The 113,853-nt window shown below is 68.7% G+C and carries 100 protein-coding genes and 1 riboswitch (1 of these 101 only partly in view); of the genes, 45 read left to right on the plus strand and 55 right to left on the minus strand.

Annotation, left to right across the window (positions count from 1 at the left end; genetic code table 11):
• Positions 1 to 201: 201 nt before the first annotated feature.
• The 3 genes from ahcY to IWX89_RS09625 form a co-directional block, all read right to left on the minus strand.
• Positions 202 to 1,689: an adenosylhomocysteinase gene (gene ahcY, locus IWX89_RS09615; protein WP_196903345.1), complete on the minus strand. Its 1,488-nt coding sequence runs from the start codon at positions 1,687 to 1,689 to the stop codon at positions 202 to 204.
• A 38-nt stretch (positions 1,690 to 1,727) separates the two neighbouring features.
• Positions 1,728 to 3,200, minus strand: a complete 1,473-nt coding sequence (locus IWX89_RS09620; protein ID WP_196903346.1) for an amino acid permease — start codon at positions 3,198 to 3,200, stop codon at positions 1,728 to 1,730.
• A gap of 200 nt (positions 3,201 to 3,400) precedes the next feature.
• Complete coding sequence (locus IWX89_RS09625) at positions 3,401 to 3,619, minus strand: DUF3499 family protein (protein ID WP_134510441.1); 219 nt, start codon at positions 3,617 to 3,619, stop codon at positions 3,401 to 3,403.
• Between the two features lie 43 nt (positions 3,620 to 3,662).
• Here IWX89_RS09625 and IWX89_RS09630 point away from each other — a divergent pair, with 43 nt between their 5' ends.
• Both IWX89_RS09630 and IWX89_RS09635 read left to right on the plus strand, forming a co-directional pair.
• Entirely contained in the window at positions 3,663 to 4,115 is a 453-nt protein-coding gene (locus IWX89_RS09630) for a metallopeptidase family protein (RefSeq protein ID WP_196903347.1), read from the plus strand.
• A gap of 273 nt (positions 4,116 to 4,388) precedes the next feature.
• Positions 4,389 to 5,069 (plus strand): hypothetical protein, encoded by a 681-nt coding sequence (locus tag IWX89_RS09635; protein WP_196903348.1) that lies wholly within the window; start codon positions 4,389 to 4,391, stop codon positions 5,067 to 5,069.
• A 69-nt stretch (positions 5,070 to 5,138) separates the two neighbouring features.
• On the opposite strand, the gene IWX89_RS09640 is transcribed toward IWX89_RS09635, so the two are convergent.
• The gene (locus tag IWX89_RS09640; RefSeq protein ID WP_196903349.1) at positions 5,139 to 6,542 is read right to left on the minus strand and encodes a glycosyltransferase 87 family protein; all 1,404 of its coding nucleotides are present in this window, start codon (positions 6,540 to 6,542) and stop codon (positions 5,139 to 5,141) included.
• A gap of 123 nt (positions 6,543 to 6,665) precedes the next feature.
• Between IWX89_RS09640 and IWX89_RS09645 the strand changes: the two genes are divergently transcribed.
• Entirely contained in the window at positions 6,666 to 7,919 is a 1,254-nt protein-coding gene (locus IWX89_RS09645) for a molybdopterin-dependent oxidoreductase (protein WP_231383123.1), read from the plus strand.
• Positions 7,916 to 8,425: a hypothetical protein gene (locus IWX89_RS09650; protein WP_196903351.1), complete on the plus strand. Its 510-nt coding sequence runs from the start codon at positions 7,916 to 7,918 to the stop codon at positions 8,423 to 8,425. The genes IWX89_RS09645 and IWX89_RS09650 overlap by 4 nt, the downstream gene beginning before the upstream one ends.
• On the opposite strand, the gene IWX89_RS09655 is transcribed toward IWX89_RS09650, so the two are convergent.
• The 3 genes from IWX89_RS09655 to IWX89_RS09665 are packed head-to-tail and all read right to left on the minus strand — an operon-like array spanning position 8,422 to position 10,429.
• Positions 8,422 to 9,126 carry a class I SAM-dependent methyltransferase gene (locus IWX89_RS09655; RefSeq protein WP_196903357.1) on the minus strand — a complete coding sequence of 235 codons (705 nt, stop codon included), beginning with the start codon at positions 9,124 to 9,126 and terminating at the stop codon, positions 8,422 to 8,424. The genes IWX89_RS09650 and IWX89_RS09655 overlap by 4 nt on opposite strands.
• Positions 9,123 to 9,764, minus strand: coding sequence for a DUF2064 domain-containing protein (locus IWX89_RS09660; protein ID WP_196903358.1), 642 nt, complete (start codon positions 9,762 to 9,764; stop codon positions 9,123 to 9,125). Before IWX89_RS09660 ends, IWX89_RS09655 begins: the two co-directional genes overlap by 4 nt.
• Complete coding sequence (locus IWX89_RS09665) at positions 9,761 to 10,429, minus strand: glycosyltransferase family 2 protein (RefSeq protein WP_196903359.1); 669 nt, start codon at positions 10,427 to 10,429, stop codon at positions 9,761 to 9,763. Before IWX89_RS09665 ends, IWX89_RS09660 begins: the two co-directional genes overlap by 4 nt.
• Before the next feature lie 121 nt (positions 10,430 to 10,550).
• On the opposite strand from IWX89_RS09665, the gene IWX89_RS09670 reads away from it, so the two are divergent.
• Together IWX89_RS09670 and IWX89_RS09675 are read left to right on the plus strand one after the other, a co-directional pair.
• Positions 10,551 to 11,294: a response regulator transcription factor gene (locus IWX89_RS09670; protein ID WP_307836490.1), complete on the plus strand. Its 744-nt coding sequence runs from the start codon at positions 10,551 to 10,553 to the stop codon at positions 11,292 to 11,294.
• Complete coding sequence (locus tag IWX89_RS09675) at positions 11,294 to 12,442, plus strand: cell wall metabolism sensor histidine kinase WalK (protein WP_196903361.1); 1,149 nt, start codon at positions 11,294 to 11,296, stop codon at positions 12,440 to 12,442. The genes IWX89_RS09670 and IWX89_RS09675 overlap by 1 nt, the downstream gene beginning before the upstream one ends.
• Before the next feature lie 24 nt (positions 12,443 to 12,466).
• Here IWX89_RS09675 and IWX89_RS09680 read toward each other — a convergent pair whose 3' ends face one another.
• From IWX89_RS09680 to IWX89_RS09710, 7 genes are all read right to left on the minus strand, one after another.
• Positions 12,467 to 13,534: an NAD(P)-dependent oxidoreductase gene (locus tag IWX89_RS09680; protein ID WP_196903362.1), complete on the minus strand. Its 1,068-nt coding sequence runs from the start codon at positions 13,532 to 13,534 to the stop codon at positions 12,467 to 12,469.
• Positions 13,531 to 14,415 carry an MTAP family purine nucleoside phosphorylase gene (locus tag IWX89_RS09685; protein WP_196903363.1) on the minus strand — a complete coding sequence of 295 codons (885 nt, stop codon included), beginning with the start codon at positions 14,413 to 14,415 and terminating at the stop codon, positions 13,531 to 13,533. The genes IWX89_RS09680 and IWX89_RS09685 overlap by 4 nt, the downstream gene beginning before the upstream one ends.
• 63 nt (positions 14,416 to 14,478) lie before the next feature.
• Positions 14,479 to 15,933: a DUF5719 family protein gene (locus IWX89_RS09690; RefSeq protein ID WP_196903364.1), complete on the minus strand. Its 1,455-nt coding sequence runs from the start codon at positions 15,931 to 15,933 to the stop codon at positions 14,479 to 14,481.
• Positions 15,923 to 19,036, minus strand: coding sequence for a glycosyltransferase family 2 protein (locus IWX89_RS09695; protein WP_196903365.1), 3,114 nt, complete (start codon positions 19,034 to 19,036; stop codon positions 15,923 to 15,925). The genes IWX89_RS09690 and IWX89_RS09695 overlap by 11 nt, the downstream gene beginning before the upstream one ends.
• A 120-nt stretch (positions 19,037 to 19,156) precedes the next feature.
• Positions 19,157 to 19,477 (minus strand): WhiB family transcriptional regulator, encoded by a 321-nt coding sequence (locus IWX89_RS09700; protein ID WP_196903366.1) that lies wholly within the window; start codon positions 19,475 to 19,477, stop codon positions 19,157 to 19,159.
• Positions 19,478 to 19,621: 144 nt separating this feature from the next.
• A complete protein-coding gene (gene galE / locus IWX89_RS09705) occupies positions 19,622 to 20,596 on the minus strand; it encodes a UDP-glucose 4-epimerase GalE (protein ID WP_196903367.1) in 975 nt (324 codons plus the stop codon).
• 55 nt (positions 20,597 to 20,651) lie between these two features.
• Positions 20,652 to 20,789 carry a hypothetical protein gene (locus tag IWX89_RS09710; RefSeq protein WP_196903368.1) on the minus strand — a complete coding sequence of 46 codons (138 nt, stop codon included), beginning with the start codon at positions 20,787 to 20,789 and terminating at the stop codon, positions 20,652 to 20,654.
• Between the two features lie 134 nt (positions 20,790 to 20,923).
• Here IWX89_RS09710 and IWX89_RS09715 point away from each other — a divergent pair, with 134 nt between their 5' ends.
• Positions 20,924 to 21,880, plus strand: coding sequence for a GlxA family transcriptional regulator (locus tag IWX89_RS09715; RefSeq protein ID WP_196903369.1), 957 nt, complete (start codon positions 20,924 to 20,926; stop codon positions 21,878 to 21,880).
• Between the two features lie 149 nt (positions 21,881 to 22,029).
• On the opposite strand, the gene manA is transcribed toward IWX89_RS09715, so the two are convergent.
• Positions 22,030 to 23,313 carry a mannose-6-phosphate isomerase, class I gene (manA, locus tag IWX89_RS09720; RefSeq protein WP_196903370.1) on the minus strand — a complete coding sequence of 428 codons (1,284 nt, stop codon included), beginning with the start codon at positions 23,311 to 23,313 and terminating at the stop codon, positions 22,030 to 22,032.
• 133 nt (positions 23,314 to 23,446) lie between these two features.
• Here manA and IWX89_RS09725 point away from each other — a divergent pair, with 133 nt between their 5' ends.
• Entirely contained in the window at positions 23,447 to 24,625 is a 1,179-nt protein-coding gene (locus IWX89_RS09725; RefSeq protein WP_196903371.1) for an acyl-CoA dehydrogenase family protein, read from the plus strand.
• A gap of 171 nt (positions 24,626 to 24,796) precedes the next feature.
• Here the strand turns inward: IWX89_RS09725 and IWX89_RS09730 are convergent, their stop codons facing one another.
• From IWX89_RS09730 to IWX89_RS09740, 3 genes are read right to left on the minus strand one after another with little or no spacing between them, the layout of a single operon-like run.
• Positions 24,797 to 25,063: a metal-sensitive transcriptional regulator gene (locus IWX89_RS09730; RefSeq protein WP_134510421.1), complete on the minus strand. Its 267-nt coding sequence runs from the start codon at positions 25,061 to 25,063 to the stop codon at positions 24,797 to 24,799.
• Positions 25,064 to 25,065: 2 nt separating this feature from the next.
• Entirely contained in the window at positions 25,066 to 25,368 is a 303-nt protein-coding gene (locus IWX89_RS09735) for a rhodanese-like domain-containing protein (protein WP_196903372.1), read from the minus strand.
• Positions 25,365 to 27,023, minus strand: a complete 1,659-nt coding sequence (locus tag IWX89_RS09740) for an FAD-dependent oxidoreductase (RefSeq protein WP_196903373.1) — start codon at positions 27,021 to 27,023, stop codon at positions 25,365 to 25,367. The genes IWX89_RS09735 and IWX89_RS09740 overlap by 4 nt, the downstream gene beginning before the upstream one ends.
• Positions 27,024 to 27,105: 82 nt before the next feature.
• Here IWX89_RS09740 and IWX89_RS09745 point away from each other — a divergent pair, with 82 nt between their 5' ends.
• From IWX89_RS09745 to IWX89_RS09755, 3 genes are all read left to right on the plus strand, one after another.
• The gene (locus tag IWX89_RS09745; protein WP_231383124.1) at positions 27,106 to 28,410 is read left to right on the plus strand and encodes an O-antigen ligase; all 1,305 of its coding nucleotides are present in this window, start codon (positions 27,106 to 27,108) and stop codon (positions 28,408 to 28,410) included.
• 19 nt (positions 28,411 to 28,429) lie between these two features.
• Positions 28,430 to 29,734, plus strand: a complete 1,305-nt coding sequence (locus tag IWX89_RS09750) for an O-antigen ligase (RefSeq protein ID WP_196903375.1) — start codon at positions 28,430 to 28,432, stop codon at positions 29,732 to 29,734.
• A gap of 79 nt (positions 29,735 to 29,813) precedes the next feature.
• Positions 29,814 to 31,118, plus strand: a complete 1,305-nt coding sequence (locus tag IWX89_RS09755; protein WP_196903376.1) for a hypothetical protein — start codon at positions 29,814 to 29,816, stop codon at positions 31,116 to 31,118.
• Here the strand turns inward: IWX89_RS09755 and IWX89_RS09760 are convergent.
• A complete protein-coding gene (locus tag IWX89_RS09760) occupies positions 31,096 to 32,838 on the minus strand; it encodes a hypothetical protein (RefSeq protein WP_196903377.1) in 1,743 nt (580 codons plus the stop codon). The two genes, IWX89_RS09755 and IWX89_RS09760, sit on opposite strands and share 23 nt — an antisense overlap.
• A gap of 248 nt (positions 32,839 to 33,086) precedes the next feature.
• On the opposite strand from IWX89_RS09760, the gene glf reads away from it, so the two are divergent.
• From glf to IWX89_RS09780, 4 genes are all read left to right on the plus strand, one after another.
• Positions 33,087 to 34,253: a UDP-galactopyranose mutase gene (gene glf, locus IWX89_RS09765; RefSeq protein WP_196903378.1), complete on the plus strand. Its 1,167-nt coding sequence runs from the start codon at positions 33,087 to 33,089 to the stop codon at positions 34,251 to 34,253.
• Between the two features lie 18 nt (positions 34,254 to 34,271).
• Positions 34,272 to 36,299, plus strand: coding sequence for a glycosyltransferase (locus tag IWX89_RS09770; RefSeq protein ID WP_196903379.1), 2,028 nt, complete (start codon positions 34,272 to 34,274; stop codon positions 36,297 to 36,299).
• Positions 36,300 to 36,381: 82 nt separating this feature from the next.
• The gene (locus tag IWX89_RS09775; protein WP_196903380.1) at positions 36,382 to 37,269 is read left to right on the plus strand and encodes an ABC transporter permease; all 888 of its coding nucleotides are present in this window, start codon (positions 36,382 to 36,384) and stop codon (positions 37,267 to 37,269) included.
• Positions 37,270 to 37,300: 31 nt separating this feature from the next.
• Positions 37,301 to 38,017 (plus strand): ABC transporter ATP-binding protein, encoded by a 717-nt coding sequence (locus IWX89_RS09780; protein ID WP_231383125.1) that lies wholly within the window; start codon positions 37,301 to 37,303, stop codon positions 38,015 to 38,017.
• A gap of 81 nt (positions 38,018 to 38,098) precedes the next feature.
• Here IWX89_RS09780 and IWX89_RS09785 read toward each other — a convergent pair whose 3' ends face one another.
• The 4 genes from IWX89_RS09785 to IWX89_RS09800 all read right to left on the minus strand — a co-directional run bounded on the left by IWX89_RS09785 (position 38,099) and on the right by IWX89_RS09800 (position 44,631).
• Complete coding sequence (locus IWX89_RS09785) at positions 38,099 to 40,372, minus strand: hypothetical protein (RefSeq protein ID WP_196903382.1); 2,274 nt, start codon at positions 40,370 to 40,372, stop codon at positions 38,099 to 38,101.
• A gap of 235 nt (positions 40,373 to 40,607) precedes the next feature.
• Positions 40,608 to 41,447: a glycosyltransferase gene (locus tag IWX89_RS09790; protein ID WP_196903383.1), complete on the minus strand. Its 840-nt coding sequence runs from the start codon at positions 41,445 to 41,447 to the stop codon at positions 40,608 to 40,610.
• A complete protein-coding gene (locus IWX89_RS09795; protein WP_196903384.1) occupies positions 41,444 to 42,406 on the minus strand; it encodes a glycosyltransferase in 963 nt (320 codons plus the stop codon). Before IWX89_RS09795 ends, IWX89_RS09790 begins: the two co-directional genes overlap by 4 nt.
• Entirely contained in the window at positions 42,403 to 44,631 is a 2,229-nt protein-coding gene (locus IWX89_RS09800; protein WP_196903385.1) for a hypothetical protein, read from the minus strand. Before IWX89_RS09800 ends, IWX89_RS09795 begins: the two co-directional genes overlap by 4 nt.
• A 100-nt stretch (positions 44,632 to 44,731) precedes the next feature.
• Between IWX89_RS09800 and IWX89_RS09805 the strand changes: the two genes are divergently transcribed.
• The 3 genes from IWX89_RS09805 to IWX89_RS09815 are packed head-to-tail and all read left to right on the plus strand — an operon-like array spanning position 44,732 to position 47,656.
• Positions 44,732 to 45,637, plus strand: a complete 906-nt coding sequence (locus IWX89_RS09805; RefSeq protein ID WP_196903386.1) for a glycosyltransferase family A protein — start codon at positions 44,732 to 44,734, stop codon at positions 45,635 to 45,637.
• Between the two features lie 40 nt (positions 45,638 to 45,677).
• Positions 45,678 to 46,694 (plus strand): glycosyltransferase, encoded by a 1,017-nt coding sequence (locus IWX89_RS09810; RefSeq protein ID WP_307836492.1) that lies wholly within the window; start codon positions 45,678 to 45,680, stop codon positions 46,692 to 46,694.
• A complete protein-coding gene (locus IWX89_RS09815; RefSeq protein WP_196903387.1) occupies positions 46,691 to 47,656 on the plus strand; it encodes an NAD-dependent epimerase/dehydratase family protein in 966 nt (321 codons plus the stop codon). Before IWX89_RS09810 ends, IWX89_RS09815 begins: the two co-directional genes overlap by 4 nt.
• Positions 47,657 to 47,708: 52 nt before the next feature.
• On the opposite strand, the gene rfbA is transcribed toward IWX89_RS09815, so the two are convergent.
• Together rfbA and IWX89_RS09825 are read right to left on the minus strand one after the other, a co-directional pair.
• A complete protein-coding gene (gene rfbA / locus IWX89_RS09820; RefSeq protein ID WP_196903388.1) occupies positions 47,709 to 48,575 on the minus strand; it encodes a glucose-1-phosphate thymidylyltransferase RfbA in 867 nt (288 codons plus the stop codon).
• Positions 48,576 to 48,577: 2 nt separating this feature from the next.
• Positions 48,578 to 49,186, minus strand: coding sequence for a dTDP-4-dehydrorhamnose 3,5-epimerase family protein (locus IWX89_RS09825; RefSeq protein WP_196903389.1), 609 nt, complete (start codon positions 49,184 to 49,186; stop codon positions 48,578 to 48,580).
• A 70-nt stretch (positions 49,187 to 49,256) separates the two neighbouring features.
• Between IWX89_RS09825 and rfbB the strand changes: the two genes are divergently transcribed.
• Both rfbB and rfbD read left to right on the plus strand, forming a co-directional pair.
• The gene (rfbB, locus tag IWX89_RS09830) at positions 49,257 to 50,243 is read left to right on the plus strand and encodes a dTDP-glucose 4,6-dehydratase (RefSeq protein WP_196903390.1); all 987 of its coding nucleotides are present in this window, start codon (positions 49,257 to 49,259) and stop codon (positions 50,241 to 50,243) included.
• 2 nt (positions 50,244 to 50,245) lie between these two features.
• Positions 50,246 to 51,100 carry a dTDP-4-dehydrorhamnose reductase gene (rfbD, locus tag IWX89_RS09835; protein WP_196903391.1) on the plus strand — a complete coding sequence of 285 codons (855 nt, stop codon included), beginning with the start codon at positions 50,246 to 50,248 and terminating at the stop codon, positions 51,098 to 51,100.
• A gap of 31 nt (positions 51,101 to 51,131) precedes the next feature.
• Here rfbD and IWX89_RS09840 read toward each other — a convergent pair whose 3' ends face one another.
• Positions 51,132 to 53,375 (minus strand): cell wall-binding repeat-containing protein, encoded by a 2,244-nt coding sequence (locus IWX89_RS09840; protein ID WP_196903392.1) that lies wholly within the window; start codon positions 53,373 to 53,375, stop codon positions 51,132 to 51,134.
• Between the two features lie 304 nt (positions 53,376 to 53,679).
• Here IWX89_RS09840 and IWX89_RS09845 point away from each other — a divergent pair, with 304 nt between their 5' ends.
• Positions 53,680 to 54,825: a glycosyltransferase family 1 protein gene (locus IWX89_RS09845; RefSeq protein WP_196903393.1), complete on the plus strand. Its 1,146-nt coding sequence runs from the start codon at positions 53,680 to 53,682 to the stop codon at positions 54,823 to 54,825.
• A 27-nt stretch (positions 54,826 to 54,852) separates the two neighbouring features.
• Here the strand turns inward: IWX89_RS09845 and IWX89_RS09850 are convergent, their stop codons facing one another.
• The 3 genes from IWX89_RS09850 to IWX89_RS09860 all read right to left on the minus strand — a co-directional run bounded on the left by IWX89_RS09850 (position 54,853) and on the right by IWX89_RS09860 (position 57,901).
• Positions 54,853 to 56,160, minus strand: coding sequence for an LCP family protein (locus IWX89_RS09850; RefSeq protein ID WP_231383126.1), 1,308 nt, complete (start codon positions 56,158 to 56,160; stop codon positions 54,853 to 54,855).
• A gap of 50 nt (positions 56,161 to 56,210) precedes the next feature.
• The gene (gene purE / locus IWX89_RS09855; RefSeq protein WP_134540946.1) at positions 56,211 to 56,678 is read right to left on the minus strand and encodes a 5-(carboxyamino)imidazole ribonucleotide mutase; all 468 of its coding nucleotides are present in this window, start codon (positions 56,676 to 56,678) and stop codon (positions 56,211 to 56,213) included.
• An 86-nt stretch (positions 56,679 to 56,764) separates the two neighbouring features.
• On the minus strand, positions 56,765 to 57,901 hold the full coding sequence (locus IWX89_RS09860) for a 5-(carboxyamino)imidazole ribonucleotide synthase (RefSeq protein ID WP_196903395.1): 1,137 nt from the start codon (positions 57,899 to 57,901) through the stop codon (positions 56,765 to 56,767).
• Between the two features lie 156 nt (positions 57,902 to 58,057).
• Here IWX89_RS09860 and IWX89_RS09865 point away from each other — a divergent pair, with 156 nt between their 5' ends.
• Complete coding sequence (locus tag IWX89_RS09865) at positions 58,058 to 58,552, plus strand: GtrA family protein (protein WP_231383127.1); 495 nt, start codon at positions 58,058 to 58,060, stop codon at positions 58,550 to 58,552.
• Here IWX89_RS09865 and IWX89_RS09870 read toward each other — a convergent pair.
• Positions 58,511 to 59,086 (minus strand): PH domain-containing protein, encoded by a 576-nt coding sequence (locus IWX89_RS09870; protein WP_196903397.1) that lies wholly within the window; start codon positions 59,084 to 59,086, stop codon positions 58,511 to 58,513. The two genes, IWX89_RS09865 and IWX89_RS09870, sit on opposite strands and share 42 nt — an antisense overlap.
• Before the next feature lie 7 nt (positions 59,087 to 59,093).
• A complete protein-coding gene (locus IWX89_RS09875; protein ID WP_196903398.1) occupies positions 59,094 to 59,933 on the minus strand; it encodes a biotin--[acetyl-CoA-carboxylase] ligase in 840 nt (279 codons plus the stop codon).
• Positions 59,934 to 60,123: 190 nt separating this feature from the next.
• Here IWX89_RS09875 and IWX89_RS09880 point away from each other — a divergent pair, with 190 nt between their 5' ends.
• Together IWX89_RS09880 and IWX89_RS09885 are read left to right on the plus strand one after the other, a co-directional pair.
• Complete coding sequence (locus IWX89_RS09880; RefSeq protein WP_196903399.1) at positions 60,124 to 61,728, plus strand: acyl-CoA carboxylase subunit beta; 1,605 nt, start codon at positions 60,124 to 60,126, stop codon at positions 61,726 to 61,728.
• 8 nt (positions 61,729 to 61,736) lie between these two features.
• Positions 61,737 to 61,976, plus strand: a complete 240-nt coding sequence (locus IWX89_RS09885; protein ID WP_196903400.1) for a hypothetical protein — start codon at positions 61,737 to 61,739, stop codon at positions 61,974 to 61,976.
• Positions 61,977 to 62,288: 312 nt separating this feature from the next.
• Here the strand turns inward: IWX89_RS09885 and IWX89_RS09890 are convergent, their stop codons facing one another.
• The 4 genes from IWX89_RS09890 to IWX89_RS09905 all read right to left on the minus strand — a co-directional run bounded on the left by IWX89_RS09890 (position 62,289) and on the right by IWX89_RS09905 (position 66,742).
• Positions 62,289 to 63,332, minus strand: a complete 1,044-nt coding sequence (locus IWX89_RS09890; protein WP_196903401.1) for a hypothetical protein — start codon at positions 63,330 to 63,332, stop codon at positions 62,289 to 62,291.
• Positions 63,329 to 64,669 carry a sensor histidine kinase gene (locus tag IWX89_RS09895; RefSeq protein ID WP_196903402.1) on the minus strand — a complete coding sequence of 447 codons (1,341 nt, stop codon included), beginning with the start codon at positions 64,667 to 64,669 and terminating at the stop codon, positions 63,329 to 63,331. The genes IWX89_RS09890 and IWX89_RS09895 overlap by 4 nt, the downstream gene beginning before the upstream one ends.
• The gene (locus tag IWX89_RS09900) at positions 64,656 to 65,336 is read right to left on the minus strand and encodes a response regulator transcription factor (RefSeq protein ID WP_196903500.1); all 681 of its coding nucleotides are present in this window, start codon (positions 65,334 to 65,336) and stop codon (positions 64,656 to 64,658) included. Before IWX89_RS09900 ends, IWX89_RS09895 begins: the two co-directional genes overlap by 14 nt.
• Positions 65,337 to 65,428: 92 nt before the next feature.
• Positions 65,429 to 66,742 carry a class I SAM-dependent RNA methyltransferase gene (locus IWX89_RS09905; protein ID WP_196903403.1) on the minus strand — a complete coding sequence of 438 codons (1,314 nt, stop codon included), beginning with the start codon at positions 66,740 to 66,742 and terminating at the stop codon, positions 65,429 to 65,431.
• A 44-nt stretch (positions 66,743 to 66,786) separates the two neighbouring features.
• Between IWX89_RS09905 and IWX89_RS09910 the strand changes: the two genes are divergently transcribed.
• Positions 66,787 to 67,440 carry a nucleoside triphosphate pyrophosphatase gene (locus tag IWX89_RS09910; protein ID WP_196903404.1) on the plus strand — a complete coding sequence of 218 codons (654 nt, stop codon included), beginning with the start codon at positions 66,787 to 66,789 and terminating at the stop codon, positions 67,438 to 67,440.
• A 110-nt stretch (positions 67,441 to 67,550) separates the two neighbouring features.
• On the plus strand, positions 67,551 to 69,323 hold the full coding sequence (locus IWX89_RS09915; RefSeq protein WP_196903405.1) for a biotin carboxylase N-terminal domain-containing protein: 1,773 nt from the start codon (positions 67,551 to 67,553) through the stop codon (positions 69,321 to 69,323).
• Positions 69,324 to 69,521: 198 nt separating this feature from the next.
• On the opposite strand, the gene IWX89_RS09920 is transcribed toward IWX89_RS09915, so the two are convergent.
• The gene (locus tag IWX89_RS09920; RefSeq protein ID WP_196903406.1) at positions 69,522 to 70,958 is read right to left on the minus strand and encodes an NAD(P)H-quinone dehydrogenase; all 1,437 of its coding nucleotides are present in this window, start codon (positions 70,956 to 70,958) and stop codon (positions 69,522 to 69,524) included.
• 204 nt (positions 70,959 to 71,162) lie between these two features.
• On the opposite strand from IWX89_RS09920, the gene IWX89_RS09925 reads away from it, so the two are divergent.
• The gene (locus tag IWX89_RS09925; RefSeq protein WP_196903407.1) at positions 71,163 to 71,996 is read left to right on the plus strand and encodes a purine-nucleoside phosphorylase; all 834 of its coding nucleotides are present in this window, start codon (positions 71,163 to 71,165) and stop codon (positions 71,994 to 71,996) included.
• Positions 71,997 to 72,082: 86 nt separating this feature from the next.
• The gene (locus IWX89_RS09930; RefSeq protein WP_196903501.1) at positions 72,083 to 73,813 is read left to right on the plus strand and encodes a phospho-sugar mutase; all 1,731 of its coding nucleotides are present in this window, start codon (positions 72,083 to 72,085) and stop codon (positions 73,811 to 73,813) included.
• Between the two features lie 16 nt (positions 73,814 to 73,829).
• Here IWX89_RS09930 and IWX89_RS09935 read toward each other — a convergent pair whose 3' ends face one another.
• From IWX89_RS09935 to IWX89_RS09980, 10 genes are all read right to left on the minus strand, one after another.
• On the minus strand, positions 73,830 to 74,102 hold the full coding sequence (locus IWX89_RS09935; RefSeq protein ID WP_196903408.1) for a PTS sugar transporter subunit IIB: 273 nt from the start codon (positions 74,100 to 74,102) through the stop codon (positions 73,830 to 73,832).
• The gene (locus IWX89_RS09940) at positions 74,102 to 74,563 is read right to left on the minus strand and encodes a PTS sugar transporter subunit IIA (protein ID WP_196903409.1); all 462 of its coding nucleotides are present in this window, start codon (positions 74,561 to 74,563) and stop codon (positions 74,102 to 74,104) included. Before IWX89_RS09940 ends, IWX89_RS09935 begins: the two co-directional genes overlap by 1 nt.
• 39 nt (positions 74,564 to 74,602) lie before the next feature.
• A complete protein-coding gene (locus IWX89_RS09945) occupies positions 74,603 to 75,724 on the minus strand; it encodes an adenosine deaminase (protein ID WP_196903410.1) in 1,122 nt (373 codons plus the stop codon).
• 134 nt (positions 75,725 to 75,858) lie between these two features.
• Positions 75,859 to 77,172: a thymidine phosphorylase gene (locus tag IWX89_RS09950; protein ID WP_307836493.1), complete on the minus strand. Its 1,314-nt coding sequence runs from the start codon at positions 77,170 to 77,172 to the stop codon at positions 75,859 to 75,861.
• 2 nt (positions 77,173 to 77,174) lie between these two features.
• On the minus strand, positions 77,175 to 77,612 hold the full coding sequence (locus IWX89_RS09955; protein WP_196903411.1) for a cytidine deaminase: 438 nt from the start codon (positions 77,610 to 77,612) through the stop codon (positions 77,175 to 77,177).
• Entirely contained in the window at positions 77,609 to 78,904 is a 1,296-nt protein-coding gene (locus IWX89_RS09960; protein WP_196903412.1) for an ABC transporter permease, read from the minus strand. The genes IWX89_RS09955 and IWX89_RS09960 overlap by 4 nt, the downstream gene beginning before the upstream one ends.
• Positions 78,901 to 80,166, minus strand: a complete 1,266-nt coding sequence (locus IWX89_RS09965) for an ABC transporter permease (RefSeq protein ID WP_307836494.1) — start codon at positions 80,164 to 80,166, stop codon at positions 78,901 to 78,903. Before IWX89_RS09965 ends, IWX89_RS09960 begins: the two co-directional genes overlap by 4 nt.
• A complete protein-coding gene (locus tag IWX89_RS09970) occupies positions 80,163 to 81,683 on the minus strand; it encodes an ABC transporter ATP-binding protein (RefSeq protein WP_196903413.1) in 1,521 nt (506 codons plus the stop codon). Before IWX89_RS09970 ends, IWX89_RS09965 begins: the two co-directional genes overlap by 4 nt.
• 201 nt (positions 81,684 to 81,884) lie before the next feature.
• Positions 81,885 to 82,988 carry a BMP family protein gene (locus IWX89_RS09975; protein WP_196903414.1) on the minus strand — a complete coding sequence of 368 codons (1,104 nt, stop codon included), beginning with the start codon at positions 82,986 to 82,988 and terminating at the stop codon, positions 81,885 to 81,887.
• A gap of 223 nt (positions 82,989 to 83,211) precedes the next feature.
• Complete coding sequence (locus IWX89_RS09980; RefSeq protein WP_196903415.1) at positions 83,212 to 84,333, minus strand: mannose-1-phosphate guanylyltransferase; 1,122 nt, start codon at positions 84,331 to 84,333, stop codon at positions 83,212 to 83,214.
• A 78-nt stretch (positions 84,334 to 84,411) separates the two neighbouring features.
• On the opposite strand from IWX89_RS09980, the gene IWX89_RS09985 reads away from it, so the two are divergent.
• From IWX89_RS09985 to IWX89_RS10005, 5 genes are all read left to right on the plus strand, one after another.
• Positions 84,412 to 85,566, plus strand: a complete 1,155-nt coding sequence (locus tag IWX89_RS09985) for a glycosyltransferase family 1 protein (protein WP_196903416.1) — start codon at positions 84,412 to 84,414, stop codon at positions 85,564 to 85,566.
• Positions 85,567 to 85,679: 113 nt separating this feature from the next.
• Entirely contained in the window at positions 85,680 to 86,096 is a 417-nt protein-coding gene (sdhC, locus tag IWX89_RS09990; RefSeq protein ID WP_196903417.1) for a succinate dehydrogenase, cytochrome b556 subunit, read from the plus strand.
• 12 nt (positions 86,097 to 86,108) lie between these two features.
• Positions 86,109 to 86,561 (plus strand): succinate dehydrogenase hydrophobic membrane anchor subunit, encoded by a 453-nt coding sequence (locus IWX89_RS09995; RefSeq protein WP_196903418.1) that lies wholly within the window; start codon positions 86,109 to 86,111, stop codon positions 86,559 to 86,561.
• A gap of 18 nt (positions 86,562 to 86,579) precedes the next feature.
• The gene (sdhA, locus tag IWX89_RS10000) at positions 86,580 to 88,394 is read left to right on the plus strand and encodes a succinate dehydrogenase flavoprotein subunit (protein ID WP_196903419.1); all 1,815 of its coding nucleotides are present in this window, start codon (positions 86,580 to 86,582) and stop codon (positions 88,392 to 88,394) included.
• The gene (locus IWX89_RS10005) at positions 88,395 to 89,153 is read left to right on the plus strand and encodes a succinate dehydrogenase iron-sulfur subunit (protein WP_196903420.1); all 759 of its coding nucleotides are present in this window, start codon (positions 88,395 to 88,397) and stop codon (positions 89,151 to 89,153) included.
• Between the two features lie 32 nt (positions 89,154 to 89,185).
• Here IWX89_RS10005 and IWX89_RS10010 read toward each other — a convergent pair whose 3' ends face one another.
• On the minus strand, positions 89,186 to 89,596 hold the full coding sequence (locus tag IWX89_RS10010) for a hypothetical protein (RefSeq protein ID WP_196903421.1): 411 nt from the start codon (positions 89,594 to 89,596) through the stop codon (positions 89,186 to 89,188).
• A gap of 171 nt (positions 89,597 to 89,767) precedes the next feature.
• On the opposite strand from IWX89_RS10010, the gene IWX89_RS10015 reads away from it, so the two are divergent.
• Genes IWX89_RS10015 through IWX89_RS10035 form a run of 5 tightly spaced genes read left to right on the plus strand, consistent with a single transcriptional unit; the run spans position 89,768 to position 94,142 of the window.
• Positions 89,768 to 90,877, plus strand: coding sequence for a YihY/virulence factor BrkB family protein (locus IWX89_RS10015; protein WP_196903422.1), 1,110 nt, complete (start codon positions 89,768 to 89,770; stop codon positions 90,875 to 90,877).
• 9 nt (positions 90,878 to 90,886) lie between these two features.
• Positions 90,887 to 91,747, plus strand: a complete 861-nt coding sequence (locus IWX89_RS10020) for an exodeoxyribonuclease III (RefSeq protein ID WP_196903423.1) — start codon at positions 90,887 to 90,889, stop codon at positions 91,745 to 91,747.
• 53 nt (positions 91,748 to 91,800) lie between these two features.
• The gene (gene trpS, locus IWX89_RS10025) at positions 91,801 to 92,805 is read left to right on the plus strand and encodes a tryptophan--tRNA ligase (protein WP_196903424.1); all 1,005 of its coding nucleotides are present in this window, start codon (positions 91,801 to 91,803) and stop codon (positions 92,803 to 92,805) included.
• A gap of 2 nt (positions 92,806 to 92,807) precedes the next feature.
• Entirely contained in the window at positions 92,808 to 93,389 is a 582-nt protein-coding gene (locus IWX89_RS10030) for a GNAT family N-acetyltransferase (protein ID WP_196903425.1), read from the plus strand.
• 3 nt (positions 93,390 to 93,392) lie between these two features.
• On the plus strand, positions 93,393 to 94,142 hold the full coding sequence (locus tag IWX89_RS10035) for an HAD family hydrolase (RefSeq protein WP_196903426.1): 750 nt from the start codon (positions 93,393 to 93,395) through the stop codon (positions 94,140 to 94,142).
• Positions 94,143 to 94,349: 207 nt separating this feature from the next.
• Here the strand turns inward: IWX89_RS10035 and IWX89_RS10040 are convergent, their stop codons facing one another.
• From IWX89_RS10040 to IWX89_RS10055, 4 genes are all read right to left on the minus strand, one after another.
• A complete protein-coding gene (locus IWX89_RS10040; protein WP_196903427.1) occupies positions 94,350 to 95,237 on the minus strand; it encodes an endonuclease domain-containing protein in 888 nt (295 codons plus the stop codon).
• Positions 95,238 to 95,539: 302 nt separating this feature from the next.
• Positions 95,540 to 97,054 (minus strand): glycerol kinase GlpK, encoded by a 1,515-nt coding sequence (gene glpK / locus IWX89_RS10045; protein ID WP_196903428.1) that lies wholly within the window; start codon positions 97,052 to 97,054, stop codon positions 95,540 to 95,542.
• Between the two features lie 100 nt (positions 97,055 to 97,154).
• Complete coding sequence (locus IWX89_RS10050; RefSeq protein ID WP_196903429.1) at positions 97,155 to 97,919, minus strand: MIP/aquaporin family protein; 765 nt, start codon at positions 97,917 to 97,919, stop codon at positions 97,155 to 97,157.
• Between the two features lie 240 nt (positions 97,920 to 98,159).
• On the minus strand, positions 98,160 to 99,881 hold the full coding sequence (locus tag IWX89_RS10055; RefSeq protein WP_196903430.1) for a glycerol-3-phosphate dehydrogenase/oxidase: 1,722 nt from the start codon (positions 99,879 to 99,881) through the stop codon (positions 98,160 to 98,162).
• 153 nt (positions 99,882 to 100,034) lie between these two features.
• Here IWX89_RS10055 and IWX89_RS10060 point away from each other — a divergent pair, with 153 nt between their 5' ends.
• The 6 genes from IWX89_RS10060 to IWX89_RS10085 all read left to right on the plus strand — a co-directional run bounded on the left by IWX89_RS10060 (position 100,035) and on the right by IWX89_RS10085 (position 106,380).
• The gene (locus tag IWX89_RS10060; RefSeq protein WP_196903431.1) at positions 100,035 to 101,012 is read left to right on the plus strand and encodes a sugar-binding transcriptional regulator; all 978 of its coding nucleotides are present in this window, start codon (positions 100,035 to 100,037) and stop codon (positions 101,010 to 101,012) included.
• A gap of 100 nt (positions 101,013 to 101,112) precedes the next feature.
• Positions 101,113 to 101,243: riboswitch (FMN riboswitch) on the plus strand.
• 110 nt (positions 101,244 to 101,353) lie between these two features.
• Entirely contained in the window at positions 101,354 to 102,370 is a 1,017-nt protein-coding gene (ribD, locus tag IWX89_RS10065) for a bifunctional diaminohydroxyphosphoribosylaminopyrimidine deaminase/5-amino-6-(5-phosphoribosylamino)uracil reductase RibD (protein WP_231383128.1), read from the plus strand.
• 7 nt (positions 102,371 to 102,377) lie between these two features.
• Positions 102,378 to 103,010 carry a riboflavin synthase gene (locus IWX89_RS10070; RefSeq protein WP_196903432.1) on the plus strand — a complete coding sequence of 211 codons (633 nt, stop codon included), beginning with the start codon at positions 102,378 to 102,380 and terminating at the stop codon, positions 103,008 to 103,010.
• Positions 103,007 to 104,269, plus strand: a complete 1,263-nt coding sequence (gene ribA, locus IWX89_RS10075) for a GTP cyclohydrolase II (RefSeq protein WP_196903433.1) — start codon at positions 103,007 to 103,009, stop codon at positions 104,267 to 104,269. The genes IWX89_RS10070 and ribA overlap by 4 nt, the downstream gene beginning before the upstream one ends.
• On the plus strand, positions 104,266 to 104,739 hold the full coding sequence (ribH, locus tag IWX89_RS10080) for a 6,7-dimethyl-8-ribityllumazine synthase (RefSeq protein WP_196903434.1): 474 nt from the start codon (positions 104,266 to 104,268) through the stop codon (positions 104,737 to 104,739). Before ribA ends, ribH begins: the two co-directional genes overlap by 4 nt.
• 282 nt (positions 104,740 to 105,021) lie before the next feature.
• The gene (locus IWX89_RS10085; protein ID WP_196903435.1) at positions 105,022 to 106,380 is read left to right on the plus strand and encodes an MFS transporter; all 1,359 of its coding nucleotides are present in this window, start codon (positions 105,022 to 105,024) and stop codon (positions 106,378 to 106,380) included.
• A 103-nt stretch (positions 106,381 to 106,483) separates the two neighbouring features.
• On the opposite strand, the gene IWX89_RS10090 is transcribed toward IWX89_RS10085, so the two are convergent.
• The 3 genes from IWX89_RS10090 to IWX89_RS10100 are packed head-to-tail and all read right to left on the minus strand — an operon-like array spanning position 106,484 to position 109,081.
• Positions 106,484 to 107,311, minus strand: a complete 828-nt coding sequence (locus IWX89_RS10090) for an ABC transporter permease (protein WP_307836495.1) — start codon at positions 107,309 to 107,311, stop codon at positions 106,484 to 106,486.
• A complete protein-coding gene (locus tag IWX89_RS10095) occupies positions 107,308 to 108,144 on the minus strand; it encodes an ABC transporter permease (protein ID WP_196903436.1) in 837 nt (278 codons plus the stop codon). Before IWX89_RS10095 ends, IWX89_RS10090 begins: the two co-directional genes overlap by 4 nt.
• Before the next feature lie 10 nt (positions 108,145 to 108,154).
• Positions 108,155 to 109,081 carry an ABC transporter ATP-binding protein gene (locus IWX89_RS10100; RefSeq protein ID WP_196903437.1) on the minus strand — a complete coding sequence of 309 codons (927 nt, stop codon included), beginning with the start codon at positions 109,079 to 109,081 and terminating at the stop codon, positions 108,155 to 108,157.
• Positions 109,082 to 109,231: 150 nt separating this feature from the next.
• Between IWX89_RS10100 and IWX89_RS10105 the strand changes: the two genes are divergently transcribed.
• A complete protein-coding gene (locus IWX89_RS10105; RefSeq protein ID WP_196903506.1) occupies positions 109,232 to 111,433 on the plus strand; it encodes an ABC transporter transmembrane domain-containing protein in 2,202 nt (733 codons plus the stop codon).
• Positions 111,434 to 111,466: 33 nt separating this feature from the next.
• Here the strand turns inward: IWX89_RS10105 and IWX89_RS10110 are convergent, their stop codons facing one another.
• On the minus strand, positions 111,467 to 113,853 hold the 3' portion of the coding sequence (locus IWX89_RS10110) for a glycoside hydrolase family 38 C-terminal domain-containing protein (protein ID WP_196903438.1). Its footprint extends 667 nt past the window's final position; only the last 2,387 of its 3,054 coding nucleotides appear in the window; its start codon lies off the right edge, out of view; the stop codon is at positions 111,467 to 111,469.

Consider the following 113,853-nt stretch of genomic DNA (forward strand, 5'->3'; position numbering starts at 1 on the left):
GGAAGCTCTGCGGCTTTCCGCACCTTTGGGGTACGTGAAGACATTACGGCCCCCAGCCCACCCCGTCAAAACCCGCCCCCGCCCGGGCGTGTCACACCCCCACCCCACCCGCAGCATCCGCCCCCACACCTAACGACGACGCGCCAGCACCCGCTCGACGAGAACGGATGCGGGCGCGCGACCTGCGGGAACGGAACGGAGTCAGTAGCGGTAGTGGTCGACCTTGTACGGGCCCTCGATCGGGACGCCGATGTAGGCGGACTGCGCGGGAGTGAGCACGGTCAGTTCGACGCCGAGCGCGTCCAGGTGCAGCCGGGCGACCTTCTCGTCGAGGTGCTTCGGCAGCACGTAGACGCCGACCGGGTAGTTCTCCGGGTAGCAGTACAGCTCGATCTGGGCGAGCACCTGGTTGGTGAACGAGTTGCTCATCACGAATGACGGGTGCCCGGTGGCGTTGCCCAGGTTCATCAGGCGTCCCTCGGAGAGCACGAGAACGCTGCGTCCACTCGGCAGGTGCCACTCGTCCACCTGCGGCTTGATCTCGACCCTCACCGCGCCGGGCAGGGATTCGAGCGCCGCCATGTCGATTTCGTTGTCGAAGTGACCGACGTTCGCGATGATCGCGAGGTGCTTCATGCGGAGCATGTGGTCGACCCCGATGACGTTGAAATTGCCGGTGCCGCTGACGAAGATGTCGACCTGTTCGACGACGGATTCGATCCGGGCGACCTGGAACCCGTCCATGGCGGCCTGCAGGGCGTTGATCGGGTCGATCTCGCTCACGATCACCCGGGCACCCTGGCCTCGGAGCGCCTCGGCGGCGCCCTTGCCGACGTCACCGTAGCCGGCGACGAAGACGACCTTGCCGCCGATGAGCACGTCGGTGGCCCGGTTGAGCCCGTCCGGCAGCGAGTGCCGGATGCCGTACTTGTTGTCGAACTTCGACTTGGTGACCGAGTCGTTCACGTTGATCGCTGGGAAGAGGAGGCTGCCGGCCCCGGCGAGTTCGTAGAGACGGTGCACGCCGGTCGTCGTCTCCTCGGTGACGCCTGCGATGGCGGCGGCGATGACGGTCCAGCGGTCTGTCGACGAGGCCAGCGACCGGCGGAGGACGTCGAGGACGACCCGGAATTCGTGGCTGTCGGCCTCCGTGGCGTCGGGCACCGCTCCGGCCTGCTCGAATTCGCGGCCCTTGTGCACGAGCATCGTGGCGTCGCCGCCGTCATCGAGGATCATGTTCGGGCCGGTCCAGGTCTCCCCCGCGGCAGCGGCCTCGGTGCTCCAGTCGAAGATCTGCTCGGTGCACCACCAGTAGTCCTCGAGCGTCTCGCCCTTCCAGGCGAAGACCGGAACGCCGGCCGGAGCCTCGGGGGTGCCCGTCGGCCCCACCGCGATGGCCGCCGCGGCGTCGTCCTGGGTGGAGAAGATGTTACAGCTGGCCCAGCGGACCTGGGCGCCGAGGGCGACGAGCGTCTCGATCAGCACGGCGGTCTGCACCGTCATGTGCAGGGATCCGGCGATCCGGGCGCCGGCGAGCGGCTTCGATTCGCCGAATTCGGCGCGGAGGGCCATCAGCCCGGGCATCTCGTTCTCAGCGAGGCGGAGTTGGTGGCGGCCGGCCTCGGCGAGCGCCAGATTGGCGATCCGGAAGGCGGGCACGGTGGACGAAGGGGACGCGACGACAGTCATGCGACCATCCTGCCATCCCCTGCCGCGCCGAGGGGCTGTCAGCGGGTGGAGCCGAGCGGTTCGTCTGCCGCATCGGGGGCGGACTGCAGAGCATCCGTCTCGCGCGCGGCCTTCCCCGGGCGGGTGTCGCCCCGGTACCGCCACAGGCCGATCCCGGCCACGACGGCGGCCAGGAGGAGCGACATCAGCAGTTCCTGCCGGGTCTTCTCGAGGACGGCCATCCCGACGAGCAGGGCGACAATGCTGACGATGGCGAACCAGGTGAGGTAGGGGAACGCCCACATCTTCAAGGAAAGCCGGTCCGCGGCCTCCGCGCCCATCCGTCGGCGGAGGATGAGCTGGGAGACGGCGATGACGAGCCAGACCAGCAGGGCGATCGCGCCGGACGTGTTCACGAGGAACAGGAACACGGTGTCGGGGGCGAGGTAGTTGAGCCCCACCGTGATGAAGCCGACCACGGTCGAGGCGAGCACCGCGGTGCGGGGCACCCCTCCGGTCGACACCCGGGACCAGGCGGCCGGCGCGTCGCCGCGCACGGAAAGGGAGAACAGCATCCGGCTCGCCGTGTAGAGCCCGGAGTTCAGGCAGGAGAGCACGCTGGTCAGCACGATGACGTCCATGATGGCGCCGGCGCCGGGGATGCCGTAGAGCTCGATCACGGCGACGTAGGGGCTCTTGGCAACGGAGGCACTGTCCCAGGGCAGCAGGGTGACCACGATGGCGATGGACCCGATGTAGAAGACGAGGATGCGCCAGACGGTCGACTTGACCGCCTTCTTGACGGCGTCGACAGGGTTCTCGGACTCCCCGGCCGCGATCGTGGCGATCTCAGCCCCGAAGAAGGAGAACACGACCACGAGAACGCCGCCGAGGACCGCGCCGCTGCCGCTGGGGAAGAATCCGCCGCGACCGGTGAGGTTGCGAAGGCCCGGCGCGTCGAGTCCCGGCATCAGCCCCAGGATGGCGACGACGCCCAACAGCAGGAAGATCGCGATGGCCGCCACCTTGATCGACGCGAACCAGAACTCGAACTCACCGAACATCTTCACCGAGGCGACGTTGGTCAGGGTCAACAGCACCATCAGCACCAGCGCCCACACCCACTGGTCGACCGCCGGAATCCAACGGTGCACGATCGCGGCGCCCGCCGTGGCCTCGATGCCGAGCACGATGATCCAGAACCACGCGTACAGCCAGCCGATGCTCAGGCCGGCCCAGCGCCCGAGCGCCTTGTCGGCGTAGCTGGAGAACGAGCCGGTCTCCGGGTGGGCGGCTGCCATCTCCCCCAGCATCCGCATGACCAGGATGACGACGAGGCCGGCCGCGGCGTAGGCGACGAGGATGCCCGGCCCGGCCTGCTGGATGGCCGCCCCGGAACCGACGAACAAGCCGGCCCCGATCACCCCGGCGATGGCGATCATCGAGAGGTGGCGCGGTTTGAGCGTGTGGGCGAGCTGGCTGTCGCTCCCGCCCGTCGCCGGTGAATGGTCGGTTTTCGGCAGGAATGCCATGGGACTCCAAGGTCATCGTGAACGGGCACCCGGTCGGGCCGGGCACTCGTTCAGGGGTGTCCGGTCAATCTATGTCCGCATCATGACGGCACGAAACGACACGCGCGGCGCGAAACCGGACCGTAACGGGACCCGCACCCACGGACGCGGTCCGAAACCAAACCGTAACGCGGCTCGGGGGATCGGTTCGCGCGGTGAGACTAGTCGCGAGGCTGGGCCGGCATCGTGCGCAGCCGCACGAGCTGCCAGCCCTGGGGCGCCGAGGTGAGGCGCGCATGCCGGTCGCACAGGTCGAAACTGTGCGGCTCCCGCACCAGGGAGAGCGGCCCGAGCACGGCCATCGAGTCGCCGTAGTCGAAGGTGAGGGTCGCCACGGACTCATCCGGGCAGGCGACGCGGGAACAGGGCCTGGAAGACATTGCCCTCAGGCTACCCTCACCGCGCCGGAACTAGGATGTGACCATGTCCCGAATCCGCAGCGCCGCAGCACCGACGCCCGCGCCGACCCAGCGCGGCCGGGGCCGTGACCGGCACGGCCGCGGCATCCGCAGCTCGGTCACCGGACCGTTCCTGCCGCCCCTGCAGACCCGGATCAGCCAGTTCGACATGACGGTGGCCTCGACCATCGACTACCTGCGCTCGGTCTGGCCCGACGAACTGAGCGACGTCATCTTCGAGGTGGCGGCCGGACCGTACGCGGTGATCCCCGGCGTCGGGGTCGAGCGGTGGACCGTGACCGCCGCGGAACGCCGGATCGTGTTCTACCGCCTGCCGATCCAGCGCCTCACCCGCCTGCACCGCAACGACGACCTGCACCGGAGGATGGTCATCGAGAGCTGCGTGTTCCGTGCCATCGCCGAACTTCTCGGCAAGGACCCCTGGGACCTGGCCCCGGACCGCTTCCGCCACTTCTAGATTCCGCCGCTGCCCGCGAACGCCGGCAGAGCGACAGCCCACCCACGCGGCCGAGGATTCCTCGGCCGCTTTTTCGTGCCCGGGCGTCTGCGGCGCCGCCGCTCCGTCCGCGGAAGGGCCGCGTGATCACGCGGCCGATCCGGGGATTCCGAATCGATGTGAGTTTTTTCCAAACCGATTCGGCGTTCGGACCGAACCCCTGTCAGCACCACAAGCTGCTCCACCTTCACAGCAATTCCCCACAGACCAACCACACAGACAAAGGATCACACCATGCGTTCATTCTCCAAGGCCACCATCAGCCTCGCCACCGCCGGACTGCTCATCGCCGGCCTTGCCGCGTGCTCCAGCGGAGCCGAGGCCAGCGGGTCGGCGTCCACGCCCTCCGCGTCGTCCTCCGCCGAGGCCACCCCTAAGCCCGTCGCATCGATCCCCTCCCTCAAGGGCGTTGACACCGCCGTGCTGCTGGACGCCGACTTCGCCGCGGCGCTGACCAGCCTGGGCCTCACCCCCGGCACCGTCGGAACCGCGACCCTGGTCGACGGCAGCCTGCACTTCCCGATCACCGGCGGAAATGTGGACTACTACGACCCGAACGAGAGCTACCGCCCGTTCGTCCAGGGCTCGATCGAGCACGAGGGCTCCGGCTTCTCGCTGACCGCCGGCGACACGACGGTCGAACTGACCAACTTCACCATCGACCCCGGCTCCTCGAAGCTGTTCGGTGATGTCAGCGTCAACGGCACCTCCGCGGCCACCCAGGTGCTGCTCTTCAACCTCTACGGTGGCACTCTCAAGCCGCTGCAGATGGACGGCGACAACGCCATCCTGGAAGGCACCACCGTGCACATCTCCGCAGAGGCCGCCGGCCTGCTGAACAGCACGTTCAAGACGGAGGCCGTCGCCGACCAGCTCCTCGTCGGCATCGCGAAGATCACCGTCGCCACCAAGTAGCACCCCGCGACCCAGGTCGCACAGGAAAAGGCGCCTTCGTCTCTCGACGAAGGCGCCTTTCTGCGTGCCTCAGGCCGAACGGCCGGACGGTCTCCCGCGGAACGGCCTCCAGTGGAACAGGCGTTCGGCCGCCCCCGGTCCGGCCCGGCGGAACGCCATCGCCACGATGAGGATGACCGCCACTGCCAGGGTCACCCGGGTCAGCTGCACGGACGGAACCAGCATCCGGATGCTGAGCGCGATCGGCACGACGAGCCATTCCCACCGGCCGCTCAGCGCGACGAACGGCACGAGCAGCAGGGCGTACCACGGGTAGCGGGGGCTGAGGATGATCAACGTGCTGCCGATCATCAGGAGCTGGCCGAGCCAGGGTTGTGCCGGATCGGTCTTCCACAGGGTGAGCGCGGCGACCCCGGCGAGCACGATGGCCACGACGTAGATCGCGGCACCGCCAGGAGCGACCAGCGAGACGAGCGCGAACCGGGTGCCGTCCTGGTACCCCTCCTCGGTGAGGTAGCCGGGCAGGTAGCCGAGGACCCCGATTCCGGTGGTGAGGACGTAAGGGACGTACAGGAGGAAGAAGGTGACGACGGCGGCGACGATCACCTTCCAGCCCTGCCTGCGGAGCAACGCCGGGGCCGCGATCACCGGGATCAGTTTGGTGGCGATCGCCGCGCCGAGGGCGATGCCGCCCCTCCAGTAGCGTTCCCGGGCGACGAGAAAGACGGCGGCGAGGGCGAAGACGACTCCGAGCATGTCGACGTGGGAGTTGGTGACGGCCTCGGATGCGACGAGCGGGCACCACGCCCACAGCGCGGCGCGGCGCAGGTCGATGCCGCGGCGGCGCATCCCGAACAGGAGCATGACGGTGGTGCCGACGCTGAGCAGCAGCCCGGTCAGCTGCAACGGCCAATAGGCCGGTCCCGGCCCGGTGATCAGACGCACCCCGGCGAAGTACAGTTCGGCGGCGGGCGGGTAGATGGTGGGGACGCCGGTGCGGTTCAAGGCCGAGCAGAGCACCTCGTCCGACTCGCCCCGGTGCACGGTCTGGATGCGCTCGCCGACGCAGCGGGCGGATCCGTCGGAGCCGACCTGCGGGGCCGGGAACAGCCAGTCCGGCCGCAGGGAATCGAGGCGAGGGTCGGAGGGCACATACGCATACGGGGACACGCCGGCGTTCGCCACGATTCCGTCCCAGGCATACCGGGCAGAGTCGGTGCTCGTGTTGGGGAGCCCGATCATGGCGGCGGCGCCGATCCCGAGCGAACCGGCCAGGATGAGCACCACGACCGCCCGCCCTCGGACGCCCCGGAGCGCGATCACCGCGGCGGCGAACAGCAGCCAGGCGACGCAGAGGGAGACGAGCAGCGGCACCGCGTCGCGGCCGGGTGCGAACAGCTCGAAGCTCGCCGCCCCGAACCCGGTGAGCACCGCGATGGCGGCCAGGAGCAGGGAGACGACAGTGATTCGCACACTGCCATCTTGTCGGAGTCCCGGGCCGGTCACCGGACCCCGGCGTGCGCGCGTCATCGAACCGTAAGGGTTCCGGGCCGTCTCAGCCGCTCAAAACTGGTGCAATGGACTATGCGCCGTTTGATGTACGAAGCCCAGCGATCCCTGGCGTCTCCGGCGCGCAACCCGCGGATGGCGACGGTGATCGGTCGTCTGCTCGGCGCCGCATTCCTGGTCTGCTTCGGCACCGGGCTGTACAGCCACTTCCTGCAACAGCCGCTGCCGGGGATGCGTTTCGCCACCAGGCCGGAGTTCCTCTACCAGTTCACCGAGGGCACCCACATCATCGCCGGGATCGCGTGCTTTCCACTGCTGCTGGCCAAGCTCTACATCGTGTTCCCCGACCTCTTCGCCTACCCACCGGTGCGATCCTTCGTGCACCTCCTGGAGCGGGCGTCGATCGCCCTGTTCGTGGGCGCGTCCCTCGTGCAGATCACGATCGGGCTGCTCAACACGTACCAGTGGTACCCGTGGCCGTTCCCGTTCCGGCAGGTGCACTTCGCCCTGGCCTGGGTGCTGATCGGTTCGCTGGCCCTGCACATCGGCATCAAGCTGCCGATCATCGCCCGGTTCTGGCGCAAACGAGCAGACTACGGGCCTGGTACCGACCACCTCACCGATGCGGTTCCCGGCGAACGTGTCGCGGGCACCGAGGCCGAGCGGCTGTGGGGCAGCAGCCGGCCGACCGGGCTGACCGGCCGGCTCATCGCCTACCTGGACGCCACCCCGCCGATCGCCGAGAAGGTGAGCCGCCGCGGGTTCCTCGCCACGGTCGCCGTCGCCGTCGCCGCGGTCGTCGGACTGACTGCCGGCCAGACGTTCGCCCCGCTCGACGCGGTGAACGTCTTCGGTCCGCGCAAGAAGGGGGTCGGCCAGCAGGGCGTCCCCGTCAACCGCACCGCGAGGCAGGCGAATGTCACCGAGGCGGTCATCTCGGGGTGGATGCTCACGGTCGCCCACGGCGGCGTGGAACGCAGTTTCACCCGGACCGAACTCGAACGGATGCCGCAAACCGAGGTCACGCTCCCCATCGCCTGCGTCGAGGGCTGGAGCCAGATGGCCGCCTGGCGCGGCGTTCGGCTGCGCGACCTCGCCGACCTGGTCGGCGCCGGCGAGGATACCTCGTTCAAGCTGGTCAGCCTGGAGGAGCGCGGCAGCTTCCGGCAGACCCAGATGGGCCCGGAGTACGTGCGGGACCCGCTCACCCTGGTGGCGCTCGAGCTCAACGGGGAGACCCTCGACCTCGAGCACGGCTACCCGGCGCGGATGATCGCTCCCGGCCGGCCGGGAGTACTGCAGACGAAATGGCTGAGTCGAATCGAGGCGATCACGGTATGAACCAGGTCAGCACAGCATCCGCCGCCCTGCCCCTGGAGCAGGCGGCGCCCGGCCGGGGCATGCGCATGGCGCGCGCCATGCTCGTCCTGCTCGGGGCCGCCGGCCTCGCCTGGGGTGCCTGGGTTCTGGTGGACACCGTGCGGGTCGCCCGGCTTCCGGGCGTGGCCCTCTGGGTCGGGGCGGCGATCGTGGTCCACGACGCCGTCATCGCCCCCCTCGTCTTCTTCGGCGGGGTGCTGCTGCGACGTGCGGGCCGGCGACGGGCCGGCGTGGTCGTCGCCGTCGTGCAGGGCACGATCGTTCTGGGCTCGATCATGACGCTGATCGTCGTGCCCGAGATCGTGGCCCAGACTCAGGGTCAGGCACCGAAGAATCCGACCGTGCTTCCTCTGGACTACGGCCTGAACCTGGCCGTGTTCTGGTTGGTGATCGCGGTCGGCGCCACGGCGGCATCCGCCGTGCTCTACGCCCGCACCAGGCGAGCCGGCCGGCGGCCTGCGCGCTAAGCGCGCAGCAGCCGGGCGAACCAGCGGCCGTCGAGCCGCCAGTCTTCGGCGACGAACAGTCCGGCGTCGCCGGCACGCTCACGCAGGCCGGCCAGGCCGAGTTCGGCCCAGGGGAAGACGGCGCTCCGGCCGCCGGAGGCGTCCTCGATCGTGCCGTCGTAGCGGTCGTCGGTGTCGGGGTCCTGGCTCAACTCGACCAGCAGCGCGCCGTCCGGGGCGAGCAGGGCCGCGCAGCGGGCCAGCAGGGCGGACGGGTCGCCGCCGATGCCGATGTTGCCGTCCACGAGCAGCGCGGCCGCCCAGGCGCCCTCGAGCGGCATGGGGTCGAAAACGCTGCGGCGCAGCACGCTCAGTCCCGAGTCCACGGCCATTCGCACCGCGGTCGCCGACACGTCGATGCCGAGGGCGGAGAGGCCGAGGCCCATCGCCGCGCGGACCATCCGCCCGGGCCCGCAGCCGATGTCGAGCACCGGACCGGTGATTCCGGCGAGGAGGCGGAGGTCGGTGGCGTCGGCATCCGCGCTCCACCGTCCCGCATCGATCACGAACGGCTCGGCGTGCGGCTCCGACCGGGCGCGGCGCAGGTAGAGCACGTTCTCCGCGTTCCGCAGCGCCGCCGCGTAGGGCTCGGCCCCGCCGGCGCCGAAGGTCGACGGTTCGAACAGTTCGGGTCGGGTCTCGGTCCGGGCCAGGATCGTCATCGGGTCGTTCCGTTCTCGCTCGGCACGAGCATCGTGGCCAGCACCCGGGCGAAACCGCCGTCGGGGGCGATCCCCGCGACGGTGTGCGCGTCGTCGATCGTGTCCACATCGGTGAGGGTGGGGAGGAAAGCCACGCGCAGTCCGGCCCCGCGCAGCCGCTCGAGCTGGCGGGCGCCGGTGTCGCCCTGCGACATCGGGATGCCGCGAATGAGATCCCCCTGCGGATCGGCGAGCGCGAGCGCCCAGAATCCACCGTCGTCGGCGAAGCCGAACCAGGCGTCCACGTCGTCGGTCCAGTCGGTGAAGACCGGTTCGAGCAGGGCGGAGGTGACCTGAGGCGTGTCCATCCCGATCAGGACGGTCTGTTCGTCGCAGTGGTCGAAGATCGCGGCGAGGCGTTCGTCGAGGCCCCCCGCGACCTGGGGAAGGATCTCGAATCCCGCCGCCGCACCGGGCGGCACGATGCCGTCGAAGGCCAGGATGCGGCGGGTGGCCGGCAGGCTCGACACGGCCCGCAGGGTGTCGTCCAGGCTCGCGGCGGCGAGCTCGGCCGCCTGGGTGAGGCTGAGCGGCGGGTGCAGGCGGGTCTTGACCTTGCCGGGCAGGCATTCCTTGGCGATGACCACCAGGATCGTCATCGGCGGGTCTCCCGGAGGAGGGCGGACATGTCCGCGATCGCCGTGAGGGTTCCGCGCACCGTTCCGGTGACCTTGCTGCGGCCGACCCGCGGTGAGTAGGTGGTGTCCACCTCGCGGATGCGCCAGCCGGCAGCCGCGGCACGGAGGAACATCTCCAGGGGGTAGCCGCTGCGGCGGTCCCGGAGGTCGAGGGCGAGCAGGTCTTCGCGGCGCGCGGCGCGCATGGGGCCGAGATCATGGATGTTCACACCGGTTATTCGGCGCAGTCGCCAGGACAGACTGGTATTGGCGATCCGGCTGTGCCACGGCCAGGCTTTCGGTGTGCTCGCCCGGCGGCGGCCGAGCACCAGATCGGCCTCCCCCGCGCGCACCGGGTCGACGACCAGACGGAGTTCCCGGGGGTCCATCGACGCGTCGGCATCGCAGAAGGCGACGATCGGCGCGGTCGCCGCCAGCAGGCCGGCATGGGCCGCGGCACCGAAGCCTCGACGCTCCTCGTGCACCACCAGTGCTCCGGCCGCGGCCGCGATCGCTGCCGAACCGTCGGTGGAGCCGTTGTCGACCACGATGGCGCGGTAGCCCTCGGGCAGCCGGGACAGCACCCAGGGCAGGGCGCCCGCTTCGTTCAGGCACGGCAGCACGAGGTCCACCTGGATCAGAGTCATGATTCGACACTATGGCGGCGGAACGGCCGAAACGGCTCGAGAAGATTACAGCCTGAGGAACGATCGTGCGGGGCCCGTCAGCGGGCCAGGGGGCGGAGCAGCACGGCTCTATCCTGAGTTTGTGACTTCTTCAGGTGTGCTCCAGGACCGGCGCGTCCTCATCATCGACGACGACCCGACGGTCTCCGAGATCGTCAGCCGTTACCTGCGCGCCGCCGGATTCATCGTGGACGAGGCACCGGACGGACCCGACGGGCTCCGCAAGGCCGAGGAACTCCGCCCCGACCTGGTCGTGCTCGACCGGATGCTGCCGCTACTGGACGGCATCGAGGTGTGCCGGCGGATCCGGGCCAACTGGTCGATCCCGGTGATCATGCTCACCGCGCTCAACCAGGAAGAGGACCGGATCGACGGCCTGGAGGCGGGCGCCGATGACTATCTGTCCAAGCCGTTCTCGCCGCGCGAGCTGGTGCTCCGCGTGCAGTCGGTGCTGCGCCGCAGCGTCGCCGGGTTCGTCCCGGAGGGGCTGGTCAGCACCGGTGATTTCACCTTGGACTCGTCCGCCCACGAAGTGCGACTGAACGGCGTGCCCCTGGTGCTCACCGCCCGCGAGTTCGACCTGCTCGCCTACCTCATCGGGCGGCCGCACAAGGTGCTGAGCCGGGAGGACCTGCTGCGTTCGGTCTGGGGCTGGGAGTTCGGAGACCTGTCCACGGTCACCGTGCACGTGCGCCGGCTGCGGGAGAAGATCGAGGCCGACTCGGCGCATCCGCGGCTGTTGAACACGGTCTGGGGGGTCGGCTACCGGTTCGACCCGGTGCCTCTCGGCCGCCCGGACGCGGCACCCGAGGAACGGAGAGACTGATGACCCTGGACGTCCTGGCCACCGTGGCCCTGTTCGCGCTCGGCAGCGCGGTCGTCGTCGGCGCGCTGGGCCTGCTGGCCCTGCGGATGCTCTCCCGCGCCTCCCTCGTGCTGCAGTTGATGGTCGTCGCCCTCGCCGCGGTTGTCTCCGTGGTCGGCGGGATGGCCGCGGTCGCCTCGCAGATGTACGTCTCCAGCCACGACCTCACGGTCTTCTACTGGGTTGCCGGGGTGGCCGGCCTGGTGTCGCTCTTCATGTCCGCGGTGCTCGGCCGCAGCCTGGTGCGGGAGGGCCGCGAACTGCGTTCGGCCGCGGCGAGCCTCGGCCGCGGCGAACGGGTCGTCGCGGCGGAGCGGCACAGCAACACCGAGTTCGCGGCGCTGGCCGGAGAACTGGCGGCGACGGGCGAGCGGCTGGCCGAGTCCCGGGCCAGGGAGAACCGGGTGGAGGAATCCCGCCGGGAACTGATCGCCTGGATCTCGCACGACCTGCGCACACCGCTGGCGGGCATCCGGGCGATGGCCGAGGCCCTCGAGGACGGCATGGCGGAGGACCCCGACCGGTACTACGCGCAGATGCGCGGCCAGGTCGACCGGCTCTCCGGGATGGTCGACGACCTGTTCGAACTGTCGCGGATCCACTCCGGCACACTGCGCCTGGCCGTGGAACCGGTCTCCCTCTACGACCTGATCAGTGACACCGTCGCCGGGTTCTGGCCGGTCGCCCGGGCGAAGTCCCTCGACCTCCGGTTCGAAGGCGAAACCGGTCTGACCATCCTCGCCGACCCGCGCGAGCTGTCGCGGGTGGTCGGGAACCTGGTCATGAACGCGATCCAGCAGTCCCCGGCCGGCCTGGCGATCGTGGTGTCCGTCACCGAGAACGACGACGGACGCGCCGTGATCTCGGTGCAGGACTCCGCCGGCGGCATCCCGGAACAGGACCTCGGCCGGGTCTTCGAGGCCGGCTGGCGCGCGAGCGAACCGCGCACCCCGGCTTCGGAGCCGACCCGGTCAGGCGGGGCCGGACTCGGGCTGGCGATCGTGCAGGGCATCGTGCGGGCCCATCGCGGCGAGGTCGTGGTGCGGAACGTGCCGGGCGGCTGCCGCTTCGACGTGCTGCTGCCCCGGCATCCGGTCGCGGCAGGCTGACCGGCCCGGATGGGCCGTTGCGCCTCAGCGCCGCACGGCGGCCCGCAACGGGGCGGTGGCGAATTCGGCGACGCCGCGCTCGAAAGTCACCGTCGGGGCCCAGCCGAGTTCGGTGCGGATGCGTTCGGATGAGGCGGTGATGTGCCGCACGTCCCCGAGCCGGAATTCCCCGGTGATCACCGGGTCAGGCCCGCCGGAGGCGCGGCTGAGCGCCTCGGCCATGTCACCGATGGTGTGCACAGTGCCGCTGCCGACGTTGAAGGCACGGAAGGTGGATGCCGCGCTGTCGGCGGTCCAGTCGAGGGCGGCGAGGTTGGCCGAGGCGATGTCGGCGACGTGCACGAAGTCGCGGCGCTGTGCGCCGTCCTCGAAGACGCGGGGTGCCTCCCCGCGCTCGAGGGCCGAGCGGAACAGCGAGGCGACGCCGGCGTAGGGCGTGTTCTGCGGCATCCCGGGGCCGTACACGTTGTGGTATCTCAGGGCGGCGACCCGGCCGCCGGTCGCGCGCGCCCAGGCGGAGGCCAGGTATTCCTGGGCGAGCTTGGTGGCGGCGTAGACGTTGCGGGGGTCGAGCGGGTCCTCTTCGGTGGTGAGTGCGGGTTGGAGCCGTTCGCCCGTCACCTCGTCGACCGGGTCGTAGACGCCGGCCGTCAGGTCGGCGCCCCGGCGCGGCCCCGGCCGAGCGGGGCCCCGGGAACCGCGGAAGCTGCCCTCGCCGTATACGACCATCGACGAGGCCAGCACCAGCCGGTCGATTCCGGCGGCCGTCATCGCAGCCAGGAGCACGGCCGTGCCCACCTCGTTGCTCCTGACATAGTCCGGGGCGTCGAAGAAGTCCACGCCGAGCCCGACCTTCGCGGCCTGGTGGCAGACGAGGTCGACCTCCCGCAGCGCGACGGCGACGACGCCGGGATCAGTCACATCGCCGACGATGACATCGACCCGCGGGTCGACGACGGGCAGCGCCCCATGCACGTCGCTGCGGAGGGAGTCGAGCACGCGCACGCGCCACCCTCGCTCGAGTGCGGCCGAGACGATGGCGCCACCGATGAAGCCGGCACCCCCGGTGACGAGCAGGCGCGGGGCGTTCACAGCGGAAGCCCGGTGCCCGGGGCCACGGGCCGGGCCAGCACCGCGACGACCTGCCCGGGGTCGATCAGCTGACGGGGCGCGAAGTCGCCGGGGACGGAGCGCAGGATCGCGTCGATGGCGGCGAGGATGCGCGGCTGGGCCTCGGCGAGCCGGGCGAAGACGAGCGTGGCGGAGACGGCATCCGCGTCGGTCTCCTCCCACGGCGACAGCCCGGCGTCCGCGTCTGTCACGAACGACAGGTTGACCGTTCCGATGTTCAGCTCGGAGGCGAGCACCACCTCGGGGTACTGGGTCATGTTGACGATGTGCGCCCCCGCGGCCCGGAACCAGAGCGACTCCGCCCGGGTGGAGAACCGCGGCCCCTGGATCACGACGACGGTGCCGGAGGGCGCGAAGTCCTCGTCGAGGCCGGTGAGGGCGGCGACGGCGGTGCGGCGCAGGATCGGGTCGAACGGGTCGGCCGCGGCGAGGTGCGCGACGCTCCCCCGGTCGAAGAAGGTGTCGGCGCGGCCGGACGTGCGGTCGATGAACTGGTCGGTCACGACGAGGAGGCCCGGCGGGTACTCGGGGCTGACACCGCCGACGGCCGAGGACGAGATGATGGCGGTGACGCCGAGTGAGGCGAGGGCCCAGATGTTGGCCCGGTAGTTGATCAGGTGCGGGGCCTCGGAGTGCCCGCCGCCGTGCCGGGGCAGGAACGCGACCCGTCGGCCGGCGCGCTCACCGATGGTGATCGGAGCCGACGGACGGCCGTACGGCGTGTCGACCTCGACCGAGATGGACGTTGCGTCGTCGAACAGTCGGTAGAGGCCGGAGCCCCCGATCACGGCGAGGGCGACCGGCTCGATCGAAGGTCGGGGCGGGGAGTCGGTGCTGGTCACTGCGGGCTCCAGAGGTTCAAGGGACACGTCAGACCAGTCTGCCAGCAACGGCGGCGGGCGCGATCAGTGGGGGTAGACCTGGATCGGCGCGGCCAGCGGCCCGGCCTGGCCGAGCGTGAAGGATGACACCAGCCCGGCACCGGAATAGCCGACCGAGGCGACGGTCGTTCGGCCCCCGGATACGAGATACCGGGCGGATGCCGTCAGCGGCAGCGTCCCTGACTCACCGGCCGGCACGGTCACCGTGACCGGCTGGCCCGTCTCGGGGGTCGCGGTGTAGGTGGCGTCCTTGTCGGAGGTGTTCACGAGGTGGAGCGCCGGGCCGGGTCCGGGGGCGACGGCGACGAGGAAGTCGTCGTCGAGCGTTCCCGATGCCTCGAACCAGGCGAAGTCCTTGCCGGCGGTTCCTACCGAGGCAGTCCGTGCCGCGGCCACGATGGGCTGGTCCGACTGGAGGGCGAGCGAGTAGGCGCCTGGTGCGAGTCCGGCCAACGGCAGGTCGGTGGCGATTCCGGGCTGGATTTCCACCTGCACCGAGGAACCGGCAGGCTGGCCGGCCTCGCTGGTGACGCCGACCTGCACGGTGGCGGCGGTGTCGCCGGGGACGAGGATCCGAACCGACGGGACATCGTCGGCGATCCCCGTGCTGTCCGTCGCGGCAGAGGCCGCCTCGCTCGAGACGAGCACGCCGGCAATGGTCTGGGTGGGCGAGGCGGAGGCGGCCGGCCCGACGATGTCGACCCCGCCGGGCTCGATGCCCCGGACGAGGCTCTGCTGAAGGGACGCGGCGACCTGGCCGCCGTGGGAGGCGACGTGAACGACCGGGGAACGGAGGTTGGGGGCCAGGCCGGCGAGGGACACGATCCGCTGGGAGCCGGGCTGGACCAGGATCCCGGTCGACCCGGGCGCGTTGACCTGGCCGGCCTCACCGTAGACCGTCAGATCGACGGTCGCGACGACCGTGCTGGGGTTGCTGAGCAGCACAAGGCTGGTCCGGCCCACATCGGTGGAGCCTCCGACGAGCCACGCGTCGCTGACTGCCTCGGCGCAGGCAGCGACGGCGAGGCCGGCGAGCGACTCGGCCGCGGCGGTCTGGGATTGGCTGGCGGCGACGAGCGGGGCGGTGGTGGCACCGTCCTGAACGGGTACCCGGAGCAGGCGCGGTGCACCGTCGACGTCGCTCTTCGCGTTGTCGGGCGCGGAAAGTTCCGTGGACGATGGACGGATCCAGTCTGACCCGGCCGAGGTCGCGAGCGCGCCGAAGGCGGCATCCGCCGGGCCGACGGAGGTGGCCGCCTGGGCCTGGCTCGAATCCTCGGCCAGGGTCAGGAGCGGCCCGGGGCACACCCGCTGCTGCTCGGTGGGCACGGGAGAGACCCGCACCGATGCCGGCGCCTTCTCAAGCGTCGGCCAGGGCACGACCGCGGCGGCGCCGACGACGAGGACGGCGACAGTGAGCCCCACTGCGCCGGCGAGGGCCCGGGCCCCGAAGAGGGCGATTCCACGTCTACTTGGCATCGTCATCCTCCTCCCGGGGGGTCGTCGGTTCGGCCGGGGCGTCGTCGGCGGTGCTGTCGTCTGCCGGGGCTCCGGCAGCGGGGGCTCCGGCATCGGATTCCGTTTCCGCCGCGTCGGCGGGATCGGGGCGGGAGTCCGGTGCGGGGTCCGGTCCGGCAGCCGGCTCGGCACCGGCAACCGTGGGCGTCTTCGCTTTCGCGGCCCGTTTCAGTTCCCGGGCGTCCGCCTTCTTCGTGCGCGCACCGGCCCTGGCGGTCTGCCGGATCGCGTCCCGGTTGGCCTGGCGCACGGCCTCGGGGCCCGCGCCGGTCGGAATCGAGAGCAGCACCGTCGCTCCGATGACGACGGCCGCGACCAGAGCGAAGACGAGGCCGAGAAGGCCGCCGGCGTTGCGGGGGATCTCGCCGGCCGCACCGGACACGGCCGGGGCGTCATGCCGCCAGAGCCGCCCATAGGCGGTGTCGCCCACCGGAACGAGCGCAGCGTCGCCGTCGAGCGCGGTCGTCGAGCGCCCGGCCGTCTCGAGCGCGGCGGAGCTGGCCGGGGCCGCGCTGCCCGGGCCGGTCGGTACGACCGCCGCCGGGCGCAGGAGCACGAAACGGATGCCGAAGTCGGCCAGTCCGCCCGCGGCGTCCAGCCCGCTGCGGGAGGCGAGGTTGCCGGCCAGGGTCGCCAGGTCCCGTTCGGAGGCGGAGATCGTTCTTGACGTGTTGCTCAGTGTCGACTGGTCGTTCAGGGTGGCGCCGTCACCGCGAACGATCGTGGCCAGGATGCCGCCGTCCGGCTGGGGCACGATCTGCAGGGTGCCGACCCGGGCATCCGTTCGGGCCTCGGCAGCGACGAAGGCCGGCTGGGTCCTGTCGGTGCCTTCCTGCACGACGCTGGTGCCGAGCGGCAGCGCCGCGATCAGGGGGGCCGCCACGATCACCAGGGCGATCACCGTGCTGACCGCCGGCGCGATGGAGAACCGTCGCATGCTGCATAGCGCGAACACGACCGCGCCGACGAGACCGAGCCAGGCCAGGCTGAGCCCGGCTCCCGGCCAGACGTTCACCGACTGGGATCCGACCGACGAGAGGAACAGGTGGGTGGAGGCGACGGCGGTGCCGAGACCGAGCAACACGGCCAGGAACGCCAAGCTGGCGCCCCTTGCACCGGGAAGGAACAGCGAAGCGGCCGCGAGCAGGGCGAGGGGGATGAGCAGCACCGGGACGAGGATGGACGCGTGGACGCCGGGCAGTCCGAGCATCTCGAGCAGGGGGGTCCAGCCGCCGAGCTCACCGGTCGGGAAGCCGAGCAGGAGCTGCCAGACGGAGACCGCGGCGCTCGGCACCGGCGCTCCGGGGTCGGCGACCAGTGCCAGCCAGTTTCCGCGCAGGCCCTGGTCCCAGATCAGGGGGGCGGCCAGGGCGAGCGCGGGCAGCGGGATGCCGAGGTAGCGCATGACCGCCCGGCCGCTGGCCAGGATGGACACCAGCCAGGCCACGATGAGGGCGGGGGCCAGCGACGGCGCGCAGGCGACGATCGCGGCGAACAGCAGTGCGGCCGAGGCGGATGCGGACCAGGAACGGGCGGCCGCGTAGCCGGCGAAGAACAGCCACGGGAGGAGCAGGTGCACGAGGATCGCGGCGGGGCGGCCAGCCGCGAGGGCGCTGAGGAACGTCGGGGCGAGGATCCACAGGGCGGCGGCGACGGCACGGATCGAGGCCCGATGCGAGAGGCGGCTTGCGGCGAGCCAGGCGCCGAGCGCCGCCACCGGAAGCGCGAGGAAGTACAACAAGACGAGGGCGAACGATGGCGACCAGAAGGTCAGCGAGCCGAGGATCGCCAGGACAGCCGCGAACGGGTCTGCCGCGCCGACGAAACCGAGGCCGATGTCCCGCCAGCCGTAGCCGACGGCGGCCCACAACTCGGCGGGAGTGCCCGATAACGGGAGCAGCCCACCGCCGGTGAGGGTTCGGGCCCCGAGCAGGGGCGCAAGGATGGCGACCCCGGCAACGGCCGCGGCAATGACCGTCCAGGCTCCGCCGCCGGCGAAGAACCGGATCTCGGGCCGGTCGCCCCTCGCCCCGGTGAGGCTGGCCTCGCGTTTGAGCGCGTGCCGGCGGCGCACCTCGGCCGAGGAGACTCTCAGGCTGGCGATCGAACCCCAGCCCAGTGTGCGGGTCGCGGCGAAACGGCGCCGCGCGGCGGAGACCCGGATCCCGCTGAAGGCCGCGGCGAACGCGGCCGAGAACTCGCCGAGGACAGCGCCTGGTTCCTTCTGCAGCAGCTGTCCCACGGACCGGAACAGCGCCAGGGGGACCAGGCCGAGCCAGTGCACCGGGATCATCCAGGCCGGGGAGTAGACCAGGCGGCGATGGAGCTGGGCGGCACGCACGGCGCGGACGCGCTTGCGGCGCGCCCGGCCCCGCGAGGACCCGCTGGGGCCGGCCACACCGTCGCCGGCGGACGCGATGCGTGCGGCGGCCACCACGGAGACACGGTACCCGGCCATCCGCACGCGCACGCAGAAGTCGAGGGAGTCATCCGCCGAGGGCAGTGCCGGGTCGAATCCGCCCAGGCGTTCCCAGACGGTGTGGCGCACGAGCATCCCGCCGGCGCTGACGGCGAGCACGTCGCTCATGCCGTCGTGCTGCCCCTGGTCCAGTTCGCTTTCGACGAGGGTCACGGTCGCCCCGCCGGGTGTCATCGACTGCCCGAACTCGTGGATGTAGTCGCGGGCGTGCCAGTCCATGACCTTGGGGCCGGCCACGGCCACCGAGGGGGCGATCTCGAGCTCACCGAGCATTGCGGCGAGGGCGCCGGGCTCGGGGGCGCTGTCCTGCGCCAGGAGCCAGAGCATCTCGCCATCGGATTCGGGAGGCGCTGTCACGCGCACGGCGGCGGCGATGGCCTCCCCGAAGGTGAGGTCGGAGTCGGCGGAGATGAAATGAGTCGGGCCGTAGGAGGCCAGCAGCGCGGCGGTGTTGTCCGTGGATCCGCAGTCGACGGTGATGACGACGTCGGGCTGACGTGTCTGCCGGCTCAGCGCCTCAAGGGTTCTCTCGAGGTGCTTCGAGCCGTTTCGGGCAACAAGGATGGCGGTGACTCTGGCATGCATATCGGTCACAGCCTAGGTTGGTCCGCGCCGAACGTCGCGGAAGCGCTGGGGCGCGCCTGAAATCCGCCGCCCGGATGGGTCGACGTCGAAGGGGGCGAAGCGGTGAGCCCGGGTGCCGGGTCAGCTGGCGCGTTTGCGGAGTTTGCGCCGTTCGCGTTCGGAGAGGCCACCCCAGATGCCGAAGCGTTCGTCGTTGGCGAGCGCGTACTGCAGGCATTGGGTCTTCACCTCGCAGGAGGCGCAGATCTTCTTCGCATCGCGGGTGGAACCACCCTTCTCGGGGAAGAACGCCTCTGGATCGGTCTGCGCGCAGAGCGAATCCGACTGCCACGACAACGGATCGCCGTCGCCGGTTTCCTTGCGAACTCCGGGGACACCCAAACGAACCGGGTCAATGAACCAGTCCTCAGGAACCCCGGAACGATACTCAGACTGCGTCATATCGTCTCCCACCCCACTGCAATAATGTGCCCGAATTACCCGTCTGCCCTAATTACAGCCGTGTAATTCCCTGCCGTCAAGTCGCAGATTCTAAACCCTCAATATTGGCTGGAGAGTTTCGACTCGCCGATTCGCAAGATTGGGTCAGATGTGCGCGGCGGATGCCGCCTGCCGGGACGCCCAGGCGCTGCCGACCATGTCCTCGAGGCTGTGCCGCATCTCCCAGTGGAGGTCCCTGGCCGCAAGCTCCCCCGACGCGACGATCCGGTCCGGGTCGCCGGGCCGGCGCGGGCCGATCACCGGCGCGAACTCGATACCGGTCACCGCGGAGACGGTCGACATGATCTGGCCCACCGACACGCCATCGCCGCTGCCGAGGTTGTACACCGGGAGGATCGGCTCACCGGCATCCAGCCGCCTGGCCGCAGCGACGTGTGAGACGGCGAGATCGGCCACGTGGATGTAGTCGCGGACACACGTGCCGTCGGGGGTGGCGTAGTCGTTGCCGTTGATGCTCGGGGTTCGCCCGTCGATCAGGGCGTCGAAGACCAGGGGGAACAGGTTGTGGGGGCTGGTGTCGCGCAGCTCGAGCGCGCCGGAGCCGACCACGTTGAAGTAGCGCAGGGAGGTGTGCATCAGCCCGGCCGCGATGGCCTGGTCTCGCAGCAGCCACTCGCCGATCAGCTTGGACTCGCCATAGGGTGACTCGGGGCTTTTCGGCGTGTCCTCGGTGACCAGGTCGGTGTGCGGGGTGCCGTAGACGGCGGCACTCGAAGAGAACACCATCCGGTTGACTCCGGATTCCTGCATCGCGGCGAGGAGGGTGGCCGTGGCGGTCACATTCTGCTGATACGTGTGCAGCGGGCGCTGCACCGAGACGCCCGCGTACTTGAACCCGGCGACGTGCACGACACCGGTGACGTCGTGGTCGGCGAAGGTGCGCATCAGGAGGTCGCCGTCCAGGATGTCGCCGTGGACGAACGGAACCGAGTCCGGCACGAACTCCGCATGGCCGCTGGAAAGGTCGTCGACGACGACGACGTCGATCCCCTCGGCGAGGAAGGCACGCACGATGTGCGAACCGATATAGCCGGCGCCGCCGGTGACAAGCCAAGCCATCTGAACCTCGCAGAATCGTGCGGCAACCGTGCATTGCCGCGCGTCCAGCCTAGCCTCAGCCCTGCCGGGTCTCCGGTCCCCGGTTCCGATCCGCGAGCTCCGGCCGGCCCAGCCCGTCGTTGCCGAGGCCGAGAATGGTCGCGACGACGCCCCAGACCACGAGCAACACGATTGCCATGGTGATGATGATCATGGCGGGAATTCTACGTATTGTGTTTTCCTGCCGCGAGTGGCAGAATCGCCACGAATCGTCGGATTCCTGCCATTCGGCGGTCCGGCTCCTCGCACGCCGGCTCCTCGCACGTCCGTTTCGAGAAGGAAACACTCATGCTCACCAAGGTCGTGTGCGTCACCATGCCGGGACTGGCGCCGTTCGAGTTCGGTGTCATCTGTGAGGTCTTCGGGATCGACCGGAGCGAGCACGGCGGCCCCGTCTTCGACTTCCACGTCGTGGCCGCCGAGCCCGGGCCGGTGCGCACCAAGCTCGGCTTCGACATCGTGGTCACCGAAGGCCTCGGCGCGGCCGACGACGCCGACCTGGTCGCCATCCCGGCCTACCAGGAGGGCGCGGCCATCCACCCTGGCATCCTTCGGGTCGTGCGAGAGGCAGAGGCTCGCGGAGCGTGGGTGCTCAGCGTCTGCAGCGGGGCGTTCGTGCTGGGGGCGGCGGGCATCCTCGACGGCAGGCGCAGCACCACCCACTGGATGTACACCGACGCCCTGGCCCGGGCCTATCCGCAGACCGAGGTCGACCCCGACGTCCTGTTCGTGGAGGACCGGAAGGTCGTCACCGGCGCCGGGACCGCCGCCGGCATCGATGCCGCCCTGCACATCGTGCGCAAGGAGCTCGGCGCGGCGGCCGCGAACACGATCGCCCGGCGCATGGTCGTGCCGCCGCAGCGCGACGGCGGGCAGTCCCAGTTCATCCAGGCCCCGGTCACCGAGTGCCCGAGCGACTCGTTCGCCGCGGTCACCGAGTGGATGCTGCACAACCTCGACCGGGACCTCACCGTCGACAGCCTGGCCCGCCGGTCACTGATGTCACCGCGCACCTTCGCCCGCCGCTTCCGCGCCGAGTTGGGCACGACGCCGGCCGCGTGGCTGAACCGCCAGCGCCTGCTGCGAGCCCAGCAACTGCTCGAGGAGACCTCGCGCAGCCTCGAGGAGGTGGCCGCCGACACCGGCTTCGGCGCTGCGGCGGTGATGCGGCACCACTTCGTCAAGGTGCTCCAGACCACCCCGACGGCGTACCGTCGCACGTTCGGCGGCAGCCGCGTCGGCTGACCCGGCAGCGTCGGCTGACCCGGCAGCGTCGGCTGACCCGGCAGCGTCGGCTGACCCGGCAGCGTCGGCTGACCCGGCAGCGTCGGCTGACCCGGCCGGGCGCGGCATCCGTCTCGCCCCGTTCCCGTCGACGGGAACGCGGCCGCCGGTCAGGGAGTGGTGGCCAGGAACACGTCGCCGGAGCCGGCGAAGGTCAGGGTGCCCTCGTCCGGCGTGATGTAGACCGACTCGCCGCGTTTGAGGGTGACGGATGACGTCGCCCCGGCGACGAGGAATCCGCCAGCCGTGCAGATGGCGATGCCGGGTCCCGTCAGCGTGAACTGCCGCATCGGGACACCGGCGGCGGCATCCGCTCCCGCCTCCGCCGTGATGTGCACCAGGGCGAAGTCGTCCACGGCCGGGCGGTATTCGGCCACGCCCGGGCTGTGGGACACGGGGGCGAGGTAGGGCACGGGCAGCGACGTGAACTCGAGCACGTCGAGCAGTTCGTCGACGTCGATGTGCTTGGGGGTGAGACCGCCGCGCAGCACGTTGTCTGAGGCCGCCATCAGCTCGACCCCGAGGCCGGAGAGATAGGCGTGGATGTTGCCGGCCGGCAGGTAGAGCACCTCGCCGCGACGCAGCGACACCCGGTTGGTGAGCAGGGAGATGACGATGCCCGGGTCGCCCGGATAGGCGACGGCCAGCTTGCGCACGGTGTCCAGCTCGAGCGGGAACTCCAGGATGGCGCCGCCGTGAGACAGGCCGACCGCGCTGCCGGCGAGGGCGACCACCCGTTCGACCAGCCAGGCGACCTCGCCGCTGTCTTCCCCGCGCCCGTCGCGCAGCAGCCAGTCGACGGTGTCGCGGAGGGCCTCCGGGCCGAGCAGTCGGTGTTCGAGGGCGTCCAGGGCGCCGGGCTGCGGGTCGTCGCTCGCCACGTCGAGGGCGCGGAACTCGCCGAGGATTCGCCGGATCTCCACCGGCTCCCGGAAGCCGCAGAGCGCCTCGAAGCTCTCGCTCAGGGCGAAGATGACCTCGGGCTTGTGGAAGGGGTCACGGTAGTTGCGGTCCGCGGCGTCGACCGGGATTCCGGCCTCGTTCTCCAGGGCGAAGCCCGAACGGGCACGTTCCATGGTGGGATGGGCCTGCAGGGAGAGCGGGCTCGCCGCGGCCAGGATCTTCATCAGGAACGGTAGCCGGGGTGCTCCGTCTGAGGCGCTCGCCAGGGCCTCACCGAGGGCGGCCTCCGGGGCGGCGGCGATCCACTCGGTGAGCGTGGCGTAGCCGCCGACCTGCTCCGGGTCGGTGATGACCGACGGTGAGCCGGGGTGGGCGCCCAGCCACAGTTCGGCCTCCGGGTTGCCGGACGGAGCGTGCCCGAGCAGGGCCGCGATCGCGGTGGAGGAGCCCCAGGCGTAGTTCCGGGGTGAATTGGCGATGCCCACAAACATGCTGGCTCCTGTACTACTCGGTTTAGACCAAACTACCAAGCGCTTTCGGCCGACCCCGACCCGCCACCTAGGCTGGCGGCAATTCGCCGATCGCCGCACGCGAGGCCGTCGCACCCTGCAATGGAGCACCCAGATGACTTTCGAGCTACTCCCCAGTGACGTCTACGGCTATGAGAACCTGCTCAGCGACCCGGAGAAGGCGGCCCTGACCAGGCTGCGCGCCTACCTCGAGTCGGACGTCAGGCCGATCGTGAACGGATGCTGGGAGCGCGCCGAGTTCCCGGACGAGGTCGTCCGGCCGCTGGCGGAACTCGGCGCGTACTCCTTCGGCTGGCCGGAGACACGGCCGTTCGAGAACTCGGCCGTGTTCCGCGGCTTCGTGGCGCTGGAGATCGCCCGGGTGGACGCATCCGTCGCGACCTTCGTCGGCGTGCAGAACGGGCTGGCCTGCGGCACCATTTCGGCGACCGGGTCGCAGGAGCAGCGCGACGAGTGGCTGCCCCGGCTGGCCTCCGGCGAGATCGTCGGCGCGTTCGGGCTGACGGAGCCGCTCTCCGGCTCCGACGCGGCGCAGGGCCTCCGCACCACGGCCACCCGGGACGGCGACGTCTGGCTGCTGAACGGGGCCAAGCGCTGGATCGGCAATGCGACCTTCTCGGACATCACGATCATCTGGGCGAAGGACACCGCGGACGGGCAGGTGAAAGGCTTCATCGTGCACACGGATGCCCCGGGCTACACGGCCACGAAGATCGAGGGCAAGATCAGCCTGCGCGCCGTGCAGAACGCCGACATCACCCTCGACAACGTCGTGGTGCCCGAACGCAACCGGCTGCAGAACGCGAACTCGTTCAAGGACGCGGCGAAGGTGCTGCGCCTGACCCGGGCCGAGGTGTCCTGGGCCGCCGTGGGAACGGCGATGGGAGCCTACGAGGCCGCCGTAACGTATTCGAAGGAGCGCGAGCAGTTCGGCAAGCCGATCGGCGGGCACCAGCTGGTGCAGGACCTGCTCGTGAAGTCGCTCGGTAACATCACGGCGAGCCTGGCCATGGTGGTGCGGGTCTCGCAGATGCTCGACGAGGGCAGCCAGCGCGACGAGCACTCCGCGCTGGCCAAGCTGTACACGACCGCGAGGATGCGCGAGACGGTCGCCTGGTGCCGGGAACTCTTCGGCGGAAACGGGATCGTGCTCTCCTACGACGTCGCCCGCTTCTTCTCCGACGCGGAGGCGATCTACTCGTACGAGGGAACCCAGGAGATGAACACCCTGATCGTCGGTCGCACGATCACCGGCCAGGCCGCCTTCGTCTAGCCGCGTTCCGAATTCAGGTGCACAACCCGGACCAGTGCGACGGATGCCCGCCGCCGCCCCGATATCCGGCTGCGCTCCTGAATTCGGAACGCAGTCGCCCGCCGCGGACTGGGCGGGACGGGGCGGGACGGTCAGGCGGTCAGGCGGTCAGGCGGTCAGGCGGTCAGGCGGTCAGGCGAGGGTCAGGAACAGCTTCTCGAGCTCGTCCACGGTGAGGGTGTTCTCCGCGCCCGGGTTGTCGAGGCACTCGCGCATGGCCGTGGACACGATCACGAAGCCCGCGCGGTCGAGGGCGCTCGACACCGCGGCGAGCTGGGTGACGACATCCTTGCAGCTGCCGCCGGCCTCGACGGCCGTGATGACCGCCGCGAGCTGGCCCTGGGCCCGGCGGAGGCGGTTGATGATCTTCTTCTGCTGGGCCGTGTCGTCGGTCGTCATGGTCACGCCTTTCGTTCGATGGGAAGCCCGGCCTGCCGCCAGGAGGTCATGCCGCCGGTGACGTTGACGGCGTCGACGCCCTGGTCGGCCAGGAACGCCGTCGCCTGGGCGCTGCGCCCGCCGACCGCGCAGACCAGGTAGACCGGTCCCTCGCGGGGGATCTCGCCCAGCCGCTGCACCAGTTCGCCGAGCGGGATGTGGGTGACGCCGGCGATGTGGCCGTCGGCGTATTCAAACGGCTCGCGCACGTCGATCACGACGGGAGCGGGAAGCGCGGACAGGTCTGCGACGGTGATCTCGTTCATGCCGGGATCCTTTCGGGAACGGGGGTGAGGGTGGAGACGCCGGCCGTCCAGGTGCGGTAGCCGCCGTCGAGGTTCCGAACGTCGAAACCGTTCTGGCTCAGGATACGGGCGGCGGTGTGCCCGCGCTGCCCGACCTGGCAGTGCACGACGAGCGGGGCGTCCGGCAACTCGGCCAGACGCTCCCTGAGGTCGTCCAGGGGCACGTTCATGGCGCCCGGGATGCTGCCCGCGGCGAATTCGCCGCTCGTGCGCACATCGATCAGTGCGGCACCATCCTCCAGCGCCGATTCCAGTTCGTGCCACTGCAGGTTCCGGGTCGAGCCGGCCGCGAGGTTGTCGGCGACGTAGCCGAGTTGGTTGATCGGGTCCTTGGCCGACGCGTACTGCGGCGCGTAGGCCAGCTCGAGCCGGGTCAGGGCGGATGCCGTGATCCCGCCGGCCATCGCGGTGGCCAGGATGTCGATCCGCTTGTCCACCCCGCTGCCGCCGACGATCTGGGCGCCGAGGATGGCATCCGTTTCAGCGTCGATGAGCAGTTTGATCGACATGGTCTCGGCCCCCGGGTAGTAGGTGGCGTGGCTGGCCGGGTGGGTGTGCACGATCCGGTGCGGTCTCGCCTCGGCGACGAGGCGCTTCTCGCTCCAGCCGACCATGGCCACGGTGATGCCGAACACGCCGACGATGGCGGCGCCGAATGCCGGGGCGGCCGGGGCGGGCGTTCCGGCGATGCTGTCGGCGGATGCGCGCCCGTGGCGGTTGGCCAGGCCGGCCATCGCGATCCGGGTGGGCCGGGAGTTGATCGCGTCGATCTTCTCCACGCCGTCGCCGACCGCGTAGATCGCCGGGTCGCTGGTCCGCTGGGTGTCGTCGACCCAGATCCCGCCGCTCTGGCCGATCCGGAGCCCGGCCTGCTCGGCCAGGGAGGTGTCCGGTCGCACGCCGGTGGCCTCGATCAGGAAGTCGGCCGCCACGTCGGTGTCGTCGCTGAGCTGGACCCGGCCGTCGAAGGTCCCCTTCACGGCCGTGCCGAGGCGCACGTCCACGCCCTTCGCCCTCAGCGCGTCCAGCACGGGGGCGGCCATTTCGGCGTCGAGCGGTCCGAGGATCTGGGGGCCGAATTCGACCGCGGTCACGGCGACGCCGCGCAGCACGAGGTTCTCGACGGCTTCGAGACCGATGAACCCGGCGCCGATGACGACGGCGGAGACCGGGCCTGCAGCGGCGTCGAGGATCGCGGTGATCCGGTCGACGTCATCGACCGTGCGCAGGGTGTGCACGGGAATGTCGGAGTGGGCCAGCACGCTGCGCGTCGTGGCTCCGGCAGCGAGGATGAGCCGGTCGTAGGTCTCGGAGGTTTCTTCCCCGGTGAGCGTGTCGCGCACGAAGACGGTCTTCGACTCGCGATCGATCCGGGTCACCTCGTGGTCGATCCGCACGTCCAGGCGGAACCGGCCGGCCAGTGATTCCGGCGTCTGCAGCAGCAGGTCGGCCCGATCACGGATGACGCCGCCCACGTAATAGGGCAGCCCGCAGTTCGCGAACGAGACGTAGTGTCCACGCTCGAAAACGATGATCTCGGCAGCCTCGTCCAGCCGGCGCAACCTGGTCGCCGCCGACATTCCACCCGCGACTCCGCCTACAATAAGTGTCTTCACTAGGACCTCCGACATCGATCATACCCCCTGGGGTATGGGAAATGACTGGGAGCGCACCCGGCTCCCCACTAGCCTTAGACACATGCCCGCCGTCCAGAGCCGATTCGTCGTTCGCACCTTCGCGACCCTGGTCTTCTTCACGCTCTTCGCCGGGCAGTTCTGGCGCAGCCTGTTCGGCTGGTGGGGCTTCGGCGCGATCGCCCTCGTCATGCTCGCCGGCAGCATCGTCGGGCTGGTGCACCTGAAGCCCGACTGGAACTGGACCCGATTCCCGAAATCCGTCGGAGCCTTCCTCCTCCTGGCGACCCTGTCACTGGCCTGGTCGAACTACCTGGGTGCCTCCCTGATCGGGGTGACCCTGCAGTGGGCCACCACGGTCGCCGCGGTCTTCCTCGCGCTCTGCCTGAGCTGGGCCGAACTGCTCCGCGCCCTCGGCGGCGCTCTGCGCTGGGTGCTCGCCCTGTCCCTCGTCTTCGAGGCTGTCGTGGCCGTGTTCATCCGGCACCCGGTGCTCCCGTTCTGGGTCGACTACGGCACCGAGAAGGTGCCGCAGGCGTTCTACTGGTCCCGCGCCCTGCTCCTGAACGGCGGCCCGATCGAGGGAATCGTTGCCAACCGCAACCTGCTCGGCTTCGTCGCCCTGCTCGCCGTGATCGTCTTCGCCGTTCAACTCGCGGCGGGCACCGTGCGCCGTGGCTGGGGTATAGCCTGGCTGGCCCTCGCCGTGCTCATGCTCGCGCTCACCCGGTCGGCGACCGTGTCGCTGGCGGCCGGGGCCGCCCTGGTCGTGCTCGTCTTCGCGCTGTGGACGAGACGCCGCGGACCGCACCGGCGTCGTCCGGTCTATCTGGCGGCCGCGGCATCCGTCGTCGCCGCCGGCGCTGCCGTGGCCGCCTTCACCCCGCAGCTGCTCGCGGTATTCGGCAAGAGTCCCGACGTCACCGGCCGGATCGACATCTGGCGCGGCGTGATCGAGGCCGCCGGCCAGCGCCCCGTCTTCGGCTGGGGCTGGGTCAGCTACTGGGCCCCCTGGGCCGAGCCGTTCAAGGGCCTGGCCGAACGCAAGGGCGTCGTCTACCTGCAGGCGCACGACGCCTGGCTCGACGTGTGGCTGCAGCTCGGCATCGTCGGCCTGGTCGTCTTCGCGGCGCTTGTGCTGTCGACGCTGTGGCGGTCCTGGTTCCTCGCCGTCGACCGACCCCGCCGTGGGATCGCCGACACCGAACCGTATGCGGCGTCCGCCATGCTGCCGCTGCTCGTGCTGGCCGCCCTCCTCGCCCAGAGCGTGGCGGAGAGCCGGATGCTGATCGAGTCGGGTTGGGTGCTCCTGGTGGTGCTCGCGATCGTCACGAAGCGCCAGCAGGCCTCTGCCCTGCCGATGCCGTAGACGGTAGCGTGGGAAGACCATGATCCCGAACATCCCCGTCCGCCAGGTCTCGCCCAGGGTCATGCGCTTCCTCGGGGCGCCCCGGTTCGCCGCCTCCCTCACCCTGGCAATTATCGGGACGGCTTTCTCGACCCACTTCATCCGGGGTGTGATGGGCTGGGCCGGGCTGGTCGGCGCCCTGGTCACCCTCGTGGCGCTGGCGGTGGCTTCCCTGATCGCACGCCGGGAGCGGACCGACTGGCACGGGCTCCTGCCGATCTCGATCATGGTCTTCGTCGGCTGGTGCGCTCTCTCGCTGCTCTGGTCCGGCTATGCGTCCGACACCGTGCGCGGGGTGCTCTACCAGCTCGCCTTCACCTTCCTGGCCATCTATGTGGCCCTAGCCCGCGACACGATCCAGATCGTGCGCGCGACGGGCGACGTGCTGAGGGTTCTCCTCGGGTTGTCTCTCGCCCTCGAGGTGCTGTCCGGCCTGCTGCTCGACCTGCCGATCATGTTCCTCGGCATCCAGGGCAATATCGCCCACCTCGGGCCGGTGCAGGGCATCTTCGGCTCCCGCAACGTGTTCGGCCTGGTCTCCCTGATCGCCGGGGTCACCTTCATCGTCGAGGTGCGCGCCCGGTCGGTGCGCCGCGGCGTCGGCATCGGTTCGATCGCACTCGCCGGCTTCGGCCTGCTGCTCACCCGCTCCCCCGTCATCCTGGTCGTCGCCCTCTTCGTCGGGCTGGCGGCGCTGGCGCTCTACTGGCTCCGGCGCGCGGCCGTGGAGAACCGCTGGATGCTGCAGATCGGCCTGCTGGGCACCACCGCTGTTGTCGGAATCGCCGCTTTCGTCGCCAGAGCCCAGCTCATCGACGTGCTCAACGCCGGCAGCGAGTTCGGGGTCCGGTACTCGCTCTGGAGCGAGATGTGGCGCCTGGTCAGCCTGCACCCGCTGGAGGGCTGGGGCTGGGCCGGGCTCTGGCCGACCGGCGTGACACCCTACGGCTGGCTCGAATTCGTCACCAGGCGCGACCAGGCATCCGGACTCAACGCGTTCCTCGACGTGTACTTCCAGGTCGGCCTGGTCGGCTTCCTGGCGTTCCTGGCCCTGGTGGGGCTGGCGTTCTGGCGCTCCTGGCTGCTCGCGTCGAACAAGCGCACCCTCGTCTACGTCTGGTCACCGCTGGTGCTGGTGATCCTCATCGTCACGTCGGCGGCGGAGAGCACCGCACTGATCGAGTTCGGCTGGCTGCTGCTGCTGATCTGCGCTCTCAAGGCAGCACAGGGCAAGAGCTGGCGACGGATGCTCAAGCCGAGCCCACGCAATGAGCTCGGCTACTGACGATTACCCGGCCCGGGAAACATCCATGCGGGCCCTGCAGAATGTAATGAACCAGTCGATGGAAGCGGGACCCGTGCACGTGAGTCAGACAGAAGAGCCAGATCAGGATCGAGCCACCACCACCGCGGCCAGCCCGAAGGCCGGAAACGGATTCATCCTGATCGTGGCCGCAACCGGACTGGTCGGTATTGCCGGTTATCTGATCACGGTGTGGGTTCCCAACCTGATCGGGTTCGGCCCGTACGCGACCTTCGCCGTGTTCTGGGCGTTCATCTTCCTGGTTGCGGCGGCACTGACAGGCATCCAGCAGGAGATCACCCGCGGAACGCAGGCGAGAATACCCGGCGACACCACCCGTTCCGGGCAGGCCGGAAAATTCGCCATACTGGCGTTTTTCGTGGTGCTGACCGCTGTGCTCGGCACGGCGCCGCTCTGGCAGGCCGCGGTCTTCCCCGAATTCGGCTGGGCGCTGGTCGTGCCGCTCGCCTTCGGCGCCGCGTCGTACGTTCCGCTCGCTGTACTCTCCGGGTCGCTGTACGGGATCAACCACTGGAAGGCCCTGTTCGCCCTGATCAGCATCGAAGGGCTGCTCCGGCTCGTACTGGTGATCACCGCGGCATACCTGCGGCCCGATGCCGTCACCTTCGCCTGGGCGATCGCGATTCCGTTCCCGGTGGCTGTGCTGGCCGTCTGGCCCTTCGCAAGGGCCAGGGTGGTCGGAAAGACCCGCCTGGACGTCACGCTGCCCCAGCTCACCTGGAATGTCACCCGCACCATCGTCGCGGCCGCCGCAATGGGAGTGATGATCAGCGGGTTCCCTCTCATCCTGCAGCTGACTTCGGCCGGTGAAACCGCCGATCTGGTCGGCCTGGTGATCGCGGCCGCCACGCTGACACGCGCTCCGCTCATCGTCGTGGGCATGGCGCTACAGAGCTTCCTAATCGTGTTCTTCCGCAGCCGCGCAGCCCGTTTCTGGCGCACCCTGCTCATGCTGGAAGCAGCGGTCGTCGCCCTGGGACTCGTGCTGGCTGTTACCGGCTATCTGCTCGGCCCAGCCGTCTTCACGATCGCGTTCCCGCAGGAGGACGCACCGGCCAACTGGCTCATCGCCACCCTGATCCTCTCGTCTGCGCTCGTAGGGGCGCTCTGCGTGAGCGCGCCGGCCGTACTCTCGCGCAACGCCCACACGGCGTTCAGCGCCGGCTGGATCGTCGCGGCGCTCACGACGATCGGGTGTCTGCTGCTCCCGCTTCCCTTTCTCGAGAAGACGGTACTGGCCCTGCTGGCGGGCCCGGCCGCCGGCGTGCTCGTTCACGCGACCTATCTGACGATCGTGAGGAACGCCGGATCCCGAGCTCCCGTCAGATCAGTCCCCACAGTGTGATCGTGCCGGTCGTCCCGTCCGGGTTCGTGTACGGCAGGCTGGACTGCTCGACGAGGTCCACGGCGTAGCGATTGCCCCAGTCGTCACCGCAGGCGCTGTCGGACAGCACCTGGGTGGCGTTCCCGGCCAATGCGGCCGCCCGGTCGATGCCGCCGCCCAGTCGGCTGGAGACGATGGTGGCGATCGCGTCGTAGTCGGTGGGCCATGCCATGCCGAGGTGGTAGTACGCGATCGGGACGCCAGAGGTGATCTTGAGCACCCGCGGGTCGATGCACGAATCGACCATCAGCAGCGTGCCAGGGTGGGCCGCGGCGGACTGCAGGGCGAGCGCGGTCAGCGCCTGGTCCCGCGGCGAATCGGTCACCAGCAAATTCCGAGCGATGCCGGAACGGAAGAACACCCACCAGTCGCTCAGGGACAGGGTCGCGACTCCGACGCAGAGCACGGCGGCCACCAGCACGCTCCACCGCGGCACCACGCTCCACGGGCGCTCACGCTCGACCGGCTCTGTCGGCTGCGTCTTCGCCACGGTGCCACGGTGCCAGAGCTCGGTCAGTACCATCACACCGATCGGCAGGATGGTGGCCGCTACGAGGAAGAAGACATCCATGTACAGGCGGTACGGTTCGGCGTTGGCGCCCCAAACGTCGTTCGTGCCGAGCAAGGTCCAGGCCAGTGCGGCGCCGACCGAGTACGCGGCCCAGAGGGGGCGCCGGCGCACCAGCGCCGCCACCAGGATCACGCCCAGGGGAACGATGAGGGCCAGCCCGGAAATCAACCCGGTGCCCAAGGGAACGCCCAACTCGGTGTTGGAGGCCACTCGGTAGGTCAGGAACGGATCCCCAGTGACCAGGCCGACGACGGTTCCGACGACCTGCGGCGACGCACCCAGCACCACGGCCACGCAGTACAGCAGAACAATGCCTCTGCTTCGCACGATGAGAGAGATAACTCCCGGTACGGCCGGAAGCAGCCCGAACACCAGCGCCGGCAATTGCCCACCGGCATCGGTGACGGTGGTTCCGGCCAGGTACACCACCGGGATGAGCGCGAGCGAGAGCACCACGAGCACGATCCGTCGCCCGCTGAGAAGGACCCACGCCGCCAGGCCGAACGCCAGGAGGTAGATCGCGGCGATGAACGAGTAAGTCTGCACATTGGCGAGCCCGCCGAGGACGAGGCAGATCAGGGTCGTGGCCACAACGCGCAGCCGGGGCCGCGCCGGGCGCAGCCAGAGCAGTCCCAGCACCAACAGGCAGATCGACGCGACCGACAGCGATACGGTCTCGCCATTCAGGGTGTGCAGAATGCCGAACGGTCCCCAGATGACGGCGTGCGATTCGAGCGGGGTGTACCAGCCGGTCACAGTGAGTCGGGAAAAAGTCCCGAGCATGAAGGGCACTGGCGCGATCAGTCCGACCCACCAGCGCCGGCTCAACCGGATCAGAATCGCGGCCAGCAAACCGACAAGCACCAGCTGGATGGCCATTCCGCAGACGTTCCACGCGACGATGGGGTCCCAGCCGGTCACCCGGGCGACGAGTCCGATGAATTCGTAGTAGAAGCGGGGGTAGGTGTTCGCACCGGTTTCGGTGTCGGGTTCGAAACTCGCGGACTGGCCCTCTGAAAAGTTCTTTACGATCGCCAGGTAGCCCAGCTGGTCGTGCACGAAATAGTCCCGGAACCGGCCGAGGGACAAGCCCGGCGTGGCCAGATACATGCCCGCTTGGACCACGAGGTGCAGGAGAAGAGCCCCTATGACAGCTGCCGCGTCGAAGAGTCGACGGCGCCCGGGGTGTCTTGCAACTCGCACGTCGTCCACTCGGACACCATACACGGCGCGCCAATGACTCAGTGCCGTGGTCGGGACGCGCGGACGCTGGAGAAGAACCGCCTCTCAGGAACCATCGGCTATCGTGGAATGCTGCAGGAGTTGGCTGCTACCTCCCTAAATGAAGGACTATTGATATGACGGTTGACCTCCTGGTCGTTGGTTCGGGCTTCTTCGGCCTGACCGTTGCGGAACGAGCCGCCAGAGATCTCGGACTCAAAGTCATGGTCATCGACCGGCGCAACCACATCGGCGGCAACGCGTACAGCGCGCCGGAACCCGAGACCGGAATCGAGGTGCACCAGTACGGAGCCCACCTCTTTCACACTTCGAACGAGCCGGTCTGGGAATACGTCAACCGCTTCACGAAGTTCACGAACTACGAGCACCGGGTCTTCACCAACTTAGGCGGCGAGGTCTTTCCGCTGCCGATCAACCTGGGCACGATCAACCAGTTCTTCCGTTCCGCGTATTCGCCCGACGAAGCGCGCGCGCTCATCAGGGGCCAGGCGAGCGAATTCGCCACGGGGGAGTCCCGCAACCTCGAGGAGAAGGCGATCTCCCTGATCGGCCGCCCCCTCTACGAGGCCTTCATCCGCGACTACACTGCCAAGCAGTGGCGGACCGCGCCGACGGCCCTGCCCGCCGAGGTCATCAGCCGCCTGCCCGTTCGGTACAACTATGACAACCGTTACTTCAACGACACCCATGAGGGTCTCCCGTTCGACGGCTACACGGCCTGGATCGAACGGATGGCGGACCACCCGAACATCGAGGTGCGCCTCGACACCGATTTCTTCGACGAGAGCCAGGAATTCAACAAAAAGGCCGTCGTCGGCCGCTTGCCGGTTGTCTACACAGGTCCCGTCGACAAGTACTTCGACTACCAGGGCGGCGAACTCACCTGGCGCACCTTGGACTTCGAGCAGGAAGTGCTTCCCGTCGGCGACTTCCAGGGCACCCCGGTGATGAATTACGCCGACTCCACCGTGCCGTACACGCGCATCCACGAGTTCCGTCACTTCCACCCGGAGCGGGCAGATTACCCCAAGGATAAGACGGTGATCATGCGCGAGTTCTCGCGTGCGGCCACTCCGGCGGACGAGCCTTACTACCCGATCAACACCCCCACGGACCGCGAAAGCCTGCAGGCCTACCGGGCATTGCAGGGCGGCGAACCCGACGTCTTCTTCGGAGGCCGCCTGGGCACCTACCAATACCTCGACATGCACATGGCCATCGGCTCTGCGCTGTCGATGTACGAAAACAAGCTCAAGCCGCTCCTCAGCGGACGCACCATATAACGACTCGGAGTCTCAGCCATGACCACGCCCATCGTTCTGCAAAAAGTCGTCTTTCCGTCCTCGTCGGAGCCGGACGTCGCTCCGCTGTACGTCGACCCTGACGAGTGGACCCAGATTGCTGCCCCGGGCAAGAACACCTCGTCGAAGCGTCGCGGAGCCGCTCCAGACGAGGCGGGAGTAAAGCCGCTGCGTCTCACCCACCACAACGTCACGCCCATGCTCGACGGCCGGCGCGGCCTCAAGCCCGGGTTGGACAAGCGCGTCTCCCTGGGCACCTACTTCAATGCCTTCCCGGCCAGTTACTGGCGCCGGTGGACCAGCCTGACCAGTGTGCGGCTGAGCATCACCACCGCGGGCCCCGGCGACATCATTGTCTACCGCTCCAACGCCCGCGGCGTGATCCAGGTCGTCGACTCCGCACACGTCGAGCTCGACGGAACCGTGGGGTTCGACCTCGGCTTCGAGTACTTCATCGACGGCGGCTGGTACTGGTTCGACCTCGTGTCCCGCGGCTCGGACTTCGCGCTGAAGAGCGCCGAGTGGCAGGCACCGCCCAGTGACGTGCCGGCCGCCCCAGAGAAGACGCTCACCATCGCTATCACCACGCTGAACCGCACGGCGTATTGCCTCCAGCTGCTCGCGACCATCGCCACTGATGCTGACGTCCTGGCCGGACTCGACCAGATCATTGTGGTCGACCAAGGCACCGACAAGATTCGTGAGCACGCGCGCCACGCCGAGGTCGATGCCGCCCTGGGTGGACGCCTGCGCGTGATCGATCAGGTCAACGCCGGAGGATCCGGCGGTTTCTCCAGGGGCATGCTGGAAACCGTCGCCGCCGGCACCAGCGACTACGTGATGCTGCTGGACGACGACGTGGTCGTCGAACCGGAGAGCATCCGCCGCGCTCTCGCGTTCGCCCGTCTCTGCACCTCACCTACCATCGTGGGCGGCCACATGTTCGACATGTTCGACAAGACCAAGCTGCACGCCTTCGCCGAGTCGATCGACAGCTGGAACTTCATGTGGGGCCCGATCACACCGTCGCGGCACGACTTCACCTCGATGAACCTGCGCCAGACCACCTGGCTGCACCAGCGTAACGACGTGGCGTACAACGGCTGGTGGATGAGCCTGATCCCGGTCGAGATCATCCGCGAGGTCGGCCTGTCCTTGCCTGTTTTCATCAAATGGGACGACGCCGAGTTCTCCCTGCGCGCGTCAGAACACGGCTACTCCACGATCAGCCTGCCCGGCGCCGCAGTCTGGCACGTCTCCTGGGTGGACAAGGACGACTCCAGAGACTGGCAGGCGTTTTACCACGCACGTAACCGGCTGGTCGCGGCCCTGCTGCACTCCCCGCACGCCAAGGGCGGCCGTCTCACGGTCAGTAACCTGGCCTCTGACGTACGGCATCTGCTCACCATGGACTATTACACCGTCAAACTGCGCCAGCTGGCGTACGAGAGCGTCATGGCCGGCCCGGATGCCCTGCACGGCGAGCTGACCACCCGTCTGCCTGCCATCCGCGCCATCGCCGGGAACTATTCGGAGTCGACCCTGATCAAGGACCTCGGCCGGTTCGGCCGGTTCCCGATGACCAACCTGGTCGGCAGCGACGCGCCGCGGCCGAGCGGGCGCCAGCTCTACTCGTTCCTGATCAAGAACTTCGTTCGGCACGGCATGAAGAAGCCGCACGCCCAGAGCAACGTGCGCCCGGACACCCACCTGCCGCGTACCGCCCCATGGTGGACCGTCCCTAACCTCGACAGCGTGGTCATCACCAACGCCGAAGGATCCGGGGTGACCTGGCACATCCGTGACCGGGCCATGTTCAGGTCGCTGCTCTGGTCGAGCCTGACCCAGAACCTCCGTTTCCGCCGCCGCTGGAGCAGCCTGAGCGAGGTGTACAAGTCCCGTCAGCACGACCTGACCTCCATGGAATCGTGGACGGCGACTCTCGGACTGGACTCCCCTCCTGCAACGCCTGATGCGACCGACGGCGACACCCTCATCGCCGTCCCAGCTCAGAGCCCCCGCGAGTAGACACCAGATCGGACGGAAGCGAGCAGCTAGAATCACGGGTGGGCCCGTTGCCCCCTCCCGGTGAATCCAGGCAGGCGACTCGATGAAAAGGACCCGCGTGACGCAAATCGTTTCAGGACCCGACCTCGACGGGTTCGTCCGGCCAGGTCAAGGGGCGGGGCTGATCGACGTTTTCCGCCGACGGTACTTGCTCTCCCTGCTGGTACGCAAGGAAGTGCAGGTGCGCTACCGAGGCTCGGTTCTCGGCTGGATGTGGTCTTACGTCAAGCCGATCACCCAATTCCTCGTTTTCTTCGTTGCCCTCGGGGTGTTCCTGCAGTTGAACGGGAGCATCCCGAACTATCCGGTGTACCTGTTCTCTGGTCTCGTCGTCATCAATCTGTTCAGCGAGGCGTTCAGCAACGGAACGAAATCGCTTGTGGACAACGCGCCGTTGATCAAGAAGATCTACCTGCCGCGCGAGCTGTTCCCGGTGTCGTCGACCCTCGTGGCATTCATCAACTTCCTGCCGCAGGCGATCGTCCTCGCGGTGGTCTGCGTGTTCACCGGCTGGGCCCCGAACCTGGTTCAGGTTCTGGGCATCGTGCTCGGAGTGCTGATCGTCGTTCTCCTCGCGATGGGACTCAGCCTTTTTTTCGGGTCCATCAACGTGTCCTTCCGAGATGCCCAGAACTTCGTCGAGCTCATTCTGCTCGTCGCGACCTGGGCCTCCCCGGTGCTCTACCAGTGGTCGATGGTGGACAAGATCCTGCCGGACTGGCTGATGGTCATCTATCAGCTCAACCCGGTCACCGCCGCGGTCGAGTTGCTGCACGCCGGTTTCTGGTTTCCGACGACCGACGCCGAGGTGACGATGCCGCCGAACCTCTGGTTCTTCGGATTGTGTGCCCTGATCACGTCGAGTGTGTTGCTCGTCGTCGGTCAACTCGTCTTCCGCCGATTGGAGCGTCGTTTTGCCCAGGACCTATAGTGAGCATGCCGAAGCGCAGCGAGAGCCGCGCTTGGCCATCATCGTCACCGAGCTCAGCAAGACCTTTCTCCTGCGGCACACACATTCCTTGAAGGAATCCGTCATCGCCGCAGTGCGGCGCAAGCCGCTCTCCTCCAGCTTCAATGCCCTTGACGAGGTGAGCTTCACGATCAACACCGGTGAGTCCGTGGCCCTGCTCGGGTTCAACGGATCGGGCAAGTCCACGCTTCTCAAGCTGATTTCCGGGGTCCTCCGGCCCGATCGCGGTGAGGTGTTGACCCGCGGCCGGGTTGCCGGTCTGATTGAGGTCGGTGCCGGCTTCCACCCGGACCTGTCCGGCCGGGAGAACATCTACCTCAACGCGGCCATCCTCGGCATGTCCCAGAAGGAGATCGATTCGCGCTTCGACGACATCGTCGAATTCTCCGAGATCGCGAAATTCATCGACACCGAGGTCAAGCACTACTCGTCCGGCATGTTCCTGCGGTTGGCGTTCTCCGTCGCCATCCACACCGAAGTCGACATCCTACTGGTCGACGAGATCCTGTCGGTGGGCGATGAGCCGTTCCAACGCAAGTGCCTCGCCAAGATCCGCCAGCTGCACGCAGAGGGACGCACGCTGGTCGTGGTCAGTCATGATCTGGGAATGGTGGCCGATCTCTGCGACCGCGGGATTCTGATCGACAAGGGCCGCGTGGTGTTCGATGGGGAGTCACACGAGGCAGTCGTACGGATGCGCGCGCAGTAGGGCGCACGCAACGGAAGATACACGAGAACGCCCCGACCTCGGTCGGGGCGTTCTCGTGTATCCGTGCCTGTGTCGGCCGGTCTAGAGGGTGCCCCCGTTGGGAAGGCTGGAGACCTCGGACGGGTTCACGGTGAAGATCTGCGGCGCGGAGCCGCCGTTCGCCGCGACCAGATCAGACCAAGTGTTCACGGCCTTGCGCTGGCCCCCGAGCACGTAGTACACGGTGCTGGTTCCAGACGATTTCACGAACACCTTGTCGATCGGCGCTGCACTGGAACGGGACAGCACGCCGCATGCATCGCCCAGAGCGGCAACCGGCAGTCCGTGCGGGTTGTTCGCCGTCACCGCGTACAGCGTCCCTCCGAGCCCGATGTAGGTCGCGCCGGCACAGGACACGACCCGGCTGAGCGTGGCACCCGTGGTGGCATAACCGTTGACCAGCTGGTCGGGCACTGCCCGCCAGCCGCCGAGGCCGAGGGCGTCACTGGTGCCGAACGAATCGAGCCGCAGCTTTCGGTCCAACCCGTCGGTCGCCCACACCGTGGCATCCGAACTCGACTTGACCAGCGAGTAGGGGGCGACGACGACGCCGGCCTGCGGCAGCCCTCGCACGGTATCGGTCGTGAGCGTGGAGATGACCGGAGCGGAGCCGTTGTTGAGGCGGATCACGTCGTTCCAGCCCCAGACGGGCCGTACCGCCCCGCCGGTGATCAGGGAAACGTTGGGCGAGCCCGGGCTGATCACGAAGGCCGCCGTGGCGATCGACGCCCCGCCGCCGAAGGCCGCGCAGGTCGGCCCGGTCAGCGCGGTAACCGGGATCCCGGTTCCGTTGCTCCTCAGTGGCGAGAATGCCTGGCCGTTCACGAGCCCCTCGGTGCCGTTGCAGTTGGCCACGATGGTGAGGTCCGCGGCCGCCCGGGCATAGCCGTTGATCACGCTGTCGCTGACCGTGCGGATGGTGCTCAGTCCGTATTCGGCGAGCACAGCCATTGTGGGGATGTGGATGCGGGAGCCCCAGCCGTCGATGAAGAACAGATCGTTCGACGACGCGGTCTTGACGGCCGTCGCCGGCGTGGCAAGGACCCGTCCGATCGGGTAGCGTTCGCCGACGGCCGTGCGCATGGTGCCCACCCACGGACTGGCGCCGCCGTTGAGGGCGAGCACCCCGGCCCACTCGTCAACCGGGGACCGAGCAGAGGCGTTGAGGTAGTAGGTGGTGGAACTGCCCGGCAAGACCATGAACGCCGACACGTCTCCGCCGCCGGGGAGCTTGGCCCACTGGCCGGGCATCAGGTCGATGGCCTTCGAGCAGTCGTATCCCCAGTCGGCGACCTGGCTGCAGCTGCCGAACCGGTGCCGCGAGTTGCCCTGAACCAGAGCGATTTCTCCGCTCAAGGGGTTGCGAACCAGTTCGCTGGCGTCGTTGCCTGCGGCGTAGCCCGAGAGATAGGACGCGGGGACGTCCCGGTAGCTGCCGAGATTGGCCAGCGCGTAATAGATGTCCATGGTCGGCACCCGGTACTTCGAGGTGCCGGCGATCAGGGAGAGGTCGCCGGTGCTGGTGTCGCGGACGATGGAGCTGCCGCCGTGGGTGTCGCCGAACCAGTCGGTGAACAGCCGCCAAAAGTTGCGGTTGCCGTAGGTTGAGCAGCCGTCACCGGTTCCGTACAGATTGTTCAGAGCGGCGCTGTTCGGCCGGTAAGGGGTGTAGATGTACAGTGCCGCTGTCGCCTGGTTTTCGATGTACACATTGCTGGCGCCGCAGGCAGTATTCGGGTTCCAGAGAATCGAATTCCATCGACCGGCGACGTACCCGCGGGAGCCCGGGTTTGCCTGGTACTTCTTGAATTGGTAAGCCGCGTTATACACCTGGTTGAAGAATCCGTAGTACTGCGCGTCGCAGTCCGCCGTGTCCGGACATCCGTAGCCCATCGCCTTCCGGTACACGGCGCTTGATGGGGAGGAACTCCCAACGAGGCTTGTTTCCTTCTCGAGCATAACTAGAAGCGCCTGCGGGTTGATGCCGCAGGCGCGGGAGACTTTGTAGATGATGCTGGCGGCGGACTCTCCGCCGGAGCCTTGGTAGGCGGCGCAGCCCTCACCCTTGGCGCTCTGACCGGCGGTGGCTTGGGAGTAGTCCTTCAGGCACACGTAGCCCGACCGGCAGTTGGACACCTTGCCATTCAGGAATGACTGGATGTCCCGCTCGGACATGGTGCCGGAATTGTAGAACTCGGCGTCACTGATGATGTTGCCGGCGTTGAAGTCGCCTGCGCTGGCGGCCTCGGCTTTGTCCCGGTTGGTCGTGGCTGCCACGGTGAGGAAACCGAGCACGAGAGCAAGTACCCCCAGCATGGCCACGAGATTTCGGATGGTCAGGCGCTGGACGGGGGCGCCACGCGTCTCTGGAGTGGTTCTGAGCACAGCGGCGCCTCGGCAATCTTGTCGGTGGGTGGTGAGAGGCAAACCACGCGAAAAGCCTGGCAAGCGTCAATTCTTCGCCCCCACAGCAATAACCACGCGTCTGCACGTGTTCGTATCATAGCGGGCGATGGTGCGGACGCCCCCCAACTCAACACGAATTCGCCGGTCAGTCGGGCTCATTTGCGTAATTCCGGACGATGAACCGGCGGTATGCCACCCGTCGGAGGGTCACCGGGACGAACCGATATCCGCCCCGAACGAGGACGTTGCGGGCGAACTGGCGGCGGGTGACGAATCCGTCCTCGAGCAGGCTGCGCTGGAGGGCGAGTTCACTGCGGAAGAGTCTCCAGCCGCCCCGCCGGCCGTAGGCTCCGGCATCGACGCGGTACATCACCAGGGGGTCGGGCAGGTTCGCCACCAGGGCTCCGGCCTGAATCATCCGAGCGAAGAGCCAGTAGTCCTCCATCATAGGCAGTTCTCGGTAGCCGCCCGCTTTGGCGACGACGGAGCGGCGGTACACCACGGTCGGGTGGTTGAACGGGTCGTGGAACCGGGCGCTGGTGGCGATATCGTCCGGATCCGTGGGTGGAATCCGTTTGCCGAGCACCCGCCCCGCCTCGTCGAATTCGAGCATTCCGGTGCCGACGAGGTCGAATCCGTTCTCGATCATGCCCAGTTGGTGTTCGAAGCGGGTGGGCAGTGAGATGTCGTCGGCGTCCATCCGGGCGACGACGTCATGGGCGCAGTGCCGCAGGCCGGTCTCGAGCGCGCGTGCGAGACCGACGTTCGCCGGCAAGCGCACATGGTTGACCGGCACCGGCGACGTATCGGCGGCCGCCGCGACGGCCGCCGCTAGCTCGGTGCCGATCGGGCCGTCCTGCACGATGACGACGTCGCTGGGGCGGCGCGTCTGCTCGGTGACCGTGCTGGTGAACGCTTTTGTGAAGTAGGCGGCCTTGTCTCCGGCATAGACGGGCAGGAGCAGGGAGAACTCGATGGCGGTCACGCTCGCGGGACCCCGGCTTCGCAGGCGGCGACATCGTCCGTCGCCTCCCCTAGCCCGGCCAACGCAATGGCGTTGGGTCGGGGCCGGGTGCGAAAGCCGTCACGGATTCCACGGCGAAGACCCGCCATGAGGACCGGACGGTTTGTGGAGGCACGGAAGGTTCGCGCCCAGCGGCGAAGACTCGATCCGGAGTAGAGCACCTTCTCAGCCGGGCTCAGCCCGCGGGAGCACCGGAGCAGCCAGATCTTGTTGCGCACCTCGTAGTAGAACCGCTCGCCAGGGTCAACGTCGGTGGCGCCGAGCTTGAGCGTCTTGTGCACGACAACACTGGATGGCACGAAGTACCCTCGGCTGCGCCGAAGGAGACGGGTTGAGAACTCGAAATCATCGTTCCAGATGAAGTAGTCCGCGATCGGCAGCCCGTGCTCGAGCACGGCCTCGGCGCGCACCAGCATGGACACGAAGGAGGAGCTGCGCACCGGCAGAGCCGCACTGTCCCCCGCCGCGGCGCGCTCGGCCGCACGGACGAACGGTTTGACTCGAGGTGTGTTCATCGGGTGGTCCCGGCCGTCGGTCCACACCACCCGGGACCCGGCGACGGTGACCTGATGGTCGTCGCCGACGCTGTGGAGCAGCGCCTCGAGGGCGGTGTTCGTCGGCACTGTGTCGTCGTCCATCAGCCAGACGAAGTCGGCCTTCTGCCGCACCACCGCACGGGCGGCACCGATCGCGAATCCGCCGGCACCGCCGGTGTTGCGCCACACGGAGACGAGGTCGGCGGTCGGGTAATGTTCGCGAACCAGCGCGGCGGTGTCATCGGTGGAGGCGTTGTCGACGACCACGACGGCCCCGACCTGCGTCGTTTGCTCTGCGAGCGCGTCGAGAACCTCGATCAGAAGATCCCGGCGATTGTAGGCGACAACGACGGCCACGGTGCGACCCATGGCGGCCGAGGTCATTCGGTCGCCTCGGTGGCCGCGTCCCGGCTCGCTCGAGCGATGCCGAACAAACGGCCCCTGCCCGGGCGCCGGCGACCGACCAGGCGGAGAATCGGCCAGCCGAGCAGGATGAGCAGCAGGACCGCGGCCGCGATCAGTTGGACGGGGTACCCGGGAGCGTAGAACGCCACCGTGACGGTCTTGCCGAGCTGGGCCGCATCGACATCGACACCCAGTAGGAAGGTGTCGACCGGCTCGGCCGACACCGCACCGCCGTCCACCTGATAACCAGGCCACGGGATGCGGCTGAGCGCCACCCGACCGCCGTCCGGGCCGACGGCGTCCACCCGGAACGACACCCCCATTGCATCCTCCCGCAGCACAGTGACCTTTGTGCCCTTTGACGTCCAGACCACGGATCCTGCCCCGGCGACGGGTTCGTCCCGCACAATCAGGCGGGTCTTCGCGGTGTCCTCGGCCACGTGCCAGCCGTCAGGGACGACCGACCAGTCCTTGGCGGGCACGATGCCCTTCACGGCCTGCACCGAACTGACTCCCATGAGGTCGGCGACGCTCTTGCCGGTTTCCGGCATCGTCGTGAAGAGCCGGGAATAGAGCCCCCCGCAGGTGGAGCCGTTGTACTGCATGCAGGTGAGCGAGTTGTACGGCGTGTAGTACACAGCGGAGTAGGCGTTCTGGACCCGTTCTCCCGTGACGTACCAGAGGTTTCCGACGAGCGTCTCGTTCCATGCGTCGGGCTTGTGCACGTCCTCAACCCCACCGACCACGATGACGTCACCCTCCGCGGACTCGAGCTGGGACTGGTAGTCGCTGACGTCGTTCGGCACCCCGTAATCGGGCAACGGGGACGCCGGCGAGGCGACATGCTGGGGCACCAGAAGGAGCACGGTGAGGACGATCGCCGCGCCGGCCACCGTCGCTACTCCCCGCCCGGCCAACCAGCCGGCCGACTCGCGGCCGAGCAGGGGCAGGGGCCGGTCACCCAGGATGCGATACGACACCCAGACGGCGATGAGGAGCACCACGGTGACGACAGCGAGTACCTTCACATACTGCGGACCGGAGCTGAAGGTCAGGCCGGCGCTGAGGAGCACCAACCCCCCAGCTGTGAGAAACCGGGCTCGGCTGAGCACTGCCGGGCGGGCATGGGAGAGCCCGACTGCCAGGAGCAGCAGCACGGCGAGCGTGAGATAGGGCATCATCCGAACGGGGAAGCGCAGAGGGCCGAAGTCGCTGGGCAGCAGCACCCCGACCAGAGCCGCTACAAGGACGATCCCGATACTCAAGCGGTGTCGAAGCAAAGCGCGCAATCGGGCGAGGTCGACGAAGGCGAGCAGCGGCAGGAACCAGGCGATGTAGAGCAGGGGCGCATACGGGAACTGCCCACTGAAGAACAGAATGCTCGGTGTGCCGACCGGGGTCGCGGACGAGAACAGCCCGCTCAGATTCACGGTCAGAAGGTCGGTGTTGACCACGCCGCTCGTTCGTCCGGTGACCGGGGCCGTCAACAGGCCCGGCAAGTGCACGATCACGGCGAAGCTGCCGGCCGCGGTGGCAAGCGCAAATGATCGCACGATGGCCGGCCGGTGCCGAGTGAGGACGGCCTCGACGATGAGGGCGCCCAGGCTGATCGCCAGGAAGATCGTGGCATGCGCATAGCCGATCCCGACCAGCCCGATGGCGGAGAGGGCGGGCAGGACAGGCGACTTCGCCTGAAGCACCGCTCGCCGGGCAAGAACCCAGGTCAACGGGAGGAAGCTCCAGGCCATCAGCCCATTTGCCCAGGACGGTGCATCCATGTACAGGGTGAAACCGGCCAGCGGTGCGGCAACTGCGACGAGGGCCGCCCAGGGGCGTTGCGCCCCGAAGTTGCGGGCGAGGGCGTAGACGCCGAGGGCGCCGAGCAGGAGGCACAGCAGTTTGATGATGGTGCTGAAGATGAGGGCGCTGGCGGCGAGGTGAGCGCCGATGCCGACCACCCAGAGGACCGGGCTCAGGATGCCCCAGGCCCCTTCGGCGAGATAGTTTCCTGATTGCCAAACTCTAGGGTTGATCAGCGACCAGTCAAGGTCGAGCACGCGCCGGCCGATCTCGTACCACTGCCCGAACGCCCCGGACTGGCTGTCATCCACGTAGTAGAAACCGGAGTCGAAGAACAGCGGGATCGACGCCCCCGCAAGGACCGCCGCCACTACGAGAATGGGCCACACGAATTTAGACTGCACTCAAAGATTATCCCTCACGGTGCCTTCACACCCGCACGAGGGGGGCAGCCGGTATCGTGGTGGGGTAGTTTCCCGCAACGAAACGAGCAAATACCTACAAATGAGTACAGACGCCCTGCCATCTGGCCACGCCCCCTCCACTCCGGACGAAACGCTCGTCTCCATCGTGATCCCCGCGTACAACAACGCGGATTATCTGGACGACACCATGAAGTCGGTGCTCAACCAGACCTACACCAACCTTGAAGTAATCGTGTCCGACCATGCGTCCACCGACGACACCTGGGCCGTGATGGCGCGCTACAGCGCTGACCCCCGTGTCACCCTGCTGCGCACCGAGGGTGGCGGCGGCGCGCTGCGCAACTGGAACCGGGTGAGCCAGGCGGCCACCGGCGAGCTAATCAAACTCGTCTGCGGCGACGACCTGCTCTATCCGACGATTGTGGCCCAGCAGGTGGCAGCCCTCGTCGCCGAGCCGGGAGCCGTGCTCGCTGCCTCCGCACGAGACATTGTCGACGCCAACGGCGTTCCGGTGCTCAAGAACCGGGGACTCGCCGGCCTGATCGGCGTGCACGACGGCACCGTCGCGGTTCGCAAGACGGTCACCCAGGGCGCCAACATCTTCGGTGAACCGGGATGCGTGATGATGCGCCGCAGCGTGCTGGAGAAGGTCGGATGGTGGGACTCGCGCTGGCCGTACCTGATCGACGAGACCTCGTATTCGCTCGTGCTCCTCGAAGGAAAGTTCGTCGGTGTTCCAGGCAGCCTGGCCGGCTTCCGTATCTCTGATAGCCAATGGAGCGTGCGCCTAGTAGCCGAGCAGGCCACCCAGGCGATGGGTTTCCACAACTGGATGGCCGAGACCCGCCCCGATGTCGTGTCACGCACCGACCGGCTGGTCGGTAACACACGCGCCCGGGTGATGGCGCAAGTTCGCCGGCTCGCCTACCTCTGGCTCGGCCGCCGCATGTCGAAGGCGGTGAAGCCGCGTGCCGCAGGCGTCTGAGCCGTCCGGCGAAAGTGGCCGTGTGATAGGTTCTGAACCCGTGACACTCCCCTTCGCAGAACCCGGCGTCGCCGACCACAACATCTCAATCGTCATCCCCGTCTACCAGGGAGAACGCACTCTCTCCGGCGTGCTCGACGAGATCGAGCCATTGACCAGGGTGACCACCAGCCCGGACGGATACAGGTTCCAAGTGGAGGAAGTGCTGCTGGTATTCGACCACGGCCCGGACGATTCGGCTGCGATCATCCGCGACCTGACCACCCACTTTCCCTTCGCCCGCGGCATCTGGCTGAGCAAGAACTTCGGCCAGCACGCCGCGACCCTGGCCGGAATGGCATCCTCCGGGGGTGACTGGATCGTCACCCTCGATGAGGATGGTCAGCACGACCCCCGCGCGATCGGCGGGATGCTTGACACGGCCATGCGCGAGCAGGCGAGCGTTGTCTACGCCAAACCCACCAACCCTGCCCCGCACGGCGTCCTGCGCAACGGGGCGTCCAAAGCGGCCAAGTACCTGCTCACCAAGCTGTCCGGAACCGGTGCCGCAGCCGACTACCAGAGCTACCGGCTTCTGCTCGGCAACATCGGCCGGAGCGTCGCAGCCTACGCCGGCTCAGGCGTCTACCTCGATGTGGCCATCGGCTGGGTCGCCGCGAAGGTCACGACCTCTCCGGTTGAACTGCGCGAGGAAGGCGAGCGCAGCTCCGGCTATTCCGCCCGCCGGCTGTTCTCCCACTTCTGGAGCATGATCCTAACCACCGGGACCCGGGGCCTGCGCATCGTCAGCGGTCTCGGCGTGGTCTTCGCGTTGATCGGCGTCGTCTTCGCGGTCGTCATCTTCATCCAGCGCCTCACCGGTGACATCGCCATCCAGGGCTGGGCCTCTCTCAGCGTGCTCGTGCTGCTTAGCGCCGGGTTTATCCTGTTCTCCCTTGGCATCATCGCGGAGTACATCGGCATCAACGTGAACATGGCAATGGGCAAGCCCCCGTACCTGATCACCACCGACCCGGCGGATGGGCCTCTCGGGCGGACGCGCAAAGCCGACCGGTGACCACATACGCCTGGGTGATCGGAGCCCGCGGCCTGCTCGGCGGCGCGACGACGGCGGCGATCGATCGACGACCTGACTGGGTTCTACTGAATGCCGAGCCGTTGCCGTGGTTGGACGACGACGCCCTCGCTGCCGCTGCCGCCGCGCACGCCGGCCGGTTAATGGACCACGCGGGCGGGGCAGCGACCTGGGCCGTCGTCTGGCTGGCCGGGAACGCGGTCACGTCGACTCCTCCTCCGGCGATAGCACGGGAATTGCACCAGCTGGGGCTTGTGCTTGACGCGGTCGGCGCAGCTGCCACCGTACGCGGCTGTGGCGCCACCGGCGCGGTCTTCTATTCCTCCTCCGCGGGCGGAGTGTACGGCGGCTCGGCGCGGCCCCCGTTCAACGAGCAGAGCACCCCGGTCCCCATCTCGAACTACGGTTCATTCAAACTCGATGCTGAAGCTAGCCTGTTCGAATTCTCTCGCGTCACGGGCGTCTCGGTTCTCGCCGGCCGGATCGCAAACCTGTACGGGCCGGGCCAGAAACTCGGCAAAATGCAGGGACTGATCTCGCACCTTGCCAAGGCGCAGTTCTCCCCCAAGCCGGCGTCGATCTTCGTGCCGCTGGAAACCATGCGTGACTACATTTTCGTGCGTGATTGCGCCGAACTGGTCATCGATTGCCTTGGACGTCTGCTCACGGTAACGGCGAGAGAGGGACGCACCGCGATCGTCAAAAACCTCGCCTCCGGCCAGGCCGTGACGATCAGCAATCTGCTGGGACACATCCGCAGCCTGGCCAAGGGCAGGCCGAACGTCATGCTCGGCTACTCAGCGGAGGCGTCCATGCAGGGCCTCGACCTGCGGATCACGTCGACCGTATGGCCCGACCTGGACCGGCGCCAGCTGACCAGCCTGCCGGCCGGGATCAAGGCAACCATGGACGACGTGCTCGCGCACATCCAGTCCGGCGGATAGCCCGACGGCGGCTCGTGAGGACCGGCTGCCGGTCACGAGCGGGGCGAAGGGGTCAGTCCGACTTGAGCAGACCGGACAAGTACACACCGTAGCCGCTCTTAACCAGCGGGGCGGCCAGCTCGGCGAGCTTTGCGCTGTCAATCCAGCCGGCGCGCCATGCGATCTCCTCGATGCAGCCGATCTTGTGGCCCTGACGGTCCTCAATGACCTTGACGTACTCCGAAGCCTGCATCATCGACTCGAAGGTGCCGGTGTCCAGCCAGGCTGTCCCGCGGTCGAGCACCTGGACGTGCAGGTTCCCCTGTTCGAGGTAGCGCTCATTGATGGTGCTGATCTCCAGCTCACCGCGTGCACTCGGCTGGATCGTCTTGGCGATTGCGACGACGGTGTTGTCGTAGAAATAGAGCCCAGGGACGGCGTAATTGCTCTTGGGGGCGGTCGGCTTCTCTTCGATCGACACGGCAGTGAAATCCTCGTCGAACTCGACGACGCCGTAGGCGGTCGGGTTGCTGACGTGGTAGGCGAAGATGCTGGCGCCTTCGATGCCGGCGTTGCCGCGGAGAGCGGAGCCGAGCCCGGCACCGTGGAAGATATTGTCGCCGAGCACCAGGGCGACGCTTTCATCACCAATGAAGTCCTCGCCGATGATGAAGGCCTGCGCGAGGCCGTCTGGAGACGGCTGGATCGCATACTCGATGCGGATGCCGAGGGCCGATCCGTCGCCCAGGAGAGCACGGAATTGATCGTTGTACTCCGGTGTCGTAATGATCAGAACTTCCTTGATCCCGGCCATCATCAGCGTGGACAAGGGGTAGTAGATCATCGGTTTGTCGTAGATCGGCATCAACTGCTTGGAAATGCCCTTGGTGATCGGCCAGAGCCGAGAGCCGGATCCACCGGCCAGAATGATTCCGCGCATGGTTAGTTCGTCTCCTTCAGGGATTCGTAGAGGGCGCGGGCGGCCGGCCAGGTCGGCAGCAGTCCGCTGGCGGCTGCGGCGGACAACCCGGGTGCGTCCGTGTCTTTCGTGGAGAGCAGCGGGGCGCCTGCCTCGGGAGGGAAGACCAGGCCGACCTCAGGATCAAGCGGGTTGATGCCGTGCTCGTGACCGGGGTTGAACGTCGATGAGACCAGGTAGCTCACGGTGGCGTTCTCGGTCAGCGCGACAAAGGCATGACCCAGACCCTCCGACAAGTACACGGCCCGACGGTCGATGTCGTCGAGGAGGACGGTGTCCCACTTCCCGAAGGTCGGGGAGCCGACTCGAATGTCGATGACATAGTCGAGGACAGCGCCATGGGTGGCGGTGACGTACTTGGCCTGTCCCGGCGGGATGTCAGCGAAATGGATGCCGCGCACAACACCGCGCCTGGACACGGACGTGTTCGCCTGCCTCAGGTCGAGGGGATGACCGACGACCTCGGCGAGCTTGTCGAATCGGTACCACTCGAAGAACACGCCGCGGTCATCCCCGAAAAGTTTCGGGGTGATCTCGTAGGCATCGGGGATGGAAAGCTCGCGAATCAGCACTTCGAGAGTCTACCAAGGAGGCGGCAGGCTAGAATCGCGGGGCACCCTTGAGAGAAATGGCATTCATTTTATGAAGATCCTCGTCACCGGCGGCGCCGGCTTTATCGGCTCGAATTTCGTTCGCCGCACCCTTGAAGACGCCTACCCGGGCCTCGAAGGCGCCGAAGTGGTCGTGCTCGATGCGCTCACCTATTCGGGAAATCTCGAGAACCTGGCTCCCATTGCAGAGAGCCCCCGTTATTCGTTCGTGCACGGCGACATCCGCGACGCCGCCCTGCTCGACACATTGTTCCCGTCGCTCGACGCCGTCGTGCACTTCGCCGCCGAGTCCCACGTGGACCGCTCGGTGCGCGACGCCTCGATCTTCGTCGAGACCAACGTGCTCGGCACCCAGCAGCTGCTCGACGCGGCCCTGCGCCACGACCTCCAGCGCTTCGTGCACGTCTCGACCGACGAGGTCTACGGCTCCATCGCCGAGGGTTCATGGGATGAAGAACGCGCGCTCGAGCCCAACTCGCCGTACTCGGCGTCCAAGGCCGGCAGTGACCTGCTCGCCCGCAGCTATCACCGGACGCACGGGCTGAACATCTCCATCACCCGCTGCTCGAACAACTACGGCCCGTACCACTTCCCCGAGAAGGTCATCCCGCTGTTCGTCACGAACCTGATCGACGACAAGCATGTTCCCCTCTACGGAGAGGGCAACAACATCCGTGACTGGCTGCACGTGGACGACCACACCCGCGCCATCGCCATGGTGCTCGTCGGCGGTCGCGCCGGTGAAATCTACAACATCGGCGGCGGCACCGAATTGACCAACCTCGAGCTGACGCAGCTGTTGCTGGATGCCACCGGCAAGGACTGGTCCTACGTCGACCGAGTCGCCGACCGGCTCGGCCACGACCTGCGCTACTCGGTCGACATCGGCAAGATCCAGGCCGAGCTCGGTTACGCCCCGCTGGTCCCCTTCGAACAGGGCCTCGCCGACGTCGTGCAGTGGTACCGGGACAACCGCGACTGGTGGGAGCCGCTCAAAGCACGCGCGGAGCTGAACTAGCAGTGACCCGCTACCTCATCGCGGGCGCCTACGGAATGCTCGGCCGCGACCTCCAAACCGCTCTGCTGGGTCGAGACGTGACCGCACTGGACCGGGATTCCCTGGACATCACCGACCTCGCCGCCGTCCTGGCCGCGGCCGACGGGTACGACGTCATCGTCAATGCGGCGGCGTACACCAGGGTCGACGAGGCGGAAACGCAGGAGGATACGGCGTATGCGGTGAATGCCGTCGGCGCCCGCAACCTGGCCGCGGCGGCAGCACGGCATTCCGCCCGGCTCGTCCAGGTCTCCACCGATTATGTGTTCAACGGCAACGCAACCGAGCCGTATCGGGAGGAAGCCCCGCTCGACCCGATTTCGGCTTACGGTCGCACCAAGGCCGCCGGCGAACGTTTCGTTCTGGCGGAGAACCCGGCCGCAAGCTACATCGTGCGAACCGCCTGGCTCTACGGCGAGCACGGTCCGAATTTTCCCAAGACGATGCTTCGACTGGCCGGTTCCCACCCGACGGTGGGCGTCGTCAACGACCAGTTCGGCCAGCCGACCTGGACCGCTGACCTGGCCCGGCAGATCGTGATCCTGCTCGACTCGGATGCCCCGGCCGGCATCTACCATGGCACCAGTAGCGGTGAAACGAGCTGGTTCGACTTCGCCAAAGCTGTTTTCTCCGACGCAGGACTCGATCCCGCGCGAGTGACGCCGACGGACAGTTCGCAGTTCATCCGCCCGGCGCCGCGGCCCTCGTATTCGGTGCTGGGCCACGACGCCTGGCGTGCCGCCGGGCTCAGCCCGATCCGCGACTGGCGGGAGGCACTTGCCGAGGCGAGCAGCCGGGGAGTCTTCGACCCCGCCTGAACACAGGACGCGGCACCGGCGCGGCCCGGCTTCAGGGTATGAACGAGAGAAGCTGCTGGGCCACGCCGGCGCCGATCGCGCTTTCACTGCCGAGGACAACAATCCGCCCCGGCCGCAACCGCACCAACTCCGCCGCGATCGACGCCGGCACCTCGGTCGGAGACACCAGCAACACCGGCGCACCAGCGGCACCGGCGACCGGAGCCGCCGACAACGCATCCGGGAAATTCATCCCGCTCGCCACGTAGACCACCGACGCACCCGGAGCGAAACTCGCCGCCGACACGGCCGCACTCGTCGCAAACCGGTCCACCCCCGCCACACGACTGACCGTCCCCGCCGTGTATCCACGAAGCGCCACCACAACACCGGCACCGATCGCGCTCTCACTGCCGAGGACAACAATCCGCCCCGGCCGCAACCGCACCAACTCCGCCGCGATCGACGCCGGCACCTCGGTCGGAGACACCAGCAACACCGGCGCACCAGCGGCACCGGCGACCGGAGCCGCCGACAACGCATCCGGGAAATTCATCCCGCTCGCCACGTAGACCACCGACGCACCCGGAGCGAAACTCGCCGCCGACACGGCCGCACTCGTCGCAAACCGGTCCACCCCCGCCACACGACTGACCGTCCCCGCCGTGTATCCGCGAAGCGCCACCACAACACCGGCACCGATCGCGCTCTCACTGCCGAGGACAACAATCCGCCCCGGCCGCAACCGCACCAACTCGGCCGCGATCGACGCCGGCACCTCGGTCGGAGACACCAGCAACACCGGCGCACCAGCGGCACCGGCGACCGGAGCCGCCGACAACGCATCCGGGAAATTCATCCCGCTCGCCACGTAGACCACCGACGCACCCGGAGCGAAACTCGCCGCCGACACGGCCGCACTCGTCGCAAACCGGTCCACCCCCGCCACCCGCGTGACCGGCATGGTCGGGGACAGCGTGACGGAGACGGAGGCCGCACCGCCCACGACGGAGTTCACCTTGACTCTGAGCCCACCAGACCGCGTCGACAAGCTCTGGCCCGCCGTGAGGTATTCCTTGTGCCCGTCGTGGGTGGTGGCGTCGGGGCTGAGGAGCACGACCGAACTGCCGTTCCCGCGAAGGGTCAACACCCGTACCCCCGGCGCCGTGCCGTAGGACGCGAGCAAGCCCGACTCGTAGAGCGACTGCGAATCCATCCCGCCGCCTCCTCGGAAATCGACGAAATAGGTTTGACCCGTCACGGGGTCGACCATGCGCAGCGCGCGCAGACCGGACGGGGACCCGGCAGAGGCCATGGTCACATCGATGTGCTGGGCCGCCGCTCCGACCGGAGGCGGGATGACTTGCATTTCTCCATCGCCGACCGCGCCGAGCAGCGACTTGTGGGTGATGTTGAGGGCCGTCGGCCGGGCATTCGCGATCAGCGTGCCGTTGTAGTTGACCGACCACGCCGCACCCATGATGTCGTAGTAGTCGCCGTAGGCGTGGTCTGCGCAGCCGTCCGAGTATGACCCGGTACCCGGATCAACGTTGCCCTCCGGCACTGCCGCGTCGGGGCAGTAGTGGGAGTTCGAGTGACCGAGACCAAGGTTGTGGCCGAACTCGTGGGCGATGATGTCCAGGTCGTTCACCCCGCCAACCGAAGCCCAGATCGCGCCCCCGTTTGCTCCGCTGACGGGCGCGGCGGCGCTGCCGACGCTGCCCAGGCCTGTGCCGCCGCAATCCGCCGGGACGAGCACGAGCAGGTGCCTCGATGCCGCCGAGACGTAGCTCTGCACACCGTCCGGGTGGCCGAAGGCCTGCCCGGCTTCGGTCCACGCCTGCTGTTGCTGCGCGCACGTGAATGCGCTGGCGTAGCGCTTGATCGTGGCGCCGGCTGTCACTGACACGACCTGGTTGTTCGACTGCTGCTTCCAGTAGTCGCCGGTCTGCGTCACCAGCGCCCGCACCCGCGCGTCGTCTTCGGGCGCGGTCCAGCCTGTCGACCCGGACGGCACGATCACGGCGACATCCACGACGTGGCTGCTCTGGGCCAGCCCGGCGGCCGGAAGGTCAGGCTGATTCTGGGGCTGTCGAAGCTGGGGGGTACGGGGCGAGCCGAGGATGTCGGCCGGGCTGACCATGTCATCGTTCAGGAGGTCCGTGGCGGGCGGGTCCAGACCGGTCAGGGGGCTCGACCCGCTGGCGGCGGCCGCCGGTCCGGGGTGCAACATGGCGACCATCAGTACGGTGGCGAGGAGCACCGAGCCGTTGGGTCGAGTCCATCGACGCTGCATCGTAACCCGCTTTCGTGCCGGCGGGCACGGTTACCCCCGGCTATGTATAGCAGGATCCGGCCATGGTCGGCAGTACCCCCTTCGGGCTCAGACCCGGTCCTGCCGAAGGCGCGCACGGGTAAGTCGAGGGCGCAACCTTCGAGGCCGTAAAGTGTAGTGGTGCGATCACACCGGCTGAGAGCACCATGCCCGTTCGCCACTCTCAACTGAGGCGCCGGGCAATTGCAGGCCAGGGTGACTCGTCGTTGTCGCCGTCGTTACCGGGTTCTCGCCGCCGAGACCGACCAGAGAACAATGGAGAAGGATGACCACGTTGCGGGTAATTGTCGATCAGATGATTGCACCGGTGCCGGGGGGCATCGGCCGGTATACGGAGGAACTCACCCGTGCGCTCATCGCCACCGCCCCGGTGGACTGCGATGTGGAGGGAATTGTCTCAGCGTCGTCGCCGGAACAGTGCGCACGGATCGAGGCTGCCCTTCCCGGCTTGTCCGGCCTCCACCGCACAGCGCTGGGCCGACGTGAACTCGCCGCCGCCTGGCAGCTCGGAGTGACGATCTCTCCCGGGCCTGGCATGATTCACGCCCCCGGCCTCCTGGCTCCGCTCCGGCGTCACAATCGGAACAACGACGACACCCAGGTGGCCGTCACGGTCCACGACGCACTCGCCTGGACTCATCCCGAGGCGCTGACCCCGGCGACGGTCGCATGGACCAAAGCAATGATGAAGAGGGCAAAACGGTATGCGGACGCGATCGTGGTGCCGAGCCACGCCGTCGCCGGTCAGCTCGCGGAAATCGTCGACCTGGGCGATCGAGTACGGGTCATCGGCAGCGCCGTCGGAAGCGGTCTGCGTCTCCCGTCGAACTCGTCGGCGACGGAGGTCGTCGCGACCAACCTGGCCCTGCCGCCCGAGTTCCTCGTCACCGTGGGGTCCCTCGAGCCACGTCGCGGCATCACCGCGCTGGTCACCGCCCTGGGGATGCCGGCCGCGCCCGACCTTCCGCTGATCGTCGTCGGACCCGATTCCTGGGGCGAGCTCGACCTTGCCTCGGTGGCCGACGAGGCCGGTCTGGAACCGGGCCGGGTCCGGTCGATGATCGGGCTGACCGACGAAGAACTCGCGGTCGTGATTTCGCGCGCGTCCGCACTCGTCTACCCGACTCTTGAGGAAGGTTTCGCCCTCCCGATCATCCAGGCCTTCCACTTGGGGACTCCGGTGGTGCACTCCGACGCTGCGGCGCTGCTGGAGGCCGCCGGTGACGCCGGGCTGACCGTGGAGCGTCTGGACGCCGCCGGCTACCCTGAGCGTCTCGCGGAGGCCATTTCCCGCGTTCTCGGCGACAGTGCGCTGTCGGCTCGGCTGAGGATCGCCGGCGGCGACCGGGCGCGCGCTTTCACCTGGCGGGATTCCGCCGAACGGGTGTGGCAGCTCCACGCCGACCTCTAGCAGACCGCGAAGGCCGGGAGGGAAGCGTTACGGCGCGGGTGTCGCCGAAGGTGGCGGCGCGAGGGCCGCATCGATCAGGGCCCGGATGTTGCCGTAGTCGGGGTCCTGGGGGTCCACATTGTTCGCGGGCACCAGTTCGACAGCGCCGATCGGCAACGCTTTGGTCTTTGAGGCAAGGTTGACGAAGTATCCCAGCATTCCCTGGGGAATGTCCGTTTTCACCACCTCGCTCCCGGCCTTCGCCACCGCCTGGAACTTCGTCAGGACGTTCGCGGGGTTGAACTGTTTGAGGATCGCTTCCTGGAGCACACGCTGCCGGGACATCCGGTCGTAGTCGCTGGTGCCGTGTCGTGCGCGGCCGTACCAGAGAGCGGTATAGCCGTTCATGTGCTGTTGACCCGGTTCGACCCAGCCGTCGACATTGTTGAACTCTTCGTCCCCGCCGATCGGGAGCCGTTCCGCCACGTTGATGTCGACGCCGCCGAGCGCGTCGATGAGGTCGGAGAATCCCTGCATGTCGATCAAGACGTAGTACTGGATGCTCAGCCCGGTGATTCCCTGGGCGGCGTCGCGCATGCCCTCGATGCCGGGCTCGCTTCCCTGCTTGATCGCATTGGGGTACATCTCCGGACTCTTCAGCTCCACCTCGGTGTAGATCGAGTTCAGCATGCAGACGTCGACCTCACAGCCGTCGATGACGCCATACCCCTCCGGATACAGGTCAGCGAGCGGGCCGCGCGAGAAGGGCACGTTCTCCAGGTCGCGCGGCAGGCCGATGATCTCGGCCTTGCCGCTCGCGGCGTCGATGCTGACCACCGAGATGCTGTCGGGGCGGAGGCCGTCACGGTCGGGGCCGGCATCGCCGCCGAGCAGCATGATGTTGTACCGGCCGTCGACCGGGGGTTCGGTGGGCCCCGCGACGAAGACGGAGGAGAGGAAGTCACTGGCCGTGGTGGCGACATAGGCGCCGTAGCCGGCGGTTCCGACGACGCCGACCATGAGCACCGTCGCGAACCCGGCGATCAGCGGGCGGGCCTTCGGGCCCGCCTTGACCAGGCGCACCAGACGCAGTGTGTCCATGGTCAGGATGAACCAGACCACGGCGTAGAACACGAGCAGAGCGGCAGCGACCCAGAGCCCGATGGTGTTCGTCAGGGCGGTGAGGATCACCTCGGGCCAGAGCAGGTAGACCGCACCCGCCACGACGGCGAGGAAGAGCAGGGTGAACGTGGCCCGGAGACCGAACCGACCGAGGCGCCGGCTGCCGGCCAGCACCTGCACGGAGCCGGGCAGCACGAAATTGAGCAGGACGAGCCACCAGGCTCGCTTGGTCATGACCCGTTCTGAGCCGACATTCGGGTGCCGGATCGGGCTGCTTGCACTCGTCATAGTTTCGCTTGGAGGTCCGAGTTCTTCTTCTCCACCTGCGCGGCGAGCATCTCGGCGTAGCCTTCGAGCTTCACCCGCAGGGAGTCGTCGGCAGTCGCCAGGATCTTCACGGCGATCAGGCCCGCATTGCGCGCGCCGCCGATCGACACGGTTGCGACCGGGACGCCGGCCGGCATCTGCACGATCGACAGCAGAGAGTCCAGCCCGTCGAGCCTGCCGAGGGGAACGGGCACGCCGACGACGGGAAGGGTGGTCACCGCGGCGAGCATGCCGGGCAGGTGAGCGGCACCGCCGGCTCCGGCGATGATCACCCGGAGACCTCGCTCGTGCGCGCTCTTGCCGTAGGCGATCATCTTCTCCGGCGTGCGGTGAGCGGAGACCACCTGCACCTCGCAGGGCACCCCGAAGTCGCGCAGCAACTGCGCGGCGTCACTCATCACCGGCCAGTCGGAATCCGATCCCATGACCACGCCGACAAGCGGGGTCACGGCGATCTCCGACTGGGCGGGCTGGGGCACGGAGTTCTCTGGCACGCAGTCGATCTTATGGGTCAGTCCTGAAAAACCGCCGCAGTGGCTCGCGCCTCGTACACGACCGCGTCCAGATCCGGCCCACCGACGGTCACGTGGCCGACCTTCCGGCCGGGCCGCGGGGCCTTGCCGTAGTTGTGCACCTTCGCCGACGGATGCTCCGCGAGAGCCGCGGGGTAACGGTCGGACAGGCTCCCCTCCAACGGTCCCCCGATGATGTTCACCATGACCGACCACGGGTCCCGGTTCGTGGTCGCACCGAGCGGCAGGTCGAGCACCGCGCGGAGGTGCTGCTCGAACTGACTCGTCGTCGACCCTTCGATCGACCAGTGGCCGCTGTTGTGCGGGCGCATCGCCAGCTCGTTGATCAGGAGGCGCCCGTCCGTCGTCTCGAACAGTTCGACGGCGAGCATCCCGGTCACGCCGATCCCGTCGGCGACCCTCACCGCGATCTCGGCGGCGAGCTCGGCGAGCCGACCCTCGGACAGCGGTGCGGGCGCGATCACCTCCGCGCACACCCCGTCCTTCTGCACGGTTTCGACGACGGGCCAGACCGCGATCTCACCGGACGGTCGCCTCGCCACCTGCTGGGCCAGCTCGCGGCGGAAGTCGACGAGTTCCTCGACCAGTAATGCGCCGTCATTGCCGTCTTCGGCGAGGGCGGTGAACCAGTCGTCGGCGTCGTGTTCGTGCGAGACGAGCCGCACGCCCTTGCCGTCGTAGCCGCCGCGGGCGGTCTTGACGACCGCGCGCCCGCCGTGCCCGGCGAGGAAGACGCCCAGTTCGGCGGAGTCCTCCACCCGCGCCCAGTCTGGCACCGGCAGTCCCAGCTCGGTCAGGCGTTCGCGCATCAGCAGCTTGTCCTGCGCGTAGAGGAGCGCGTCGGGACCCGGGTGCACGGCCACGCCCCGCGCCACGAGTTCGCGGAGGATCTCCTGCGGAACATGCTCGTGGTCGAAGGTGACCACGTCGACGGTCTCGGCGAAGGCGAGCACGACATCCCGGTCGCGGTAGTCGCCGACCGCGAACGCGGCCAGCGCGGCCGACATCCCCTCGTTCTCGGCCAGCACCCGGATGCCGATGCCGAGATTGACCGCTGCCGGGATCATCATCCTGGCCAGCTGGCCGCCGCCGATAACGCCGACAGTCGTATTCATCTATTCACCAATTCCTGTGCGAGCGTTCATTCTTCGGTGCGGCTTCTCTCAGGCTGGGGGCTGGGCTGCGCCGTAGACTGCGAATCCTGCCCTCCTATCTTCACCCATCGAGCGGACGGACGCATGCCGGCAAAAACGACGAATCCAGCACGACTGATGACCTTCCTGGTCCAGGTCGGCAAGTTCGGCGCGGTCGGACTCGTCGGCTTCGCCGTAGACGTGACGGTCTTCAATCTGCTCCGCACGACCGTGTTCGACCCACACCTGGTGCAGGCCGGACCGATCTACGCCAAGGTCATCTCGACCATCCTGGCGATCTTCGCCAACTGGGTCGGCAACCGGTACTGGACCTTCGGCAAGAACCGGCAGGAGCAGACCCTGCGCGAGGGAATCGAGTTCTTCGCCGTCAGCTTCGTCGGCATGGGCATCGGCCTCGCCTGCCTGTGGCTGAGCCACTACGTCCTCGGCCACACGAGTGTCGTCGCCGACAACATCTCCTCGAACGTGATCGGCCTGCTGCTCGGCGCGATCTTCCGCTTCGTGCTCTACCGGTACTGGGTCTTCGCCCCGCACCGCCGCACCCCGGCGCCCGCGCCGGTCACCGGCAGCCTAACGACGGTGCCACACGGGCGGCTGGTCAGCGAGCGCTGACTGCGCGGTGGTCAGGTCCGTCGAACCCCTCCTCGACCCGATCAGGGTCTGAGACTGCTCCATCAGGTCGTGCAGCACCTGCTGCACCAGGTCGGCGTTCGGCACGTCCTTGAGGACGAGCGGATGCTCCGCGCCCGCGTTGATGAGCACGTCGCCTGACCCGCTCAGCGACTGCAACCAGGTCTTGCGCACGGTGACGTCGTAGCCGCGGCTGTGCAGCAGTTCCTGGCGGGTGCGCACGAAGAAGCCCCGGCGGAAGATGATCCGCCGGGTGGTGATCGTGTAGCGCCGGTTCAGCCAGGTTGCCAGTGGCAACAGCCAGAGCAGGACGACCGCGGCGAGGGCCCCGGCGGCCAGTGCTGTGTTCTGCCACGGCTCCGGCATGGAGCCGTAAAAATACCCCGTGGCGCCGAAGACCGCGACGAGCAGGACGGTCGGCCAGAACAGCACCCGGGCATGCGGCCGGAGCCCGGCGACGACGCGCTCGACCGAGGTCGGCGCCTCACCCTGTCCGTTCACCGCTGCGTTCGTCATACCCTCATTAATACCTCAGATGGGTCACATCGCCGGCGGCGACAGCCTGCAGCTCCCCGTTTGCCTGGTCCTCGACGATGAGGCGACCATCCCGGTCGAGGTCGATGGCGACGCCGACCAGGTCGTCGCCACCGGGCAGCTGCACGCGCACCGGGGCCCCGAGCGTGCCGCAGACGTCCCGCACGGCCGCGAGCAGTCCGCTCCGCACCGGGTCGCCCCCGGCGGCGAGGAAGGCTCCGGTGAGACCGCGCAGCTCGGTCAGGTACCGGGCGAGCACGGCGTCGGGGTCGGGAGCCGAGCCGGTGACCAGCATCAGGGAGGTGGACGTGAGCGTGGGCAGGTCGTGCTCGTCCAGGGACACGTTGAGGCCGGTGCCGATGACGAGGCCCCTGGCGTCGGGGAGCAGTTCCGACAGGATGCCGGACACCTTGTAGCCGTCGATCAGCACGTCGTTCGGCCACTTCAGGGTCACCTCGTGCACCGGGCGTCCTTCGTCGGGTTCGGGGCCGACCGTCAGGCCCGCGTCGACCACCTCGCGCACGGCGCGGGTCATCGCGGTGCCCGCGAGGAGCGGGAACCAGCCGAAGTGGTCGACCGGGAGCGGCGCCCCAGCGTGCACCGGGCGGAGCAGCACGGAGATGGCCAGGGACTTGCCCGTGGGGGCCAGCCAGGTGCGCCCCAGCCGGCCGCGTCCCCGGGTCTGGTTGTCGGTGACGACCACCGACAGGTCGGGCCAGGCCGCGGCATCCGCCCCCGTCGCGTGGGCGACCAGCACATCGTTGGTCGAACCGGCCTCGGCCAGGTACTCGAACCGTGCCCCGGCATCCCGGCTGAGCGGAAACTCCATGCGAACCTCTTCCCGTGCGTAACTCCTGCAATTCTCCCGAATCCGGCCAGAATTGGCCATTTCGGCGGTTCTCGGGCCGGATTGCAGGAGTTTTGCCACGGGGAGAGAGCGGAACCAACCAGCGAACCTGCCCATCTTTGTAGAGATTCGTCAACGGTCGGGGACAACCGTTGGCCGGTAGAGTGAACCGGTGACTGAGAACTCGCCCCTCGCGGGCCCCGACCTGTACACGACGGCTGGAAAGCTCGCCGACCTCAAGGTGCGATATCACGAAGCCGTGACCGCCAGCGGAGAGGCGGCGATCGAGAAGCAGCACGCCAAAGGCAAGATGACGGCCCGGGAACGGATCGACCTGCTGCTCGACCAGGGTTCCTTCGTCGAACTCGACGAATTCGTGCGGCACCGCACGCACGCCTTCGGCATGGAGAAGAAGCGGCCGTACGGCGACGCTGTCGTCACCGGCACCGGCACAATCCACGGGCGCCAGGTCTGCGTCTACTCGCAGGACTTCACCATCTTCGGCGGTTCGCTCGGCGAGGTGGCCGGCGAGAAGATCATCAAGGTGATGGACCTCGCCCTGAAAACCGGCGTGCCGATCATCGGCATCCTGGACTCCGGCGGAGCCCGCATCCAGGAGGGTGTCGTGGCGCTCGGCAAGTACGGCGAGATCTTCCGCCGCAACACGGCCGCGTCCGGCGTCATCCCCCAGATCTCGATCATCTGCGGCCCGGCGGCCGGCGGCGCCGTCTACTCCCCCGCCCTGACCGACTTTGTGATCATGGTCGACAAGACCAGCCAGATGTTCGTCACCGGTCCCGACGTGATCAAGACCGTCACCGGCGAAGACGTCGGCATGGAGGAACTCGGCGGCGCGCTCACCCACAACACGATCTCCGGGGTGGCGCACTACCTGGCCAGCGACGAACCAGACGCGCTCGACTACGCCCGCACCCTGCTCAGCTTCCTGCCGGACAACAACCTGGCCGAACTGCCCGTCTTCGACAGCGACATCGAGCTGGAGACGACGGATGCCGACATGAAGCTGAACACGATCATCCCCGACTCCCCCAACCAGCCCTACGACGTCAAGACCGTGATCGAGCACATCGTCGACCACGGCGACTTCCTGGAGACGCAGCCGCTGTTCGCCCCGAACATCGTCGTCGGATTCGCCCGGGTCGAGGGCCGTTCGATCGGCATCGTCGCCAACCAGCCCAGCGCCATGGCCGGCACGCTCAATATCCCGGCCGGCGAGAAGGCCGCCCGGTTCGTGCGCTTCTGCGACGCGTTCTCGATCCCGATCCTCACGCTCGTCGACGTGCCCGGTTTCCTGCCGGGCACCGACCAGGAGTGGACCGGCATCATCCGTCGCGGCGCCAAGCTGCTCTACGCCTACGCCGAGGCAACCGTCCCGCTCGTCACGGTGATCCTGCGCAAGGCCTACGGCGGCGCCTACATCGTGATGGGCTCCAAGCAGCTCGGCGCGGACATCAACCTCGCCTGGCCGACCGCGGAGATCGCCGTGATGGGCGGCCAGGGCGCCGTGAACATCCTCTACCGGTCTGAGATCAAGAAGGCGGAGGCCGCCGATGAGGATGTCGCGGCCGTGCGCACCCGGCTGGCCAACGAGTACACCTACAACGTCGCCAGCCCGTTCCTCGCGGCCGAGCGCGGCGAGCTGGACGGCATCATCGAGCCGGCGGCGACCAGGGTCGCGATCACGAAGGCCCTGCGCGCGCTGCGCACCAAACGAGCCAGCCTGCCGCCCAAGAAGCACGGGAACATCCCGCTGTAGGCGGTGCCATGACCGACTCCACGACACCCATCCCAGACCCGGCCGAGGAACTCCTCTTCCTCACCCGGGGAGTCACCCCCACCGAGGCGGCCGCCGTGTCCGCCGTGCTCCGCGGCCTGCTCCGCGAGGAGACGGACAACCTGCGACGGGCTCCCGAGGGCAGCCAGAGCGCCTGGCAGGTCAGCCAGCGGGCCATCAGGCCGGCCGTGCGCGCCGGACAGGGCCAGTGGCGGGGCTTCTCGGCCTGACCGGGCACTCCCCCCGAAAGGCCGGTCCCCCTAAATGCCGACTTTTCTATTCGACCCGGTTCGATGACTATAGGTATTGCTAGGTGTCGCTCACAGAGTTACACCACCAAAATTCGTCGACTAGGGTAAGCAGGCGGATTTTGGCGGCGAGTCAGGGTGACATTCGGGTTGTCGCCCTGGCACGAAAGTCGGAAGGGGACCAGCCTCACGGTTGGTCCCCTTTCGCATGTCCGGGCGGCGTGATTTCGACAAGCTCAATCACCGGGACAAGCTCACTCAGTGGGACAAGCTCACTCACCGGGGGCGAAGCCGTCAGCGGGCCGCCGAGGTTTCGGCCGGCATCGGGCTGCGCGGGATCTCAAGCCACAGGTCGACCTCGGGCTCCGGGGATTCCTGGCCGAGCGCGCTGAGCCGGGCGTCGGCGCTGCTGAGGCCGACGACGGTCACGGCCGTCGCCGAACCGTCGCCGGCCGTCCGCGCGATGATCGAGTCAGCGGTGGTCCCGCCGATCGCGGCCGCGAGCGTGTTGAGCACGGTCTCCAGTTCCGGGCCGCGGAGGTCGTCGATGCCGCCTTCATCGAGCAGGGTCACGATCGCCCCGCCCCGTCTCGCCGCCATGACCTGTTCACGGACCGCCTCGTTGAGCAGCTTGCGCCCGCGGATCTCGTCCCGCACGGCGGCCTCGAGGTAGCGGCATTCCTGTCTCTCCTCGGCGTCCAGCACACCGCCCCTGGCGATGATCCGGCGCAGCATCGGCGCCGCGAGGCGGATGGTCTGCGCGAGCCGGACCTGACGCTCGTAGAGGTGCGCCTCCTGCGCCGCCTGCCAGTCGGTGGCTTCGCGTTCGGCCAGAGCGTACTGCCGGGCGTCCCGTCCGGCCTTGGCGAGGGCACGAGCCAGGATGACCGCGACGGCCACCCAGACGGCACTGCCGATCACGCCCATCGAGCCGAGCGCGGCCGGCCCGGCCCAGACGATGGTGTGCACGATCAGTGCCGCGGCGCCGATCCAGGCGAGCGCGGGGCGGCGGCGGGTGGCCGTGATCGTCATCAGGGTGCCGACGGCCGCGACGTACCAGGTGGCGTAGCCGTTGTCTGCCGCGCCGTCGAGCTGGCTGCCGACGAGCAGAGGCATGGCCACGCAGACGGCCACGTTGAAGAAGGCGAGCCAGAGCGGCATCCGCATCGGGCTCCTGGGCCACAGGCTCAGCGCTGTCGCCAGGATGTAGGCGGCGATCGCGAGGATGGCCGGGCCGGGAGTGCGCGGCTGGTTGAGCGAGTAGATGCCGAGCACAACGTGGTAAGTCGAGAACAGTGCGGCGAGGGAGAGCACGAGGCCGCGGGGCACGGTGATCATGCGGGTGCCACCTCGCCCTCGGGCGGCCAGTCGATGGTGATGGTGGTCCCCCGGCCGATCTCGGAGCTAATCCGCACCGAACCGCCGGCGCTGGCGACCCGTTCCTGGATCGAGAGCCGAAGGCCCAGCCGTTCGCTCGGCACCTGCTCCGGGTCGAAGCCGACGCCGGTGTCGGCGATTTCGATGGTGCAGCCACCCTGGGCGTTCGCTCGCATGGTGAGGGTTCGACCCGGTTCGACGATGCCGTCGCCCGCGTGCTGGACGCTGTTCACCATCGCCTGCACGCTCGCCGCAAACAGGGCGTCGCTGGCGTGCACGGGGAGGCTGAGCGTGTCGATCTCGCATTCGACGAAGGTGAAGGGCGCTGCGAGCTTGTCGGCGGCGTCCCGGATCCGCACGGTGAGGGCGTTGAACGGTATCAGGCTGTCGTCCCCGGCCGGGACCATGGCCGCGTCGTTCAGCCGGGTGAGCGCGTCGGAGGCCATCCCCGAGGCCAGCTGCGCCGCCTTGGGACTGCCCGCAGCCGCCGCCGCGAGGAAGGTGGCGAGCACGCTGTCGTGCACGATCGAATCGACCTGAACCCGCTCTACCTCCGTGGCGTGCTGCCTCACTGCCGTCGCGTACTGGTGCAGGGCATTGGTCTGGGCGGCATCCACCGCGGCCGCCGTCTGGCGCAGCATGAAGATGATGATCAGGATGACCTGGCCAAGAATCGTCGCGTAGACGGCGTCGAGGGAGGCGAGGAGCGCATCGGCTCCTCCGCCGGACGGCTGGGTGCGCACGATGCCGTAGACGATCGGGGCGAGGAAGGTGTAGGTCGCCGCCCACACCAGCGGGAATGACACTGCGGCGCAGGACGTCGCCACGGTGCACATGTACCAGAGCCACGGTTTGCCGTCGAGCACGGCCGAGGGGTCGAGCATCAGGAAGGGCCAGCCGAGGAGTGCGGCCAGATAGACCACGGCTACCGTGCCGGTGGTCAGCCGCACGCCCACCTTGGTGACAGCAGCGATCACCACGGCGCCGATGCCCACGGCCAGGGCAAGGGGCATGGCGACGGCCATGATCGGCAGGCGCAGAGGCACCTGCGCGAGCATGATCGGGAGGGCCTGGAGGGAGAAGATCACGCTGACCCCGGCGACGGAGCGGGACACGACCGTTTCGATCCGGGTACGACTGATCGGGTTGCGGGGCTGGGTGGGCCCGGCGATGAGGTCGGAGTCCAGGCCCAGGGGCGTCTGGGCGTCGACGGCGCCCCTCGTGTTCGTGTCCTGGGTGCCGCGCTCCGCCCGGGAAAGCCGGAGCGGCAGTGCGGCCGCGGACTCAGCCGCGGCCATCCCCGCCGTCCTGGTCCAGCCCAGGAAGGATGCCGTCTTCGACCGCACGACGCAACAGGTCGACCTTCGTCGGCGCCGGCCGGCCCACCTCGACGTACTTCACCCGGATCCGGTCGAGGTATTCCCGCGCGGTCGAATGGGCGATGCCGAGCTGCATCGCAACCATCTTGAGCGGCAGTCCGGACGCGTACAGGTGGAGCACGTCCCGCTCGCGGCGGCCCAGCTGGGCCTTGGCGAAATCGCGGTCGGCGTCGATCGCGGTCGCCCATTCCAGGTTGTTGAGCACGTCGCCGTGGGCGACGGATGCGACGGCCGCCATCACGGTCGTCGTCGGCGAGGACTTGGGGATCACTCCGGCGGCGCCGGCGGCGAGCGCCTCCCTGACCAGGGCGACCCGGTCGGCGATGCTGTGCACCAGCACCGACGCACCGGTGCTCTGCGCGTTGTGCACGTTGTCTGTGACGAGCGAACCGTCGCCGAGCGACAGGTCGAGCACGATGACGTCGACGGCGCGGCCGGCGATGCCGTCCACGAGGGCCTGCACCGTGGGCGCCGCGAAGACCACGTCGTAGCCGGCGTTCTCACAGGCCGCCTTGATGCCGAGCCTGACCGACTCATGGTCATCGGCGATGCCGACCCGCACCGGATGGTCGAGGGTCGTGCGCACGCCGGCATCCTCGCCGGCCGGTGATTCCAACGGTGCAATCGGGTCTGTCACGGGGGTCTACGTCCTCACTTTGTCGTACAGGTCAACGATAGCTATTTGGTGAGCAGGGCGACGGCTTCGACATGGTGGGTATTCGGGAACAAGTCGAACGCCCGCAGCCCGCGGAGTTCGTAGCCGTGCCCGGCGAGCAGGGCGATGTCCCGCGCGAGCGCCACGGGGTCGCACGCCACGTAGACAATCTGGCGTGGTGCGAGGGCGCCGAGCTGGTCGATGACCTCCTTGCCCGCACCGGCACGCGGCGGGTCGAGGACGACCGTGGCCGCCTGCTGCCGCACTCGGTCGGCGGCGCTGGAGTCCCGGACGAGTCCGGCCAGGAACCGGTCCACCCGGGCGGTCTGCACGCTCGCGCCGACCCAGTCCGCCAGGTTCTCCGCGGCGAAATCGGTGGCCTGGGCATCGCTCTCCACCGAGGTGATCCGGACCGAGCTGCCGAATCGGTCGCCGACGGCCGCGGCGAGCAGTCCGACGCCGCCGTAGAGGTCGAGGTTCGCCGCCTTCGGGTCGAACGACTCAGCGTCGATGGTGTCCTGGACCGTGCGATAGAGGGTCTCGGCGGCGCGTGCGTGCACCTGCCAGAAGCCGGCGGCATCCAGCCTGAATTCGCGGTCGCCGACGACCTCGCGGATCAGGTCGCGCGGCGTCGGCCGCCGGCGTCCCTGCGCGTCCTGCTCGGCGACGAGCACCTGCACGGTGCCGAGGCTCGGCGCCACGACGTCGACGGATGCGGCCCTCCGGAACAGCTGGTCGAGCGGCGCGGCCGCCTCCAGCAACCGGTCGGCGAGAGGCAGGTCCCCGACCGGGATCACCCGGTGGCTCCTGGCCGCGTAGGGTCCGACCGAACCGTCCTCCGCGACGTGCAACCGCACCCGGGTTCGCCAGCCCGTGCCGTCGGCGGCGTCGCCGGGCGATGCGTTGGGGCCGACCGGGACCGGCTCGACCGTGACATCGGTCTCGATTCCCGCCATCCGCTTGAGGGCGTCGGCGAGGACCTGGCGCTTCAACTCGCGCTGGTGGCCCAGTTCGATGTGACCGAATTCGGCGCCGCCGGCGCGGTCGTCGGGGTCGCGCTCGAGGGCGGCGGACGCCCAGATGTGCGGCTGGCGCTCCGGGGCGGCGTCCAGGACTTCCACGGTCTCGGCACGCCAGAAACTCTTGTGGCTGGCAGAGGTCAGCCGGGCGCGCACCCTCTCACCCGGGAGGGTGTCGCTGACGAACACCACGCGGCCCTCGTGCCGGGCGACGAAGATGCCGCCGTGGGCTACGTTGGTGACGTCGAGTTCGAGTTCGCTGCCGACTTCGACGGACTGATCGCCCGGAATCGACTGGTTTTCATTGCTGGTGCCCATTGAACGAGCATCCCACATCGCTTCTACCGTCGCACGAAGGAACCATGCGCCTCTACCTGGCCTCGACCTCCCCCGCCCGCCTGGCGCTGCTTCGCTCCTCCGGGATCGAACCGGTCACGATGGCCCCCGACGTCGACGAGGATGCCGTCGCCGCTGAGGCTGCCCGGCAGTCCGGTGCGCCGCTCACCCCGCACCGGGTGGTCGAGTTGCTGGCCCGCGCCAAGGCGGAGGCGGTCTCGGTGGCGCTGAGCGAGGCCGGCCACGGCGACGGGCTCGTGCTCGGCGGCGATTCCGTGTTCGTGATCGACGAGGTCATCTACGGCAAGCCGCACACCGCGGAGAAGGCCCGGCAGCGCTGGCAGTTGCAGCGCGGACGCACCGGGCAGCTCTTCTCGGGCCACTGGCTGATCGAGCACTCGAACGGACAGCCCGGCCGGGCGGTCGGCGCCGTCGCCGTCGCGGACGTCACCTTCGCCGACGACATCGACGACGACGAGCTCGACGCCTACATCGCCACCGGCGAACCGCTGTTCGTTGCCGGTGCTTTCACCATCGACAGCCTCGGCGCGCCCTTCATCACGCACATCGACGGTGACCCGTCCACGGTGGTCGGGCTCTCCCTGCCCACCCTGCGCCGACTGGTCACCCGGCTGGGCCATTCCTGGCCGAGTCTGTGGAATCGTGGCCCGGCGAACTGACCCGGAGACCTCATTCCTGGCCCGATTGTAGGCATCCGCACCTTTCTCGCTGTTCTTTTTGTGGAACAGAACCAAAAGACCGCGGCGCAGGCACCATAAGCTAGGGCACTGTGTCGCGAATAACGAAGGTCCTCATCGCCAACCGGGGCGAGATCGCCGTCCGGGTTATCCGAGCCGCGAAAGACAGCGGCATTCTCTCGGTTGCCGTCTACGCCGATCAGGATCGTGATTCGGTGCACGCGCACCTTGCCGACGAGGCCTACGGCCTCGACGGCACGACCAGCGCCGACACGTATCTCGTGATCGAGAAGATCCTCTCCGTCGCCAGGCGGTCCGGCGCCGACGCCGTGCACCCCGGCTACGGTTTCCTCGCGGAGAATGCCGACTTCGCCCGGGCGGTGATCAACGCTGGGCTGATCTGGATCGGCCCGTCGCCCGAGGCGATCGAAAAGCTCGGCGACAAGGTCTCCGCCCGCCACGTGGCGGAGAAGGTCAGCGCCCCGATGGCGCCCGGCACCCTGAACCCGGTGGTCGACGCCGCCGAGGTACTCGATTTCGTCGACCTGCACGGGCTGCCCGTCGCGATCAAGGCCGCCTTCGGCGGCGGCGGACGCGGCCTCAAAGTCGCCCGCACCCGCGAAGAGGTGCCCGAGCTCTTCGAGTCGGCCACCCGCGAGGCGGTCGCGGCGTTCGGCCGCGGCGAGTGCTTCGTCGAGAAGTACCTGGACAAGCCGCGTCACGTGGAGACCCAGTGCCTCGCCGATGCCCACGGCACCGTCGTCGTCATCTCCACCCGCGACTGCTCGCTCCAGCGCCGGCACCAGAAACTCGTCGAAGAAGCACCGGCCCCGTTCCTGACCGACGCCCAGCAGGCCGAGATGTACCGCGCGTCCAAGGCCATCCTGGCCGAGGTCGGCTATGTCGGCGCCGGCACCTGCGAGTTCCTGATCGGCCAGGATGGCACCGTCTCCTTCCTCGAGGTGAACACCCGGTTGCAGGTCGAGCACCCCGTGTCGGAGGAAGTGACCGGGATCGACCTCGTCCGCGAACAGTTCCGCCTCGCCGAGGGCGGCACGCTGGACTATCCTGACCCTGCTCCCACCGGCCACTCCTTCGAATTCCGGATCAACGGCGAGGATGCCGGCCGCGGCTTCATGCCCGCGCCCGGCCCCGTGCACGTGTTCAGGCCCGCCGGCGGCCCCGGTGTGCGCGTCGACAGCGGCGTGCAGGCCGGCGACGTGATCTCCGGCTCGTTCGACTCCCTCCTCGCCAAGCTCATCGTCACCGGCGCCACCCGCGAGGAGGCCCTCGAGCGCTCCCGACGCGCCCTCGACGAGTTCGAGGTTGCCGGGCTTCCCACCGTGCTCCCCTTCCACCGCCGGATCGTGCGCGACCCCGCGTTCGCCCCGGCGGACGGCCAGCCCTTCTCCATCTACACCCGCTGGATCGAGACCGAGTTCGACAACGACATCGACCCGTGGAACGGTTCGCTCGAGGAACCCACCGGCCCCGCGAAGCGGCACAACGTCGTGGTCGAGGTCGAGGGCCGCCGGATCGAGGTCAGCCTGCCGGTGCGCCTGCTCCCCGGGTCGGCGTCCGAGAGCACGGCGGGGCCTGCCCCGCGCCGCCGCAGCGGAGGCCACGCGGTCAGCACCGCGACCGGTGACGCCGTGCACGCGCCGATGCAGGCGACCGTCGTCAAGCTGGCCGTCGCCGAAGGCGACGTCGTCGTCAAGGGTGACCTGCTGCTCGTGCTCGAGGCCATGAAGATGGAGCAACCGCTCACCGCCCACAAGGACGGCGTGATCGGCAGCATCGAGGCGCTCGTCGGCACCACCGTCGCCTCCGGCTCCCTGCTGATGGCCGTCACCGACCACCCCTGACCCGACCTGCCCTGCCCTGTTCCGGGGCGTTCCGACCCCGTCCCGGGTTCAGTTGTGTTCCGAATTCAGGTGTAAAGCCCGAATTCGGGGCCGGGCGGGGCATCCGTCGCACTGGTCCGGGCTCTGCACCTGAATTCGGAACAGGGAATTCGGGACTGAGGTGAACTCGGGTGGGGGCTGGGGCTGGGCAGCGGCGGGCTACTGGACGATGTGCATGGCGCGCGCGGCATCCGTGATCGAACCCGTCAGCGACGGGTAGACCGGGAACGCCCGGGCCACCTCGTCGACCGTGAGCCGGTGCTCGACGGCCAGGGCGAGGGGGAAGATGAGCTCGCTGGCCTTGGGCGCGACGATCACCCCGCCGATGACGGTGCCGGTGGTGGTGGTCGCGAACAGCTTCACGAAACCGTCCTTGATGCCCATCATCTTCGCGCGCGGGTTCGACGAGAGCGGCAGCTTGTAGATGCTGCCGCGGGTGAGGCCGTCCTCGATCTGCTTCTGGGTCCAGCCGACCGTGGCGATCTCCGGCTGGGTGAAGATGTTTGCCGCGACGTTGCGGATCTCGATCGGGTTGACCGCGTCGCCCATCGCGTGGAAGACCGCGGTGCGGCCCATCATCGAGGCGACGGATGCCAGCGGCAGCTCGGTCGTGCAGTCCCCGGCCGCGTAGATGTTCGGGATGGACGTGCGCGCCACCCGGTTCACCCGGATGTGGCCGGATTCGGAGAGCTGCACGCCGGCCTCCTCGAGGCCGATCCCTGAGGTGTTCGGGACCGAGCCGACCGCGATCAGGCAGTGGCTGCCCTCGACCGTGCGGCCGTCGGCCAGGGTCGCCAGCACGCCGGTGTCGGTGCGCACGACGGAGGACGCGCGTGACTTGCTCAGCACGACCATTCCGTTGCGCTTGAACACGTTCTCGATCACGGCCGCCGCGTCGGCGTCCTCGCCGGGGAGCACCTGGTCGCGACTGGAGATCAGGGTGACCTTCGCACCGAGGGCACGGTAGGCGGAGGCGAACTCCGCGCCGGTCACGCCGGAGCCGACCACGATGAGGTGCTCCGGCACGGCTTTCAGGTTGTAGAGCTCGGTCCAGCTGAGGATGCGTTCGCCGTCGGGGACTGCGGTGGGCAGGATGCGCGGCGTCGCGCCGACCGAGACGACGATCGTGTCGGCGTCGATACGGTCGAAGTCGGTGCCCGAGCCGTCTTCGGCGGTGGAGACGATGACCCCGCTGGTGCCGTCGAGGCGGCCGTGGCCGCTGACGAGGTGCACGCCGGCGCGCATCAGGGTGGCCTTCATGTCCTCGGACTGCTGCCGGGCGAGGGCGAGGAGCCGCTTGTTGACGGCGGCCAGGTTGATGGCGACCTCGGGCCGGGCGGGCCTGCCCGTGTCACCGCGCACGAACAGTTGCACGCCCAGGTCGGTGGCCTCCCCGATCGAGTTGGTGGCCTCGGCCGTGGCGATGAGCGACTTGGAGGGGACGACGTCCGTGATCACGGCGGAACCGCCGACCCCGACACGCTCGACGAGGGTGACCTCGGCACCCTGCTGGGCGCCGGCCAGCGCCGCTTCATAACCGCCGGGCCCTCCGCCGAGGATAGCGATGCGCTGCTTGCGTTCGAACTCGTAGGCCATTGTCATATTCTCCCGCTCTGGGGGCCCCCTGCCAAACCACATCGGCACCGTCCGCATCCATCGCCCGGCCCCGTGCCCTGCCGGATCCGACGGTGATCGTGCCGCAGGCCGGCTGCCGGACCGCCGCGTGCGCGAATGAGCGAAATCTCCGCCGATTCTGACGGGTGAGCTTCGGTGAAATGGCCGGGCAATTAGAGTGGGGGCATGCTGAAGATGGATAACAACCCGCTCGACGCGGCAGAAACCGATCCGTTCGACGTCGCGCGCATCGCGGCCGGCGAGATCGCCGCCCGCACCGGTGTCGCCCGTCACGACATCGCACTGACCCTGGGCAGCGGCTGGGGCAAGGCCGCCGACCTGATCGGCGAGACCACCCACACGATCCCCGCGCAGGAGATCGCGGGCTTCAGCGCCCCCGCCCTGGCCGGCCACGCCGGCATGCTCCGCTCGGTGCTGCTGCCCAGCGGCAAGCGCGCCCTCATCATCGGCGCCCGCACCCACTACTACGAGGGCCACGGCGTGCGCCGGGTCGTGCACAGCGTGCGCACCGCGGCCGCCACGGGCGTGTCGACGATGATCCTCACCAACGGGGCCGGCGGCATCCGCGAGACCTGGACGCCGGGCAGCCCGGTGCTGATCAGCGACCACATCAACCTCACCGCCGATTCGCCGCTGGAGGGCGCGACCTTCGTCGACCTCACCGACCTGTATTCCGCCCGACTGCGCGCCCTGGCCCGCACCATCGACCCCACCCTCGACGAGGGCGTCTACTGCCAGTTCCGCGGCCCGCACTACGAGACCCCTGCGGAGGTGCAGATGGCCAAGGCGATCGGCGGCCACATCGTCGGGATGTCCACGGCGCTCGAGGCGATCGCCGCCCGCCAGGCCGGAATGGAGATCCTCGGCCTGTCCCTGATCACGAACCTCGCCGCGGGCATCCAGAAGGAGCCGCTCAGCCACGAAGAGGTGCTCGAGGCCGGCAAGCTGGCCGAGCCCGTGATCGGCGCGCTGCTCGCCCGGATCGTGGCCGCACTGTGAGCCTCGACGGCACGGCAGTGCCCCCCGAATCCCGCGGCAGGCACTCCAGCGACGGGGAGGCCCCGGACACGGTGCTCCCCGACACCATGGTGCTCGACACCATCGACACGGACGCTCCCGCCACGGATGCTGCCACCGCCCTGCTGAACACGGCGAACGACTGGCTCAGCCAGGACCCCGATCCCGAAACCCAGGCCGAGTTGCGCCTGCTGGTGCGCGCCGCCGGCGACGGGGACGGGGCGGCGATCGCGGAGCTGCACTCCCGTTTCGACGAGAGACTCGCCTTCGGCACGGCCGGCCTTCGCGGAGCGATCGCGGCCGGCTCGAACCGGATGAACCGTGTGCTCGTCTCCCAGGCCGCCGCCGGCCTCGCCGCCTACCTGAGGGGCGCCGCGTCACCCGGTGAAACCCCGTCCGTCGTCATCGGCTACGACGGGCGCAAGAACTCCCACGTCTTCGCCACCGACACGGCTGCGATCATGGCCGGTGCCGGGGTGCGCGCCATCCTCCTCCCCCGACTGCTGCCCACCCCCGTGCTCGCCTTCGCGGTGCGGCACCTCGACGTAGGTGCCGGCGTGATGGTCACCGCCTCGCACAACCCGCCGAACGACAACGGCTACAAGGTCTACCTCGGCGGCGCGAACAACGGTTCGCAGATCGTCTCCCCCGACGACGCGCGGATCGCGGCGGAGATCCTGCGGGTGGCGACCGACCAGCGGGTGCCTGACCTTCCCCGGGCCGCCTACGAGACGGCACCCGAATCCGTCGTGCAGGCGTACATCGACGCCACCGCCGGTCTCGCCCACCCGCCGCGCGCCCAGGTGAACACGGTGTACACCGCCCTGCACGGCGTCGGTTGGGACACGACCCGGCGCGTGCTCGAGGCCGCCGGTTTCGACCTGCCCACCCTCGTCGATGCCCAGATCGCCCCTGACGGCCACTTCCCCACCGTCACGTTCCCCAACCCGGAGGAGCCCGGCGCCCTCGATCTGTCCTATGAGACAGCCAGGGAGGCCGGCGCCGAGCTGATCATCGCGAACGACCCCGACGCGGACCGGCTCGCGATCGCGATCCCCGACCCGTCGTCCGGCACCGGCTACCGCCGGCTCAGCGGCAACGAGGTCGGCGCCGTCCTCGGCTGGCGGGCCGCCGAGCTCGCCGCGAACGCGGCAGGCGCCGAAGTGGCTGACGGCACACTGGCCTGCTCGATCGTGTCGTCGCCGGCCCTGCAGGCGGTCGCCGCCGCCTATGGGCTGCGGTTCGCCGACACCCTCACCGGCTTCAAGTGGGTGTCCCGGGCGCCGAACCTGATCTTCGGCTACGAGGAAGCCCTCGGCTACCTCGTCAACCCCGGAACCGTGCGCGACAAGGACGGTATCTCCGCCGCCGTGGCCATTCTCTCGCTGGTCAGCGACCTCAAGGCCGAGGGGCTCACCCTCGCCGATCACCTCGACCGGTTCAGCGCCCGGTTCGGCCACTTCGCGTCCGGTCAGATCTCGGTGCGGGTGACCGACCTCACCGAGATCGAACGGATGATGGCCCGCCTGCGCCAGAATCCGCCGTCGATGGTCGGCAGCATCCGGGTCGACCATGTCGACGACCTGTCGGCCGGCTTCAACGGACTGCCGCCGAGCGATGTGCTGCGGATCAGGCTCGTCGACGGCTCCCGCGTCATGGTGCGGCCGAGCGGCACCGAGCCCAAACTGAAGGTGTACCTGGACACGAGCAGCACCGCCGGCACTGTCACCGAGCGGAAGGCCGCCGCCGAGGTGACCCTGGCCGAACTCGACCGGGGCATGCGCGAACTGATCAAGTAGCGCGGTCGGCCGGCATTCAGCCCAGCGCGGTCTCCAGCTTCGCGGTGAGTTCGTCGACGTCGAAGTAGTTGTCGATCACGACGATGTCGGCGTTGGTCTTTCCGATGGCCTCGACCAGCTCCGACGACGTGAGGATCACCTGGGCGTCGAAGCCCATGCTCGCCACTCCGGCGACGTCCGTCGCGGTGACGTCCGCCTCGATGTCCAGCCGGGCGAGGGCGCGCTCGGCGTTGACCTTGAGAATCGCGGAGGTGCCGATTCCGACTCCGCACAGGGCGATGATCTTCATTACTGCTCCTCGGGTGGTGCGGTGACGCCGAGCAGCGAACGGATGCTGTCGACGTCCGTCGCGGCCGCCAGCGCCGGAATGACGTGGGGGTCGTTGAACACGTTGGCCAGCTCGGCCACGAGGAGCACGTGCTCGTCACCGCTGGTGACGGCCAGGCCCAGCACGACGCTGACCGGGTCGTTGTGCGGGTGGCCGAACGCGACCGGCTCGGCCAGGGTGACGACGCTCAGGCCCTCGGCGTGGACGTCGGGTCCGGGTCGGGCGTGCGCCAGCGCGAGGCCCGGTGCGATCACGACGTAGGCGCCGAACTCGTCGATCACGCCGATCATGCGCTTCGTGTACTCGGGCGAGGTCGACCCTGACCGTTCGAGGGCGTCACCGGCCGCGGCCACCGCACCTCGCCAGTCCTCGACGTGGACGCCGATCGCGATTGCGGCAGTGGGAAGGGGCGGCAGTGGCATGGGGGCTTTCACGGTGTCGATCGGACGGGCATTGGTTCTTCAGGCGCCTTCGAAGCCGGCGACGATGGCATCGGCCAGCTCCTCGCGCTCCTCGAGCGGGAGGAACGTGGCCTGCGCGGCGTTGAGCTGGAAGACCTCGAGGTCGTCGATGTCGTAGCCGAACGCGTCGCTGAGCAGGGCCAGCTCTTTGCTCAGGCTGGTGTCGCTCATCAGGCGGTTATCGGTGTTGACGGTTACCCGGAAGCCCAGCTGGTAGAGCAGGTCGAAGGGGTGGTCGAGCAGGTCGTCGCCCCAGGCCGCGATCGCGCCAGTCTGCAGGTTCGACGACGGGCTGAGTTCGAGGGCGATCTCGCGGTCGCGCACCCACTGCGCCACCGGGCCGAGGGTCACGTAGGTGTTGTCGTCGGCGTCCTGGCGGCCGACGACGATGTCCTCGGCGATGCGCACTCCGTGGCCGAGCCGCAGCGCACGTCCGTCGAACAGTGCCCCGCGGATGCTCTCCAGGCCGTCGGCCTCGCCTGCGTGCACGGTGACCGGGAGGAATGCCTTGGCCAGGAAGTCGAATGCGTCACGGTGGTTGTGGGCCGGGAAACCGAGTTCGGCGCCGGCGATGTCGAACCCGACGACGCCGGTGGTGCGGTGGCGCACGGCCAGCTCGGCGATTTCGAGGCTGCGGTCGGCGTGTCGCATGGCGGTGACCAGCTGGCCGATCTTGATGCTGTGGCCTGCCTCGGCGGCCGCGGCGATGCCGGCCTCGATGCCGGCCTGCACGGCCTCCACCGTCTGGTCGAGGGTGAGGCCCCGGGTCAGGTGCTGCTCGGGGGCCCAGCGCACCTCACCGTAGATGACGCCGTCGGCGACGAGGTCCTCGACGAATTCCCGGGCGACCCGGGTCAGGCCCTCCTCGGTCTGCATGACGGCACAGGTGATGTCGAAGGTCTTGAGGTATTCGACCAGCGAGCCGGAGTTGGCCTGGTCGGCGAACCAGGCGCCGAGGTCGGACTCATCCGTTGTCGGGAGGGCGAATCCGATACTCGCGGCCAGCTCGATGATGGTGCCGGGGCGCAGCCCGCCGTCAAGGTGGTCATGCAGGGAGATCTTCGGCAGCGCGTTGATGCTGATGCCGCCGGGCAGCAGGTATTCCTCAGGGCTCGTGTTCACGTTCCCAATCTACCGGCCATGACGCTGGGAGTCTCCCTGTTTCCTGAACCCGACGCGACGCCGAGCCGGCCACGCGGTGACGGCACGGTGGCGAACCGGTGACGGACCGCTGACGGACCGGTGGCGGACCGGGATCAGCGGCCGATTCGCTCGGCGATCAGGGGTCCGCCGTCCTGGATGGGCTCGCCGGGGTCGCCGATCCGGTAGGCGCCTTCCACGGCCTCGAGCGCGCGGGCGAAACGCTCGGGCTCGTCCGCGCTGAGCGTGAACAGGGGCTGCCCGGCCCGCACGGTGTCTCCCGGCTTGGCGTGCAGGTCGATCCCGGCGGCGTGCTGCACCGGGTCCTGTTTGCGGGCGCGGCCGGCACCGAGACGCCAGGCGCCGATTCCGAACGGCAGGGCCTGCTGCTCCACGAGCACACCGTCGCGCAGGGCGGTGACGACGTGGGTTTCCTTCGCGACCGGCAGGGCCGCATCCGGGTCGCCGCCCTGGGCACGGATGACCTCGCGCCACTTGTCCATCGCGCGGCCGTCCTTCAGCGCGGCGGCGACGTCGACCCCGGTGATGCCGACCAGGTCGAGCATCTCCGTGGCGAGGGCGACGGTGAGTTCGACGACATCCGCCGGACCGCCGCCGGCGAGCACCTCCACCGATTCACGGACCTCGTTGGCGTTGCCGATGGCGTGACCGAGCGGAACGTTCATGTTGGTGAGCAGCGCGGACATCGCCACGCCGGCGTCCTCGCCGAGCGCGACCATCGTGCGGGCGAGTTCGCGGGACCGGTCGATGTCTTTGAGGAAGGCGCCGGAGCCGAACTTCACGTCGAGGACCAGAGCACTCGTGCCCTCGGCGATCTTCTTCGACATGATCGAGGATGCGATCAGGGGGATCGCCTCGACGGTTCCGGTGATGTCGCGCAGCGCGTAGAGCTTGCCGTCGGCCGGGGCCAGGCCTCGTCCGGCGGCGCAGATCACGCCACCGTGGTCGCGCAGTTGCGCGAACATCTCCTCGTTGGTGAGGCTGGCGCGCCAGCCCGGGATCGACTCGAGCTTGTCCAGGGTGCCGCCGGTGTGGCCGAGGCCGCGGCCGGACAGCTGGGGGACGGCTGCGCCGAACACGGCGACGAGCGGCATCAGCGGCAGGGTGATCTTGTCACCGACACCGCCGGTGGAATGCTTGTCGGTGGTCGGCTTGCCCAGGCCGGTGAAACTCATCCGCTCACCGCTGTTGATCATCGCCATCGTGAGGTCCTTGATCTCCCGGCGGTTCATCCCGTTGAGGAAGATCGCCATGGTCATCGCGGCCATCTGTTCGTCGCCGACGTATCCACGGGTGTACGCGTCGACCAGCCAGTCGATCTGGGCGGTGCTGAGCTCGCCCAGGTCACGCTTGGTGTGGATCAGGTCCACGGCGTCGAAGGCCTCGATGCTGTTCTGGATGTTGCTCACGGTCACTCTTCCCGGTAGTCGGCGAGCTGCCTGGGCCCGAAGGCGTCGGGCAGCACTTCATCAATGGTTCGCACACCCGACACCGTTTCCAGCAGCATGCCGGGGGCCGAGTGTTCGTACAGAAGCTGGCGGCAGCGTCCGCAGGGCATCAGGGTGCCGCCGGCGCCGTCGACGCAGGTGAACGCCACGAGCTGCCCGCCGCCGGTGAGGTGCAGCATGGAGACGAGGGCGCACTCCGCGCAGAGCGTGAGGCCGTACGACGCGTTCTCGACGTTGCAGCCGGTGATCACCCGCCCGTCGCTGACGAGCGCCGCGGCACCGACCGGGAAGCGCGAGTACGGCGCGTAGGCGCTGCCCATCGCCTGCACGGCGGCCTCTCGGAGGACACCCCAGTCGACGTCGCCGGAGAAGGGTGCGTCTGACTGCCGGGACCCGGTCACGATTTGATGTAGGGCTTGCCGCTGGCGGCAGGACCCCTGGACTGGCCGACCAGGCCGGCGACGGCGAAGATCGTGACCAGGTAGGGCAGCATGAGCATGAACTCGCTCGGCACCGGGGAACCGATGATGCTGAGCACGTTCTGCAGGTTGCTGGCGAAACCGAACAGCAGGGCGGCGAGGGTGGCCCGGATCGGGTCCCACCGGCCGAAGATCACGGCGGCCAGCGCGATGAACCCGGCCCCGGCCGTCATCTCCTTGCCGAACGCGCCGACCGAGCCGAGGGTGAAGTACGCTCCGCCGAGGCCGACGATCGCGCCGGCGATGGACACGTTCCAGAACCTCGTCGATGCGACGTTGATGCCGACCGTGTCGGCAGCCTGGGGATGCTCGCCCACGCTGCGGAGGCGCAGTCCCCACTTCGTGTGGAAGATCCCGTAGAAGACCACGGCGACGGCCACGTACATGATGTAGACGATCAGCGTCTGCCGGAAGAAGACCGGCCCGATGATCGGGATCTCGCTCAGCAGCGGGATGTTGATGCGTTCGAACCGGGGCGGCTGGTTCAGGAGCGCCGCGTTCGGCGCCATCACCTGCGAGTAGAGGAAGCCGGTCAGGCCGATCACGAGCACGTTGAGCACGACGCCGACGATGACCTGGTCGACGAAGTACTTGATCGCGAAGGCGGCGAGCACCATGGAGACGAGCACCCCGGCCAGCATCGCGGCCAGCAGGCCGAGGAGCGGCTGGTGGGTGAGCGATGCCACCATGGCGGAGGTGAACGCGCCGGCGAGCAGCTGGCCCTCGATGGCGATATTGACCACGCCGACCCGCTCGGAGATGACGCCGCCGAGGGCGCCGAAGATGAGCGGCACGGCCAGGCTGAGCGACCCGAACAGCAGCCCGGGAACCGGGATGGACTTGTCGGCGGCGGCCCAGGCCAGGAAGCCGATCAGGACCAGCACGGCGTACACGGCGATCAGCCAGATCGGCGCCTTGGCCTTGGCCCGCACCAGCCAGACACTCACCCCGGTGATAAGAAGCAGCAGGACGGTGATCACGATGCCGGTGACCCGGGTGGGCAGTTCGACGTCGGGCAGCTGGATCAGGTCGCTCGAGGTGGACAACCGCATGGTGCTGGTGCCATCCCGGCCGAAGACCACCAGGAGCAGGAAGCCGAGGACGGTGAAGATCGACAGGGCGATCGTCACCTTCCAGCTCTTCACGAACTCGAAATCGGGGCCTTCCGGCGTGGTGGGTTGTGCGGGCTGGACGACCGGAGCGACGGTGCTCATTTCGCTGCCACCTCCTGGGGAACGTTGACCTGGGTCTTGCGACGGGTGGCGCCCGGCACGGGCAGGCGGAAGATGGCCCGCACGAGCGGCGGGGCGGCGATGAAGAGCACGATGAGCGACTGCACGACCAGCACGATGTCGATCGGCACGCCCTCGGCGGCCTGCATCGAGAAACCGCCGGCTTTGAAGGCGCCGAACAGGATTCCGGCCCAGAAGACTCCCCAGGGCTTGGACCGGCCGAGGAGCGCCACGGTGATGGCGTCGAAGCCGATGCCGGAGTCGAGCCCCGCGCCGAAGCCGCTGGTGGTCGTGCCCAGCACCTGGTTGATGCCGGCGAGGCCGACCAGCCCGCCCGAGAGCATCATCGCGTAGACGTACATGCGCTTGACGCTGATGCCGGCCACCCTGGCCGCGTGCGGGTTGAGCCCCACGGCCCGGAACTGGAAGCCGAGGTTGGAGCGCGAGAGCAGCCACCAGGTGAAGATCGTGGCGAGGATGGCCAGGATGAAGCCGAAGTGGAGGATGTAGTTCGGGCCGAGCAGGTCGGGGAAGACCGCCGTCACCTTGGTGGCCGGGCTCTTCGGGTTGTTCGACCCGGGGGTCTTCAGGAAGCCGTCCCGGAGCAGGTAGCTGACGAGGTAGAACGCCACATAGTTGAGCATGATGGTCGTGATCACCTCGTGGGCGCCGGTGCGGGCCTTGAGCAGGCCGACGATTCCGCCCCAGAGGGCACCGCCGAGGATGCCGACGACGAGGGCGACGATCATGTGCAGCCCGTAGGGCAGGTCGACCGCGAAGCCGACCCAGCCGCCGAGGGCGGCCGCGATCAGCATCTGGCCGCGCCCGCCGATGTTGAACATACCCACCCGGAAACCGAGGGCCACGCCGAGGCCGGCCATGATCAGCGGGGTCGCGAAGGTGAGGGTTTCGGTGAGGGGCTTGATCCCGGCGGCGAAGCTCGGCCGGCGGAAGTTGTAGACCGAGCCCTGGAAGAGCGCCGAGTATGCCCCGGACACCGCGTTCCAGATCGCGGCCAGCGTGTCGCCGGGCCTGGAGAAGAAGTACCCGGCGCTCGCCTGCACGTTCTCGTTGGTGAACGCGATCATGACCGCGCCGACGACGAGAGCGAGCACGACGGCCAGCACGGAGATGATGGCGCTGCCGGTCGTGATCTCACGGAACATCCGGTCCCAGCGGGAGGGCTCTCCGGCCGGAGAGGTCGCCGTGCCGGTCCCGGTCCCCGGACCCTGTGTGGTGCTCACGCTGCGGCTCCTTCTCCGGCGGGTGCTTCGCCCGCCATCATCAATCCGAGGACTGCGCGGGGGGTGTCGCCCGGCACGATGCCGACGATGCGCCCGCGGTACATGACCATGATCCGGTCGGCCAGGGCCGCGACCTCGTCGAGTTCGGTCGAGATCACGACCACCGGCGTGCCGGCATCGCGGGTGGCCACGATCCGTTCATGCACGAATTCGATCGACCCGACGTCGAGGCCGCGGGTGGGCTGCGCCGCGACGAAGAGACGCAGGTCGCGGCTGAGCTCGCGGGCGAGGACGACCTTTTGCTGGTTGCCTCCGGAGAGGCGACCGACAGGTGTCTCGATCCCCTGGGAGCGCACGTCGAATTCCTTGACCTTCTCCACGGCGAACTTCGCCAGGAGCGCCCGCTGCACGTTCCACCGTTTGACGAACGGTTCGTCGTTCGACCGGTCGAGCATGAGGTTCTCGGCGATGGTGAACTCGCCGACCAGCCCGTCCTCGGTGCGGTCCTCCGGCACGAAGCCGACTCCGGCCTCGAGGACCTGGCGCACGGAGTGACCGCGCAGCGACTTGCCGTCGAGGGTGATCTCGCCGGAGACCCGCGGCTGCAGGCCCATCAGCGCCTCGGTGAGCTCGGTCTGGCCATTGCCCTGCACCCCCGCGATCGCGAGGATCTCGCCCTTGTGCACCTCGAAGCTGACGTTGTTGACCAGGACCTGGCCATGCGCGTCGAGCACGCTCAGGTTCTTCACGACGAGGGCGGCGTCACCGGGGACGGCGGGCGCCTTGTCCACGGTGAGATCGACCGCGCGGCCCACCATCATGGTGGCCAGTTCCACGTTCGTCGCCGTCGGGGACGCTTCGCCGACGACGGCGCCGAGGCGGATGACGGTGATCCGGTCGGCGACGGCCCGCACTTCCCGCAGCTTGTGGGTGATGAAGACGATGGAGGTGCCGGCCTCCTTGAGCTGGCGCATGATGGCCATGAGCTCGTCGGTCTCCTGGGGGGTGAGCACGGCGGTCGGCTCGTCGAAGACGAGCACCTTCGCGTCGCGGGAGACGGCCTTGATGATCTCGACCCGCTGCTGCACCCCGACGGGGAGGTCTTCGACGAGGGCGTCGGGGTCGACATCGAAGCCGAATCGGTCGGAGATCTCCCGCACGTGCGTGCGCGCCGCCGCCAGGTCGAGTCGACCGCCGGTCTTGGTGTCTTCGTGACCGAGCATGACGTTCTCGGCGACGGTGAACACCGGGATGAGCATGAAGTGCTGGTGCACCATGCCGATCCCCGCGGCCATCGCGTCGCCCGGCCCAGCAAAGTGCTGAACGACGTCGTCAAGCAGGATCTCGCCCTCTTCGGCCCGGTACAGGCCGTAGAGCACGTTCATGAGGGTTGACTTTCCAGCGCCGTTCTCGCCCAACAGCGCATGGATTTCGCCAGCCTCGACGGTGAGGTTGATGTGGTCGTTCGCGACCAGGGCACCGAATTTCTTCGTAATGCCGCGAAGTTCGAGCTTCATAGTCCCGATTCTATTGAGTGGGCGAACAGATGAGGTGGCACCTGCGCGAATGATGGCGTTTCCCGACCGATTTGCTCATATGTTGGTCCGATCTGCTCTTCTGAGTGGCTGATCGGTGATTTTAAACAATGCGGGGAGGCCAGCGTGTCGCTGGCCTCCCCGCATTGTGGTGCTGGTGGTGCTGGTGGTGCTGGTGGAGCGTTACTTCGGGGTGGAGGGAGACTCGACCTTGAGCTTGCCACTGATGATGTCGGCCTTGATGGCGTCGACCTCCTTCACGAGCGCGGGGTCGACCTTGGACTCCCAGTCGTGCAGCGGGGCGATGTCCACGCCCTTGTTCTCGAGCGTGCCCACGTACGGGTCGGCGGTGAAGTCGCCCTTCGAGTCGTCGACGACGATCTGCTTGGTGGCGGCGGCCATCTGCTTGAGCACCGAGGTGAGGTACAGGGCCTTGAACTCGGGCGTGGTCTCGAACAGGTCGCTGTCGACGCCGATGATGGCGACGTCCTTGCCGGAGTCCTGGATGGCCTGCGCGGTGCCCTGGAAGAGCGGTCCGGCGACCGGGAGGATGATGTCGGCACCCTGGTCGATCAGACCGGTGCTGAGCGCCTTGCCCTGGTTGATGTCATCGAAGCTGCCGGCGAAGAGACCGGTCTGCGCGGCCTTGTCCCAGCCGAGGACCTTGACGTCCTTGCCCTTCTGGTCGTTGTAGTACTTCACACCGTCGGCGAAGCCGTCCATGAAGATGGTGACGGACGGGAACTGCAGTCCGCCGTAGGTTCCGACGATTCCGGTCTTGCTGGTGCCCGCGGCGAGGTAGCCGGCGAGGAACGCGGCCTGGGCGGTGTCGTAGAGCACCGGCTTGACGTTGTCGAGCTTCAGCGGGCTGAAGTCGTCGTTGGAGAGGGCGGAGTCGATCAGGGCGAAGTGCGTGTCGGGGCTCGCCTTGGCCGCGTCGCGGGTCGCGTTGGCGAGGGCGAAGCCGACGGTCAGCACGAAGTTGCAGCCCTGGTCGACCATGCTGCTGGTGTTGCTGGCGTACTGGTCCTCGGACTTGGATTCGGCCTGCTTGAACTTGATCCCGAGCTCGTCGGCGGCCTGGGTCATCCCGTCGAAGCTGGACTGGTTGAACGACTTATCGTCAAAGCCGCCGAAGTCGGACACGATGCAGGGCAGGTAGTTCGACGCCGCAGCCGATCCGGAGGATCCGCCGCCGGTCGGTGCCGGCGCGCAAGCCGCGAGCAGGGCCACAACGCCGAGCGTGGCAAGACCGCTGAAAACGGCCTTGCGTTTCGTGATTGTCAAGATTGACCTCCTATGGTCGCCCGGCGTGGGTCCGCAGGGGCTGTGTTGGAGTACACGTTACCGAATGTTTCACTGCTCAGATGAGCAAACTCGGGCTGCAACCGAATGGTTACCAAGCCGCGACATTCGCGCCGTCGCGGCGGCGCGAATGGGTGTCGCATCGGGAGTATTGTCCGGCGCCCGCCGGCCGGCCACCCGCTCCGGCGTCTCCGCCGGGGACGGGTCAGAGGACGTCGGTGCTCCCGGAGAGCTTCAACGCGTCGACGACGGCCTTGACCTTCTGGGCGTTCGCGCTGGTCGTGACGAGCAGCGCGTCCGGTGTGTCGACCACGACGATGTCCTCCACGCCGATCAGGGCGATCATGCGCCCGGTGTGGCTGACCACGATTCCGCTGGACGAATCGGCGAGCACGCGTGCTCCCTCGCCGAGAATGGCCAGGTCGCGCTTGCGGCCGTTCGCGTGGATCTTCGCGATCGAGGCGAAGTCGCCCACGTCGTCCCAGTCGAACTGGCCGGGGATCACGGCGAGTTTGCCTCTGGCCGCGACGGGCTCGGCGACCGAGTAGTCGATCGCGATCTTCTTCAGCCGCGGCCAGACCCGGTCGACGACCGCGCCGCGGCGCGGGGTGTCCCAGACCTCAGCGAGCTCGAGCAGGCCGGCGAGCAACTCAGGCTCGGCGGCGCCGATCTCTTCGAGCAGGCGATCGGCCCGGGCGATGAACATGCCCGCATTCCACAGGTAGTGGCCGTTCTTGACGTAGCCGCGCGCGGTGGCCAGGTCGGGCTTCTCCACGAAGGAGTCGACCGAGAGGGCGCTGGCGGCGCCGATGATGTCGAGCGCACCGGAGGTCTTGATATAGCCGAAGCCGATGGCCGGTTCGGTGGGGCGGATGCCGATGGTGACGATGTAGCCGGCATCGGCGGCGGCGACGGCCTCGGCCACGGCCTGGCGGAACAGGATCGGTCCCTTGATCACATGGTCGGCGGCGAAGGAGCCGATGATCACCCCCGGCTCGCGCTTCTGGAGGATCGCGGCGGCCAGGCCGATCGCCGCGGTGGATTCCCGCGGCTCGCTTTCCAGCACCACGTTGTGGTCGGCCAGTTCGGGGAGCTGGGCCTCGACGGCGGCACGGTGGGCGCGGCCGGTCACGACCATGATCCGCTGGTCACCGGAGAGCGGCGCGAGCCGGTCCCAGGTGTCGCGCAACAGGGTCTGCCCTGACCCGGTCAGGTCGTGCAGGAACTTGGGGGCGTCGGCACGCGACAGCGGCCACAACCGTGAGCCGATCCCACCTGCCGGGATCACGCTATAGAAACGAGCGAGGGCATCCGAGGTAGCTGGCATCCGGCCAGACTACCGCCCGCACGTAGCCGTTCACCGTGCATTCACCGGCCGGACGCGGCGGCTGCCTACTCTCGCAGCATGAGGGTTGCGCTCATCACCGAAAGTTTCCTGCCCACCGTCAGCGGCGTCACCACCAGCGTCTGCAAGGTGCTCGAGCACCTGGCGCGCACCGGCCACGAGGCCATGCTGATCGCCCCGTCCGGCGCTCCGGCCGAGTATGCGGGTTTCCCCGTGCACAGTGTGCCGGCGCTGTCCTACCGCCAGTTCCCGGTGGGGATGCCCAGCCCGCAGGTGCACCGGCTGCTCGCGGACTTCGGCCCTGACGTGCTGCACGCCGCGTCACCGTTCCTGCTCGGCGCCCAGGGGATAGCTGCGGCGAACCGGCAGGGCATCCCCAGCGTCGCCGTGTTCCAGACGGACGTGGCCGGTTACGCCCGCCGGAACAAGCTCGGCCAGGCCGCCAACGCGGCCTGGCGTTTCGTGAAGTGGGTGCACGAGGGCGCCGACCTCACCCTGGTGCCGTCGACGGCGTCGATGCTGGACCTGCGCCGGGTGGGCGTGCGACGGCTGGCCCGCTGGACCCGCGGGGTCGACCTCGTCGGCTACCACCCGAACCACCGCGGCGACCCTGCGGTGGCCGCCCTGCGCCGCCAGCTGGCCCCGAACGGCGAGGTCGTCGTGGGCTACGTCGGCCGGATGGCGCCGGAGAAGCAGGTCGAGCGGTTCCGGGCGCTGCGGGGCGTGCCCGGCATCCGTCTCGCCCTCGTCGGCGACGGGCCGTCCGTGCCGCAGATCCGGCGGGAACTCGCCGGGATGCCGGTGACCTGGCTGGGGCGGCTCGCCGGACCGGAACTCGCCGCGGCGTATGCGAGTTTTGACATCTTCCTGCATGCCGGCACCGAGGAGACCTTCGGCCAGACCATCCAGGAGGCGCACGCGGCGGGCCTGCCCGTCGTGGCCCCGCACGCCGGCGGACCGATCGACCTGGTGGCGCACGGCGAGAACGGCCTCCTGTTCGCCGCGGACGATGAACGGGACCTGCGCCGCTGCGTTTCCCTGCTCGCAGCGGACGCCCCGCTGCGCCACCGGATGGGCGAGGCCGGACGCCGCGGCGTGCTCGGCCGGTCCTGGGAAAACGTGTGCGGCACCCTGCTGGACTACTACGAACAGGTCATCGACGAGCGCTCCGCGGTGCGGGCCATGGTGTCGGTTCCGCTGTCAATGCAGCGTTAGCCGCGCCCGGGGATAATATCTCGGCGCAGAGACACTTAGGATGGTCTCACGTGCGTTCTGCGCACCGTCGGCCTGACATCGTCGGGGCCGTAATCAGCCAGGGAGGGTTGGTCATGCCACAGCAATCGGCAGAGACACTTGCATCCCAGCAGAAGACGACATCACGTCGCCCCGCCGGCACCCTGTACCGGGGCCGCGAGGGCATGTGGTCATGGGTCCTGCACCGCATCACCGGTGTGGCGATCTTCTTCTTTCTGCTGGTCCACATTCTGGATACCGCGCTCGTGCGCGTCAGCCCGGAGGCCTACAACGGGGTGATCTCCAGCTACCAGACCCCGATCATGGGACTCGGTGAGACCGCGCTCGTCGCGGCGATCGTGTTCCACGCGTTCAACGGACTGCGGATCATCCTGATCGACTTCTGGAACGCGAAGTACCAGAAGGTCATGTTCTACGTCGTCATCGGCCTCTGGGTCGTCACGATGCTGGCCTTCGTTCCCCGCCACCTGATGAACGTCTTCAGCCACTAGGAGGGGGCAGACATGTCAACCACACTCGATGCTCCCCGCAGCCCTTACTCCCGTTCGCCGAAGAAGCGCGGCGTCAACTGGGAGAAGTGGGGCTGGATCTACATGCGCGCCTCCGGCGTCGTGCTGGTCGTGCTCATCTTCGGCCACCTCTTCGTCAACCTGATGATCGGCGAGGGCGTCGACGCCCTCAACTTCGCCTTCGTCGCCGGCAAGCTCGCCAACCCGTTCTGGCAGACCTGGGACGTGCTGATGCTCTGGCTCGCCCTGATCCACGGCGGCAACGGCATGCGCACCCTGGTCAACGACTACGCGACGACGCGGCTCACCCGCGGCATCCTCAAGTCGTCGATCCTCGCCGCCGTCGTCATCCTGATCGTGCTCGGCACGCTCGTCATCTACACCTTCGACGCCTGCCCGGCCGGATCCCCTGCCGACCTTCTCCCCTCGTTCTGCTCGGCCAACTAGGAGCTGCACACACACACCATGACGGATGCACCCACAACAGCACCCACGGAGTCCACCATCGTTGATGGCGTTCACTACCACCAGTTCGACATCGTGATCGTGGGGGCAGGTGGGGCCGGCATGCGTGCCGCCATCGAGGCCGGCCCCGGCGCCAGCACCGCCGTGATCTCCAAGCTCTACCCGACCCGCTCCCACACGGGCGCGGCACAGGGCGGAATGGCCGCGGCCCTCGCCAACGTCGAAGAAGACAACTGGGAATGGCACACCTTCGACACCGTCAAGGGCGGCGACTACCTCGTCGACCAGGACGCGGCCGAGATCCTCGCCAAGGAAGCCATCGACGCGGTCATCGACCTCGAGAACATGGGCCTGCCGTTCAACCGCACGCCTGAGGGCAAGATCGACCAGCGCCGGTTCGGCGGCCACACCAGCGACCACGGCAAGGCGCCCGTCCGCCGGGCCTGCTACGCCGCCGACCGCACCGGCCACATGATCCTGCAGACCCTGTACCAGAACTGCGTCAAGCGCGGCATCAACTTCTTCAACGAGTACTACGTGCTCGACCTGGTCATGACACCGGTCGACGGCGTCGACCAGCCGTCCGCCGTCGTCGCCCTCGACCTGTCGACCGGTGAACTCCACGTCTTCCAGGGCAAGGCGTTCATCTTCGCCACCGGCGGGTTCGGCAAGATCTACAAGACCACCTCGAACGCTCACACCCTCACCGGCGACGGCGTCGGCATCATCTGGCGCAAGGGCCTGCCGCTCGAGGACATGGAGTTCTTCCAGTTCCACCCGACCGGCCTCGCCGGGCTCGGCATCCTCCTCACCGAGGGTGCCCGCGGCGAGGGAGCGATCCTCCGCAACGCCGCCGGCGAACGATTCATGGAACGCTACGCCCCCACGATCAAGGACCTTGCCCCGCGCGACATCATCGCCCGTTGCATGGTCAAGGAGGTCGCGGAGGGCCGCGGCGCCGGACCGAACAAGGACTACCTGTACCTGGACTGCACCCACCTGGGTGCCGAGGTGCTGGAGACCAAGCTCCCCGACATCACCGAGTTCGCGCGCACCTACCTCGGCGTCGACCCGGTCACCGAACCGGTGCCGGTCATGCCGACCGCGCACTACGCGATGGGCGGCATCCCGACCAACGTCAACGCCGAGGTGCTGCGCAACAACACCACCGTCGTGCCCGGACTGTACGCGGCCGGCGAATGCGCCTGCGTGTCCGTGCACGGGTCGAACCGGCTCGGCACCAACTCGCTGCTGGACATCAACGTCTTCGGCAAGCGCGCCGGGAACAACGCCGTCGAGTACGTCAAGACGGCCGAATTCGTGCCGCTGCCCGCCGACCCGGCGAAGGCCGTGCGCGGGCTGCTCGAGGGCGTCCGCTCGTCGACCGGAACCGAACGCATCGCGGTGCTCCGCAAGGAACTGCAGGAGACCATGGACGCGAAGGCGCAGGTCTTCCGCACCGACGAGTCGCTCTCCGACGTCACCAACGTCATCCACGGCCTGCGCGAACGGTACAAGAACATCGGCGTGCAGGACAAGGGCCGCCGGTTCAACACCGACCTGCTCGAGGCCGTCGAACTCGGCTTCCTGCTCGACCTGGCCGAGGTGGTCGTCTACTCGGCCCGCAACCGCAAGGAGAGCCGCGGCGGCCACATGCGCGACGACTTCCCGCTTCGCGACGACGAGAACTACCTCGTGCACACCATGGCCTACCTCACCGGTGACCCGCTCTCGGCCGACGCGGCCGACCACATCGCGCTCGACTGGAAGCCCGTCACCATCACGCGCTACCAGCCGATGGAAAGGAAGTACTGAGTGAGTACCGCAACGGCAACCCCTCCCGCTGTGCCCGAAGAGATCCAGTCCTTCACCGTCACGCTCATCATCCGCCGGTTCAACCCGGAGGTCGACGACGAGCCGCACTGGGAAGACTTCGACGTGCAGATGTACCCGACCGACCGGGTGCTCGACGCGCTGCACAAGATCAAGTGGGAGCAGGACGGCAGCCTGAGCTTCCGCCGCTCCTGCGCACACGGCATCTGCGGCTCGGATGCGATGCGCATCAACGGCCGCAACCGCCTCGCCTGCAAGACCCTGATCAAGGACCTCGACATCACCAAGCCGGTCTACGTGGAGGCGATCAAGGGTCTGCCGCTCGAGAAGGACCTGATCGTCGACATGGAGCCGTTCTTCGAGTCCTTCAAGGCCGTGCAGCCGTTCCTGGTCTCCCAGCAGGCGCCGAAGGACGGCAAGGAGCGCATCCAGACCGTCGCGCAGCGTGAACGCTTCGACGACACCACCAAGTGCATCCTCTGCGCCGCGTGCACGTCGAGCTGCCCCGTCTTTTGGACCGACGGGCAGTACTTCGGGCCGGCCGCGATCGTCAACGCGCACCGTTTCATCTTCGACTCGCGCGACGACAACGCGGCGGTCCGCCTCGACATCCTCAACGACAAGGAGGGGGTGTGGCGCTGCCGCACCACCTTCAACTGCACCGAGGCCTGCCCGCGTGGAATCCAGGTCACCCAGGCCATTTCCGAGGTCAAGCAGGCCATGGTGCGCGGCCTCAAGTAGCACGCCGGACACCCAGCGGCCCCCGGCGACGGTCAGTCCATGTCGCCGTCGGGGTACCGCAACAGCACCAGCAGCGACGATGCGCCGAGGATCATCACCCCGAGACCGAGCGGCAGCAACGGACCGAGCCCGGTCTCGGCCGGGACGGCCGTGGTCTCGGTGTCGCCGTTTCCGGTGGCCGGGACGAGAACCGGCGAGGTAGCCGGTGGCGCCGACTCGGGTTTCAACGCCACCGGCTGGTCGGGGTCTCGCCCGGCCGTTTCGGCCCGGGTCGGAGACCGGCCGACCGTCGCTTGCTGCCCGACCGTCTCCGCCGAGGCCCACGCGATCGGCCCTCCGAACACCACGAACACCACGGCCGTGGCGGCCATGAATCCGGCCGCGAACCTGGGGCTCCGGCCGGTCGTTCCTGGTGCGGGAAAACCGTGCTGCGTGCGTCGCATTGGTCAAACCATCCACATTCGGGTGATGGACAGCCGGCTCGGGTTGGGTCAGCACTGGGATAGTGCCAGCCCCCTGGGCCGGGCCGCAAGACCTGAGGTGGTCTCAGCTTGCCATTGCACCCCGAACTGGGGGTGGGCCACGCTCCGCGGACCGCTGGCTAGGCTGGACCCGTGAAAGCCCGCCCCCCCGTGAAACGGGTAACCCTCCTGGCCCGGCGCGTGATGGCCTGGCGGCCGGTGCGGGCCGTCACCCACTTCGCCCAGACCGGCGGCGCCATCCTCGCCGGCGGCATGACCTATCAGGCTGTCTTCGCGATCTTCGCGGCCATCTGGCTGGGGTTCTCCATCGCCGGGCTCGTGCTGGGCTCGAACGAGCGACTGATGAGCGCCCTGATCGGCATCATCAACCAGTCCGTCCCCGGCCTCATCGGCGCGCACGGCGTGATCGACCCGAAACAGCTCGACAACGCCGGGGTGCTCACCTGGACTGGCGCCGTGGCCCTGGTCGGCCTGCTCTGGACCACTCTCGGCTGGCTGTCCACCACCACCCAGGCCGTGCGCACCATCTTCCGGATGCCCCGGGACGGCACCCTCTTCCTGCTGGTGAAGCTGCGGGAACTGGGTCTCGGCATCCTCTTCGGCGTCGCCCTGATCGTGTCGGCGCTGATCTCCCTGGCCAGCACGGAGGCGCTCGGCGCCATCCTGGGCATGCTGGGCATCTCCCGGGATTCCTTCTGGTTCAACGCCGGGGCGCGCACGATCGGGCTGCTCGTCGTGCTGATGATCGACACGGCCACCCTCGCGACCCTGTTCCGGGTTCTCTCGCGGGTGTACATCCCGCACCGGCAGCTGATCCTCGGGTCGGCCCTCGGCGGGGTCGCCCTCGGCGCCCTCAAGGTGCTCGGCGGAACCCTGCTCGGGCGCACGGGATCCAACCCTCTGCTGGCCACGTTCGCCGTGATCATCGGACTCCTGATCTGGTTCAACCTGATGAACACCGTGATCCTGCTCACCGCCTCCTGGATCTCGGTCGGCATGGAGGATGCCGGGATCGCGCCCGTACCGGTCGATGCGAAACGCGCGGCGATCGAGCAGGCCGAGCGGGAAAGGGAGGCCCGCCGGATTGCCGCCCTGGCGGAACTGCGGGATGCCCGCACCGCCCACGCCCACGCCGACTGGCGCCACCGGTGGGCGACGGCCCGCCGGCTGCGCACCGCGGAGCGGGCGGCGTCAGGGTACGAAACCACGGTGCCAGCGGGAGAAGCCGCTCGCCCAACCTAGACTTGGGCCATGCCGTCCACGCCTGTTTCCCCCTCGCCTGCCCAGCCGCTCCGGATCGCCAGCATCAACACGAACGGGGTGCGCGCCGCCTACCGCAAGGGGATGGGCGAGTGGCTCGCCGGCCGGGACGTCGACATCCTCGCCATCCAGGAGGTGCGCGCGTCGACCGAGGACCTCGAGAACCTGCTCGGCCCGGAGTGGAGCATTCTGCACGACCCCGCGACAGCGAAGGGCCGGGCCGGCGTCGCGCTGGCCAGCCGGTCCTCGGCGTCGATCCACCGGGTCGAGCTCGGCGCGACCGATTTCGACAGCGCCGGCCGCTGGCTGGAGGCCGACTATGAGGTCCACGGCAAGATCGTCACGGTCGTGAGCACCTACGTGCACTCCGGTGAGGCCGACACCCCCAAACAGGTCGAGAAGTACCGTTTCCTCGACGCGATGCTCGCCCGGCTGCCCGAGCTGGCCGCCCACAGCGAACGGGCCGTCGTGCTCGGCGACCTGAACGTGGGCCACCGCAAGCTCGACATCAAGAACTGGCGCGGCAACGTGAAGCGGGCCGGCTTCCTCCCCGACGAGCGTGCCTATTTCGACCGGATCCTCGGCGCGGAAGACGAACCCGGTTACAACGACGGGGCCGGCCTGGGCTGGGTCGACGTGGGTCGCAAGTGGGCCGGCGAGGTCGACGGGCCGTTCACCTGGTGGTCGTGGCGGGGGCAGGCCTTCGACAACGACACCGGCTGGCGCATCGACTACCAGCTGGCGACGCCGGCGCTGGCGGCATCCGTCACCAACTACGCCGTCGACCGGGCCGCCGCCTATGACCAGCGCTGGTCGGACCACACGCCCGTCGTCGTCGACTACCTCGTCTAACCCACCATTTTCTCCGGTTCCGCCCCCGGCGGCGCCACGACACGAAAGACCCCATGACCAAGCCCCGTCTCTACTCCGGTATGCAGCCCTCCGCGGATTCCCTGCAGATCGGCAATTACATCGGCGCACTGCTCAACTGGAAGGCGCTGCAGCAGACCCACGACGCGTTCTTCTCGATCGTCGACCTGCACGCGCTCACCGTGGCGCAGGACCCGGTGAAGCTGCGCGAGAACACCCGGCGCACTGCGGCTCAGTACATCGCGAGCGGGATCGACCCGTCGGCGTCGACGCTCTACGTGCAGTCGCACGTCGCCGCCCACGCCCAGCTGGCCTGGGTGCTCAACACCATCACCGGGTTCGGCGAGGCCAGCCGGATGACCCAGTTCAAGGACAAGTCCGCCAAGCAGGGTTCAGACGGCACCACCGTCGGACTCTTCGCGTACCCGATCCTGATGGCCGCGGACATCCTGCTCTACGACACGGTCGTCGTGCCGGTGGGCGAGGACCAGCGCCAGCACGTCGAGCTCACCCGCGACATCGCGGCGCGGTTCAACTCGCGGTTCGGGGACACCTTCGTGATTCCGGAGGCGGACATCGTGAAGGAGACCGCGAAGATCTTCGACCTGCACAACCCCACTTCCAAGATGTCGAAGTCGGCCGAATCGCACGCCGGGGTGATCTGGTTGCTCGACGAGCCGTCGCTCACGGCGAAGAAGATCATGCGAGCGGTGACGGATGCCGATGGCGGCGTCGTCTTCGACCGGGAGAACAAGCCGGGGGTGGCCAACCTTCTCACCATCTACTCCACCATGGCGGAGCGCTCGATCCAGTCCCTCGAGGATGAGTATGCCGGCCGCGGCTACGGGGACCTCAAGAAGGGACTCGCCGAGGTCGTCACGAGTACCTTCGGCCCGATCCGCGCGCGTGTGCTCGAGCTGCTCGGCGACCCGGCCGAACTCGACCGGCTGCTGGCCCACAACGCCGACCGCGCGGCGGGCGTCGCCGACGCCACCCTGGCGCGCGCGTTCGACCGCGTCGGACTCCTCCCCCGCGCCTGACCATGAAGCCCGTCGATCTGTCGTCGCCGCTGGTGCGGTTGGACCAGCCCACCGCCGGCGATGCCGAGGTGGTGTTCGAGTACTGCCAGGACCCTCTGTTCGAGCGGTACCTGACCGTGCCGTGGCCGTATCGCCGCTCGGATGCGGATTCATTCATTTCGGAGTATGTTCCGGCGGCCTGGGCGGCGGATCGGGAATACACCTGGGCGGTTCGCACACCGGGCTCCCCCGCCCTGGTCGGCGTGATCGGGCTGCGCGTTCCCACGGCCTCGATCGGCTACTGGCTCGGGGCCCCGCACCGCGGCCACGGCTACATTCCGGAGGCGCAGCGGCTCGTCGCCGATTGGGCGTTCTCCGCCGGGATCGTCGACGCCATCAACTGGCAATGCCTGCCGGGGAATATCGCGTCGGCGCGCACCGCCCGGAAGACGGGCTTCAGCTTCCTCGGCGAGTCGCCCGCGGATCACCCGCACCGCGACGGGTCTTTCCCCCTGGCCTGGACAGGGCGGCTCCGCTCCACGGACGACCGCGAGCCGAAGGCCGGCTGGCCCGCCGACGTGGTGACCGGCGTGGTGGCCGGCTGAACCATGCCCGCGCCCGTCCGCATCCCCTCGGTCGTGCTCTTCGACCTCGATGACACCCTGTTCGCTCATCGCGGCGCCGTCGCCGACGGCATTCTGCGTTATCTCGCCGCCCTGGGCGGCCCGTTCGACGGCGCCGACCAGGGCAGGGCGGTCGCGCTCTGGCAGGAGCTGGAAGAGCGGCACTACCACTCCTACCTTGCCGGGCGGCTGGACTTCCCGGGCCAGCGGCGGGAGCGTGCCCGTGACTTCGCCGCGGCGCACGGGGTTCCCCTGACGGACGAGGAAGCGGCGGACTGGTTCGGCGCCTACTTCGAGCACTACCGGGCGAGTTGGCGGTTGCACGACGACGCGCTGCCCTGCCTGGCGGCCCTCGAGGGTGTGTTTCCGGGCATCCGTTTCGGGCTGATCACCAACGGTGAGCGGTCGCACCAGCAGCCGAAACTGGACCGCACGGGCCTGGCCGACCGGGTCGAACGGGTGATCACCTCGGCCGCGTTCGGCATCGCCAAACCCGACCGGCGCATCTTCGAGCACGCCTGCGCCGTGTTCGGGGTCGTCCCGGCCGACGCGGTGTATGTGGGTGACCGCATCCGCACCGACGCCATCGGGGCGGCGGGCGCCGGCCTGACCGCGGTCTGGCTCGACCGGCGCGAAGCCGCGGTGGACCCGGCGGACGCCGCCGACGCCGCGCGTCTCGGGGTGCTCCGGATCACCGGCCTGGCCGACCTCCCGGCTCTCCTCGCCGCCCCCTGACCGCCCCCTGACCCCTCTGCCCGCCTCCTGCCCGCCTCGCCGCACCCCCTTCCCCCCTGAGAGATGTGCATAACTCCTGCAATGCGAGCGGGCCGGGCCGGGCCGCCCCGGATTCCCGGGGCGGCGCATCCGACCGCTTGGAATCTGCAGGAGTTATGCGCGACCCGCCTGCCTGGGGCTGTACCGGCACGGTGACGAGCGACGGGGTCAGGCCCGGGTGCCGCCCTGGCGGCAGACTCGCACGAGCGAAGTGACCGCGCTGATGACTCCGGCCGGATCGAACATGATGTCCTGGTACAGCACTCGCAGGGTCACATAGCCCAGCTGGGCCAGAACGCGGTCCCGGGTGCGGTCCCGGATGTGCTGTTCCCACGACTTGTGATGTGCGCGGCTGTCCGCCTCAACCACGACGCAGCCCTCGACCAGAAGATCCACCCGCCCCACCCCGTCGATGGGCACCTGGATGTCGCATCGGAATCCCGCCTCCAGGACCAGCCGCCGAAGAACGGTTTCCTGCCCGGCGTCCGCCCGAGCGTCGATCTGGTCGCGGAGTGCCCGGTACTTCGCCGGAACGTTTCCGAAAACGTCCTCGAGGTCGGAGGCGAAGATGCATCCCTCATGCAACGCCGTGTCAAGGGCGGCCAGGGCGAAGTGGCTCGGTTGGCACTGGATCAGCTGGGCGAGGGCATCCCGGGCGCCGACACAGAACTCTGTTCCGTCCCCCGGCTCGATCAATGGCCACCAGTGCACTGCGACGCCGTCACGCGGGACCGCATTGAGCCGGTCGTGCCGGCTCAATGCGCCGCGAAGACGCGACGCCGCCCGGGGAACATGGAGGTGCGTGAACCTCGTATCGAACGCGAAGATCCCCAGCTCCCTGGCCGCCGAGACGCAGGCCAGCCGACCGCCGACCCGGACGGCCTCGACGGTGTGGCGATCCGTTCCCGGCGCCGCATAGTGGTCTCTCCTCACCCGGAGCAGGCGGTCCGACCGCACCGCGAGGGTGATCTGGGATCCGGTGAGGCCGCTGTCGAGCAGGTCACGCCTGCTGACGATACGTCGGGCACCGAAGTCGAAATCGCGTGGCAGGCTCATGCCCCGAGGATCGGTGCAGAGCGGGAACGGCGGTGCCGAGGACATCGCTGTGGGGGATGCGCCCGCGTTTCCCGCCCTGTGGAGGACAGCATCCGATCGTGCATAACTCCTGCAATTTCGGTGGCGCGATCGCCGGAAGGGCGGAAACACGGGGCCGCCGAGGAGAGCTCGAACAAATAGCAGGAGTTACGCACGTAGTCGGCGGGGCGGTGGGGACGGCGGGGGCGAGACGACGGAAACCCGGCGGCCTGGGGTGGGCGCCGGGTTTCCGGTGGGGTGGGTCGGGTGGGTGGGGCGGGTGGCTAGACGACGTCCTCGTCTACCCAGTCGAGGGACTTGGTGACGGCCTTCTTCCAGTTGCGCAGCAAGCGGTCGCGCTCGGCGACGTCCATCTGCGGCTCCCAGCGGGCATCTTCCTGCCAGTTGGCGCGAAGCTCGTCGAGACTGCTCCAGAAGCCGACCGCGAGGCCGGCCGCGTAGGCCGCGCCGAGCGCGGTGGTCTCCGCGACGACGGGGCGCACGACGGAGACGCCGAGGATGTCGGCCTGGAACTGCATCAGCAGGTCGTTGGCCGAGGCTCCGCCGTCGACCTTGAGCTCGGTCAGCGGCACCCCGGAGTCCGCGTTGACCGCGTCCAGCACCTCGCGGGACTGATAGGCGATCGCCTCGAGCGCGGCGCGGGCGATGTGTCCCTTGTTCACGAACCGGGTCAGGCCGACCAGGGCGCCGCGGGCATCCGAACGCCAGTACGGCGCGAACAGGCCGGAGAACGCCGGAACGAAGTACGCGCCGCCGTTGTCCTCGACCGAGAGAGCGAGAGCCTCGACCTCAGCGGCCGAGCCGACGATGCCGAGGTTGTCGCGCAGCCACTGCACGAGCGCCCCGGTGACGGCGATCGAACCCTCGAGCGCATAGTGGGTTTCCGCTTCGCCGAGCTTGTAGCCGACGGTGGTCAGCAGGCCGTGGGTCGAGTGCACGATCTCGGTGCCGGTGTTGAAGATGAGGAAGTTACCGGTGCCGTAGGTGTTCTTCGCCTCGCCCTGGTCGAACGCGGCCTGGCCGAAGGTCGCCGCCTGCTGGTCGCCGAGGATGCCCGCGATCGGCGTCTCGCGGAGCAGGCTGTGGCCGCTGGCGATGCCGTAGACCTCGCTGGAGGAGCGGATCTCGGGCAGCATCGACCTGGGCACGTCGAACGCGGCGAGGATGTCGTCGTCCCACTGTAGGGTCTCCAGGTCCATGAACATGGTGCGGCTGGCGTTGGTGACGTCGGTGGCGTGCACGCCGCCTTCGAGCCCGCCGGTCAGGTTCCAGAGCACCCAGGAGTCGGTCGTGCCGAACATCAGCTGGCCGGCGTCGGCCTTGGCCCGGGCGCCCTCGACGTTCTCGAGGATCCAGACGATCTTGGTGCCGGAGAAGTAGGTCGCCAGCGGCAGGCCCACCTGGGCCTTGAACCGTTCGACGCCGCCGTCGGCGGCGAGCCGGTCGACGATCGGCTGGGTGCGGGTGTCCTGCCAGACGATGGCGTTGTAGACGGGCAGTCCGGTGGTGCGGTCCCAGACCACGGCGGTCTCGCGCTGGTTGGTGATGCCGACGGCGTCGATGTCGTGGCGGGTGAGGTTGGCCTTGGACAGGGCCTGGCCGATGACCTCACGGGTGTTGTTCCAGATCTCCATCGGGTCGTGCTCGACCCAACCGGCACGCGGGAAGATCTGCTCGTGCTCGAGCTGGCCGGTCGAGACGATCGACCCGGCCTTGTCGAAGATGATCGCGCGGGAACTCGTCGTTCCCTGGTCGATGGCAATGATGTACTGGGCCATTGATAACTCCTTTGTTGATCGTGCGGTTCAGGTTAGGCGTGCGAGATGAGTGCCGAGTGTGCACGGCATCCGTCGACGGATGCCGCGGCGACGGTCCCGGCTAGGTCAGGATCGGCAGGAGGACCGCGGAGGCCCAGCCGGCGAGCAGCCCGCCGATGATCGGGCCCGCCACGGGCACCCAGGAGTAGGCCCAGTCGGAAGAGCCCTTGCCCTTGATCGGCAGCAGGAAGTGCGCGATCCGCGGGCCGAGGTCACGGGCCGGGTTGATCGCGTACCCCGTCGGCCCGCCGAGCGAGGTGCCGATCACGATGACCAGCAGCGCCACCGGCAGGGCGCCGAGGGCGGCGAGGCCGCCGCTCTCACCCTGGCGCCCACCGCCGAACGCGATCACCACGAACACCAGCACGAAGGTGCCGATGATCTCGGTGACGAGGTTCCAGCCATAGGAACGGATGGCCGGGCCGGTCGAGAACACGCCCAGCTTGTTCGCCGCATCCGGCTCCTGGTCGAAGTGCTGCTTGTAGGCCAGCCAGACGAACACGGCGCCGATCAGGGCACCGAGCATCTGCGCCCCGATGTAGGCCAGGACGGAGACGGCGTTCACCGGGACGCCCGAGCCGAACTCGGTCGCGCCGGAGGCCACCAGGCCGAGCGTGACGGCGGGGTTGAGGTGGGCGCCGGAGTTGTAGGCCACGATGACACCGGAGAAGACGGCGAGCCCCCAGCCGATGGTGACCATCAGGAAGCCGCCGCCGGCGCCCTTGTTCTTGGCGAGGGCCACGTTGGCGACCACGCCGCAGCCGAGCAGGACCAGCAGGGCTGTGCCCACCAGTTCCGAAAGAAAAACGATACCGAGATTGTCCACTTTGACACCCTTGTTTGGTGGAACTGGAGGATCCGGAAGAAAACGGATCCTGAAAAACCTATCGAGTCGGCCCGGCCGACGGTGCGCCTTCGGCTGCACGTCCGTGCAGATCCCGGCGCGCTGCAGGCGCCGGCTGCCGGGCGCACGCAGGCCGCCGGGCGGCGGTGCGCACCGCCGATCAGCAGTGCGCACGCCGACCAGGAGTGCGCGCCAACCAGGAGTGCGCGCCGGGCCGGCCGGTCAGGCGACCTGGCCGGCCGTCTCCGGTGCGTTCGCCAGCCGCACCCCGTGCGTTTCGCGGAGCATGTCCACGGCGAGTGCGACCTCGATCTGGCGGGTCGCGGCATCCCAGCCCAGCACCGGCGCGACCACGGCCGCCAGCTCGTCGAGCAGCGGCAGGCTGAGCTCGCCGCGGAAGGCCAGGCTGGTGCGGCGCAGCACCAGGTCGAGCAGGTGCATGACGGATTCCGTCGCGGCCAGGTACTCGATCTCCCGCCGGGTGTAGCCGGCATGGTTATCCAGCGGGGCGTCCGCTTCCTCGGTGAGCCAGTCGATCACGTCGGCGGCGCGGGTGCCGTACCGGCCGAGCAGGGCTGCGGCGCGGGAGGCGCCCACCTCGTCGCCGTGCGCCGTGACCCAGACCTGGTGCGCGGCGTCCGTGACGGGGAAGTCACGCCCGCCGCCGATGGCGAGGCCCGTCGTCGACACCACCCGGGCCACGCCGAGCAGGGCGAGGATGTCCCCGCTGAGGTGCTCGGCGAGGGCGCGGAACGTGGTCCACTTGCCGCCGACCAGGCTCAGCAGCGTGCCGGGGCGGGCGCCGAGCGGCCGGGATTCGATCCGGTAGTCGCGGGAGACGAAGCCGGGCTGTTCGTCGTCGTGCCGGGGCAGCGGGCGCACCCCCGCGAAGCGGAAGACGATCTGCGACCGGTCGACGGCGACATCTGGGAAAACGTGCGTGACCAGCTCGAAGAAGTAGTCGACCTCGTCTTCGGTGCAGCGGGCCGGCTGGGTCATGTCGTGTTCGAGGTCGGTCGTGCCGACCAGCACCCGGCCGGCGAGCGGGTAGATCAGCACGATGCGGCCGTCCTTGTGCTCGAAGAAGATCTCGCGCCCGCCGGTCGCAGCCAGCAGTTCGGGGTTGTCGAGCACGATGTGCGAGCCCTTGGTGCCGCCCATGTAAGCGCTGGCCTGGCCGAGGGCCTCGTTGGTGAGGTCCGTCCACGGTCCGGAGGTGTTGACGACGACGTCGGCCTGGAAGCTGAACTCCTCCCCGGTGACCGTGTTGCGCAGGCGCACGCCGTCGGCATCCATCGCCACCGCCTCGAGGTAGTTGGCGCTGCGGGCGTGCGGGCCGGCGGCGAGGCCGTCGCCGAGCACGTCGAGGGCGAGGCGCTCCGGGTCGTGCATCGAGGCGTCGTAGTAGGTGGCCGTGTACTTGAGCGACGGGTTCAGCCGGGGAAGCTGGCGCAGCGACTCCTTCGCCCCGCGGAACTCATGCCGGGGGACGTTGCCGCCGTCACGCGAGAAGGAGTCGTACAGGGTGAGCCCGACCTTGATCAGCAGGGCGCCGCGCTCCTGCGCCGCTCCCTGCCGATGGGAGAGGAAACGCAGCGGTGCGCTCAGCACCCCGGAGAACGTGGAGAAGATGGGCACGGTGGTCTTCAGCGGCTTCACATAGTGCGGGGCCGTCTTCAGCAGCGCGTTGCGCTCTTCGACCGACTCCTTGACCAGGCGGAACTCGCCGTTCTCGAGGTATCGCACCCCGCCGTGGATCATGTGCGAGGAGGCGGCCGACGCCCCGGACACGTAGTCGCCCTTGTCGACGATGACCACGTCGACGCCCTGCAGGGCCAGGTCGCGGAAGGTGGCGATGCCGTTGATGCCGGCCCCGATGATGAGGACCTGCGCGCGGGGATCGGCCTGGACGGCCTTCTGGGCCTGGATCGCTGTATTCTGCACTGTTCGCTCACTTCTGTGTGGGTTCGCAGCCGTGAAGCACTCACAGCCGGCTCAACGTCGATTTGCACTCCGGGCAAACCTCGTGGGTCAATACAGCTTGAATACTTCGACACAAACGGTCAAGCTGTCTGAACATATGTGCAAGGAGCGGGAATGACTCTGCCGAACGATCCGCCGCTGTCCGACCGGACCAACGACGCCCTCACCGCGGCCCACCTGTACTACCTGCAGGACCTGACGATGGATGCGATCGCGCACGAGCTGCACACCTCCAGATCCTCGGTTTCCCGCCTGCTCAGCCAGGCCAGGGCGACCGGGCTGGTGGACATCCAGGTGCGCTCCCCGCTCGACGCCACCAGCCGGCTGGAACGGCTCATCCTCGAGCGCCACCAGGTCACCGCGCACGTCGTACCGGTCGCCGACCACGCCAGCGACGTCGACCGGCTGGAGCGGGTGGCTCTCTCGGTTGCACGGATTCTCGGCCAGTACTTCGATTCGAACATGACGATGGGGATCGCCTGGGGCTCGACCATGAACGCGATCAGCCGGCATGTCACCCCCAAGCGCACCCACAACTCGCAGATCGTGCAGCTCAACGGCGCCGGCAACATGCGCACGACCGGCCTCGACTACGCCAGCGAGATCCTGCGCCGGTTCGGCGACGCGTTCGGCGCCCATGTCGAGCAGTTCCCGGTGCCCGCCTTCTTCGACGACCCGGCCACCCGGCAGGCGTTCTGGCGGGAACGCGGCGTGACCCGGCTGCTCGACATGCAGGCCCGGATGGACGTGGCCCTGTTCGGCCTCGGCTCGCCGTTCTCGGATGTCCCCAGCCACGTCTACGCCGGCGGTTACCTCGAGGACGAGGACTACGACGCCCTCGGCCGGGGCGGCGTCGTCGGCGACGTGGCCACGGTCTTCTTCCGCGCGGACGGCTCCACCGACGGCATCCCGCTGAACGAACGCAGCACCGGCCCCGACTTCGCCGTTCTGCGCCGCACCCCGCGGCGGATCTGCGTCGTGTCCGGCAGCTCCAAGATGCCCAGTCTCCGCGGCGCCCTGGCCGCCCGGGTGATCACCGACCTCTACATCGACGAGGGAACCGCCCGGGAACTGGTCTCGGCCGACGCGTGAACAGGCCGGCCCTCGCCGGGTCGTGACCGTGCGAATCCTGCACACCGCGGGGCGGGAATTATCCGGCGGCCGGGGCGTTGAGCTATAACTAGTAGTAAGAAACGTGCTCCGGGGTCGGTGTAAGTCCGAACCGGCGGTGAAAGTCCGCGACCCGTTCCGCCCTCGGGCGAAACGGTTGAGCTGGTGAAATTCCAGCACCGACGGTTAAAGTCCGGATGAGAGGCGCACGAGTCGAGAAATCCCGTCAGGGGTCGATCGGCGGGTTTCGCCCTGCGCGCGACCCACACGGTGTTCGCACACCATTTCCCCGGAGTTCGTTGCAGAAACGGACGAGGACGGGCATGGACCAGGACGCGGCACTCGAACGCTCCATGCGGCGCGCCCTCGAACTGGCCGCCAACGGGCCGGCCACCGGGCCGAATCCCCGCGTCGGCTGCGTCATCCTGTCGGCCGGCGGAGAAGTGCTCGCCGAGGGCTGGCACCGCGGCGCCGGAACGGCTCATGCCGAGGTCGACGCTCTCGGCCGGCTGCCCGTCGGCGGTGCCCGCGGCGCGACCGCCGTGGTCACCCTCGAACCCTGCAACCACACCGGCCGCACCGGCCCCTGCGCGCTCGCCCTGATCGAAGCCGGCATCGCCCGGGTGGTCTACGCCGTGTCCGACCCCGGCCACGAGTCCTCCGGTGGCGCCGACCGGCTGCGCGAGCACGGGATCGACGTGCTCGGCGGGCTCCTCGAGGCCGAGGTCTCCGCCTTCCTCGGCGACTGGCTCACCGCGGCCCGGCTCGGCCGGCCGTTCGTCACGCTCAAGTGGGCGTCCAGCCTCGACGGCCGCGCCGCCGCCGACGACGGCTCCAGCCGGTGGATCACCGGCCCGGAGGCCCGCCAGGACGTGCACCGGCGGCGGTCAGCGGCCGACGCGATCATCGTCGGCACCGGGACCGCCCTCGCCGACGACCCGGCGCTCACCGCCCGGGACGCCGCCGGGGCGCTGCTGCCCGGCCAGCCGCTGCCCGTCGTGATCGGCGGCCGCGGCATCCCGGCGGATGCCGCGCTCCGCTCCCACCCCCGGGCTCCGCTGTTCTTCACCACCCACGACCTCGCGGCCGTGCTGGCCGACCTGCACGGGCGCGGCATCCGTCACGCCTTCATCGAGGGCGGGCCCACGCTGGCCAGCGCGTTCGTCGCGGCCGGGCTTGTGGACGAGTACCTCGTCTACCTGGCGCCCACGCTGCTCGGCGGCGGGCGGCTGGCGCTCGGCGACATCGGGGTGACCGGCATCGACGGGCAACACCGCCTGACCATCGAACACTGCGACCGGCTCGGCGAGGACGTCCTCATCGTGGCCCGGCCGAGATAGGGGAAGCATGTTCACCGGAATCATCGAGGAACTCGGCCGGATCGAGCGGGTCGAACCGTCGGCGGATGCCGTGCGCCTCACCGTGCGCGGCCCCCTGGTCGTCGCCGACGCCGGGCACGGCGACTCGATCTCGGTCAGCGGGGTCTGCCTCACCGTCGTGGAGCGCACCGAGGAGACGTTCACGGCGGATGTGATGGCCCAGACCCTGAGGATGTCGACCCTCTCCGGCGCCACCGCCGGCACCCCGGTGAACCTGGAACGGGCCGCGCTGGTCGGCGGCCGCCTGGGCGGGCACATCGTGCAGGGCCACATCGACGGCACCAGCGAATTGCTCACGATCACGCCCGGCGAGGCCTGGCGGGTGCTCCGGTTCAGCCTCTCCCCCGAACTCGCCCCGCTCGTCACGAGCAAGGGGTCCATCGCCGTCGACGGCGTCTCGCTGACCGTGAGCGACATCAGCCCCGCGGATGCCGCCGAGCAGTGGTTCGACGTCTCGCTCATCCCCGAAACCCTCACCGCGACGACGCTCGGAGAGCGTTCGGTCGGCGACCGCGTCAACATCGAAACCGACATCCTGGCCCGCCACGTCGAGCGCATGCTCGACCTGGCGGCCGCCGGATCGAAAAGGAGCCTGTCATGAGTCTCGCCGACATCCCCACCGCCCTGGACGCCCTGCGACTGGGTAAACCGGTCATCGTCGCCGACGACGAGGGCCGGGAGAACGAGGGCGACGTGATCATCTCCGCCCAGATGGCCACGCAGGAGTGGCTCGCCTGGACCGTGCGCTACTCCTCCGGGTTCATCTGCGCGCCGATGACCAACGACCTCGCCGACAAGCTCGACCTGCCGGTGATGGTGCTCAACAACGAGGACCCGCGCGGCACCAACTACACCGTGTCCGTCGACGCGGCCGACCGCCTGAGCACGGGGATCAGCGCCGCCGACCGCGCCCACACCCTGCGCGTGCTCGCCGACCCGGCGTCCACCCCGGCGAGCCTGCACCGGCCCGGCCACATCATGCCGCTGCGCGCGGTGGACGGCGGGGTGCGCGAACGCGACGGCCACACCGAGGCGGCCGTGGACCTGATGAAGCTCGCCGGCCTCGTTCCGGTCGCCGGGATCAGCGAGATCGTCGCCGAGGACGGCGAGATGATGCGCCTGCCAGGGCTGCTCGAACTCGGCGAGCGCGAAGGCGTGCTGGTGATCACGATCAAGGACCTGATCTCCTACCTGCAGGAATTCCACTGCGACACCGACCTGCCCACCGTGAACCCCATCCGCGAAACCCCGCGGGTCGACTTCGAGGTGGAGACCACCGTGCCCACCCGCCACGGTTCTTTCCAGATCCGCGCCTACCGGGACCGGATGACCGGCGCCGACCATGTCGCCATCGTCTCGGGCACCCCGGGCGACGGCACCCTCGTGCGGGTGCACTCCGAGTGCCTGACCGGGGAGGCATTCGGCTCGCTCAAGTGCGAGTGCGGCCCCCAGCTCGACGCCGCGCTCGAGACGATCCAGGAGCAGGGCGGCATCGTCGTCTACCTGCGCGGCCAGGAGGGACGCGGCATCGGCCTGATCAACAAGCTGCGCGCCTACAAGCTGCAGGAGGACGGGCTGGACACCTTCGACGCGAACCTGGCCCTCGGACTGCCCGCCGACGCCCGCGATTACGGCGCGGCCACGGCCATCCTGCACCAGATGGGCATCTCCTCGGTGCGGCTGCTGACCAACAACCCCGAGAAGCTGCGCCAGCTCGAGGCGCACGGCATCACCGTGACCGAACGGGTGCCGCTGATCGTGGGCGTCGGCAGCCACAACCAGGATTACCTGGCCGTGAAACGCGACCGGATGGGCCACCACATCGCAGACACCGAAATCCTGAAGGGAATCGCACTATGAGCGGAGCAGGTTCACCCGTGATCGCCGCCGACGGCACTGGGCTGAGAATCGTGATCGTCGCCGGGCGGTGGCACGACGTGATCACCGACGGGCTGATCGCGGGCGCCACGCGCGTGCTCGAGGCCTCCGGCGCGAGCTTCAGCCTGGTGCGCGTGCCCGGCAGCTTCGAACTGCCCGTCGCCTGCAATGTGGCGCTGGAGAACGGGGCGGATGCCGTCGTCGCCCTCGGCGTCATCATCCGTGGCGGCACGCCCCACTTCGAGTACGTCTCGGCCGCGGCCACGGACGGACTCACCCGGGTCGCCCTGGACGCCGGCAAGCCGGTCGGCTTCGGCGTGCTCACCCTCGACGACGAGCAGCAGGGCCTCGACCGGGCCGGCCTGCCCGGGTCGAAGGAGGACAAGGGAGAGGAAGCCGCGTCGGCTGCGATCGCGACCGCGCAGGTGCTCCGCCAGTTGCGCGCGCGCTGAGCCGCGCCTCGCGGCGCGCTCGGCGGCGCACGGTGGTCGAGCCTGTCGAGACCACACGAGACCACACGAGACGTGATTTCGACAGGCTCAATCACCGCGCAGATCGTTACCTGAGCGTTAGCCTGGGATTGGCTCCCGGTCGCCCCCGGACGTAGGGTGCACTGTGGCCGTCACAAGCGGTCACCTCATCGTGCGGTCCCGGGGGGGCAGCCGCCGGCGCCTGATCGGCGTCGCACCTGCCGACCGGGTTCCGCTTCGCGTCAACCCCGGAGCGACTCCTCAATGTCAGCACCCATCACGTCGGCCCTCCCGGCCACCACGGCAGCCCCCACGAACCCGCGCAGCCGGGTCGTGCTCGCCAGTCTCATCGGCACGACCATCGAGTTCTACGACTTCTACGTCTACGCCACGGCCGCCGTGCTCGTCTTCCCGCACCTGTTCTTCCCCACCGGGAACGAGACCACGGCGCTGCTCGCGTCGTTCGCGGTCTTCGGCGCCGCCATGGTGGCCCGCCCGATCGGCGCCCTCGTCTTCGGCCACTTCGGCGACCGGAGGGGGCGCAAGGCGACCCTGGTCGGCGCGCTGCTGACCATGGGCATCGCCACGTTCCTGATCGGGCTGTTGCCCACCTACGGCCAGGTCGGCTGGTTCGCCCCGCTGCTGCTCGTCATACTGCGGCTCGCCCAGGGCTTCGCGCTCGGCGGGGAGTGGAGCGGCGCGGCCCTGGTCGCGACCGAGAACGCGCCGGCCGGCAAACGCGCCTGGTACGGCACCTTCCCGCAGGTCGGCGCCCCGCTCGGCTTCATCATCGCGAACGGGCTGTTCCTCGCGATCGCCCTGGCCCTGCCGTCGACCGACCCGACCCGCCCCTCCGACGCGTTCCTCGAGTGGGCCTGGCGCATCCCGTTCCTGTTCTCCGCCGTGATGGTCATCGTCGGCCTCTGGGTGCGCCTGCGCCTGGTGGAGAGCGACGCGTTCACCAAGGTCGTCGCCACCAAGCGGGTGGAAAAGCTGCCACTGGCCGCGGTGTTCAAGTCGAACTGGCGCGAACTGATCCTGGGCACCTTCATCATGCTGGCGACCTACGTGCTGTTCTACCTGATGACCACATTCACGCTCGGCTACGGCCGGGCCGCCACCGATGCCCCGGTGCCGGGGCTCGGTTACAGCTACAACAACTTCATCCTGATGATGATCGTCGGGGTGCTGTTCTTCGGTGCGTTCACCCTCGCCTCCGGCCCGTGGGCCGATACGCACGGCCGCCGGAAGACGCTCATCTTCGTCACCCTGGCGATCATCGGGTTCGGCCTGCTCTTCGTGCCGCTGCTCGGCGCCGGATTCGTCGGTGTGATGGCCTTCCTGATCCTCGGCTTTTCACTGATGGGCATGACCTTCGGGCCGATGGGCGCGCTGCTGCCCGAACTGTTCCCCACGAACGTGCGCTACACCGGCTCGGCCTTCGCCTACAACATGAGCTCGATCCTCGGCGCCGCCGTGGCCCCGTTCATCGCCATCTGGCTCTGGACCCTCGGCGAGGGCAGCCCGTTCTGGGTCGGCGTGTACCTGGCGGTGATGGCGGCGCTGACCCTCGTCGCGCTGCTGCTGAGCCGCGAGACCCGCGACATCGACATCGAGGCCTGACCCGTCTACCGACCGTGCGCTGGCGACTGTTGCCCAATCGGACGAGTGTTGCCGGCATGCCGGTGACACTCGTCCGAACGGGCAACAGTCGCGTCGCGCTGCCTCAGTCTAGGAAGAGGGCGCGCAGCCTGCCGGTGGTGAGGACCAGGCCGACGAGGATCATGGCCAGGTAGTAGAGCACGTGCCAGAGCAGCCCGGCGTCGACCTGCCCGGTGGTCAGGCCGCGAACGAGTTCGACGCCGTGCCAGAGCGGCAACGCCTGGATCAGGTACTGGATCGGCTGCGGGTACACGCTGAGCGGGTAGAACGTCGCCGAGAAGAGGAACATCGGCAGCATCACGAAGTTGACCCAGTCCATCTGCTGGAACGTCTTCAGGTAACTGGTGACCGCCATCCCCACGCTTGCGAACCCGAAGGCGATCAGCAGCACGGCGGGCAGCGCCAGCAACGCCCACCAGGACAGGTTCAGCCCGAGTACCTGCATGACCACCATGAACCCGGTCGCGTAGAGGCCGCCGCGCAGCAGCGCCAGGGAGATCTCGCCGAGCGCGACATCCAGCGGGCCGAGTGAGGTGGACAGCATCCCTTCGTAGAGTCTCGCGAACTGCATCTTGAAGAACACGTTCCAGGTGGAGTCGTAGATGGCGCCGTTCATCGCGGCGACGGCGAGCAGCGCCGGGGCGATGAACGCGGCGTAGGGCACCTGCTGGCCGGATGCCGTCGTGACGGTGCCGATCAGGGCGCCGAGGCCGAGGCCCATCGACAGCAGGTAGAAGATCGGCTCGAAGAACCCGCTCACCACGACCAGCCAGTTGGTGCTCCGGGTGGCCCGCCAGCCGCGGGCCATCACGCTGCGCGCGTTGCCGGCGTAGAGGGCGCCGAACGGGCGCGCCGCCGCGGGCGCCGGCCGCACGTCGTCGACCTCGGTCACTTGTTCAGCCTCCCCGCGGCAACCCGGCGCGCCCAGGTCCAGCCGAGGCCGAGCAGCGCGGCCAGGTAGAGCACGTGCAGGGCGCTGAGCCAGATCGGCTCCTCCGCGCCGTAGGTGAACACCCGGGACAGCTGGGTGCCGTGCCAGAGCGGCGAGATCCAGCCGATCCATTGCAGCCACCCCGGCAGCACGCTGAGCGGGAAGAAGGTGCCGGAGAACAGTGTCATCGGCAGGATGACGAACCGCATCACCATGGCCAGCTGCCCCGTGTCCTCGGTCAGGGTGGCGGTGTACGCCATCAGCACCGCGCCGAAGCCCAGGCCGGTCAGCAGCGCGGCGAAGACGGCGAGGAAACCGGCCGGCGACGGGACCGCGCCGAAGACGAGCATGAAGGCGTAGTAGATGCCGCAGGTGACCAGCATCCGGGCGGTCACCGAGATCACGATGCCGTTGATGATCTGGCCGGGCGCGATCGGGGCGGCGTTCATACCGTAGAAGACGGGGTTCCACTTGAAGCCGAGCATGATCGGATAGGTGAACTCCTCGCTGGCGACGGTGATCGCCGCGCTCGCGAGGAGGGCAGGAGCGACGAAGGCCAGGTAGCTGACGCCGGCGACGGCATCCGGTCCCAGGTTCGCGTCGACGAGGGTGGCCAGGCCGACCCCCATCGCGTAGAGGTAGATGACCGGGTTGCCGATCGCGGTCACGACCACCGTCTGCGCGTAGGAGCGCATCACCCGGAAGCGATGCTCAGCCACATACCAGGACCCCCAGCGGCGCACCCGGCGGGTCGCCCGGATGGCGTCGTCGGCGGCTGTCTCGAGGGTGCTCATTCGAGGGTGCTCATTCGATCAGGGTCCGGCCGGTCAGCCGGAGGAAGACGTCTTCGAGGCTGGAGCGCCGCACCAGGCTGGTGATCGGCCGGAGCCCCGCGTCGATGATGCGCACCAGCTCGGATTCCCCGTTCTCGCTGTAGATCAGGATGCGGTCGGGCAGCACCTCGATCCGGTCGCCCATCCCGGCGATCCGCCCGGCGACCTCGGCGTTGAGGTCGGAGCCGAAGCGCACCTCGAGCACCTCCCGTGACGAGTACCGCCGGATCAACTCGGCCGGCGCGCCCTCGGCCATGATCACGCCCTTGTCGACGACGACCAGCCGGTCGCAGAGCTGTTCGGCCTCGTCCATGTAGTGGGTGGTGAGCAGCAGTGTCGTGCCCTGTTCCTTGAGCCGGAACAGCCGGTCCCAGAGGATGTGCCTGGCCTGCGGGTCGACCCCGGTGGTCGGCTCGTCGAGCAGCAGGATGCTCGGGTCGTTGATCAGCGCCCGCGCGATTGTGAGGCGACGCTTCATGCCCCCGGACAGGGCGTCCACCTTGGATTTCGCCTTCTCGGTCAGCTGCGCGAACTCGAGCAGCTCGTCGGCCCGGCGCGCCACCTGGGCGCGCGGCAGGCCGAAGTACCGGCCGTAGACGAGCAGGTTCTCCCGCACCCGCAACTCGGTGTCGAGGTTGTCGGCCTGCGGCACCACGCCGAGGCGCGAGCGGATCTCCGGCCCGCGCCGGTCGGGGTCCATTCCGAGGATGCTCAGCGTGCCGGCCGTGCGGGTCGACACCGCGCCGACCATCCGCATGGTCGTCGACTTGCCGGCCCCGTTGGGCCCGAGGAGGCCGAACGATTCTCCGGCGGCCACCTCGAAGGAGACGCCGTCGACGGCGGCGAATTCCTTGTATTTCTTCACGAGGTTCTCGGCGACAATCACAGGCTCCGACACAGTTCCCCACTGTAGACGGAACGACCGGCACCCGGCCGTTGCGGTTAAGCTCAATTGGTGAGCACCCCGAACAACAGCACGACCAGCACCAGCCCAGCCGGCACCCCCGGACCCGCCGCCCCCACCACCCGACGGGCCCGCTTCGGCCGGATGGGCCGTCGCACCGGGGCCGCGTCCGGGCCGCGGGCGAAGTTCAGCCAGCTGCTCCCCTACCTCCTCGAGCACAAGCGTGTGCTCAGCGTCGTCATCGTGCTGAGCATCCTCGGCGCCTTGGCCAGCCTCGCCCAGCCGCTGCTGGTCAGCCAGGTCATCACGGTCGTGCAGAAGGGCAATCCGCTCGGCGCGCTCGTCTGGGGGCTGATCGGGCTCGTGGTGGTCTCCGGTCTGATCAGCGGTTACCAGCACTACCTCCTGCAGCGCACCGGCGAGGGCGTGGTGCTCTCCAGCCGCCGCAAACTGATCGGCCGGATGCTGCGCCTCCCGATCAGCGAATTCGACACCCGCCGCACCGGCGACCTCGTCTCCCGGGTCGGCTCGGACACCACCCTGTTGCGCGCGGTGCTCACCCAGGGGCTCGTCGAGGCGATCGGCGGGTCGCTCACCTTCCTCGGCGCGCTGATCGCGATGCTCGTCATCGACCCGGTGCTGCTCGGGCTGACCGTGCTGGTGATCGCGGCATCCGTCGTCACCGTGACCCTGCTCTCGCAGCGGATCCGGGTGGCCAGCCTCGCGGCGCAGGTGAAGGTCGGCGACCTGGCCGCGAGCGTGGAGCGCGCCATCAGCGCGGTGCGCACGGTGCGGGCCTCGAACGCGACCGACCGCGAGATCGCCGCCGTGGAGGAGGACGCCGTCGGCGCGTGGAAGATGGGCATCCAGGTCGCGAAGATCTCCGCCCTGGTCGTGCCCATCGCCGGGATCGCCATGCAGGTGTCGTTCCTCGTCGTGCTCGGCGTCGGCGGGTTCCGAGTGGCGAGCGGCAGCATCACGGTCGCGAACCTGATCGCGTTCATCCTCTTCCTGTTCCTGATGATCGTGCCGCTCGGCCAGGCCTTCGGGGCGATCACCTCCGTCAACTCCGCGCTCGGCGCGCTCGGCCGGATCCAGGAGATCATCGACCTGCCCGCCGAGGACCAGTTCGACCGGGACATCGCCCCGCTGGCGATCACCGTGGGCGCCGCCAACGAATCGGTGCGACCGGATGCCCCGGCGATCTCCTTCGAGGACGTGCACTTCGGCTACGCGCTGACAGCGGAGGTCGAGTCCGACGCCGATGCCGCAGCCGCAGCAGCCGCAGCAGCAGCGAGCGTCGAGACCGTCGCCTCCGCGCCGTCCCTGCTCGAAACCGTCATCGTGGCCCCGGCCGTGATCGAGGCCGTGCTCGCCGAGCCTGACCTGCTCGAGGCGGATCTCGCCGCAACGGAGGCCGCGGCCACCGCGGCGGCCCTGGCCGCGATGGACACGGCCGCAGGCACGGACGGCCAGCGGCTTCCCACCGCAGCCGACCTGTTCGACACGGTCCCGGCCGACCAGGCCTCCACGCCCGAAGGCACCGTGCCCACGCCGGAACCGGGGCCCGAACCGAGGCCCGTGCCCGAACCCGCGCCGACGACGGCAGGCTCGGCCCCGGCCACCGCAGCGGCCCCCGCCGCCGCCTCGGCCGAGCCCGAGCCGCGACCGGTGCTCCGCGGGGTCTCCTTCACCGCCCCACGCGGCCTGCGCACCGCCCTGGTCGGGCCGTCCGGCGCCGGGAAGAGCACGATCCTCGCCCTGATCGAGCGGTTCTACGACCCGAACGCCGGCGTTGTGCGCCTCGGCGGGCTGGACATCCGCACCCTGGACCGCACGGCCCTGCGCTCCCAGATCGGTTACGTCGAACAGGACGCACCCGTGCTCGCCGGCTCGCTGCGGGACAACCTCACCCTGGCCACACCGGACGCGACCGACGAGGAATGCATCGCCGTGCTGCACGCCGTCAACCTCGGCGAGGTGCTCGACCGTGACCCGGCGGGGCTCGGCGCGGCGGTGGGCGAGTCCGGCGTCATGCTCTCCGGCGGCGAACGCCAACGGCTGGCGATCGCCCGGGCGCTGCTCGCGGCGCCGCCGATCCTGCTGCTGGACGAGTCGACGTCGAGCCTCGACGGGGTCAACGAGCAGATGATGCGGGCCGCGATCGACGCCGTCGCCGTGAACCGCACCCTGATCGTGATCGCGCACCGGCTCTCGACCGTGGTCGACTCGGACCAGATCGTGGTGCTCGACCACGGACAGGTCATCGGCACCGGCACCCACTCCGAACTGGTCGCCTCCACCCCGCTCTACCGCGAGCTCGCCAAGCACCAGTTGCTCGTCTAACGCCCTCCCCTGTCCGGAATCAACGCGGGCAGGTCAGCGGGCGAAGCGGAGGGTCACCAGCTGGAACGGGCGCAACTCGAGCACCAGGGCGCCGCCGTCGGCCGAGAACACGGCACGCGCATCCGCGAGCGGGCGTTCGAGCAGGTCGGTCTCGGTCACCTCCGTGGTCTCGAACCGAGGGATGACCCGCGCCGTCGTCCGGCCGCCGTGCGCCTCGTAGAGCCGCACCACGACATCCCCGCTGCGGTCCTCGGCGAGCTTGACGGCCTCGATCACGACCGCGGGGTTGTCAACCTCGAACAAAGGGTCGATCCGCCCGGTCGCCACTCCGGCCACGGTGCGCAGTGGCAGGTTCAGCCGGTACCCCTCGGCCACCGCGTCGCCGATCGTGGCGCCGAGCCGGATCGAGACCCGGAGGGCGTGTTCACCCTGGTCGGCGGTCGGGTCGGGGAACACGGCCGCGCGCAGCAGCGACAGGCGGACGGTCGTCGCACTGTGGCCGGCGGCATCAGTGTCCCTGGTGATGTCGTGGCCGTAGGTGGAGTCGTTGGCCACGGCCACCCCGTAGCCCGGTTCGCCCACGTGCACCCAGCGGTGCGCGCAGGTTTCGAATCGGGCCGCGTCCCAGGACGTGTTCGCGTGTGTGGCCCGGTAGACGTGGCCGAACTGGATCTCGGAGGCCGCGCGTTCGGCATGGAGGTCGAGCGGGAACGCGAGCTTGAGCAGCTTCTGCCGCTCGTGCCAGTCGATGCTCAGGGCCAGGTCGATGCTGCGAGCGCCGGCCGCCAGGCTGATCAGCTGCACGACATGGGAGGCCCCGAAGGACCGGCTGACCCGAACCTCGGCGACCTCGGCGGAGTCCCGGACGACCTCGACGGCATCCGCCGCGGTCAGCCTGGTCGCCGTGCGCTTGTAGTGCTGGTCGATGTCCCAGGCATCCCACTGGGTGGGGGTGTCCCGGTGAAGCTGGAGCAGGTTGCCGCGCTCGCCGGCGGGGATCAGCTCGCGGCCTGCGCCGAGGTCGCGGAGCGAGGAGAACAGTCCGTCGGCGTCGATCGTCACCGCGACGAGTCCGTTGGCGAGCACGATGCCGTCGGCGGTGCGTTCCACCGTGACCGGAAGCGGGCGAGCCGTCGCCCCCCCAGTCGCCCCCGCGGTCGCCCCGGCCCCGAGCCCGGCGATGCCCCGCACCGGGTACGGCCCGGCATTGAGGGTGACCGATCGCTCGCCCGTGCCGCAGAGCGCCGTCACCGAGTCCGCCACCAGGCCGTGCAGTGCGTCTGCGACCTCGGCGTAGTGCCGCTCGGCCTCCTGGTGCACCCAGGCGATCGACGACCCGGGCAGGATGTCGTGGAATTGCTGGAGCAGCACGGTGTGCCAGGCCTGCTGGAGCTCGTCGTAGGGGTACGCGGCGTCCGTGCGCACCGCAGCGGTGCTCGCCCACAGCTCCGCCTCACGCAGCAGGTGCTCGCTGCGCCGGTTGCCGCGCTTGGTGCGGGCCTGCGAGGTGTACGTGCCGCGGTGGAACTCGAGGTACAGCTCCCCCGACCAGACCGGCGGCTGCGCGTACTCGGCCTCCGCCGTCTCGAAGAACCGCCGCGGCGTCGACAGCTCGACCGTGGGTGACCCCTCCAGGGACGCGGTTCGGCGGGCCGCGGCGATCATCTCGCCGGTCGGGCCTCCCCCGCCGTCGCCCCAGCCGAACGGCACCAGCGAGGTGTTCGCGACACCCTTCTCGGCATAGTTGCGTTGCGCGCGGGCCAGCTCCGCCCCGGACAGCTCGGCGTTATAGGTGTCGACGGGCGGGAAATGCGTGAAGATCCGGGTGCCGTCGATTCCCTCCCAGAGGAAGGTGTGGTGCGGCATCAGGTTGGTCTCGTTCCACGAGGTCTTCTGGGTCAGGAACCACCGCGACCTGGCCGCCGCCACGATCTGCGGCAGCGCCGCCGAGTAGCCGAAGGAGTCGGGCAGCCAGACCTCGAGCGGTTCGACGCCGAGCTCCTCCATGAAGAAACGCTTGCCGGCCACGAACTGGCGGGCGAGCGCCTCGCCGCCGGGCATGTTCGTGTCCGACTCCACCCACATGCCGCCGACCGGCACGAACCGGCCCGCAGCGACCTGCGCCTTCACCCGCTTGAACAGTTCGGGGTAGTGCTCCTTGAGCCAGGCGTACTGCTGGGCGGATGACGCGGCGAAGGCGAAGTCCGGATTCTCCTCGATCAGGGCCAGCACGTTCGAGAACGTGCGGGCGACCTTGCGCACGGTCTCCCGCACCGGCCAGAGCCAGGCGCTGTCGATGTGCGCGTGGCCGACGGCATGCAGCCGGTGCGCGCTCGCGTAGGCCGGGAGCGCGAGCACCGGGGCGAGCGCGGCCCGCCCGGCCGCCGCCGTGCCGGAGACGTCCTCCGGGTCCATCAGGT

This window comes from Cryobacterium sp. MP_M3 (assembly GCF_015752155.1).
In the GTDB taxonomy this organism is placed as follows: domain Bacteria; phylum Actinomycetota; class Actinomycetes; order Actinomycetales; family Microbacteriaceae; genus Cryobacterium.

Excerpts from the sequence above, each read along its gene's own strand:
- ahcY (WP_196903345.1), bottom strand. The coding sequence starts at position 1,689 with ATGACTGTCGTCGCGTCCCCTTCGTCCACCGTGCCCGCCTTCCGGATC.
- IWX89_RS09620 (WP_196903346.1), bottom strand. The coding sequence starts at position 3,200 with ATGGCATTCCTGCCGAAAACCGACCATTCACCGGCGACGGGCGGGAGC.
- IWX89_RS09625 (WP_134510441.1), bottom strand. The coding sequence starts at position 3,619 with ATGTCTTCCAGGCCCTGTTCCCGCGTCGCCTGCCCGGATGAGTCCGTG.
- IWX89_RS09630 (WP_196903347.1), top strand. The coding sequence starts at position 3,663 with ATGTCCCGAATCCGCAGCGCCGCAGCACCGACGCCCGCGCCGACCCAG.
- IWX89_RS09635 (WP_196903348.1), top strand. The coding sequence starts at position 4,389 with ATGCGTTCATTCTCCAAGGCCACCATCAGCCTCGCCACCGCCGGACTG.
- IWX89_RS09645 (WP_231383123.1), top strand. The coding sequence starts at position 6,666 with ATGTACGAAGCCCAGCGATCCCTGGCGTCTCCGGCGCGCAACCCGCGG.
- IWX89_RS09650 (WP_196903351.1), top strand. The coding sequence starts at position 7,916 with ATGAACCAGGTCAGCACAGCATCCGCCGCCCTGCCCCTGGAGCAGGCG.
- IWX89_RS09655 (WP_196903357.1), bottom strand. The coding sequence starts at position 9,126 with ATGACGATCCTGGCCCGGACCGAGACCCGACCCGAACTGTTCGAACCG.
- IWX89_RS09660 (WP_196903358.1), bottom strand. The coding sequence starts at position 9,764 with ATGACGATCCTGGTGGTCATCGCCAAGGAATGCCTGCCCGGCAAGGTC.
- IWX89_RS09665 (WP_196903359.1), bottom strand. The coding sequence starts at position 10,429 with ATGACTCTGATCCAGGTGGACCTCGTGCTGCCGTGCCTGAACGAAGCG.
- IWX89_RS09675 (WP_196903361.1), top strand. The coding sequence starts at position 11,294 with ATGACCCTGGACGTCCTGGCCACCGTGGCCCTGTTCGCGCTCGGCAGC.
- IWX89_RS09690 (WP_196903364.1), bottom strand. The coding sequence starts at position 15,933 with ATGCCAAGTAGACGTGGAATCGCCCTCTTCGGGGCCCGGGCCCTCGCC.
- IWX89_RS09695 (WP_196903365.1), bottom strand. The coding sequence starts at position 19,036 with ATGCATGCCAGAGTCACCGCCATCCTTGTTGCCCGAAACGGCTCGAAG.
- IWX89_RS09700 (WP_196903366.1), bottom strand. The coding sequence starts at position 19,477 with ATGACGCAGTCTGAGTATCGTTCCGGGGTTCCTGAGGACTGGTTCATT.
- galE (WP_196903367.1), bottom strand. The coding sequence starts at position 20,596 with ATGGCTTGGCTTGTCACCGGCGGCGCCGGCTATATCGGTTCGCACATC.
- IWX89_RS09710 (WP_196903368.1), bottom strand. The coding sequence starts at position 20,789 with ATGATCATCATCACCATGGCAATCGTGTTGCTCGTGGTCTGGGGCGTC.
- IWX89_RS09715 (WP_196903369.1), top strand. The coding sequence starts at position 20,924 with ATGCTCACCAAGGTCGTGTGCGTCACCATGCCGGGACTGGCGCCGTTC.
- manA (WP_196903370.1), bottom strand. The coding sequence starts at position 23,313 with ATGTTTGTGGGCATCGCCAATTCACCCCGGAACTACGCCTGGGGCTCC.
- IWX89_RS09725 (WP_196903371.1), top strand. The coding sequence starts at position 23,447 with ATGACTTTCGAGCTACTCCCCAGTGACGTCTACGGCTATGAGAACCTG.
- IWX89_RS09730 (WP_134510421.1), bottom strand. The coding sequence starts at position 25,063 with ATGACGACCGACGACACGGCCCAGCAGAAGAAGATCATCAACCGCCTC.
- IWX89_RS09735 (WP_196903372.1), bottom strand. The coding sequence starts at position 25,368 with ATGAACGAGATCACCGTCGCAGACCTGTCCGCGCTTCCCGCTCCCGTC.
- IWX89_RS09745 (WP_231383124.1), top strand. The coding sequence starts at position 27,106 with ATGCCCGCCGTCCAGAGCCGATTCGTCGTTCGCACCTTCGCGACCCTG.
- IWX89_RS09750 (WP_196903375.1), top strand. The coding sequence starts at position 28,430 with ATGATCCCGAACATCCCCGTCCGCCAGGTCTCGCCCAGGGTCATGCGC.
- IWX89_RS09760 (WP_196903377.1), bottom strand. The coding sequence starts at position 32,838 with ATGTATCTGGCCACGCCGGGCTTGTCCCTCGGCCGGTTCCGGGACTAT.
- glf (WP_196903378.1), top strand. The coding sequence starts at position 33,087 with ATGACGGTTGACCTCCTGGTCGTTGGTTCGGGCTTCTTCGGCCTGACC.
- IWX89_RS09770 (WP_196903379.1), top strand. The coding sequence starts at position 34,272 with ATGACCACGCCCATCGTTCTGCAAAAAGTCGTCTTTCCGTCCTCGTCG.
- IWX89_RS09775 (WP_196903380.1), top strand. The coding sequence starts at position 36,382 with ATGAAAAGGACCCGCGTGACGCAAATCGTTTCAGGACCCGACCTCGAC.
- IWX89_RS09785 (WP_196903382.1), bottom strand. The coding sequence starts at position 40,372 with ATGCTGGGGGTACTTGCTCTCGTGCTCGGTTTCCTCACCGTGGCAGCC.
- IWX89_RS09795 (WP_196903384.1), bottom strand. The coding sequence starts at position 42,406 with ATGACCTCGGCCGCCATGGGTCGCACCGTGGCCGTCGTTGTCGCCTAC.
- IWX89_RS09805 (WP_196903386.1), top strand. The coding sequence starts at position 44,732 with ATGAGTACAGACGCCCTGCCATCTGGCCACGCCCCCTCCACTCCGGAC.
- rfbA (WP_196903388.1), bottom strand. The coding sequence starts at position 48,575 with ATGCGCGGAATCATTCTGGCCGGTGGATCCGGCTCTCGGCTCTGGCCG.
- rfbB (WP_196903390.1), top strand. The coding sequence starts at position 49,257 with ATGAAGATCCTCGTCACCGGCGGCGCCGGCTTTATCGGCTCGAATTTC.
- IWX89_RS09840 (WP_196903392.1), bottom strand. The coding sequence starts at position 53,375 with ATGCAGCGTCGATGGACTCGACCCAACGGCTCGGTGCTCCTCGCCACC.
- IWX89_RS09845 (WP_196903393.1), top strand. The coding sequence starts at position 53,680 with ATGACCACGTTGCGGGTAATTGTCGATCAGATGATTGCACCGGTGCCG.
- IWX89_RS09850 (WP_231383126.1), bottom strand. The coding sequence starts at position 56,160 with ATGACCAAGCGAGCCTGGTGGCTCGTCCTGCTCAATTTCGTGCTGCCC.
- purE (WP_134540946.1), bottom strand. The coding sequence starts at position 56,678 with ATGGGATCGGATTCCGACTGGCCGGTGATGAGTGACGCCGCGCAGTTG.
- IWX89_RS09860 (WP_196903395.1), bottom strand. The coding sequence starts at position 57,901 with ATGAATACGACTGTCGGCGTTATCGGCGGCGGCCAGCTGGCCAGGATG.
- IWX89_RS09865 (WP_231383127.1), top strand. The coding sequence starts at position 58,058 with ATGACCTTCCTGGTCCAGGTCGGCAAGTTCGGCGCGGTCGGACTCGTC.
- IWX89_RS09870 (WP_196903397.1), bottom strand. The coding sequence starts at position 59,086 with ATGACGAACGCAGCGGTGAACGGACAGGGTGAGGCGCCGACCTCGGTC.
- IWX89_RS09875 (WP_196903398.1), bottom strand. The coding sequence starts at position 59,933 with ATGGAGTTTCCGCTCAGCCGGGATGCCGGGGCACGGTTCGAGTACCTG.
- IWX89_RS09885 (WP_196903400.1), top strand. The coding sequence starts at position 61,737 with ATGACCGACTCCACGACACCCATCCCAGACCCGGCCGAGGAACTCCTC.
- IWX89_RS09890 (WP_196903401.1), bottom strand. The coding sequence starts at position 63,332 with ATGATCACCGTGCCCCGCGGCCTCGTGCTCTCCCTCGCCGCACTGTTC.
- IWX89_RS09895 (WP_196903402.1), bottom strand. The coding sequence starts at position 64,669 with ATGGCCGCGGCTGAGTCCGCGGCCGCACTGCCGCTCCGGCTTTCCCGG.
- IWX89_RS09905 (WP_196903403.1), bottom strand. The coding sequence starts at position 66,742 with ATGGGCACCAGCAATGAAAACCAGTCGATTCCGGGCGATCAGTCCGTC.
- IWX89_RS09910 (WP_196903404.1), top strand. The coding sequence starts at position 66,787 with ATGCGCCTCTACCTGGCCTCGACCTCCCCCGCCCGCCTGGCGCTGCTT.
- IWX89_RS09920 (WP_196903406.1), bottom strand. The coding sequence starts at position 70,958 with ATGGCCTACGAGTTCGAACGCAAGCAGCGCATCGCTATCCTCGGCGGA.
- IWX89_RS09925 (WP_196903407.1), top strand. The coding sequence starts at position 71,163 with ATGCTGAAGATGGATAACAACCCGCTCGACGCGGCAGAAACCGATCCG.
- IWX89_RS09930 (WP_196903501.1), top strand. The coding sequence starts at position 72,083 with ATGGTGCTCGACACCATCGACACGGACGCTCCCGCCACGGATGCTGCC.
- IWX89_RS09935 (WP_196903408.1), bottom strand. The coding sequence starts at position 74,102 with ATGAAGATCATCGCCCTGTGCGGAGTCGGAATCGGCACCTCCGCGATT.
- IWX89_RS09940 (WP_196903409.1), bottom strand. The coding sequence starts at position 74,563 with ATGCCACTGCCGCCCCTTCCCACTGCCGCAATCGCGATCGGCGTCCAC.
- IWX89_RS09960 (WP_196903412.1), bottom strand. The coding sequence starts at position 78,904 with ATGAGCACCGTCGCTCCGGTCGTCCAGCCCGCACAACCCACCACGCCG.
- IWX89_RS09970 (WP_196903413.1), bottom strand. The coding sequence starts at position 81,683 with ATGAAGCTCGAACTTCGCGGCATTACGAAGAAATTCGGTGCCCTGGTC.
- IWX89_RS09980 (WP_196903415.1), bottom strand. The coding sequence starts at position 84,333 with ATGCCAGCTACCTCGGATGCCCTCGCTCGTTTCTATAGCGTGATCCCG.
- IWX89_RS09985 (WP_196903416.1), top strand. The coding sequence starts at position 84,412 with ATGAGGGTTGCGCTCATCACCGAAAGTTTCCTGCCCACCGTCAGCGGC.
- sdhC (WP_196903417.1), top strand. The coding sequence starts at position 85,680 with ATGCCACAGCAATCGGCAGAGACACTTGCATCCCAGCAGAAGACGACA.
- IWX89_RS09995 (WP_196903418.1), top strand. The coding sequence starts at position 86,109 with ATGTCAACCACACTCGATGCTCCCCGCAGCCCTTACTCCCGTTCGCCG.
- sdhA (WP_196903419.1), top strand. The coding sequence starts at position 86,580 with ATGACGGATGCACCCACAACAGCACCCACGGAGTCCACCATCGTTGAT.
- IWX89_RS10010 (WP_196903421.1), bottom strand. The coding sequence starts at position 89,596 with ATGCGACGCACGCAGCACGGTTTTCCCGCACCAGGAACGACCGGCCGG.
- IWX89_RS10020 (WP_196903423.1), top strand. The coding sequence starts at position 90,887 with ATGCCGTCCACGCCTGTTTCCCCCTCGCCTGCCCAGCCGCTCCGGATC.
- trpS (WP_196903424.1), top strand. The coding sequence starts at position 91,801 with ATGACCAAGCCCCGTCTCTACTCCGGTATGCAGCCCTCCGCGGATTCC.
- IWX89_RS10030 (WP_196903425.1), top strand. The coding sequence starts at position 92,808 with ATGAAGCCCGTCGATCTGTCGTCGCCGCTGGTGCGGTTGGACCAGCCC.
- IWX89_RS10035 (WP_196903426.1), top strand. The coding sequence starts at position 93,393 with ATGCCCGCGCCCGTCCGCATCCCCTCGGTCGTGCTCTTCGACCTCGAT.
- IWX89_RS10040 (WP_196903427.1), bottom strand. The coding sequence starts at position 95,237 with ATGAGCCTGCCACGCGATTTCGACTTCGGTGCCCGACGTATCGTCAGC.
- glpK (WP_196903428.1), bottom strand. The coding sequence starts at position 97,054 with ATGGCCCAGTACATCATTGCCATCGACCAGGGAACGACGAGTTCCCGC.
- IWX89_RS10060 (WP_196903431.1), top strand. The coding sequence starts at position 100,035 with ATGACTCTGCCGAACGATCCGCCGCTGTCCGACCGGACCAACGACGCC.
- ribD (WP_231383128.1), top strand. The coding sequence starts at position 101,354 with ATGGACCAGGACGCGGCACTCGAACGCTCCATGCGGCGCGCCCTCGAA.
- IWX89_RS10070 (WP_196903432.1), top strand. The coding sequence starts at position 102,378 with ATGTTCACCGGAATCATCGAGGAACTCGGCCGGATCGAGCGGGTCGAA.
- ribA (WP_196903433.1), top strand. The coding sequence starts at position 103,007 with ATGAGTCTCGCCGACATCCCCACCGCCCTGGACGCCCTGCGACTGGGT.
- ribH (WP_196903434.1), top strand. The coding sequence starts at position 104,266 with ATGAGCGGAGCAGGTTCACCCGTGATCGCCGCCGACGGCACTGGGCTG.
- IWX89_RS10085 (WP_196903435.1), top strand. The coding sequence starts at position 105,022 with ATGTCAGCACCCATCACGTCGGCCCTCCCGGCCACCACGGCAGCCCCC.
- IWX89_RS10095 (WP_196903436.1), bottom strand. The coding sequence starts at position 108,144 with ATGAGCACCCTCGAGACAGCCGCCGACGACGCCATCCGGGCGACCCGC.
- IWX89_RS10105 (WP_196903506.1), top strand. The coding sequence starts at position 109,232 with ATGGGCCGTCGCACCGGGGCCGCGTCCGGGCCGCGGGCGAAGTTCAGC.